This is a genomic window from Pseudomonas sp. MWU13-2100, from assembly GCF_023242365.1.
GTDB lineage: Bacteria > Pseudomonadota > Gammaproteobacteria > Pseudomonadales > Pseudomonadaceae > Aquipseudomonas.
Genome location: NZ_JALLIX010000013.1, coordinates 1 through 112,327 on the forward strand (window position 1 = coordinate 1; position 112,327 = coordinate 112,327).

107 protein-coding genes and 3 pseudogenes (1 of these 110 cut by a window edge) are annotated in these 112,327 nt (G+C 61.5%); 68 read left to right on the forward strand and 42 right to left on the reverse strand.

The features are described 5' to 3' along the window. The first annotated feature begins 41 nt into the window (after positions 1–41). The 17 genes and pseudogenes from M5B99_RS11270 (at position 42) to M5B99_RS11350 (ending at position 23,159) form a co-directional block, all read left to right on the forward strand. The gene (locus M5B99_RS11270; protein ID WP_177124383.1) at positions 42–983 is read left to right on the forward strand and encodes a TniB family NTP-binding protein; all 942 of its coding nucleotides are present in this window, start codon (positions 42–44) and stop codon (positions 981–983) included. Positions 984–1,064: 81 nt separating this feature from the next. Next, positions 1,065–2,900: a TniQ family protein gene (locus M5B99_RS11275; RefSeq protein ID WP_248804090.1), complete on the forward strand. Its 1,836-nt coding sequence runs from the start codon at positions 1,065–1,067 to the stop codon at positions 2,898–2,900. A 136-nt stretch (positions 2,901–3,036) separates the two neighbouring features. Further along, the gene (locus M5B99_RS11280; RefSeq protein ID WP_177124381.1) at positions 3,037–3,216 is read left to right on the forward strand and encodes a hypothetical protein; all 180 of its coding nucleotides are present in this window, start codon (positions 3,037–3,039) and stop codon (positions 3,214–3,216) included. Positions 3,217–3,598: 382 nt separating this feature from the next. Beyond that, positions 3,599–3,817 (forward strand): annotated as a pseudogene (locus tag M5B99_RS11285) (IS21 family transposase); the annotation flags it as partial. 583 nt (positions 3,818–4,400) lie between these two features. Then, positions 4,401–4,574, forward strand: a pseudogene (locus M5B99_RS11290) (LysR family transcriptional regulator); the annotation flags it as partial. Between the two features lie 258 nt (positions 4,575–4,832). Continuing rightward, positions 4,833–5,402: a DJ-1/PfpI family protein gene (locus M5B99_RS11295; protein WP_248804091.1), complete on the forward strand. Its 570-nt coding sequence runs from the start codon at positions 4,833–4,835 to the stop codon at positions 5,400–5,402. Positions 5,403–6,051: 649 nt separating this feature from the next. Beyond that, positions 6,052–7,221: a hypothetical protein gene (locus M5B99_RS11300; RefSeq protein WP_248804092.1), complete on the forward strand. Its 1,170-nt coding sequence runs from the start codon at positions 6,052–6,054 to the stop codon at positions 7,219–7,221. Next, on the forward strand, positions 7,214–8,215 hold the full coding sequence (locus tag M5B99_RS11305; RefSeq protein WP_248804093.1) for a phosphopantetheine-binding protein: 1,002 nt from the start codon (positions 7,214–7,216) through the stop codon (positions 8,213–8,215). Before M5B99_RS11300 ends, M5B99_RS11305 begins: the two co-directional genes overlap by 8 nt. Further along, on the forward strand, positions 8,212–9,567 hold the full coding sequence (glyA, locus tag M5B99_RS11310; protein WP_248804094.1) for a serine hydroxymethyltransferase: 1,356 nt from the start codon (positions 8,212–8,214) through the stop codon (positions 9,565–9,567). The genes M5B99_RS11305 and glyA overlap by 4 nt, the downstream gene beginning before the upstream one ends. 91 nt (positions 9,568–9,658) lie before the next feature. Continuing rightward, on the forward strand, positions 9,659–10,393 hold the full coding sequence (locus tag M5B99_RS11315) for a flavodoxin family protein (protein WP_104995203.1): 735 nt from the start codon (positions 9,659–9,661) through the stop codon (positions 10,391–10,393). Between the two features lie 32 nt (positions 10,394–10,425). Further along, positions 10,426–11,544 (forward strand): DNA glycosylase AlkZ-like family protein, encoded by a 1,119-nt coding sequence (locus tag M5B99_RS11320; protein WP_248804095.1) that lies wholly within the window; start codon positions 10,426–10,428, stop codon positions 11,542–11,544. A 33-nt stretch (positions 11,545–11,577) separates the two neighbouring features. Continuing rightward, entirely contained in the window at positions 11,578–17,076 is a 5,499-nt protein-coding gene (locus M5B99_RS11325; protein ID WP_248804096.1) for a non-ribosomal peptide synthetase, read from the forward strand. Then, complete coding sequence (locus tag M5B99_RS11330) at positions 17,073–18,398, forward strand: phenylacetate--CoA ligase family protein (RefSeq protein ID WP_248804097.1); 1,326 nt, start codon at positions 17,073–17,075, stop codon at positions 18,396–18,398. The genes M5B99_RS11325 and M5B99_RS11330 overlap by 4 nt, the downstream gene beginning before the upstream one ends. Further along, positions 18,395–19,798 carry an anthranilate synthase component I family protein gene (locus M5B99_RS11335; RefSeq protein WP_248804098.1) on the forward strand — a complete coding sequence of 468 codons (1,404 nt, stop codon included), beginning with the start codon at positions 18,395–18,397 and terminating at the stop codon, positions 19,796–19,798. The genes M5B99_RS11330 and M5B99_RS11335 overlap by 4 nt, the downstream gene beginning before the upstream one ends. Further along, positions 19,795–20,379 (forward strand): aminodeoxychorismate/anthranilate synthase component II, encoded by a 585-nt coding sequence (locus tag M5B99_RS11340; protein WP_248804099.1) that lies wholly within the window; start codon positions 19,795–19,797, stop codon positions 20,377–20,379. The genes M5B99_RS11335 and M5B99_RS11340 overlap by 4 nt, the downstream gene beginning before the upstream one ends. 74 nt (positions 20,380–20,453) lie before the next feature. Continuing rightward, on the forward strand, positions 20,454–21,878 hold the full coding sequence (locus M5B99_RS11345) for an MFS transporter (RefSeq protein ID WP_248804100.1): 1,425 nt from the start codon (positions 20,454–20,456) through the stop codon (positions 21,876–21,878). 9 nt (positions 21,879–21,887) lie between these two features. Then, positions 21,888–23,159: a condensation domain-containing protein gene (locus M5B99_RS11350; protein ID WP_248804101.1), complete on the forward strand. Its 1,272-nt coding sequence runs from the start codon at positions 21,888–21,890 to the stop codon at positions 23,157–23,159. Positions 23,160–23,231: 72 nt separating this feature from the next. Here the strand turns inward: M5B99_RS11350 and M5B99_RS11355 are convergent, their stop codons facing one another. The 6 genes and pseudogenes from M5B99_RS11355 to M5B99_RS11380 all read right to left on the reverse strand — a co-directional run bounded on the left by M5B99_RS11355 (position 23,232) and on the right by M5B99_RS11380 (position 26,491). Then, the gene (locus tag M5B99_RS11355; RefSeq protein ID WP_248804211.1) at positions 23,232–23,378 is read right to left on the reverse strand and encodes a hypothetical protein; all 147 of its coding nucleotides are present in this window, start codon (positions 23,376–23,378) and stop codon (positions 23,232–23,234) included. Positions 23,379–23,445: 67 nt separating this feature from the next. Continuing rightward, positions 23,446–23,823 (reverse strand): annotated as a pseudogene (locus tag M5B99_RS30210) (phage protease); the annotation flags it as partial. 90 nt (positions 23,824–23,913) lie between these two features. Continuing rightward, positions 23,914–24,138, reverse strand: a complete 225-nt coding sequence (locus tag M5B99_RS11365; RefSeq protein ID WP_248804102.1) for a hypothetical protein — start codon at positions 24,136–24,138, stop codon at positions 23,914–23,916. Next, positions 24,135–25,292: a colicin E3/pyocin S6 family cytotoxin gene (locus M5B99_RS11370; protein ID WP_248804103.1), complete on the reverse strand. Its 1,158-nt coding sequence runs from the start codon at positions 25,290–25,292 to the stop codon at positions 24,135–24,137. Before M5B99_RS11370 ends, M5B99_RS11365 begins: the two co-directional genes overlap by 4 nt. 162 nt (positions 25,293–25,454) lie before the next feature. Beyond that, a complete protein-coding gene (locus tag M5B99_RS11375) occupies positions 25,455–25,859 on the reverse strand; it encodes a phage virion morphogenesis protein (protein ID WP_248804104.1) in 405 nt (134 codons plus the stop codon). Continuing rightward, the gene (locus M5B99_RS11380; protein ID WP_248804105.1) at positions 25,781–26,491 is read right to left on the reverse strand and encodes a hypothetical protein; all 711 of its coding nucleotides are present in this window, start codon (positions 26,489–26,491) and stop codon (positions 25,781–25,783) included. Before M5B99_RS11380 ends, M5B99_RS11375 begins: the two co-directional genes overlap by 79 nt. A gap of 264 nt (positions 26,492–26,755) precedes the next feature. Here M5B99_RS11380 and M5B99_RS11385 point away from each other — a divergent pair, with 264 nt between their 5' ends. Continuing rightward, the gene (locus M5B99_RS11385) at positions 26,756–27,271 is read left to right on the forward strand and encodes a hypothetical protein (RefSeq protein WP_248799037.1); all 516 of its coding nucleotides are present in this window, start codon (positions 26,756–26,758) and stop codon (positions 27,269–27,271) included. Positions 27,272–28,334: 1,063 nt separating this feature from the next. Here the strand turns inward: M5B99_RS11385 and M5B99_RS11390 are convergent. Beyond that, complete coding sequence (locus M5B99_RS11390) at positions 28,335–29,546, reverse strand: MFS transporter (RefSeq protein WP_248804106.1); 1,212 nt, start codon at positions 29,544–29,546, stop codon at positions 28,335–28,337. A 31-nt stretch (positions 29,547–29,577) separates the two neighbouring features. Continuing rightward, a complete protein-coding gene (locus M5B99_RS11395; RefSeq protein WP_248804107.1) occupies positions 29,578–30,798 on the reverse strand; it encodes a pyridoxal phosphate-dependent decarboxylase family protein in 1,221 nt (406 codons plus the stop codon). A gap of 1,341 nt (positions 30,799–32,139) precedes the next feature. Here M5B99_RS11395 and M5B99_RS30215 point away from each other — a divergent pair. From M5B99_RS30215 to M5B99_RS11460, 13 genes are all read left to right on the forward strand, one after another. Continuing rightward, positions 32,140–32,811, forward strand: a complete 672-nt coding sequence (locus M5B99_RS30215; protein ID WP_412548725.1) for a methyl-accepting chemotaxis protein — start codon at positions 32,140–32,142, stop codon at positions 32,809–32,811. Positions 32,812–32,820: 9 nt separating this feature from the next. Continuing rightward, positions 32,821–33,189: a response regulator gene (locus tag M5B99_RS11405; protein ID WP_191489166.1), complete on the forward strand. Its 369-nt coding sequence runs from the start codon at positions 32,821–32,823 to the stop codon at positions 33,187–33,189. Between the two features lie 42 nt (positions 33,190–33,231). Next, the gene (locus M5B99_RS11410; protein ID WP_191489167.1) at positions 33,232–33,531 is read left to right on the forward strand and encodes a lipid asymmetry maintenance protein MlaB; all 300 of its coding nucleotides are present in this window, start codon (positions 33,232–33,234) and stop codon (positions 33,529–33,531) included. 59 nt (positions 33,532–33,590) lie between these two features. Then, positions 33,591–35,843 carry a chemotaxis protein CheA gene (locus M5B99_RS11415; RefSeq protein ID WP_248804108.1) on the forward strand — a complete coding sequence of 751 codons (2,253 nt, stop codon included), beginning with the start codon at positions 33,591–33,593 and terminating at the stop codon, positions 35,841–35,843. Then, positions 35,840–37,501, forward strand: a complete 1,662-nt coding sequence (locus tag M5B99_RS11420; protein ID WP_248804109.1) for a methyl-accepting chemotaxis protein — start codon at positions 35,840–35,842, stop codon at positions 37,499–37,501. Before M5B99_RS11415 ends, M5B99_RS11420 begins: the two co-directional genes overlap by 4 nt. Positions 37,502–37,542: 41 nt before the next feature. Beyond that, the gene (locus tag M5B99_RS11425; RefSeq protein ID WP_248804110.1) at positions 37,543–38,076 is read left to right on the forward strand and encodes a chemotaxis protein CheW; all 534 of its coding nucleotides are present in this window, start codon (positions 37,543–37,545) and stop codon (positions 38,074–38,076) included. Between the two features lie 22 nt (positions 38,077–38,098). After that, a complete protein-coding gene (locus tag M5B99_RS11430) occupies positions 38,099–38,905 on the forward strand; it encodes a CheR family methyltransferase (RefSeq protein WP_248804111.1) in 807 nt (268 codons plus the stop codon). Beyond that, on the forward strand, positions 38,902–39,438 hold the full coding sequence (locus M5B99_RS11435; protein WP_248804112.1) for a chemotaxis protein CheD: 537 nt from the start codon (positions 38,902–38,904) through the stop codon (positions 39,436–39,438). Before M5B99_RS11430 ends, M5B99_RS11435 begins: the two co-directional genes overlap by 4 nt. Further along, positions 39,407–40,474 (forward strand): protein-glutamate methylesterase/protein-glutamine glutaminase, encoded by a 1,068-nt coding sequence (locus tag M5B99_RS11440; protein WP_248804113.1) that lies wholly within the window; start codon positions 39,407–39,409, stop codon positions 40,472–40,474. The genes M5B99_RS11435 and M5B99_RS11440 overlap by 32 nt, the downstream gene beginning before the upstream one ends. A 187-nt stretch (positions 40,475–40,661) precedes the next feature. Further along, on the forward strand, positions 40,662–41,717 hold the full coding sequence (gene hflK / locus M5B99_RS11445; protein ID WP_248804114.1) for an FtsH protease activity modulator HflK: 1,056 nt from the start codon (positions 40,662–40,664) through the stop codon (positions 41,715–41,717). Then, positions 41,714–42,595, forward strand: a complete 882-nt coding sequence (hflC, locus tag M5B99_RS11450) for a protease modulator HflC (RefSeq protein WP_248804115.1) — start codon at positions 41,714–41,716, stop codon at positions 42,593–42,595. Before hflK ends, hflC begins: the two co-directional genes overlap by 4 nt. A gap of 110 nt (positions 42,596–42,705) precedes the next feature. Then, positions 42,706–43,905 carry an NRAMP family divalent metal transporter gene (locus tag M5B99_RS11455; RefSeq protein ID WP_248804116.1) on the forward strand — a complete coding sequence of 400 codons (1,200 nt, stop codon included), beginning with the start codon at positions 42,706–42,708 and terminating at the stop codon, positions 43,903–43,905. 25 nt (positions 43,906–43,930) lie between these two features. Further along, positions 43,931–45,202, forward strand: coding sequence for a TerC family protein (locus M5B99_RS11460; protein WP_248804117.1), 1,272 nt, complete (start codon positions 43,931–43,933; stop codon positions 45,200–45,202). A gap of 12 nt (positions 45,203–45,214) precedes the next feature. Here the strand turns inward: M5B99_RS11460 and M5B99_RS11465 are convergent, their stop codons facing one another. After that, complete coding sequence (locus M5B99_RS11465; protein WP_248804118.1) at positions 45,215–46,102, reverse strand: LysR family transcriptional regulator; 888 nt, start codon at positions 46,100–46,102, stop codon at positions 45,215–45,217. Between the two features lie 138 nt (positions 46,103–46,240). Between M5B99_RS11465 and M5B99_RS11470 the strand changes: the two genes are divergently transcribed. Next, positions 46,241–47,890, forward strand: coding sequence for a GMC family oxidoreductase (locus M5B99_RS11470; protein ID WP_248804119.1), 1,650 nt, complete (start codon positions 46,241–46,243; stop codon positions 47,888–47,890). Between the two features lie 199 nt (positions 47,891–48,089). Beyond that, positions 48,090–49,712, forward strand: coding sequence for an MFS transporter (locus M5B99_RS11475; RefSeq protein ID WP_248804120.1), 1,623 nt, complete (start codon positions 48,090–48,092; stop codon positions 49,710–49,712). A 190-nt stretch (positions 49,713–49,902) separates the two neighbouring features. Here the strand turns inward: M5B99_RS11475 and M5B99_RS11480 are convergent, their stop codons facing one another. Genes M5B99_RS11480 through glyQ form a run of 4 tightly spaced genes read right to left on the reverse strand, consistent with a single transcriptional unit; the run spans position 49,903 to position 54,302 of the window. Further along, positions 49,903–50,697, reverse strand: coding sequence for a lysophospholipid acyltransferase family protein (locus tag M5B99_RS11480; RefSeq protein ID WP_248804121.1), 795 nt, complete (start codon positions 50,695–50,697; stop codon positions 49,903–49,905). Positions 50,698–50,754: 57 nt separating this feature from the next. Continuing rightward, positions 50,755–51,288, reverse strand: coding sequence for a D-glycero-beta-D-manno-heptose 1,7-bisphosphate 7-phosphatase (gmhB, locus tag M5B99_RS11485; RefSeq protein ID WP_248804122.1), 534 nt, complete (start codon positions 51,286–51,288; stop codon positions 50,755–50,757). Positions 51,289–51,297: 9 nt separating this feature from the next. Then, the gene (gene glyS / locus M5B99_RS11490) at positions 51,298–53,352 is read right to left on the reverse strand and encodes a glycine--tRNA ligase subunit beta (RefSeq protein ID WP_248804123.1); all 2,055 of its coding nucleotides are present in this window, start codon (positions 53,350–53,352) and stop codon (positions 51,298–51,300) included. Beyond that, complete coding sequence (gene glyQ, locus M5B99_RS11495) at positions 53,349–54,302, reverse strand: glycine--tRNA ligase subunit alpha (RefSeq protein ID WP_248804124.1); 954 nt, start codon at positions 54,300–54,302, stop codon at positions 53,349–53,351. Before glyQ ends, glyS begins: the two co-directional genes overlap by 4 nt. An 81-nt stretch (positions 54,303–54,383) precedes the next feature. Between glyQ and M5B99_RS11500 the strand changes: the two genes are divergently transcribed. From M5B99_RS11500 to M5B99_RS11510, 3 genes are all read left to right on the forward strand, one after another. Continuing rightward, on the forward strand, positions 54,384–54,947 hold the full coding sequence (locus tag M5B99_RS11500) for a DNA-3-methyladenine glycosylase I (protein ID WP_248804125.1): 564 nt from the start codon (positions 54,384–54,386) through the stop codon (positions 54,945–54,947). A gap of 38 nt (positions 54,948–54,985) precedes the next feature. Beyond that, complete coding sequence (locus M5B99_RS11505) at positions 54,986–55,873, forward strand: lysophospholipid acyltransferase (protein WP_248804126.1); 888 nt, start codon at positions 54,986–54,988, stop codon at positions 55,871–55,873. 77 nt (positions 55,874–55,950) lie between these two features. After that, on the forward strand, positions 55,951–56,196 hold the full coding sequence (locus M5B99_RS11510) for a PilZ domain-containing protein (protein ID WP_248804127.1): 246 nt from the start codon (positions 55,951–55,953) through the stop codon (positions 56,194–56,196). On the opposite strand, the gene M5B99_RS11515 is transcribed toward M5B99_RS11510, so the two are convergent. The 5 genes from M5B99_RS11515 to def form a co-directional block, all read right to left on the reverse strand. After that, on the reverse strand, positions 56,183–56,506 hold the full coding sequence (locus M5B99_RS11515) for a tetratricopeptide repeat protein (RefSeq protein ID WP_248804128.1): 324 nt from the start codon (positions 56,504–56,506) through the stop codon (positions 56,183–56,185). The genes M5B99_RS11510 and M5B99_RS11515 overlap by 14 nt on opposite strands. A 157-nt stretch (positions 56,507–56,663) precedes the next feature. Further along, positions 56,664–58,037: a Trk system potassium transporter TrkA gene (gene trkA / locus M5B99_RS11520; RefSeq protein ID WP_248799694.1), complete on the reverse strand. Its 1,374-nt coding sequence runs from the start codon at positions 58,035–58,037 to the stop codon at positions 56,664–56,666. Between the two features lie 22 nt (positions 58,038–58,059). Beyond that, entirely contained in the window at positions 58,060–59,370 is a 1,311-nt protein-coding gene (rsmB, locus tag M5B99_RS11525; RefSeq protein ID WP_248804129.1) for a 16S rRNA (cytosine(967)-C(5))-methyltransferase RsmB, read from the reverse strand. Continuing rightward, positions 59,367–60,311 carry a methionyl-tRNA formyltransferase gene (gene fmt / locus M5B99_RS11530; protein ID WP_248804130.1) on the reverse strand — a complete coding sequence of 315 codons (945 nt, stop codon included), beginning with the start codon at positions 60,309–60,311 and terminating at the stop codon, positions 59,367–59,369. The genes rsmB and fmt overlap by 4 nt, the downstream gene beginning before the upstream one ends. A 59-nt stretch (positions 60,312–60,370) precedes the next feature. Continuing rightward, complete coding sequence (gene def / locus M5B99_RS11535) at positions 60,371–60,877, reverse strand: peptide deformylase (protein ID WP_248804131.1); 507 nt, start codon at positions 60,875–60,877, stop codon at positions 60,371–60,373. 152 nt (positions 60,878–61,029) lie between these two features. Here def and M5B99_RS11540 point away from each other — a divergent pair, with 152 nt between their 5' ends. The 3 genes from M5B99_RS11540 to M5B99_RS11550 all read left to right on the forward strand — a co-directional run bounded on the left by M5B99_RS11540 (position 61,030) and on the right by M5B99_RS11550 (position 63,985). Beyond that, positions 61,030–62,052 (forward strand): LysM peptidoglycan-binding domain-containing protein, encoded by a 1,023-nt coding sequence (locus tag M5B99_RS11540; protein ID WP_248804132.1) that lies wholly within the window; start codon positions 61,030–61,032, stop codon positions 62,050–62,052. A gap of 227 nt (positions 62,053–62,279) precedes the next feature. After that, entirely contained in the window at positions 62,280–63,380 is a 1,101-nt protein-coding gene (dprA, locus tag M5B99_RS11545; RefSeq protein WP_248804133.1) for a DNA-processing protein DprA, read from the forward strand. A gap of 47 nt (positions 63,381–63,427) precedes the next feature. Beyond that, complete coding sequence (locus M5B99_RS11550; RefSeq protein ID WP_248804134.1) at positions 63,428–63,985, forward strand: L-threonylcarbamoyladenylate synthase; 558 nt, start codon at positions 63,428–63,430, stop codon at positions 63,983–63,985. A gap of 276 nt (positions 63,986–64,261) precedes the next feature. On the opposite strand, the gene M5B99_RS11555 is transcribed toward M5B99_RS11550, so the two are convergent. Continuing rightward, on the reverse strand, positions 64,262–65,239 hold the full coding sequence (locus M5B99_RS11555; protein ID WP_248804135.1) for a quinone oxidoreductase family protein: 978 nt from the start codon (positions 65,237–65,239) through the stop codon (positions 64,262–64,264). A gap of 180 nt (positions 65,240–65,419) precedes the next feature. Between M5B99_RS11555 and hemF the strand changes: the two genes are divergently transcribed. Both hemF and aroE read left to right on the forward strand, forming a co-directional pair. Next, a complete protein-coding gene (gene hemF, locus M5B99_RS11560) occupies positions 65,420–66,340 on the forward strand; it encodes an oxygen-dependent coproporphyrinogen oxidase (RefSeq protein ID WP_248804136.1) in 921 nt (306 codons plus the stop codon). Further along, positions 66,340–67,161, forward strand: a complete 822-nt coding sequence (gene aroE / locus M5B99_RS11565; RefSeq protein ID WP_248804137.1) for a shikimate dehydrogenase — start codon at positions 66,340–66,342, stop codon at positions 67,159–67,161. Before hemF ends, aroE begins: the two co-directional genes overlap by 1 nt. 171 nt (positions 67,162–67,332) lie before the next feature. Here the strand turns inward: aroE and M5B99_RS11570 are convergent, their stop codons facing one another. The 3 genes from M5B99_RS11570 to betC all read right to left on the reverse strand — a co-directional run bounded on the left by M5B99_RS11570 (position 67,333) and on the right by betC (position 71,584). After that, entirely contained in the window at positions 67,333–68,901 is a 1,569-nt protein-coding gene (locus M5B99_RS11570) for a SulP family inorganic anion transporter (protein ID WP_248804138.1), read from the reverse strand. Positions 68,902–69,129: 228 nt separating this feature from the next. Then, positions 69,130–70,050, reverse strand: a complete 921-nt coding sequence (locus tag M5B99_RS11575) for a choline ABC transporter substrate-binding protein (RefSeq protein WP_248799705.1) — start codon at positions 70,048–70,050, stop codon at positions 69,130–69,132. 19 nt (positions 70,051–70,069) lie between these two features. Next, positions 70,070–71,584, reverse strand: a complete 1,515-nt coding sequence (betC, locus tag M5B99_RS11580; protein WP_248804139.1) for a choline-sulfatase — start codon at positions 71,582–71,584, stop codon at positions 70,070–70,072. Between the two features lie 114 nt (positions 71,585–71,698). Here betC and M5B99_RS11585 point away from each other — a divergent pair, with 114 nt between their 5' ends. Both M5B99_RS11585 and M5B99_RS11590 read left to right on the forward strand, forming a co-directional pair. Beyond that, positions 71,699–72,649 carry a choline sulfate utilization transcriptional regulator gene (locus M5B99_RS11585; protein ID WP_248804140.1) on the forward strand — a complete coding sequence of 317 codons (951 nt, stop codon included), beginning with the start codon at positions 71,699–71,701 and terminating at the stop codon, positions 72,647–72,649. A 35-nt stretch (positions 72,650–72,684) separates the two neighbouring features. Next, positions 72,685–73,011 (forward strand): DOPA 4,5-dioxygenase family protein, encoded by a 327-nt coding sequence (locus M5B99_RS11590; RefSeq protein WP_248804141.1) that lies wholly within the window; start codon positions 72,685–72,687, stop codon positions 73,009–73,011. 4 nt (positions 73,012–73,015) lie between these two features. Here the strand turns inward: M5B99_RS11590 and M5B99_RS11595 are convergent, their stop codons facing one another. From M5B99_RS11595 to trpB, 4 genes are all read right to left on the reverse strand, one after another. Next, entirely contained in the window at positions 73,016–73,456 is a 441-nt protein-coding gene (locus M5B99_RS11595; RefSeq protein WP_248804142.1) for an anti-virulence regulator CigR family protein, read from the reverse strand. Positions 73,457–73,599: 143 nt separating this feature from the next. Further along, positions 73,600–73,890 carry a hypothetical protein gene (locus M5B99_RS11600; protein ID WP_248804143.1) on the reverse strand — a complete coding sequence of 97 codons (291 nt, stop codon included), beginning with the start codon at positions 73,888–73,890 and terminating at the stop codon, positions 73,600–73,602. Between the two features lie 192 nt (positions 73,891–74,082). After that, positions 74,083–74,889 carry a tryptophan synthase subunit alpha gene (gene trpA / locus M5B99_RS11605; RefSeq protein WP_248804144.1) on the reverse strand — a complete coding sequence of 269 codons (807 nt, stop codon included), beginning with the start codon at positions 74,887–74,889 and terminating at the stop codon, positions 74,083–74,085. Continuing rightward, complete coding sequence (gene trpB / locus M5B99_RS11610) at positions 74,889–76,109, reverse strand: tryptophan synthase subunit beta (RefSeq protein ID WP_248804145.1); 1,221 nt, start codon at positions 76,107–76,109, stop codon at positions 74,889–74,891. Before trpB ends, trpA begins: the two co-directional genes overlap by 1 nt. A gap of 112 nt (positions 76,110–76,221) precedes the next feature. On the opposite strand from trpB, the gene M5B99_RS11615 reads away from it, so the two are divergent. Beyond that, positions 76,222–77,118 (forward strand): LysR family transcriptional regulator, encoded by an 897-nt coding sequence (locus tag M5B99_RS11615; protein WP_248804146.1) that lies wholly within the window; start codon positions 76,222–76,224, stop codon positions 77,116–77,118. A gap of 80 nt (positions 77,119–77,198) precedes the next feature. On the opposite strand, the gene M5B99_RS11620 is transcribed toward M5B99_RS11615, so the two are convergent. Further along, positions 77,199–77,525, reverse strand: a complete 327-nt coding sequence (locus M5B99_RS11620) for a DUF883 family protein (RefSeq protein WP_218224759.1) — start codon at positions 77,523–77,525, stop codon at positions 77,199–77,201. A gap of 161 nt (positions 77,526–77,686) precedes the next feature. On the opposite strand from M5B99_RS11620, the gene M5B99_RS11625 reads away from it, so the two are divergent. Together M5B99_RS11625 and M5B99_RS11630 are read left to right on the forward strand one after the other, a co-directional pair. After that, positions 77,687–77,902 carry a dodecin gene (locus M5B99_RS11625; RefSeq protein WP_100939968.1) on the forward strand — a complete coding sequence of 72 codons (216 nt, stop codon included), beginning with the start codon at positions 77,687–77,689 and terminating at the stop codon, positions 77,900–77,902. Positions 77,903–78,036: 134 nt separating this feature from the next. Further along, positions 78,037–78,267 carry a DUF1161 domain-containing protein gene (locus M5B99_RS11630; RefSeq protein WP_248804147.1) on the forward strand — a complete coding sequence of 77 codons (231 nt, stop codon included), beginning with the start codon at positions 78,037–78,039 and terminating at the stop codon, positions 78,265–78,267. A gap of 54 nt (positions 78,268–78,321) precedes the next feature. Here M5B99_RS11630 and M5B99_RS11635 read toward each other — a convergent pair whose 3' ends face one another. Next, positions 78,322–79,323, reverse strand: coding sequence for an LLM class flavin-dependent oxidoreductase (locus tag M5B99_RS11635; protein WP_248804148.1), 1,002 nt, complete (start codon positions 79,321–79,323; stop codon positions 78,322–78,324). 219 nt (positions 79,324–79,542) lie between these two features. On the opposite strand from M5B99_RS11635, the gene M5B99_RS11640 reads away from it, so the two are divergent. Both M5B99_RS11640 and M5B99_RS11645 read left to right on the forward strand, forming a co-directional pair. Further along, complete coding sequence (locus tag M5B99_RS11640; RefSeq protein WP_248804149.1) at positions 79,543–79,974, forward strand: OsmC family protein; 432 nt, start codon at positions 79,543–79,545, stop codon at positions 79,972–79,974. Between the two features lie 127 nt (positions 79,975–80,101). Beyond that, positions 80,102–80,335 carry a DUF1161 domain-containing protein gene (locus M5B99_RS11645; protein WP_248804150.1) on the forward strand — a complete coding sequence of 78 codons (234 nt, stop codon included), beginning with the start codon at positions 80,102–80,104 and terminating at the stop codon, positions 80,333–80,335. A gap of 7 nt (positions 80,336–80,342) precedes the next feature. Here the strand turns inward: M5B99_RS11645 and M5B99_RS11650 are convergent, their stop codons facing one another. After that, positions 80,343–80,759, reverse strand: a complete 417-nt coding sequence (locus tag M5B99_RS11650; RefSeq protein ID WP_248804151.1) for a hypothetical protein — start codon at positions 80,757–80,759, stop codon at positions 80,343–80,345. A gap of 181 nt (positions 80,760–80,940) precedes the next feature. On the opposite strand from M5B99_RS11650, the gene M5B99_RS11655 reads away from it, so the two are divergent. Next, positions 80,941–81,993: an aminopeptidase gene (locus M5B99_RS11655; protein ID WP_248804152.1), complete on the forward strand. Its 1,053-nt coding sequence runs from the start codon at positions 80,941–80,943 to the stop codon at positions 81,991–81,993. 124 nt (positions 81,994–82,117) lie between these two features. Here M5B99_RS11655 and M5B99_RS11660 read toward each other — a convergent pair whose 3' ends face one another. Together M5B99_RS11660 and M5B99_RS11665 are read right to left on the reverse strand one after the other, a co-directional pair. Then, a complete protein-coding gene (locus tag M5B99_RS11660; RefSeq protein ID WP_248804153.1) occupies positions 82,118–82,762 on the reverse strand; it encodes an HAD family hydrolase in 645 nt (214 codons plus the stop codon). A gap of 27 nt (positions 82,763–82,789) precedes the next feature. Beyond that, a complete protein-coding gene (locus tag M5B99_RS11665; protein ID WP_248804154.1) occupies positions 82,790–83,338 on the reverse strand; it encodes a gamma carbonic anhydrase family protein in 549 nt (182 codons plus the stop codon). A 62-nt stretch (positions 83,339–83,400) separates the two neighbouring features. Between M5B99_RS11665 and prlC the strand changes: the two genes are divergently transcribed. Beyond that, entirely contained in the window at positions 83,401–85,479 is a 2,079-nt protein-coding gene (gene prlC, locus M5B99_RS11670; RefSeq protein ID WP_248804155.1) for an oligopeptidase A, read from the forward strand. Further along, positions 85,476–85,763, forward strand: coding sequence for a YheV family putative zinc ribbon protein (locus M5B99_RS11675; RefSeq protein WP_248804156.1), 288 nt, complete (start codon positions 85,476–85,478; stop codon positions 85,761–85,763). The genes prlC and M5B99_RS11675 overlap by 4 nt, the downstream gene beginning before the upstream one ends. 52 nt (positions 85,764–85,815) lie before the next feature. Here the strand turns inward: M5B99_RS11675 and M5B99_RS11680 are convergent, their stop codons facing one another. Beyond that, positions 85,816–86,460 (reverse strand): protein tyrosine phosphatase, encoded by a 645-nt coding sequence (locus M5B99_RS11680; protein ID WP_248804157.1) that lies wholly within the window; start codon positions 86,458–86,460, stop codon positions 85,816–85,818. A 300-nt stretch (positions 86,461–86,760) separates the two neighbouring features. Between M5B99_RS11680 and M5B99_RS11685 the strand changes: the two genes are divergently transcribed. The 6 genes from M5B99_RS11685 (at position 86,761) to M5B99_RS11710 (ending at position 94,453) form a co-directional block, all read left to right on the forward strand. Next, entirely contained in the window at positions 86,761–87,501 is a 741-nt protein-coding gene (locus M5B99_RS11685; RefSeq protein WP_248804158.1) for a gluconate 2-dehydrogenase subunit 3 family protein, read from the forward strand. A 2-nt stretch (positions 87,502–87,503) separates the two neighbouring features. Further along, complete coding sequence (locus M5B99_RS11690; protein WP_248804159.1) at positions 87,504–89,288, forward strand: GMC family oxidoreductase; 1,785 nt, start codon at positions 87,504–87,506, stop codon at positions 89,286–89,288. A gap of 12 nt (positions 89,289–89,300) precedes the next feature. After that, on the forward strand, positions 89,301–90,575 hold the full coding sequence (locus M5B99_RS11695) for a cytochrome c (RefSeq protein ID WP_248804160.1): 1,275 nt from the start codon (positions 89,301–89,303) through the stop codon (positions 90,573–90,575). Between the two features lie 200 nt (positions 90,576–90,775). Further along, the gene (locus M5B99_RS11700) at positions 90,776–91,834 is read left to right on the forward strand and encodes a PA0069 family radical SAM protein (RefSeq protein WP_248804161.1); all 1,059 of its coding nucleotides are present in this window, start codon (positions 90,776–90,778) and stop codon (positions 91,832–91,834) included. Positions 91,835–92,090: 256 nt separating this feature from the next. Further along, positions 92,091–92,822, forward strand: a complete 732-nt coding sequence (locus tag M5B99_RS11705) for a carbonic anhydrase (RefSeq protein WP_248804162.1) — start codon at positions 92,091–92,093, stop codon at positions 92,820–92,822. A 95-nt stretch (positions 92,823–92,917) separates the two neighbouring features. Then, a complete protein-coding gene (locus M5B99_RS11710; protein WP_248804163.1) occupies positions 92,918–94,453 on the forward strand; it encodes a SulP family inorganic anion transporter in 1,536 nt (511 codons plus the stop codon). 68 nt (positions 94,454–94,521) lie between these two features. Here the strand turns inward: M5B99_RS11710 and M5B99_RS11715 are convergent, their stop codons facing one another. Next, a complete protein-coding gene (locus tag M5B99_RS11715; RefSeq protein WP_248804164.1) occupies positions 94,522–95,172 on the reverse strand; it encodes a hypothetical protein in 651 nt (216 codons plus the stop codon). 372 nt (positions 95,173–95,544) lie between these two features. Between M5B99_RS11715 and coxB the strand changes: the two genes are divergently transcribed. From coxB to M5B99_RS11735, 4 genes are all read left to right on the forward strand, one after another. Next, positions 95,545–96,675: a cytochrome c oxidase subunit II gene (gene coxB / locus M5B99_RS11720; RefSeq protein WP_248804165.1), complete on the forward strand. Its 1,131-nt coding sequence runs from the start codon at positions 95,545–95,547 to the stop codon at positions 96,673–96,675. An 82-nt stretch (positions 96,676–96,757) separates the two neighbouring features. Further along, on the forward strand, positions 96,758–98,356 hold the full coding sequence (gene ctaD / locus M5B99_RS11725) for a cytochrome c oxidase subunit I (protein WP_248804166.1): 1,599 nt from the start codon (positions 96,758–96,760) through the stop codon (positions 98,354–98,356). A 3-nt stretch (positions 98,357–98,359) separates the two neighbouring features. Next, a complete protein-coding gene (locus M5B99_RS11730) occupies positions 98,360–98,908 on the forward strand; it encodes a cytochrome c oxidase assembly protein (RefSeq protein ID WP_248804167.1) in 549 nt (182 codons plus the stop codon). A gap of 33 nt (positions 98,909–98,941) precedes the next feature. Next, positions 98,942–99,832: a cytochrome c oxidase subunit 3 gene (locus M5B99_RS11735; RefSeq protein WP_248804168.1), complete on the forward strand. Its 891-nt coding sequence runs from the start codon at positions 98,942–98,944 to the stop codon at positions 99,830–99,832. A 20-nt stretch (positions 99,833–99,852) separates the two neighbouring features. Here the strand turns inward: M5B99_RS11735 and M5B99_RS11740 are convergent, their stop codons facing one another. Further along, positions 99,853–100,056, reverse strand: coding sequence for a twin transmembrane helix small protein (locus M5B99_RS11740; protein ID WP_248799735.1), 204 nt, complete (start codon positions 100,054–100,056; stop codon positions 99,853–99,855). A gap of 71 nt (positions 100,057–100,127) precedes the next feature. On the opposite strand from M5B99_RS11740, the gene M5B99_RS11745 reads away from it, so the two are divergent. Genes M5B99_RS11745 through M5B99_RS11765 form a run of 5 tightly spaced genes read left to right on the forward strand, consistent with a single transcriptional unit; the run spans position 100,128 to position 104,042 of the window. Beyond that, positions 100,128–100,874, forward strand: coding sequence for an SURF1 family protein (locus M5B99_RS11745; protein WP_248804169.1), 747 nt, complete (start codon positions 100,128–100,130; stop codon positions 100,872–100,874). After that, entirely contained in the window at positions 100,840–101,433 is a 594-nt protein-coding gene (locus tag M5B99_RS11750) for a hypothetical protein (protein WP_248804170.1), read from the forward strand. Before M5B99_RS11745 ends, M5B99_RS11750 begins: the two co-directional genes overlap by 35 nt. A gap of 10 nt (positions 101,434–101,443) precedes the next feature. Then, on the forward strand, positions 101,444–102,523 hold the full coding sequence (locus tag M5B99_RS11755) for a COX15/CtaA family protein (RefSeq protein ID WP_248804171.1): 1,080 nt from the start codon (positions 101,444–101,446) through the stop codon (positions 102,521–102,523). Then, a complete protein-coding gene (gene cyoE / locus M5B99_RS11760) occupies positions 102,511–103,410 on the forward strand; it encodes a heme o synthase (protein ID WP_248804172.1) in 900 nt (299 codons plus the stop codon). Before M5B99_RS11755 ends, cyoE begins: the two co-directional genes overlap by 13 nt. Beyond that, positions 103,407–104,042 carry an SCO family protein gene (locus M5B99_RS11765; protein WP_248804173.1) on the forward strand — a complete coding sequence of 212 codons (636 nt, stop codon included), beginning with the start codon at positions 103,407–103,409 and terminating at the stop codon, positions 104,040–104,042. Before cyoE ends, M5B99_RS11765 begins: the two co-directional genes overlap by 4 nt. Positions 104,043–104,268: 226 nt before the next feature. Here M5B99_RS11765 and M5B99_RS11770 read toward each other — a convergent pair whose 3' ends face one another. Continuing rightward, positions 104,269–104,694 carry a VOC family protein gene (locus tag M5B99_RS11770; RefSeq protein WP_248804174.1) on the reverse strand — a complete coding sequence of 142 codons (426 nt, stop codon included), beginning with the start codon at positions 104,692–104,694 and terminating at the stop codon, positions 104,269–104,271. A 107-nt stretch (positions 104,695–104,801) separates the two neighbouring features. Here M5B99_RS11770 and M5B99_RS11775 point away from each other — a divergent pair, with 107 nt between their 5' ends. Continuing rightward, the gene (locus tag M5B99_RS11775; RefSeq protein ID WP_248804175.1) at positions 104,802–105,659 is read left to right on the forward strand and encodes a LysR family transcriptional regulator; all 858 of its coding nucleotides are present in this window, start codon (positions 104,802–104,804) and stop codon (positions 105,657–105,659) included. A gap of 146 nt (positions 105,660–105,805) precedes the next feature. Here M5B99_RS11775 and M5B99_RS11780 read toward each other — a convergent pair whose 3' ends face one another. From M5B99_RS11780 to zur, 7 genes are all read right to left on the reverse strand, one after another. Continuing rightward, positions 105,806–106,579, reverse strand: coding sequence for a MetQ/NlpA family ABC transporter substrate-binding protein (locus tag M5B99_RS11780; protein WP_248804176.1), 774 nt, complete (start codon positions 106,577–106,579; stop codon positions 105,806–105,808). Between the two features lie 79 nt (positions 106,580–106,658). Continuing rightward, positions 106,659–107,333 (reverse strand): methionine ABC transporter permease, encoded by a 675-nt coding sequence (locus M5B99_RS11785; RefSeq protein WP_248804177.1) that lies wholly within the window; start codon positions 107,331–107,333, stop codon positions 106,659–106,661. Then, positions 107,333–108,340: a methionine ABC transporter ATP-binding protein gene (locus M5B99_RS11790; RefSeq protein ID WP_248804178.1), complete on the reverse strand. Its 1,008-nt coding sequence runs from the start codon at positions 108,338–108,340 to the stop codon at positions 107,333–107,335. Before M5B99_RS11790 ends, M5B99_RS11785 begins: the two co-directional genes overlap by 1 nt. A gap of 261 nt (positions 108,341–108,601) precedes the next feature. Beyond that, complete coding sequence (locus M5B99_RS11795) at positions 108,602–109,318, reverse strand: PA5502 family lipoprotein (RefSeq protein WP_248804179.1); 717 nt, start codon at positions 109,316–109,318, stop codon at positions 108,602–108,604. A 37-nt stretch (positions 109,319–109,355) separates the two neighbouring features. Beyond that, positions 109,356–110,144 (reverse strand): zinc ABC transporter permease subunit ZnuB, encoded by a 789-nt coding sequence (gene znuB / locus M5B99_RS11800; RefSeq protein WP_248804180.1) that lies wholly within the window; start codon positions 110,142–110,144, stop codon positions 109,356–109,358. Further along, complete coding sequence (gene znuC, locus M5B99_RS11805; RefSeq protein ID WP_248804181.1) at positions 110,137–110,925, reverse strand: zinc ABC transporter ATP-binding protein ZnuC; 789 nt, start codon at positions 110,923–110,925, stop codon at positions 110,137–110,139. The genes znuB and znuC overlap by 8 nt, the downstream gene beginning before the upstream one ends. Beyond that, positions 110,925–111,407 (reverse strand): zinc uptake transcriptional repressor Zur, encoded by a 483-nt coding sequence (gene zur, locus M5B99_RS11810; protein WP_248804182.1) that lies wholly within the window; start codon positions 111,405–111,407, stop codon positions 110,925–110,927. The genes znuC and zur overlap by 1 nt, the downstream gene beginning before the upstream one ends. 57 nt (positions 111,408–111,464) lie before the next feature. Between zur and M5B99_RS11815 the strand changes: the two genes are divergently transcribed. Continuing rightward, positions 111,465–112,327, forward strand: partial view of a zinc ABC transporter substrate-binding protein gene (locus M5B99_RS11815; RefSeq protein WP_412548724.1) — the 5' portion only. 67 nt of this gene lie beyond the right edge of the window; 863 of the gene's 930 nt are visible here — the first part of the coding sequence; the start codon lies at positions 111,465–111,467; the stop codon falls past the right edge of the window.

Sequence of the window (112,327 nt, forward strand, 5' to 3'; positions counted from 1 at the left end):
TTCAAGGTTTCCTACCGTCCGCCATCAGTCGGTGATCGACCATGAACGCTATCGCACAAAGTATTCTTCCCTTCTCTCTGCGTCACCATTTCATTCACAGCCCTCAAGCCGAGCGAGCCTTGACGCGCTTGGGTGAAGTTCACGGTGATACCCGGCGTACCGGGGCGAGCAAGGGCTTAGTCATCCAAGGTCCGAGCGGGGTGGGGAAAAGCACCTTGATCAAGGAGTACGTCAGGGAATTGAAAGCAGCGGAACCTCCGGGATCCGGGAAGCGGACGGTCTTGGTGGTTGAGATTCCCTCATCACCCACCAAGAAAAACTTGGCAACAGCGATGCTGACAGCACTAAGGGATCCGTACGCGGATGCTCGCGGTCATTCTGCGGAGGTCAAGTTCGCTCGCATCATTCTACTCATGACTAATCTGGGGGTTGAAGTCGTGGTGCTCGACGAAGCCCAACATTTGGTGGATTACCGACGCAACGATGCGTATGAAGCCGCAGATTGGATCAAGAGCCTGATGAACGAAACCAGCATCACCTTCGTACTCGTCGGATTGAAGCGAACCGAGGGCCTGCTATGGGCGAATGAGCAACTGCGACGAAGGTTTTCTGCGACGGTTGAATACAACCGGTTTAGCTATGACGAAAGCACATCGGCGCAGTTTGCAATGCTTCTCGAGGTGATCGCTAGTCTATTGCCGGTTAAGGCCATCAGCTTTACGGAGCCTCAGTTGTTAAGACGCTTTCACATGGCGTCATATGGCTTGATTGACTACCTGATCAAGATTCTGGATCGCGCTGTTTGGCTCGTCCAGCATCGAGAGCTCGAAGGCATAAATCTGTATGTCCTAGCCGAAGCGTTTTTGGATGAGGTATGGAGCAAAGCGACAGACCAGCGAAATCCATTCAGTATCAGCTTTAACTTCAAGCCTTTGATTGGATTTCATGAGCCGTTCGAAAAATTCGATCTAATCGCGGCCTAAAGAGAAGGCCGGGGAGATACCCCGGCCTTCCTCCTCTATAGAAACCCTTCGGTATCTCACTGTTTCCATGGATGTACAGGAATGTTTGGTCTTTTAATCAATCCACAGCCTCAGCGCGATGAGAGCTTATTAGGGTATCTACAACGATTGGCGGGGGCCAATGGCTTAACGGGTAACGAACTGATCAAGGCTTTTCAGGAAGCCAGTGATGAAGACGTAACTGACTGGTTTTGTACCATGACGCTGCCGGTGAGCTGGTCGCCAGTATCCTGCGAACTTAGGCGGCCGAAAACCAAGACGCTCAAGGTCTGGTCACTGCAGCACAAGCGGTTTTGCTCGTGCTGTTTGGCTGAGAGCGCTTACTGGAAAGAGTCCTGGGATCTGACGCTAGTAACGAGCTGTTCAGTTCACGGGGTACCCCTGCAGGACAGATGCCCAGGGTGTTCTGCAAAAATGAAGCGCGACGCCATGCTGGCCAACAGCTGTAAAACCTGTGGTTATTTCCTGACCTCACGAAGCGCACCTGCTGCCCCTGCAGAGGATGCTCGCGCTTGGATGACGGCTGCTATGGAGGCGAGGCTTCGGCAGGAACACATATCAGGAGGCAACGACCTGGCTGTCCTGACCTATGAGCAGCTCCATGCCTTGTCGACCCGACTCGCTGTCAGGATCGTGAGATCAGAAAACTCAAAACCATTGAAGCTGGCGAATTCGGGATCGCTTGAGATTTCGCGTGAATTGGCTCAAGCGGCTGGAGAAATACTCATGAATTGGCCCCGGGCGTTCGGGGATCTGCTGAGCGATCTCAGGTCGACTAGATCCACAGGGATGGATTGGAAACTTGCCTCCGCCTTTGGGCCAATTTACAGAGACATTTATCATGATCTGCAAGCGCCATGCTTCGCATTTGTACGCGCGGAGTTCGAGTCATTTGTTCAGCAGGCATGGGAGGCTCCTTTAGCGAGGAGAAACCGCTATCTGAGCGAAAATACGATTGCTGACCATCGTTGGGTCTCCATTAATGAGGCGACTCGGTTAACGGGCTTACTTAAGTCCTGCGTACAGAGACTGCACGACCACGGCGAACTTGCCTCTAGGGAAATAGTTCATTCAAGCGGCCGCAAGTCGAAAGTTGTGGATGTCATCCAGCTTCGCGAACTCGCTCTGCTTATGCAGAAAGCAGTGAATCTGAGGCAAGCGGCGAAGCTGTTACACATCAACCTTGAGCGTGTGCGGCAGTTGATCACAGGGGGGATTCTGAAATTCTACGGTGGCAAGCCCAACGCTGGCGAAAAATGGCTGATCGATGTTGACTCGCTCAATGGCCTGAGACTTGAGCGCACACAGGAGCCCCCTGGCAATACGCTTGTAACGGTCAATTATCTGGCTAAGCACCACCTTCCAACAGGCAGAGGTCTCGTTGAGATGATTGAAGCAATTCAATCAGGCGAACTGAAAGCTTTTAGGGATATAGACGAAAGCAAGGCTGCGATCGGACATTGGCTTTTGAGACCTCAAGACCTAGCAGGTTGGGTACAGCACGCGCTTCAAAAATCCTCAGATTTTCCAGGGATCTCGGTCGCTAAAGCTGCTGCTCTTCTGGGAGTCAAAGAGGAAGTCGCTTATGCAATGGTTCGGCTAGGGATCCTCTGGAGTACGTCGGTTCGTAGGGGGCGGGGTACGTTGCAGCTGGTTAAGCCTGCTGCAATCGAAAGGTTCAGGCGAAGGTACATCTTGGGCCCAGAGCTGGCAGTTTTTTTGGGGATGTCGCCTAAGCACATTACGCATCATCTCTGGACGAACGGGTTTCGCCCTGTCGCGGGTCCGTCGATCGTGAATTCGCCATGTAGGCAATACGTCTGGCCCCGAAGCAAGAAATTGGTCGATTACTTGTCCTGGAAGCTAGCACATCACTGACAATACTTCGATTCCATTTCATAGGGCGGTGACTTTTTAGATGTCGATTTAAAGACAGAATGTAATTGTAAGCCGATCAAACTATCCGCAGCGCTTTTAATTTATCTCAGCATTGACTAATTGTAAGGAGGTTATTATGAAAGATGATTCTTTCATCCCAACCACTATAGTAGGTATAAAACGACTCGCCAAAGCAATTAAGCGTGAGCGCGAAGTTGCGCACCGTCTCGCACTGGATATTGCGGCCCAGAAAGCTGGCTATCGAGATTACAGTCATGCACTGAAAGTGCTTTCCTCACAACCACCAGAGATTTAAGATCCTGGCGCCTTAACTAATGGCGTATCCTAAATAATGAGTTGGAGGAATACCGAGTTTCAAGCTCCAGGGAGAATCACTGGTCAAAAAATTACCATCTACGGCGGATATTTCGTCCGCTAGATATTTTACAATAGCCTAGTCGTGTAAACCTGTTTTTTTCACTGTTAGCTACACTGGTTAACAGCAAAAAAGCAGGTTTACACGGCCAGCTTCAGGGTTTGTCACTGGTGCTCTACTTCAAAAATCCATCCCGCTATGTTTCCGCTTGCCCTCTCTGTAACTTTATTTTCAGCAAAGCTTAGATCCGGTCGTTAGTCGAGTGCGGCAAAACTGCCCTACGTTAGTTTTCTCGGCTATTTAGCTAGCTGCCACACAGATGGTGGAGTGCTTCCATGCCAACCAGCGCGTGGCCAGCCACTTGCCGCCACACCACCCAGACCGGGCACATGCCCAAGAGCCACCGCGAACGCGCCGAATGGACGCCGTAACGGCTGATCCGCTGGGCCGAACACGGCCTGGCGTCATCGTTCACATCCTCGAACTCCGAGTGCATCCGCAGCATGGCTTCCGTGCCTGCCTGAGCAAACAGCACGGCGACCGGAGTGATCTAGCGGCTGCCATCTTCTCCCGTCAGGTTCGCTCAGTAATGCTTATTCAGAGGTGTCTGAGCGCTTCGATACCCTGCGGAACTCAGCTCGGACCTCCTTTATTGCTCCCACTAACGGCGCGAAATACAAACGTGGCGCCTCTCTGGCGCCGCGGAGAAACTCTGCGACAAATGCGTTTTTCATAGCCATGTCCTGCGCGGCGTTCTTGAGTACCCAGTTTAGGCTCGATTCACGGTGATCGGAAGCCGATCGTCTCCTACAATGAACGCCAGCGTTGCTGTCACCGTGAGCTTGACTGAATTCGTGATGGTCAGCCCTCCAAGCTAATGAAGAGTCCTTGTCAGGCTGCTGAGCGCCCGGAGCTGATACTCCGACACTGCCTGAAATAGTGACTCAGCTAACACTCGGAGGCGCTCCACTGTTAACGCCAACGCTGAATTGACCCACGTGCTGACGTGCGATTAACCCACCCTCAAGTCAACACAAATCCAGTAAAAGTAGTGGTTGTCGAGGAGTCTGCCCGGGTCAGTGATATCTCGGCAACTGGGTCAATTCGGCGCCGGCGCCAACAGGCTGGACGTCAGCGCTGACGTGAGCGCCGGGCGACTGGTCGTGTTGCTGGCGGATCATCCGGGCAACGCTTCGCCGTTAAGCATGGTCTGTCCGCACCGCAAGCAGATTTCTCCTGCCGTTTCGCAACTCTATAAGTGGTTGAGAAGCCAGTTTTCCCGAATGGAGCCTGTTTGAACCTGGGCGTCTGGCTTTAAGTCTCCCAGGTAAGAACGGCGGGCTGCGCAGCGTAACGAAACACCCTCTCAACGTTTCACGCCTGAATATGCCGCCGCGTTGATCACTGTCATTGTCAGTTGAAACACACACTGCCAATACTCAGCCACATCATTCATCAGCCCCGCTGGCGTCTACACTCGATGGCCATGCCCACCAGGACAACCCTGCTGGGCAGGTTGCTGCTGATTATCATGGAAACTTGAGAAGGACACTCAAATGGTACGTGCCGTTACTATTCTCACCGAGAATTTTTCTGACTGGGAGCCCGCGCTGATCAACTCCACGGGCCGCGCCTACTATGGCTTCGAGACTTGTTTTGCCGCTCCCGGTGGCAAGCAAGTGACATCATCCGGAGGCATGACCATCATCCCCAACCTGGCCATCGAGGCCATTCGGCTGGACGATGTCGACTTGCTGATTGTGACGGGAGGCCCGATCTGGAAAACAAACAAGGCACCCGCCATCGAGGCGCTGGTCCGTGGGGCCCACGACAGGAACATAGTCGTGGCGGGAATCTGTGACGGTACCCGCGTACTGGCCAAGGCTGGAGTGCTGGATCACTTGCAGCACACCTCCAATTCCGTTGACAACCTGAAGCAGGTGCATTATCGCGGAGCAGATTATTACCAGGACGTACCGTACGCCGTTGCCGACCAGGGTGTGGTCACGGCTCCCGGCAGCGCGCCGGTCAGTTTCATGGCGCAAATTCTCGACACCTTGGGTTTGAACGACAAGAAGCTGGATGCCTACCTGGCCATGCATGCGGCTGAACATATTCACGGCTGAACCCTTCCCCCTATCTCTCCCCTCACCTCGGCGCTGCGGCCTGTTACCGGGCCGTAGCGCACTTCACCCTTGAACCACTCCTCCAATACTGCGCTGACAACAACCCCTGTTTGTTCTCCACTGCTGAACCGCAGTTCCAGATCGTCCGACAATTATTTTTAATAATCGGAGAAATCTTACTTGCGGTTACGACATTTCCGACTAAGGTCACTCCCCATGACGCGTAGGGGTTTCCTTGGCTCCATAAGGACGAGTTTGGAGCCGTGTCAAAGAATGCATTATTGAGATCGCCAAGAGGCGACACTTTTCGACCAAAGCTAAGGAATGGCTAAATGTTTTTCTCTGCCGACATGACTGTGGCTCGATGCCTGCCGCACTCGCTTGTGTCCCCGGCTTTCAGCACCTCATCCCATGAGCGAACTGCTGTAAGCAATAACTCCCATACCCTCAGAGCCGTGCCCGAGATGACGTCAGGCTCTCTCCTTAGCGTGCGCCTTAGAAATTGATTGGCCCGCTCATAGCCAGTAAATCACCGACACATTTTTACGACATGACTGACTGACTGAGTCTGTCGTACAAAAAACTGTGCGCGTTCTATGTCTTTCCCGCTGAACGGGAGAGATGCGAGTGCCCGGGAATGTGCTCCCCAATGGATCGAGATAGCCGCCGGCTGCTGCCTGTGCGTCGAGGATCTGACATGCCAAAAATAACAGTTGAACGCTCGACCAAAGACTCGACCGAGCAGATGAGCATGACGCAAGCACTTGCCGATGCCAGGCTGAGTGTCGAGGCCAAGGCCATGGTCGCCCAAGGCATCTACGCCGGGGTCGCTCAGGAAGTTTCCATCGTCATACCGGTCAAAACTGCGATCCATCCGGATTCGGGACTTTTGCGTCAGTTGGTGATCGCTGGATGGGGCGAAGCGCTTGGCCAGTATCTTGAAGTGCTCGATCTGGGGGGAGACGGCGCTCCAGAGGCCTTGCGCAAGGTTCAGCTGGCTGTCAGATCCGGCACTGCGCTATTTGCCGCCGGCAGCCTGACCACCCGCACTGGAGTGCACTGCCTGGTCTCGATCCATCATGGGTTGGCCGACGAACATAGCCTTGAGGTGCTGGCACGACAGCTACAAACAGAAGACATCGACTCGGCCCTGATGTGCATGCGTCGAGGGCGCGAACGCCATGGCGAATACATCCAGGCACAAGCACAGCTCGCGGAAGTTGATGGCGCGCAGCTGACCGCTGCGGCGCACGCCATGACCCCCGTGCGTTTGCTGCAAACCGGGCGCTTGGCCTTCGACATCCAACGGCAGCGCATCAGCCTGCAACGCACCCTGGACATCGCCTCGATCAATGCCGACAAGCCGCCCGTGGCGAAACTCCTGGGCTGCCTGCAGCGGGCCGGTGTCATCGCCGAGGGCGACACCCTGTGTTCGTCGCACAACTGGCGCGAGGCTCACCAGCAGGATGCCATCGGCATGATGACGGGTCTTGTTCCACGCTCCGTGGCGACCCCTGGAGCGCTTGTGCTTCCCGGGAAAATCAGCCTTGAAGCATGCGCCCGTCGCTCTCCGGCTGCGCGCCAGGCGCTGGCCTGCTGCCGCGCGTCCGAGCTGTTCATCAATGGTGCCGGTCGACGCGGCATCCCGGCTTCACACGTGATGAGTGCCGCTTTTCCGGTCGGCATCGACATACGGCGTACCGGCGCTTCGCAACTGCTCCTGGAACTCGAGGGACCGTTTTGCAACGCCAGCGCAGCCACCAATCTGCTCAATGAACTCGCTGATGTATTTATGGATAGGAGTGAATGGAATGACTGAAAACATCCAGCTTGATGAACACGCTCTGGCTGATGAAGTGGCTCGCGTCTGCGCCACTTTTGCCGAGGTGCTCAACCTGCCGAGTGTCGGCCACGAGGACAACTTCTTCAACCTCGGCGGCGACTCCTTTGACGCGATTCGCGTGATGTCGCGGCTGTCTTGCAATTTGCCCATAGTGACTCTTTTCGAGCACCCGACGGCAGCGGGTCTTGCTCAACGCATTGTCTGCGCCGCCGCCCGACAAGCCGCACGTCTGGTCTGTTTTGGCGACGTGCAAGCAGCCGCGGGTTCGACCGCGGTGATTGCGGTGCCTTTCGGCGGCGGAGACGCCACGGCCTACCGCAATCTGTTTCAAGGTAATCCGGATGTGCAGGTGTTCGGCGTGGACTTCGGTGATACCGAGGTGGAGAACGCCGCGGATTTTCAAAGTCTGCTCGACAGCCTTGCCAGCGACATCGAAGAAATCGGCGCTGCCCATCTGGTGATCTATGGCCACTGCGCAGGCGCGGCGACCGCCGCGTGCATTGCCTCAAGCATGGCCGCCCACCACAACCACCTCGCTCTGGTGGTGGCCGCCTCGCGCCCGGTGCTGGATGCAGACGCCGCGATTCGTGCGGCTGAAACCACCTCGGACCAGATCTGGACCGACTACTTGCGATCGCTGGGGGCCTTCACCGGACTGCTCGACATTCAGGTCGAGAGCATGCTGGCTCGCGGTCGAAGAGACCACCTGATCGCCTGCGAAGCCTATCGCTACCTGACGCAGTACCCGGCCAATGGCGTATCGGCACTGGTGCTGCTGGGCGACGAGGATCCGGCCACCGCCGAGCCTGAAGTCGTATTGGCGCAATGGGGCAAGTTCATTAACGTCACCCAAGCCGCCACCCTCGCCGGTGGCGGGCACTACTTCGTGCGTACCCATGCGCACGAGGTCGAGGAAACCGTGCTGTCTTTTGCAGCACACAACACCAAAGGAAGGGATAGCAAGTCATGACAGTCAATCATCAACCACTTCTGACCCAGGCTGATCTGCTCAAGCGTGGCCTGGCCGATCTGCAGGAACATGATGCCGAACTGGCGCGGATCCTCGACGCCGAGGTCGCTCGCCAGCAACGCACGCTCTCTCTGGTGGCCTCTTGCTGCGCGGTCAAGCCGCGAACCCTGGCCGCGTCGTCCTCCGTGCTGGTCAACGTGACCGCCGAAGGTGTGCCCGGACGCCGCTATCACGCCGGATGCGAGAACGTCGACCTGGTCGAGTCTCTGGCGATCCAGCGTGCCCGCGAGCTGTTCTCTGCGCAGTACGCCGGTGTGCAGTCGCACTCGGCTTCCAGCGCCAACTATTCGGTACTCGCGGCTTTGCTCGAGCCTGGCGACACGCTGCTGGGCATGGCTCTGGATAACGGCGGCCACCTGACCCATGGCAGCCCCGTGACGTTCTCGGGCACTTACTACAACGCCATCGGCTATGGCACCACCAAGGAAGGCCTGATCGACTACGACGAAGTCCGCAGGCTGGCTTTGGAACATCGGCCGCGATTGATCATCTGCGGTGCCACGGCCTACTCCAGAGTCGTGGATTTCGAGCGCTTCCGCCGGATCGCCGACGAAGCCGGCGCCATCCTGATGGCCGACATCTCGCACATTGCCGGTCTGGTGGCAACCGGGCGGCATCCGAGCCCGATCGACGCTGCGCACGTCACCACCACCTGTACCCACAAGCAGCTCGCCGGCCCGCGTGGTGGCCTGATTCTCTCGGGCCGTGACGCCCACGAAAAAGTCCCTGGCCGTGAAGCGACGTTCAGCCGCGTGCTCGAACTGGCGGTGTTCCCGCGGATGCAAGGCGCACCGGCCGTCAACATGATGGCTGCCAAGGCCGCGGCACTGGGTTACGCCATGACCCCTGAGTTCGATGCCGAGATGCAGCGCATCCGCACTGCGGCGGACGTAATGGCCAGCGAATTCCAGGCCCGGGACTATGAAGTGGTGGGCGGTCGCAGCGAGAACCACACCATTCTGATCCGCCTGCGTGCAGCGATGACCGGCGCTATCGCCGAGACCGCGCTGGAGCACTGTGGAATCGTCGTCAACAAGAACCGTGTGCCTGGCGAAACCCGCTCGTCCTTCGTCACCAGTGGCCTGCGCATCGGTACCGGCGCCCTCGCCCAGCGTCATATCGACCCACAGGGTTGCCGGGAGATCGTCGACCTGCTCTGCCGGATCCTGGACGAGGTGACGCCGCTCGGTGACAGCGAGTTCACCCTCGATCCGCTCCTGCGCCAGCAATTCTGCGCAGAGGCCGAGGCGCTTTGCGCGAAGTATCCGATCGCCGATTACCTCGCACGCTAAAACAGTCTCCGGCAGCGCTGGAGGCATGGCACGACGGTCCGCCGATCGTCGTGCCCAGGAACAGGTAAAACTCTAAGGAGAGAGAAGCACCATGACGGACAAGATCAAGTATGTCGCCATCAATGGCTCGGAACGGGTGGATGGCAACAATGCCAGGGCGCTGGAGTGGGCGGCCGAGTACCTGGAAAAACAGGATGTCATTCTCGAAGTTTTCTCATTGGCCAACGCCAAAATCGACCCTTGCGGGGCCTGCGGTGATTGCAATTTTCGCAACGAACCCTGCGCCCAGAAAGATGACGCCGCGCGCGCCGTGCGCCTCATGGAAGCCAGCGATGGCGTGATCTTCGCCTGTGCCGTGCATGGCTTTGGCGCAACCCCTCTGATGTCGGCGTTCCTGGAACGGGTCGGCACCGGGTTCCTGCGCCACGACCGCACCCTCACCAACAAAGTGGCCGGGGTCATGGTCACTGGTCGGCGCATGGGCCATGTCGAGGTCTACAACCAGATGCTCCAGTGCGCCTTGCTCAACCGCATGATCATGGTCGGCTACGGCTTCCCGGCGATGCTCGTGGGCGACAAGAAAGGCGAAGTGCTGGGTGACAAGGAAGGCATGGAGATGCTGCGTCGGATGCTCGATCGCATGGTGTCCATGACGCGTCTGATCCGCGACTACGAACAACTCACCGGGCAGCCGGCGCTGCCGGTCTCGGTGCCTGGGGAACGCCATCGCGAGGGTAACGACGGCAAGTTCTTCGTCCCGACCAAGTCCGACATGTACCAGGTCGAGGCCACTCGCAGTTGCAACTTCGATGTCGTCGGCGACTGAACAGCGCAGCCTCAGAGCCAATCGAGAATCATATGAGCATTAGAACTGCCTGCAATGGCCTCACCGACACTCTCCTGCGGGAATGGATGGTGTCGGAACACTTCGAGCGTCTGGCACAAGCAACGGTGGCACAGATAGCACAGGCCTATGTCGGCGTTTATTCGGCGCGGCCCACCAGTTGGCTGGCGGTCATGGCACGCAATCAAAACCTCGATCGCAAGAGCGTACTGGCGAAAGAAAACGACAGCGAGTTGTTGCGTATCCCGGGTATGCGGCGCTCCAAGTTCCTGCTGCCCGGCGAGCTGGCAGGCAACGTCTTTGCGGCCACTCGCCTGCCGTTGGCCAACCACGAGTGGCGGCTACGGGACGTCGGGCTTGGCCTGGACGATTACCGACGCCTGCTGCCGGCGCTGATCACTTTGAGCACAGGCGCCGCCGTGCGTCTGCAAGACATCGCCAGTGCCCTCGAACTGCCGGCGCCCCAGGCGCGGGCGTTGACGTCAGTGGCGACCTATGACGGCGCGTTGGTTCGCATACCGGCGGCCAATCATTGGTCGAATCGCTGGCTGTATTCGGCTGCACCCGAAGGCCTGTTGCCGGGTGACGGTGTGCCACTGGACCGCGACTCGTTGCTGCGTGACATCGCTGGGCGCTACGTCGAGCACTACGGACCGGTCACGGTCAATGACCTCGCCTGGTGGCTCGCGGTTTCAAAGGACACCGCGCGCACGCTGCTTCAAGCCTGCGCAGCCTGCCAGGTCGCCGATCAGATGTGGCATAGCGAGGCCGGGAAAGCGCGTCTTGAGCAGTTCCTGCAACGCGAGCAGAAACCCGCGAGCAAGCAGATCCGCTTTCTGCCGGCCTGGGACCCGTTGGTCATGGGCTATGCGCCCGGTTCCAGGCAGCGCGACTGCCTTGAACTGGAACGCATCGGCGGCTACGACCCGGCCGGTAACGGCCGGCCGGTAGTGCTCATCGGTGGCCGGGCTGCCGCAACCTGGCACACGGCGGCCAAGGGCAGCAAACGCGTCATCGCAGTCGATGCCTCGACACTGACTGACCAGGAACGTGCAGCCGTGCTTGAGGCTGCCACGGTTCTGGCGGAGCAGATCGGGGCTATTCACCAGATCGAAAACGAACTCACAGCGTGAAAACAGGGAAGCATGAACAAGATGAGGGACGACATGACATCAGTACCCCAAGCGCCACAATCGCTGTCAGGGAGTGAGCGCAGCCTGTGGGACGCGTTTGCGCAGCCACAGGCCGGGCAATCAGCGGACAACACCCGAGAACAGCAAGAGATCGTCTTGCCCGCTGGCCTGACGGCCACCATGAATGACCTGGTCACGGTCGCCGCGGTTCTGGGCTACCTGCTCAGTCCGGAAGGCCGGCTGACGTTGGCAATCCATGATGACGCCAAGCCGTCACTGCTCAGCGTCGATTGCATGACATTGAACCTTGCAGAAGACGCTCGCGACTACATCTCGCAATTGCGCAACAGTGCCGAAGCGTCCCATGGCGAGCCGCAATTGCGGGCCGATATCGAGATCAGCGATGGCAAGCACCTGCCAGCGGCGCAAACACCGGTCTGGCTGTTGGTGCACGAGGGCCGCTGCCAACTGTCGGTACGCAGCGATTACATGACCCCGGCGGTAAGCCTGGAATTGCTGGAGTTGGTGGCCTTCGCCTGCGCCCGTGTGCTTGATTCCAAGGCCCTGCCGGCGCCCGCGCTCCAACCGGGCTGCCCGGCCCCGGCCGAAGCCGTCGAGCGCCAGTTTCTCGTGGAGCGCATTTACCGGCATGTGCAGAGCAAACCCTCGGCTGCGGCAATCGTCGATGACAACAGCGATCGCACCCTGACTTACGCCGAACTCTGGAACGCCTCCGAGGCATTGGTCCAGCACATACGCGAGCGCGTCACCTCCCGCCGTTCGAGCCCGCGCCTGGCGTTGTTCCTGGAACGCGGCTGGCAGCATCTGGCCGCGATCATCGCCGTGCAACGCATGGGCGGTACCTGCGTGCTGATCGACCCGGCGCATCCTGATGAACGCATCCGTGCCTTCATCGAAGAGTGCAGTCCGCATGCGGTGTTGACCGCCGGCAGCACCACCGAACGCGCGCGCGAGCTGCTGACCTTTCCGCTGCTGGATATCGATAAGGTGCAGGTCCGTCCTACCCTCGTCGATTGGGAGCACGGCAAGTGGGTCGACAGCACCAATGAAGCCTGTTTTATCGCCGGGACTTCCGGCAGTACCGGACGGCCCAAAGCCGTTTGCCTGTCCTATCGGGGGATGGCCGCGACCCTCGACGCTGTCATCGAGCAGGCCGGACTTGGCGAGCATAGCCGCGGCTCATGGCTGTCGTCGCCCGGCTACGGGATGGTCGAAGTCGACCCGCTGCCGGTTCTGTGTGCCGGCGGCACGGTATGCATCCCTGCGCCCCAGGTGCTGCAGGACGTCAACCTGCTGGCACGCTGGCTGCTTGAAGGCGACATGAACCACACACTGGCCATGACTTCCATTGCCGAAGCATTGTGGGCCACGAGCACCCGAACCGGTCTGCGCACCATGCTGATCGCCGGTGAACGCTGCAAGCAATGGCCGCCGAGCGACCTCGGCTACCGGGTGATCAATGTCTACGGCTCCGCAGAAGCCGCCGTAGTCTCCATCGAAGACCTGAGCGCCCCGCGCCGCACCTTGCTGCCCTCGGTAGGCCGCGCGATTCCTGGCGCCCGGATGTACGTGGTCGACCGCAATGGCCAACAACTGCCGGCCCGTTGTGTCGGTGAGTTGATCATCACCGGCGAAACGCTGTCGGTGGGCTATGTCAATCCCGAGGACACCAGGAAAGCCTTTCGTGGCAACACTCTGGACGCCACGTCGGCCTTGCAATACAGCACCGGCGACCGGGCGCGCATGGCGGCCGATGGCACCGTGGAAATCTTTGGCCGTACCGACTCCGTGGTCAAGATCCGCGGCCATCGGGTCGACCTGACTGAACTGGAGATCACCGCGCTGCAAGTTCCGGGCGTGGTGAAGGCCGCGGCCAATTGCTTGAGCAATGACCTCGGAGCGACGCTGGCATTGTTCCTGGAGCTGGCTCCCGGTGCCAAAGAAGTGGTCGCCCGGGTTCGCCAGCACTTGGCCGCGCGCTTGCACCCGGCCGCCCAACCCGGCCAGATCGTGACCAGCGCCCTGCCCCTCGGGCGCAATGGCAAGGTGGACTACAGCGCGTTGCAGGTCAGCCCGATCGAGCGCGATGCGAACCAGACCGTTTTTGTCCCGCAGAGCCCGGCAGACCACGCGGTACGTGACTGCTGGCTGGCCTGGACGCTCTGTGACGAAGCCATGCTAGAGGCGAGCTTCTTCGACGCCGGTGGCGATTCCCTGCGCGCCTTGCGCATGGTCGGCGAACTGGCCTGCAAGCATGGCATTCATGTGCAAATGGGGGCGTTCCTCGAGGAGCCGGTTCTGGCGAATCTGGTGCTCCTGGCCAATGCCTCGCACAACACTCAGTTGCCGACGTTCGAGCACTTACCGGCAGAGCAGCAATGGCTGCCGTTCGAGCTCAACGAAAGCCAGCAGGCGCTGTGGATCGGTCGTGGTTCGTTCTACGACTACGGCGGCGTCGGCTGCCAGGGGTATTTCGAGTGGGAAGTGCAAGCCCTCGATAGCGAGCGTTTCACCCGTGCCGTGGGGTTGCTAGTGCAACGCCATCCAATGCTGCGCATGACCATCGATGCCAGCGGCCGCCAGAGCATCGGCGACGTCGACGGCACGCAAGCGGTGAAATATGTCGATCTCAGTGCTCTGGACGGCGCGCAGATCGAGCGCGAGATCGATGCGGTTCGCGACCGCATGGCCAACGAAGAAATCGGCACCACGCAATGGCCGCTGTTCCAGTTCCGCATCAGTCGCATCAGTGCCAGCGCCAGCCGGGTGCATCTGTGCATCGACATGTTGATCGCCGACGCCTGGTCGATTTTCCAGGTGATCATTCCCGACCTGATCGATCTGTATCTGGAAGATGATCCACAACTGCCGGTGCTGCAGACCAGCTTCCATGACTACGTCGCCTATCGGCAAAAAGTGCTCAAGAGCGCCCAGTACCAGGCCGACCGCGAATACTGGCTGGAGAAGATCAATCACCTGCCGGCAGCCCCGCGCCTGCCTCAACTGGAGCCTGGAGAGTTCAGCGGCACGTCGCACTTCGAGCGACACGAAGGCACCCTCGCCGTCGATGCCTGGGAGCGACTGCAGGCCCGGGCGCAGGCGCGCAACATCTCTCCGTCCGGCGTGGTCGCGCTGGCCTTGTGCGAAGTGTTGCGCTGCTGGGGCGAAGAAGACCGCTTCACCCTGAACTTCCCGGTCTCCGACCGGATGCCCGTCACTGCCGATGTCGACCAGGTTGTCGGTGACTTCACCAACACCTTGCTGGTGCCCTATGAAACCGCGGCCGCCGACACCCTCGAGGTTCGTGGCCAGCAACTGCAGGGCGCCATATGGCAGGCACTGGATCATCGCCTGTTCAACGGTGTCGAGGTGCTGCGCGAGCTGGCCCGGGTCCGGCGCAGTGGCGGCGCGCCACTGATGCCGATCGTCCTCACCAGCCTGCTCGGGCACCCAGGACGCCATGATGCGGCGCTGCTTGGGCCAGAGGTTTACGGCGTCTCGCAAACACCGCAAGTCACCCTCGATGTGCAACTGCGCGAATCCGAAGGCACGTTGTACTTCAAATGGGATTACCTCACCGGGGTCATTCGTCCCGAAGTCGTGGAGTCGATGTTCGGCGCATTCAGCACATTGCTGCAGCAACTGGCCGACGACAGCGAGATCTGGCAACGCACCTGGCTTGACCTGCGCCCCGCCGCGCAGATTGACGTACGCCGCGCCGTAAACGCGACTCAGGCCCCCGTGCCGCAGGTTCACTTGCGTGACCTGCTACTGGCACGGATTGCCGAGCGCGCCGGGGAAACCGCAGTGATCGATACCCGGCGCAGCTACAGCTGGGGTGAAATCGGCCGGGCCGCAGCACGGATCAGCAAGATGATCCAACACACCCGTAACCCTGATGAACGTTTTGTCGGCATCGTCCTGCCCAAGGGCAGCGGCCACTACGCGGCTGTCTATGGCTGCCTGCTGGCCGGGGTCGGTTATGTGCCGGTGGATATCGATCTGCCGTCCGAGCGTATTCGTTCAATGCTGTCGCAGGCCGGAGTGCACACGGTTATCGCCGGTATCGATACCCCGTTGCCGGAGCAGATCCAGCGGCTGGTACTGACCGATGAGGACCTGCATTACTGGACTGCCGAGCACACGGAGCTGACTCTCGCACCTCTGGCTGCGGACTACTCGCCGTATGTGATCTTCACCTCCGGCTCTACCGGTAATCCCAAGGGTGTCGAGATCCCGGAGGCCGCAGTAGTCAACCACGTTTATGACGTCGTCGAGCGCTTTGGCCTGGATGCCTCCACTCGCCATCTGGCCACTGCCGCCCTGCATTTCGACATGTCGGTCTTCGATATCTTCGGCCCCCTGCTGCACGGCGGCTCGGTGGTGGTGCCAGCTCAGGCGGCGGGCCCGGACCCCGATGCCTGGCTACGACTCCAGCGGCGTCACGGCGTTACCTTCTGGGCCTGTGTTCCGGCGATCATGGACCTGCTGTGCAGTGTTGCGGAAACTGCACGGAGTTTCTGCGCGGTGGATTCGCTGGCCAACATCGTCATGGCGGGCGACTGGATTCCACTGCCACTGTTGCCACGCGCCAGGGCGCTGTATCCGAACGCGCGATTGTATTCCTGCGGAGGTCCCACCGAGACCACCAACTGGTCGGTGCTGCACGAGATCGACGAACAAGAAGGCCAGCGAGTGCGTTCGGTGATCTACGGCGCGCCCATGCGTAACTCTGTCTACCACATCGTGGCCGACGACTGGACCGATTGCCCGGATTGGGTGCCCGGGGAAATGCTGGTGGAGAGCGATGTTTCCCTGGCCTGTGGCTACATCGGCCAGCCGGAACTGACCGGCAAGGCCTTTGTCCAGCACCCGCGCAGCGGGCGGCGCATGTACCGCACCGGCGACCTTGGGCGTTACCTGCCTAACGGCGAAATCGAGATCCTCGGACGTATCGACAACCAGATCAAGCTCAATGGTCTGCGCATCGAGCTGGGAGAAATCGAGGGCGTCGCCGAGTCCTGCGCCGGCGTCTCGCGGGCCTGTGCGATAGCACTGCCGGGGCCCGACGGGCATCCCAAACAGATTGCCCTGGTGTATGTCGGCGAGCCCGGACTGGCGCCTGCAATCACGTTGACCTTGAGCCAACGGCTGCCCGCGTACATGGTGCCGAAAACTGTCCAGTCGTTGCCCCGCTTGCCCCTGTCGAAGAACGGCAAGGTGGATGTGCTGGCCCTGCGAGAAACCATGAGGAATGACATGAAAGAACCCAATGGCAAGGCTTCGCAATCCACCCTGCGCATCGTGATTGGTGTGATCAGCCAGCATCTCGGACAGCCAGTACTGCCCGACGACAACTTCTTCGACATGGGCGGCGACTCGCTGTCGGCAATGAAGATCAAGGTCGAACTTGGCTCCAGGTTGTCACAGCCCATTGAGCTGGAGGACCTCATGCTCACCGAGACCATCGGTGAGTTCGCCAAGTGCCTGAACGCGGAGACCCAGTCATGATCAGAGACAACCTGCACCAGCAATGGCTGGATGATGTGGACGCCTACCTGGATGGACGCACGACGCCGCAGACGCTGCAGGCCAACGGGCAGCAACGGGCCGAGGAAGTCTTGCGCTATGTCGCGCAACGCTCGGCGTTCTATGCCGATCACCTGCGCTCGCAAGCGGGCAGTCCGAGCGCCTTGCCGGCGCTGGACGGCGTACCGTTCACCACTAAGGACGACCTGCGCGCCGTGGGCCGCTCGGTCTGCAGCCTGCCGTTCGACCAGATCGCGGTGTACTACGAGACCACCGGGACCACCGGGCTGCCAACCCCCTGCCCGCGCGCGGCGATCGATGTCGAAACCAGCGGCGCCTATGTGCAGAAGGCTGTTGCCGACCTGTATCAGTCGACCTTCGGCACCACTCATGCCCTCACCGCGATCATGGGGCCGTCGGAGCTCTACGCGTTCGGCGATACCTATGGCGAGGTCTGCCGCAATCTGGGCATTCCTTACGTACGGCTATGGCCGGAAAGCCCTCGGGTCGGCCTGGTCAAAGCCGCCCAGTTGATCAACGACCTCGGTGTCCGCTCGCTGATCTGCTCACCCGCCGTCGCGCTGGCCCTGGCCCGCCTCTATGTGAGTCAGGGGATCGATCCGCGCGCGACAGCAGTTGGGCAGATCATGGTGTTGGGCGAACTGTGCACGCCGCAGATGCTGAGCAATATTGCCCGGGTCTGGGATGCGCATTGCACCCACGGCCTGTATGGCTCTCAGGAAGCTCACGCGGTGGCCACCGGTTGCCCGAACGGCAACCTGCACTTTTCCGAGACCAACTATCTGGCGGAGATTCTTCCGGTGCCCGGGATGGACGGCGATATCGGCGAGCTGTGCCTGACGATGCTCGTACCCGGCGCCAAACCGCTGATCCGCTACCGCACCGGCGACCTGGCGCGCCTGCATTCTGCCGAAGAATGCGGATGCGGCAATCGTTCGCGTTGCCTGCGGGTCTTTGGCCGGGTGAGTGATGTGATGACCCTGGCCGGTCGCCAGGTACTCCCGGCTCTGATCGAGTCGGCGGTGCTGACGGCGGCCGAGTGGGTCTCCGGCTACGAGGTCAGGATCTGTTCCGCCAGCGACGGCAGCGACCATGTCGAGGTGTCGATGGTGGCAGGGATCGGTGAGCGTTCGCTGGCCGAGGTACAGGAGCAGATGGCCGGCCATTTCGGCACCTCGGTCCAATTGCAACTGGCACAGAACCTGGACCCGAGGACCGAGACCGGTGCCTACATTTCCTGGAAGCACGCACGTATCCGCGATCAACGGGAGCCCGCCCTGTGAGCTCATTACAACCCATCCCCCTGTGGAGCGTGGAGCACCACGAAATCAGCGATGCGGCGCCGCTCGCCCAGGTGCGGCGAGGCCTGCTGGGGCTGTATCCGTGCCCGGCATTGTTCGAGACCGGTGCGGGTTTTCTGCCGGTCGACGGCAACCAGACCACCTTCATGATCGACCTGTTGTTGGAGTTGAAACTGGTCAACGACACCTGGTACTTGTCGACCGGTGCGCCGTTCCAGTGGGCCCTGGCCGCGTGCGAGCAGTTGCTGAACAATTCGCAGGCGAGCCTGTGCGAACGCCTGCGACGCGTCACCCAGACGCTGGCCCTGCCGGAGGGCTTTCCGCTGGTGCTGGCGCTGGGCTACAGCGCCGCGCGGTTTGTCGAAAACCTGCCGGAGATTGCCATCGAGCCAGATGTCCCGGAGGTGGTGGTGCGGGTCTATCGGCATGTCGTCCGCTACGAAGCTCCCGAAGGTCCGGCGCGGATCGACGTACTCAATGCCGGCGACAACGCGGCAGCGCAACTGGATGCCCTGCTCGCCGTGCTGCGCAATCCGCCGGTGACGGCACCTGTTGCAAGACTCGGCACTGAAGTCGCGGTGATCGAGGACGTCACTGATCGCGAGGACTTCTGTGCCGCCGTTTTAAGGGCCAAGGAGTACATCCGCGCCGGTGACATCTATCAGGTGCAGTTGTGCCGGCGTGCCGTGTCCAGCGCGACGATTGCTCCGATCGATCTTTACGAGCGTCTGGCAACGGTCAATCCGGCGCCCTACATGTACTACCTCGACCTTGCCGACCTGCATGTCGTGTCATCCAGTCCTGAACTGATGATCCGCCTGCAGGACGGCGTGGCCCAGGTCCGGCCCATTGCCGGCACCATGAGCCGGGAGGATCAGCGCGGCAGTCCGCTGGACAAGATTCCCAAGGAAGCCGCCGAGCACTTGATGCTCGTCGATCTGGCGCGCAACGACCTGGCCCGGTGCGCGGTTCCCGGGGGCGTCCAGGTGAGTTCGTTCATGCAGCAGGACACTTACGGGTCCTTGCTGCACCTGGTGTCCACTGTGGAAACCAGGGTACGCGAGCAATGCGATGTCTGGGATCTGATCGTGGCCAATTTCCCGGCGGGAACCATGACCGGCGCACCCAAGGTCCGCGCAATGGAAATCATCGCCGAGCTGGAAGGCACCGCACGCGGGCTGTACACCGGTTGTGTCGGCTATATCACCGGGCCCAACAGCGCGGTGCTGGCACTGACGATCCGCACCATTGTCGGCAACGCCGGACGCTATGTGTTGCAGTCGGCGGCGGGAGTCGTCGCTGACTCCGAGGCCGAGGATGAATGGAATGAAGCGGGAGCGAAGATCAAGTCGTTTTCCCGAGCGATGGGAGCCTGCGCATGAAAGTGATGTTGATCGACGTCTTCGACAGCTTTGTGTATGTCATCGAGCAGTATTACTCGGCCGTGGGTGCAGAAACCCGGGTCGTTCGCGTCAACGATGATCCGATCGCCCAATACCGACAGTGGCGACCGCAGTTGTTGGTTCTGGGTCCAGGGCCGGGCACTCCCGAAGATCATGGCTACCCGCAGATCATTCGCGCGATGGATGAGCAGCAGGCCATTTTCGGTGTCTGCCTGGGGCATCAGGCACTGGGCGAACATTTCGGCTGGAAGCTCAGCCGTGCACCGACCACCCAGCATGGCAAATACGCCCAGGTGCATCATGACGGCCGCGGCGTTTTCCAGGATGTACCGTCGGCCGTCACTGTGGTGCGTTACCACTCGCTGGCCATCACCGAGCCGCAAACATCAAGCCCATTGGTGGCCACGGCGTACTCGGACGATGGCGTCAACATGGCGGCGCGGCACCGTACCCGGCCGATCGAAAGCGTGCAGTTTCACCCCGAGAGCGTCGGCACCGCCCACGGGATCAAAATGATCCGTAACTCATTGGCGTTGGCCAACGTCCACGCCATGGGCTGATCGCTCAAGAAGAAAGCCCTGGGTGCCGACCGGAAGCCGGTCGACACCTCTTTAAATCTAAGGATTGGATAAACATGATGCACACACCAACCAACACAACGCTGCACGAAAAACGATGGCAGGCACTCGCTGTCATCTCGATCATCCAGTTGATTCTGCTGCTGGATGCCACCGTGGTGAACGTCGCCCTGCCACGGATCAAACACGACCTGGGACTCACGGATGGATCCCTGACCTGGGTCGTCAATGCCTACCTCATTACCGCAGGTTCGCTGTTGCTGCTGGGCGGACGGATCGGCGATGCCTTCGGGGTGCGCCGCACCTTTCAGGTCGGCGTAGTGATTTTTGGCGGATTTTCCTTACTGGCAACCTTCGCCCAAGACGCCACCGTGCTGATCATCAGCCGTGCCGGTCAGGGGCTCGGTGAAGCCCTGGCGTCAGCCACCGGACTGGCAATGGTGTCACTGCTGTTTCCTTCCGGCCCCGAACGCGGCAAGGCGTTTGGCATCTGGGCAGCACTGGGCGGCCTGGGCTCGATCATCGGCGTATTGCTCTCCGGTGTACTGACGCACTATCTCTCGTGGCGCTGGGTCTTCGGGATCAACGTACCGATTGTCATGCTCCTGATCGTGGCTGCCGCCGTCATGATTCCCAAGTTCAGCCACCGCAGTTCCACCTCTCTGGATCTGGGCAACGCGCTGATCCTGGTCGTGGCCGTCGCCGCGACCGTCATGGCCGTGATGGGTTCTGGCATTGAGCATCTTCCTGGCCAGCGCATGGCGCTTCTGCTGCTGGGCGTTTTGGGCATCGCGGTGGTACTGCGTCGTTGCAAGCGTTCGGAAAACGGCATTATTCCGGCACGCCTGATGACGCGCTCTCCGCGCATGGCTGGTTACGCCATCGTCGCTATTCTCGCAGCGACCTCCGGCGCCCTGTTCTATCTGGGCGTGCTGTTGCTGCAAGACTATCTCGGCCTGACGCCGATGCAGACGGGCCTGGCGTGGCTGCCCTTCTGCCTGGGTTTCTTCCCTGGGATCTTCCTTTCGCAGTTCGTCATGCAGCGCTGGAGTCCGCAGGCCGCCGCCGTGGTCGGCCTGGCAATTTCGGCTCTGGGTTTCGCCTTGTTTGCCTTCGGCGTGCCCCTGCACAGCTACTGGCTGGGAATGCTTCCGGCGATGCTGGTGACCTCCATCGGCTTCGGCTGTGTCGCCCCGGTCGCCCAGTCGTTGGCCACCAGCGACCTTAGCGAGGCCGACGCCGGTGCAGGGGCGGGCATCACCACCACCCTTCAGCAACTGTTCCAGGTTTTCGGGGTCACCCTGCTGGCAGCCGTGGCGCTGGCGGTCTCTGACAACAGTGGCGTGCCGACCATCGCCGCGAACGGTTTCGTGGCCGCCTTCGCCGTGTCGGCGCTGGCCATGCTCGGGGGCGCCTTGCTGATATGGGCCGGACGCAATGCCCTGGCGCTCGAGCCAGCCCCGTCGAGCCCCCAGCCTTAGGAAACCGTCATGCATCAGAACTACCTGATCCCGCCCTTCAAGGGCCCCCTCACGACGCTGTCCAGCGTCGCGGGACTGCGGGAAAAATGGACCGGGGCGATGCTTGACCAGACAGGGCGCGCCTATTGCGGCGCCCTGCGTCTGGACTTCAGCGCAGAGTGTGACCAGGCACAAGTATTCGATGCCGTGGCCCAGACCCTGGCGCGACATCCAATCCTCGCGGCCCGGTTCGAGCTGGAACAGGAACACCTGATCGGCCGAGCCCCCACTGAGCAGGCATTGCGTCAGGCGTTGCATGAGCAATTGGGCCAGGTGCAGGCCGCGATCAGCGATCAGGACTTCCTCGCCTATCGCGCCCGGCACGCCGGCGAACCCGGGCTGCGCATCGCCTCGGCGGTCGACGCGGCTGGCCTGCATGTCTGGATCGGTTTCTGGATCTATACCTGCGATGGCGCGTCGATTGATCTGTTGATCGACGACATCACCCGGTATTACCGGGGCCTGCCCCCGGTTTCCTGCACGGAATGGAACGACTATTGCCAGGGGCTGCACCTGCCGGAGCAGCCCGTGAGCACAGCGCAGCAGCTGGAGATTTACCCGGGAACAGGCCCCTACGGACTTGATGCAGTGCGCAGCAAAAACACAAGCGGCAAGGGGCGCATGCAGAGTCTGAAGTTCACCGCCCCCGTTGCCCGCAGCCGGGTGTTGGACTATGCCAAAACCTTGCGCGTGACGCCGTTTGCGCTGCTGCTGGCCATCTATCAACGGGCAATCAGTGCCGTCAGTGGGGTCGCGACCGTGGTGACGGGAGTGCCCTTCGCCAATCGCCCGGATGCTGCCGCTCAGACTGTGGTGGGGCCGTTGTCCAATACCATCCCGGTCAGTACCCGGCATGAACCCGACGAACCGCTGGCAACAGTGGTCAAGCGGGTGCAGCGGGCGGTGATCAATGCCGCGACGCGGCAGCACATCGAACCGGCAGCGTTGTATCCCGAAGGCATGTCTACGCGTACCGCCGGCTTCGAACTGCCGTTTCCCCAGTTGTTCAACGCCTGGAACTCACGCAGCGAAGGCAGTCGCATCGACCTGGGTGACAACCAGTGGATGAGCCTGCAGCTATTGCCGAACGATACCTGCCGGGTCGCTTTCGAGATCACTCTGGATGAGCATAACGAGCATATTTCAGGGCGGATCGACATGGACGCCGATGGCTATGGCGAACACGCAGGACAGGTCATCGAGCAGATGATCCGCGACCTGCAAAGCATCCCCGACGCTTGATCGGTAACGCGTGTAAAGCAATCAGGGCGGTGTCACACCGCCCTGATTCAATTGCCGATGTAACTTGCTTGCTCAGAAGTCCACAGTCGCCGACAGCAGATAAGTCCGAGGTGTCGACAGCGTCAACCCCGGTTCGCTGTCATCGGAAGCGCCGGCGGAACTCCAGTAACGCTTGTCCAGCACGTTCTCGACATTGGCGCGCAAACGCCTGGGTCGCATTGGAGCCTACACGCACGAGCTTGGTCGGTACTGGGTGTACCGAACGTTGGTGGGGGTACTGCGAAGCTCTGGCGGTCAGTTCGACACTCGCGAACAGACCACTGCCTTCACGCCACACCAGATCGCGAAAGAAGCCGGCCGCTGGGGCTGGCTGGCCGTTGTCTTCTTTCCACAGCGTTTGATGTTCGTAATCGAGAACCGGTGGGGTCACCTTAGCGTTGAAGCGCTCGATCACCGTTCCAGCGATTGTGCTGTCGATATGCCAACTCGGGACCGTCATCTCACGACCGTCACGCGGTGTGAAATGACCTGCGGGGGTCACCTGCAGTTCGATGATGTTGTCCGCAGCCGACGCTGGACGCCGTGGCCTCAGGAAATGCAGAAAGAAATAGACTCTACTCTGACGCGGTTCAATTGGTCGGCCTGACGTCTGATTGAGGTACACCTCACCTGACGCAGGCCATATCAGTTGGAGGCGATGACCCGATGACCTACTTCGTCGTTGTCATCCAGGTAGTTCGAGGTATGCCAAGCATCAGGCATTGCACGTTAGAAAAAGCTCCAGATCCCTGGGTAGTTCCAACGAGCAAAGCTGCTCTATGGCACTAATTTGCTCCAGAGTAAGCCGGTAGTCGTACACGCAATCCTCGTCTTTTTCCCAACCCATTATCGGCTTAAGATCCGCGACAGAAACCGGAATTTCTTTTTCAAAGGAAGCGAAGTCCTCACCTTCAGGGACGCCCATAATCACATGCTTCATGGTTCTACTTTCCTTGTCGGATCTGCTGGTTTGTTTTGAGCGCCAGTTTCGTGGTCGAACTCGCCGAGGTGCTTGCCGCGCTTATTGTATTTCTCAACCGCACCATGCTGAAAATCCCATTCGTAGATTGTGCCATCTCTGCTCTTCCAACGTGGACGCAAGCCACCTCCACCTTGAACTGACGTTTTCGATTTGGCCCATTTGGCGTCCGGAAACGCTGGTAATAAATCAGGTTTAGGATAATAGCCAGATCCCGACACACTCAGCGAGATGTAGACCGGCTGAATACCGGTGCTCGGAAACCAGATAATCGCGTCCTGGTAGTCCGGTGGATACGCTGGGTTGATCAGGATCTGATCGGCCTGTTCGGTCGGTGGGTACACCCATGTGCCGGGCTTCAACGAAGCCCCCTCCAGCGCGGGAATCCCCAGTACTGCGTTGGGATCGGCGGCCGGAGTCCAGATGACCTCGATACCGCGCCCAAGGTCGGCCACCAGTTGCTCGCCACGGGCCTGCGCCGCGATCACTGGCACACGCTGCCATTCCGTTTTGGTGCCGGTATAGAACCCGTACACGCTCACAGAACCGTCTGGCAGGTGTTTCATATTGACCCGCGCCCGAGTGTTCCCTGTGCTCAACTGAGCGTATTGCTCGGACGTATAGAAGGCGCTATCCGCTGAAGTAGTGTTAGGCATCAATAACGCAGCGAAGCCCACAGCCGCTGGGGCCGCAAGACCCGCTGAAACCTCTCCAAGACCCAACGCCAAAGTGCCGCCCAGACGACTCGCAAGGGCCGCTGCACTCCCGGAACCACCGATCCATTGCAGTGGAGTGCCCCCGGCTACCAACGCTGTGCCAGTGCCCAACACCGCGAAGTTGCCGTACTGTTTCAGCGATTCGAGCGGTACAAACCCACCCGGATTGCTGTAGTTCATCACCCCGTCCGGCAATGAGCAGGATTTGGCGAAGACACAACCCTTGAGCGGCCGCGGGGGCGTCTTTTTGGGGATCAGCGGGGGATCTGGTCGTGGCTGTGGCTCGACCAACTGCCGATTCTGCTTTGCACGCTGTAACGCATCCTGGCGCGCCCTGTCCTTCATCGCTTGCTTGTAGCATACGTTGCAATGGTGTCCTGCCCAGTTCCCTTCTTCCATGCCATTCTCATCCTGAGTATTCAGACAACAAGTCTACCGGCTATGGAGTAAGTGAGGCCAGGTCCATCAACAAGCCGTTATACCTATCGCCGTTGGGCTGGAAGACGGGAAACTTAGGCCACTACGGCAGGTCGGAAAACCTTAGCGTAAGATTTTTCCGAATTATGTAGGCTCCCCGTAAAGAGCTCGTGAAAGGTATCTCAGGGCGATCATCTGCAACTCTGAGTCGTCTACTTCACTGGTGCCCAGCCATGGTCGTGATGGGATGCGAATCTTATAAGCCCCCATGCTCGCCCACTGAGCGAAGTTGCTGCTGCGCTTACGTACGAAACGGTTGCCCACTTCACCGTTACTGCCCTGGCGAAAGTAGTTCTGCTGGCTACGGGCAGCAACATCGATCACACCACCAAAGTGCTGGATCGCCGCATAGGGACGATTACTGCCGAATGCCAGTTCGCCAGCGCCGACCTGGTAACGCAGGGTGTTTTTCAGGTAGGCGACTTCGCGGACGCACTGAAGAACTGATGTCGCTTGTCCAACACTTCGATAGGAAGAACGGTAAGCCAAGGAAATATTTGCAGCTTCTCTATGCCCTTTTCGAAGGCAACCAACGGGCAATACACCATGTGTACGCCCTGGATTTCCGCCAACTTGTTATCGCTCACAAAGTCTTTGAACTGCTTGCCTGTGCCCAGCATGTCATCGACAAACACCAGGCAGCGTACCCCTTCGGGTGGCGGACTCAGACTGTCCGGCCGGCAGGTGATGGCTTTGTTGATGCCGGCGTGCCGTTTGTAGTGCCGGATGATGACCACCCCGCTCTTTCCGGTGTCGAATGCTCGATTTCCGTCGACACCTACGAACCGCAGAGGGTAGGAAGGGATCGACTCGCCTAACGCCTCGAGGAAAGCCTCGATGCTTGGGTGAGGATAGAGGTCCCGTTGGCGAAGGTAGGCGGGAAGTACACAGTGCAGCATCTGATCGATTGAGCTTTCGATCATGCCCTGGGATCGGAAAATCAGCCGCTCCAGGACGCGCGCGGCGAAATACAGCTCTTCTTCGGACTGGAAGTTATCAAGCCAGCGATCGAGGGTGCTTTCCTCGGTCCCGGTGATCACCCCTCGCTGAAGCATTCCTCGAAAGCGACGCTCAACATCGCTGTAAAGGGAGTAATGCTTATCTGGCACATGGAAGGGCATGGAGCGTCCTTTGCTTATATGGCTCTGAGCTCACGGGGAGGCCAATCCCTCCAGAGCGACTTGGGTAGCCTCAATGCTAGCCATTTGCCAAGATTGCTGGCTCTCGAAGACTGAAGCAAGCACCTTTCGCTTGCTGGTATCTTTACGACCTACTGATTCAGTGGTCAGGTGGCTACGGCTAGTCAAGATCGGCGGTCTAAGTCAAATTATGACCAGCGCGGACACAGTTGCAGCCCAAGGCAAACGAAGCCAAGGAACCTAGCGATGACCAACGAAATAATTTTTTACACGCAACTCGCCTCACTCGTCGGCTTCATCGGCGCCCTGTTCGCGATCTATCGCCTACTGGTGCAACAAAAGGACGGGGTTATTCAACTGCTCAAAGAGCGCCTGACTGATAAAGATGACCAGATCGCCGCGTTGAAGGCTCAGACACCTGACGTGTTGGTGTCTGCCCTTAACGATCGGATCAAGGTTACCCAGGATGAAATTGCCCGTCTCAAAAATGACGGTGACACACATCGCAAGGAAATCGAGCTGAAGGAAGGGGAGCTTCGAGGCATCCAGGACAAGCTGACTACCCTGTCTGACTTGATTCGTGAAAGCGACTTGGTGTGTCCCGAATGCGGTGATCCCCTAGTCAGGCGTCATGTTTATACGATCCATGGCGGCCCAGATGGTGAATCTGAGGCTGAAGTCGAGTACGTGGAGTACCAGTGCGGATTAGCGATTGACGGGTTTGGAGTGGAAAGATCGCATTGTCGACATCTTACGACCTGACTCGCCACTTTTTCTCACGATAGCGCCGGTTCTGAATCGTACCTGACCTATGCCCAATGTCTTGCTGCCCCTATGCCCGGCTTGTGGTTGCAGACTTGCGTCGTTGGGGCTTTCCGGCGAAGCTGAATATCGGGGCCTGCCGAGAAAGAACTTAACATCGTGCCCGGGATTAGTTGACCACTACACACTCACCTTTACGGCATCACCGGCATGCGCGCTCCACGGCCGGATTTTACGATCCCTTCCTTTATATGCACAATCCTCGTTGATGAACGGAGGGGCCCGGAGCGCTGCTGGTGAGGGTGATGCATCTATTCTGTGAATCCAGTAGGCTTTTCTCATCTTTTTTGTGAGTCCCAACCGGCGGCCTCACAAAAAAGATGATTTTTCGCCTGTGTTTGCTGGGGCTTCCGAATCATCTATTTTGTGAGCCTACAGCTGTTGTAGGTTCACTGAATAGTTGCGCATTTTCACAAATAAATGGTTCGGCTAACCCCTGGGGTTGGCCGGCCATGCCCAAAGGAGGCCCGCTATCAGCGGGCCTTTTTTGGGCGTACGAAAAAGGGTTGGTGAGCGCCCGTCACGATGTGTTGGCAGGAGCTGGCCAACAGGCATAACGTGGATTGCAGGACTCAAATGAAGCCGGTGATCCTATGAACACTCAAGAATCAACAACGTTTCGAAAAGAGTTTATTAAGGCGGCCGGGAACGCTGGGGAATGTATTGGCAACCGCTATTTTGGCTGAAGCGTAAGACAGCTAAACTTGTAAAGAATTTCCGCAATAGAAGTTCTTCGAGGTCCAAGTTTTCGTCCGCACCTCCGGTGGGTCAGTTTTCAATCAGCGCCGACACCGTTTCCAATAGTTGTTGCGCAACAGTTTGGATTTGCATCTTTAGTTATCCTCAGACAGATACAAAAAAACGATTACGTCCAATCGCTTCACAAACAGCAGGCGAAGATGAGCAGAGCGCCGGAGTACAAGCTCTGCTTGTCTCCAACACTCGCTGAACGTTTAGAACTTACTTAGATTGCCGGAGGGTTGTCCGGCCTTGCAGGGCTGGCTCAGGCCAGTGCAGGCACACTCACCCTACGCCACACTAGGCGTCCGAGGGTGATGGACCAGTTGGCCAGAGCAATGACGAGGATTAGGGATAACAGCGCCGCAATACCAGAATGTACGATCACCCTGCCGGCGAGCAACGGAAAGCCGAATACCCCTACGAAGTAGGCAAGGCTAAACAGTACCAAGGACTGGGCAGTCTGGCCCGCCGGCGCCTCATTCGCCGCCAACCCGTTGATGACCGAATAGGTCAGGCCATAGCCGACACCGAGGACGATAGCCGCCAGCAAGTAGGTCGCGAAACTGTCGACCGCGAACATAAACATCAGCACTGACAACACCATCAATGCCGTCAGGATACAGGACGTCACGTAGGGGGCGCGTTTGACGATAAAGCCTGCGATCAGCAACCGACAGGAAATCGCAGCGGACATAAACCCGATGAAGAATAGCGAATAGTCCAGATGCTTGAGCGTGGCATAGGACGTCTGGAAACTGGAAAGTCCACCGAAGATGGCACCGCCCAGCCCTACCATAAGGATCGCGAAGGCGGCCTTGGAACCGAGCACCGAACGAGCCGCGGCAGGGGTAATTTTGCATACGGTAACGGGTCCGAGCTTGGCCTGCTGATGCTGGATACGCGGACCCATCAGCAAGAATAGCGAGCCTCCCAGCAGGCTTGCGACCGCGGCCACGACGAAAGCCGCCTCGACGGGATAGCCGAGCGCCTCGGACGCCCGGCCGACCAAGGGCCCGGTGCCGATCCCTGACATCATACTGCCCGACAGCAGCGCGAAATACTTAACTCGCCGCGCTGGCTCGATGATCATCGCCACGATGATTGGCCCCAGCGTGTAGAACACTCCCCAACCGAACCCGAGCAACAAGCCGAACAGCAGCATCAAGTTGCCGAATGCTGGTACTGCGGCAAACCCGAGGCAGGCGGCAGCCAGAAATACCGCGCCGGCGGCGATCGCCCTCGGCGCGCCAATCAGATCGGTCAAGTGGCCGGAAAAGATCACAGCCAGGAAGGTGCTGACCATCGCGACGGAAATGACAGAGCCCGCATCGGACTCGCTGCCCCCGTGAGCCCTGAGCATCATGGCCAACAGGAAGGTCGTTCCATATGACAATGAAAGTAGGTAGCTGCTGAGGCAAAAGGTGCCGAACAGCCTATTGGCAGGCACTTGGCTTGCATCGGATACCGAGGACATCGTGTTCTCCTTATAATTGTATGTGCGACTATCAACTCGCTGCAGTTCTGAATGCATTTATCACTCGGTCGACATCCTCGCTACGCGTCATCCAATTGCTGATTGACAGACGCAAGGCAAATTCGCCGCGGTAGGTAGTTGGCGTGATGAACATTTCGCCACTTTCGTTTAGCCGACGAATGAGTTGCCGATTTAGTTCCTGGCGAGTCCCGTAGGAGCTGTCCTGCGGCTCGTGCCGAAATACCAGAACGTTCAACCGAATGTCGCATAGAAGCGTGTAGGACGAACTGTCGACTATCCATTGGGCGATCGCCTTGACGTAGTCACAATGGCTCTCGATCAGGCTCCGATATCCGGACTTTCCATAAGCTTTGAGCGTCATCCAGAGGGGAAGCGCCCGATAGCGCCTGGATTGCTCTACCCCTCTGTTCATGAACGCGGGCAATTGTCCCTCCATCGGCACGTAAGGCGCGTCGGCGGAGAATGCCCGCTCATGCAAGGCAACGTGACGGGTGAAGGCAATTCCGCAGTCATAGGGAACGTTCAGCCATTTGTGGGCATCGGCGGTGATCGAATCGGCCAATTCCAGCCCCTCGACCAGATGCCCGTAGCGATCCGAGCATCTGGCGAAGGCACCGAAGGCAGCATCAACATGCAGCCAGGCGTTGTACCTGCGGCACAGCTGGGAAAGGCTTACCAGGTCATCAAAATCGCCGCTGTTCACGGTTCCGGCACTGGCGATAACGATCCGGCCGGGCGCCTCGCAGGCCGCCAGTTCGCGCTCCAGGGCCGACAGGTCAAACACTTCGCGATCGGTCAGGCAGGCGACGGCCTTGAAGTTACGCTGACCAATACCCAGCAAACCGAGGTCCTTGATGATGCTGGAATGCGGTGCGGCACAGAACACCGCGATCGCCGGTGCTGAGCAAAGCCCCTGCTGCGATACGCTCATACCCCCCTGCTCACCGCACCATTCCCGGGCCGCAGCCAGCCCGACTAAGTTGGCCGCTGTAGCACCGGTAGTCAGAATGCCATGAAATTCAGCACTCGGCAGGCGCAAAAGGTCGGCAACGTAGTTCAGCGTCTGGGCCTCAACGTAGGCCGCTATCGAATGTCGTTCCGTAGCAACATTCTGGTCCAACACCGAAACCAACCAATCACCAGCAAGCGCCGCAGGCGTGGTTCCACCGGTGACAAATCCGAAATAGCGTGGTCCGGTACTACGAGTGTACTGGTCGCCATAGATTCCCAATAGTCGCGCAACGCTGCCAGCGCACCAATACCTTCTTCAGGCATGGTCTCGCACAGCGTGCGCGTTTTTTGCTGGACATCTACCATGGTGCCGTGACGGCTTTGACTGAGAAACTCGAGTGCGATATCGCTTACTTCCGCCATGAGTTCTGGCAGAGCGGCCTCATCAGCAAAAAAAACTGTTCATTACCCCATCCTTTGGCAAAAGGCGACCGTCTTGCACGGCCCCCACTATTTCCTTATAGCGACATGTTCCTGGATTGGATCCATTAGCGATATATACCAAAAAAAATCAGTGACCAACAACCTTCAAAATGAAATTCTTTATATTTTCATGATGACCTTTGATCTCGACCCACGCGCGTCACGGCACCGCTGCGATGCTGAACTTTAAATAAACACATTAATATGTTGTTTTATAAAGATTTTTTAAAATCATGAGCGCTCGTACTCCGTACACCAGATCACGGCCAATGCGTAAGCATTGGCCTTTTTCGTTGTGCGCTATGGTCGTGTCCGGGATTAGTTGACCACCACAGTACTGGTAATCGTCAGAAATTCATCACCCCTCTCTCAGCACACTCCCCCCCACGATGTAAAATCAAATTCTCCTTCTTGTATTCCGCAAGCCGGTCTACACTCAAGAATTGGTAATAAAGGATGGCAATGTGCCATATCTTGGATCGAATGGTTTTACCACTATCCGACGGCTGACCCTGCTTCGTGCTCAAGTAGCCTGGAGTCTCGGCGGATAATCTGGTTGTACAGTGGAGCTTTGTTCAACTGATTCAGGGAGGAACCGATGTCGTCATTCGATAACCCGCAGGGTTCGCAGCCCATCCCTCCGGCTCGTGCTTTTTTCTGGATGCCCCTCGTCCCCGCTGCCTGCGGTGCTTGCGTGTTGCTTTTGAGCGACTGGGGCCCGGCCAATCTGGCTTGGTCGGCGGGACTGTTGCTGGTGGGGGGGCTCGCCGGACTGCTGAACCAGCGTCATTACCGGCAACTGTCAGCCCGGATCCTGAGTGACGCACAAGCCGCCCAGGTCCCGGTCGATGCCGCACCAACCGGTGGACTGGAGGCGGTCTGCCTGGAGGCGATTCCCATCTGGTCCCGGCAAATCGAAAGCTCTCGCACTGAGACCGAAACCGCCATCATTGAACTGACCAGCCGCTTCAGCGCCATCTCCCACCGCTTGCAACAGACCGTCGATGCCTCCCAGGCCACGGCGGGCGACCTGGCCGAGCGCAGCCAGGGGGGAGCGCTGGAGGTGCTGGCCAAGAGTGATGCCGAGTTGCTGTACGTGATTGAGTCACTCAAGACCATTCAGCAAAGCCGTGACGAGATGCTGGTGCAGGTGCGCAACCTCACCGGCTACACCGGCGAACTACGGGCCATGGCCGGTGAAGTGGCCGCCATCGCCCAACAGACCAACCTGCTGGCGCTCAACGCCGCCATCGAGGCCGCCCGTGCCGGTGAAGCGGGACGCGGTTTCGCGGTGGTCGCCGACGCGGTACGCACCCTCTCCAGCCAATCCAGCGAGACCGGGCAGAAGATGTCCGCCAAGGTCGACATCATCAACGGTGCCATCAACCAGTTGGTGGAGGCCGCAGCCAGCAGCACCGACCACGACAAGGACTCGGTCGCCAACTCGGAAGCCAGCATCCAGGGCGTACTCGTCCGTTTCAAGAGCATCACTGGCCAGCTCTCCGACTCCGCCGCCCTGTTGCAACGCGAGGGCCTGGGGATTCGCGACGAGGTCACCGAAGTGTTGATCAACCTGCAATTCCAGGATCGGGTCAGCCAAATCCTCGCGCAGGTACGCAACAACATGGAAGCGCTGCTCCGTCACTTGCGCGAAGCCCAGAAGCCGGGAGCCACGGTGGTGGTCGACGCGCCCGCCTGGCTGGCGGAAATGGAGCTGAGTTACGCCACCGACGAGCAACGCCGTAATCACCACTCGGGCAAGGTCAATGTCAATCAACCCGCTAACATCCAGGAAATCACCTTCTTTTAGGAGCCGGTCATGGCGAAGAACGTAATGGTGGTCGACGATTCAAGCAGTGTTCGTCAGGTAGTCAGCATTGCGCTCAAAAGCGCCGGATATGACGTGATCGAAGCCAGCGACGGCAAGGACGCGCTGGGCAAGCTGACCGGGCAGAAAATTCACCTGATCATCAGCGATGTGAACATGCCGAACATGGACGGCATCACCTTCGTCAAGGAAGTGAAAAAGCTGCCCAGCTACAAGTTCACTCCAATCATCATGCTGACCACCGAATCCCAGGAAGCCAAGAAGCAGGAAGGACAAGCCGCCGGGGCGCGAGCCTGGGTGGTCAAGCCATTCCAGCCGGCGCAAATGCTCGCGGCCGTATCCAAGCTGATCCTGCCCTGAGTCCGGGTATCACCAAGACCGGACGAACAGGGAGATTCGAGCATGCCGATCATTTGCCAAGCAGACACTTCGACCCCGCACCTGGGTATCGAAGGCGAGATGACCATCTACACCGCCGCGCAGTTGTATGCCGAACTGGTTCCGTTTCTGGCATTGGCCAGCCCGCTGGACATCGACCTCTCGCAGGTCACTGAAATCGACGGCGCGGGCCTGCAGTTGTTGATGCTTGCCAAGCGCGAAACCTTGCGTACAGGCGTTGCGCTGCAGTTGAGTGGACACAGCCAGGCGGTGCTCGAGGTGTTCGAACTGTGCGACCTGGCCGGTACGCTGGGGCACCCGTGATCCATAGTTGCAAGCTTCCCGCGGTTCTTTGACCGTGGAGCGATGAAAGGGACTCTATCGTGACTATCAATCTCGACCAGGCACAGCAAACCTTTATCGTGGAGGCGCGCGAGCTGCTCCAGGATATGGAGTCGTCGTTGCTGCATCTGGAGTCCGTACCCGACGATGCCGACGCCATCGGTGCGATTTTTCGTGCCGCGCACACCATCAAGGGCTCTGCCGGACTCTTTGGGCTCAGCCCTATTGTCGGCTTTACCCACATTGTCGAGGATGTGCTGGACCGGTTACGCGATGGCGCCATCGAAGTCGATGGCGAATTGATCGCCCTGCTGCTCAAAAGCGCCGACCATATGTTGGAGCTGGTTGAAGTCGTGGCCGGTGCCGGTGAAGCGTTGAGTGACCTCGCCTTGGAGCGTGAAGCGGTGCTGCGTCGGGGATTGCTGAACTATCAGGCTGCGCAGGCTGCATCCGTAGTGCCCGCGCTGCTCGATATCCCCATGGCCCAACCGGTGGCCGGGCAGGACTCTGGCGGTTCCGGTTATTGGCACATTTCCCTGCGTTTCGGGCCGGACGTGTTTCGCAACGGCATGGATCCGCTGTCCTTTCTTCGCTATCTGAATACCCTGGGTGAGATCGTCCATGTGGTCACCCTCGCCGATACCCTGCCCGCTCTGGAGCAGTTCGACGCCGAGAGCTGCCACCTGGGGTTCGAGATCGATCTGGATTCCGACGCCAGCCGTGAAACCATTGCCGAAGCGTTCGATTTTGTGCGTGACGACTGCCAGATTCATATCCTGGCGCCCCACAGTCGCCTGGAAGAGTACCTGCGACTGATCGAGGCGTTGCCCGAAGAGCCTGCGCGATTGGGGGAAATCCTTACCCGATGTGGGGCGCTGACAGCCCAGGAGTTGGAGGACGGTTTGCGCACCCAGCGCGAGAGCGCCGAGTCGGCCGGGATGCCGGCCATGCCACTGGGCGAAATCCTGATTGAACAACGCGTGGTCGAGCCGGCAGTGGTGCAGTCCGCCCTGGAGAAACAGAGCCGTCAACGCGAGCCCCAGGCGACGGCTGTCGAAGCCCGCTTTGTCCGGGTCAATGCCGACAAGCTGGACGAATTGATCAATCTGGTGGGCGAGTTGGTCATCGCCAGCGCCGGGGCCAATCTACTGGCGCGCAGCAGCTCGAGCGGGCCGTTGCAGGAGTCCACCTCGGTGGTGTCGGGACTGGTGGAGGAAATCCTCGACGGTGCGCTGCACCTGCGCATGATCCCCATCGGCGATACGTTCAACCGCTTTCGCCGTGTGGTGCGAGATGTCAGCCAGGAATTGGGCAAGGATATCGAACTACTGATCAGCGGTGCCGACACCGAACTGGACAAGACCGTGGTGGAGAAAATCGGCGACCCGCTGATGCACCTGCTGCGCAACGCGATGGATCACGGCATCGAATCCCCGTCGGTACGCGAGGCTGCCGGCAAGTCTGCCAAAGGCCGACTGCAACTCAACGCCTTTCATGACTCGGGCAGCATTGTGCTGGAGATTGCCGACGATGGTGCCGGCCTCAATCGTGATCGGATTCTACAAAAAGCCATCGAGCGCGGCCTGGTTCCCACCGCGTCGAACCTGACCGACCAGGAAATCTACAACCTGATTTTCGAACCGGGTTTTTCCACCGCCGAGGCGGTGACCAACCTGTCCGGACGCGGCGTGGGCATGGATGTGGTCAAACGCAATATCACGCTCTTGCGGGGCACCGTCGATCTGGATAGCCAACCCGGCCAAGGCACGATCATCCGTATCCGCCTGCCGTTGACCCTGGCGATCATCAACGGGTTCCTGGTGGGCATCGGCCAGATCCACTACGTGATACCGCTGGAAATGGTCCAGGAATGCATTGAGTTGAGTGCCTTGCAGCGTCAGGACATGTCGGGAAACAACTACCTGGACCTGCGCGGCGAAATCCTGCCGCTGGTGCGTTTGCGCGACCACTTCGGGCATGCGGGGCAGAGCGTTCGCCGTGAGAACGTGGTGGTGGTCCGGTGTGCCGAGCAAAAGGCCGGGCTGGTGGTCGATGACCTGCTGGGCGAATTCCAGACCGTCATCAAACCCCTTGGCAAGCTGTTCAATGCACTGCGCGGCATCAGTGGTTCAACCATCCTGGGCAGCGGTGAGGTTGCGCTGATTCTCGATGTTCCATCGTTGTTGATGGAGCTGGTCCAGCGTGAAACCCGGCAGGCCGCTGTTTATTCCTTGACCGATAGCAAATCTGGCAACTCAGCCAACCACACCGCACATGGAGGGGCTCTTCAATGAAATGGTTCTACGATCTGAGAATAGCAACCAAGCTCATCACTTCGTTTCTGGTGGTGTTGGCGCTGACGGCGGTGATGGGCGTATTCGCCGTCATTCAGCTGGGCCAGGTCAACCAGACGGCCACCGACATGCGCGAGAACTGGTTGCCTTCCGTGCGCCTGTCCTCGGGCATTCGTTTTTTTGTCGCCAACTACCGGGTCAAGGAGATCCGCTATCTGTTGGCCGAAGACTCGAAGGAACAGGCTCAGTATGAACAGGAAGTTGCCGATGCCCGCAAGGATGTCGACACCCGCATTGTCCGCTATGAAAAGGAGGGGTTGATCTCCAGCCCCACGGAACAAGCGCTGTTCGATACCTTCAAGAGCGACTGGGAGAGCTATCTCGTTATCAGCAAGAAGCTGCTCTCCGAGTCCCGGCAAGGGACAAGGGAACAAGCGATGATCATCCTCAAGGGGGACTCGAAGCGAACCTTTGACGGTATTGCTGACGATTTGCTGAAAATGATCGAACTCAACGATGCCGGTGCGACGGCTGCCAATCAACGCGGTAACGAGATCTACGCCAACGGACGGATGTCGATCATGGCCGCGATAATCGTCGCCCTGCTGGTGGGCATTGCCCTGGCGTTGTTCATTTCTCGGGCCATCGCCAATCCGCTGAAAATAGCGGCCGGGGTTGCCACTCAGTTGGCGGAGGGCAATCTGTCGGTAAGCATCGAGTCGGGCTCCAAGGACGAGACCGGTCAGGTGCTCACGGCGATGCAGGCCATGGTCGGCAAGCTCTCGCAGATCATCGGTGACGTCCGCACGGCCGCCGACAGCCTGGCCAGCGCTTCCGAGGAGGTCAGCGCCACGGCCCAGTCCATGAGCCAGGCCACCAGCGAGCAGGCGGCCAGTGTCGAAGAGACCAGTGCCTCCATCGAGCAGATGAGCGCCAGCATCAACCAGAATACTGAAAACGCCAAGATCACCGACAGCATGGCGAGCAAGGCGGCGAAGGAAGCCACCGATGGTGGCGACTCCGTGCAGCAGACCGTCCAGGCCATGAAAAAAATCGCCCAGCGCATCAGCATCATCGATGACATTGCCTACCAGACCAACCTGCTGGCCTTGAACGCGGCCATTGAAGCGGCGCGGGCCGGCGAGCATGGCAAGGGCTTCGCGGTGGTCGCGGCGGAAGTACGCAAACTGGCCGAGCGCAGCCAAGTGGCCGCGCAGGAGATCGGTGAGCTGTCCACCAGCAGCGTCGAAATGGCCGAACGGGCCGGGCGCTTGCTGGACGAAATGGTGCCCTCGATCAACAAGACCTCCGATCTGGTCCAGGAAATCACCGCGGCCTCCGAAGAACAGGCGGCCGGCGTGGCGCAGATCAACACTGCGATGAACCAGCTCAACCAGGTTACCCAGCAAAATGCCTCGAGCAGCGAGGAGTTGGCCGCCACTGCCGAAGAGATGAGCAGCCAGGCCGAACAGTTGCAGCAGGCAATGAGCTTTTTCACGCTGGAGGCGGCGAACAGCGCGATCGTGAATGTACCACAAGGCAAGTCACGTCCGACCGGCGGCGCGGCACGGACGCTGGTGCGGACTCCGCAGTCGGCGTTGAACAGGAGCTTCGCCCAGGCCGTCGGTCCTGACGAAAGCGAATTCACCCGGTTCTGATCGACGCCTGGACGCGGGCCCTTTTCATGCAGGAGAGCAATATGGGCGCATTAACGACAACCCGACAGGCGGCCGTGGTTCACATGCAGGAGGCGCAGTACCTGACGTTCCTGCTGGCCGGTGAAATGTTCGCCATCGGTATTTTGGGGATCAAGGAAATCATCGAGTACGGCCATGTCACGCCAGTGCCGATGATGCCCGCCTTCGTGCGTGGCGTGATCAATCTGCGCGGTGCCGTGGTGCCGGTGGTGGACCTGGGGGCGCGTTTCGGGCAGCAGTGTTCGACGGTGACCCGGCGTAGCTGCGTGGTGATCATCGAAGCCAATGCGGATGACCGCCAGGCCCAAGATATCGGTTTGCTGGTCGACACCGTGTCCGAGGTGCTGGAAATCCCGGCGGCCGAGATTGAGCCACCGCCGAGTTTCGGTGCGCGGATTCGCGCAGATTTCATCAGCGGCATGGCCAAGGTCGAAGGTAAGTTTGTCATTGTCCTGCAGGTTGATCGGGTGTTGTCCGTGGATGAGATGTCGCAACTGGCGGAGGTCGGTGACAGCCATCCACGGCAGGTGCAGTAAGTGACCAACAAGGAGCTTCAGGTTGAACGGCATCAAGCTCGAGGATCGCGAATTCACCCAGTTCCAGGGCTGGCTCTACGGTGTGTCAGGCATCAACCTGTCACCCGCGAAAAAGGCCCTGGTCGCCGGGCGTCTGTTCAAGCGCCTCAAGCACCACGAGCTGGAGAGTTATGGTGCCTATTTCAAGCTGATCATGGGCAAGGAGAACACTGGCGAGCTACAGGTGGCCCTCGACCTGTTGACTACCAATGAGACGTACTTCTTCCGTGAACCCAAGCACTTCGACTTTCTGCGCCAACAGGTGTTACCCCGCGCGGCGCCAGGAAAGACCTTCCGGGTCTGGAGCGCGGCCAGTTCGTCGGGCGAAGAGCCCTACAGCCTGGCCATGACCCTGGCCGAGGGCCTGGGCAGTACACCCTGGGAGGTGGTCGGCTCGGATATCAGCACCCAGGTGCTGGCCAAGGCCCGCAGCGGGCACTACCCGATGGAACGGGCGAGCAACCTGCCGCCAGCCTTGTTGAACCGCTATTGCCTCAAGGGCATCGGCCAGCAGGCCGGCACTTTCCTGATCGACAAGGCCCTGCGCCAGCGGGTGAGTTTCATCCAGGTCAACCTGAACGACAACCTGCCGCAATTGGGCGAGTTCGAAATCATTTTCCTGCGCAACGTGATGATCTACTTCGATCAGGAGACCAAGCGCAAAGTGGTCAACCGTCTCTTGCCGTTTCTCAGGCGCGGCGGCTACTTCATCATCAGCCACTCGGAAAGCCTGCACGGCGTCAGCGACGCGTTCAAGCTGGTGGCTCCTTCCATCTATCAGAAGCCATGAAGGTCACCATTGCCATGGACGTCGAGGAAATCTACCTGGCTCCCGGAAGCCTGTGCTTTCGCAACAGTCCCACCCGGATCCATACCCTGCTGGGGTCTTGTGTTTCCATGATTGTCTGGCATCCGGTACGCAAGCTGGGCGGGATATCCCATTGCCTGCTGCCAGGCCGTCGACGGCGCGGCGTGGCGCTGGACGGCAGCTATATCGACGAAGCCTTCGAGTGGTTGATGCGCAACATTCAGGGCTATCAGAGCGAGGCCAGCGAGTATCAACTGAAGTTGTTCGGCGGCGGTGAGATGTTTCCCGGACAGTCGCGCGATTATCCCGCGGGTGATGTCGCCGGTCTGAACCGCGCGGCCGTCACCACCATCGCGGCGCGTCTGCGGTTGTCGCCGTGTGCCATGGACCTGGGGGGGACCGGACATCGCAGCTTGATTTTCGACACCCGCAGCGGTGATGTCTGGGTCCGGCATCTCTCTTTGCAGGCGGCGGAGGGCAACCATGAAAAAAATAAGCGTTCTGCTGGTCGATGACTCCGCCGTGGTCCGCCAAGTGCTGATGGCGATTCTCGGCCAGGCACCGGATATCGAAGTGACGGTCGCCGCCGACCCGATCTTCGCCATGGATAAAATGGCCAAGGCCTGGCCGGACGTGATTGTGCTGGACGTGGAAATGCCACGCATGGATGGCATCACCTTCCTGAAAAAAATCATGACCGAGCGGCCCACCCCGGTCGTCATCTGCTCCTCGCTGACCGAACGCGGCGCCGAGACCACCTTGCAGGCGCTCGCGGCCGGGGCTGTGGATATCATCACCAAGCCCCAGGGCGGTGTTAAGCACTTCCTGCTCGAGTCCGCCGCTCATCTGCTGGCTGCCGTTCGTGGCGCTGCCGGTGCCAATGTCAGGAATCTTGCCCCGCGTGCGGCCGCGCCACGTCTTGAGGTGGCCAGTAAGCTGAGCGCCGATGCGATGTTGTCGGCGGCCGGCAGCCAGGCGATGGCCCAGACAACCGAGCGTATCGTCGCCATTGGCACCTCCACGGGCGGGACTCAGGCGCTGGAAGCGTTGCTTACCGTGTTGCCGAGAGTCTGCCCGGGGATCGTTATCGTTCAGCATATGCCGGAGAAATTCACCGCCTCCTTTGCCCAGCGCCTCAATGGGTTGTCGCAGATTGAAGTCCGTGAGGCACAAAACAATGATCGGGTGTTGCCCGGTCTGGCCCTGATCGCCCCGGGCGGCAAGCATATGATGCTGGTGCGTAACGGCGCCTACTATCATGTGCAGGTGACGGACGGCCCGTTGGTCAATCGCCATCGGCCGTCGGTGGATGTGCTCTTTCGTTCGGTGGCCAAGTTCGCCGGGAAGAACGCTACCGGCATCATCATGACCGGCATGGGCGACGATGGCGCCCGTGGCCTCAAGGAAATGGCCGATGCCGGTGCCGCGACCGTGGCCCAGGACGAGGCCAGTTGCGTGGTGTTCGGCATGCCCAAGGAAGCCATCAAGCTGGGCGCCGCCAAACGCGTCCTGCCCTTGCAGGACATGCATCTGGCAGTACTGGGCAAGTAGCCTGTGTTCACTCCGGTTGCAGTTTTCCTCCTGGGAATCCTTCCCAAGCAGCACATTTTCAATCCGGGCGCCTCAATCATTGCGCTATGTCAGGAGTCATTCAGGACTCGGCTGTATGATGTTGCGCAATATTTGGTAATACAATCTTCGATCCGTTTCACCGGCCAGCCGCCTCCAGGATAAAACCATGTCCGACCCGCAGCCCTTGACTCCCCTGGAACCGGAAAAGCCTTCCGCCTCACTGGGCGAACAAGCCCGCTCGATGGGCCTGCGAGCCAATCGTTTCGTCGCCCTCACGGGACTGCAGGGCAAAGGTCTGGCGCTGCTGGTCGGGCTGCTGGCGTTTGTCTGGATCGCCGGTGGCATCTACAAGGTCCAGCCCGACGAGCAAGGTATCGTCCTGCGCTTCGGCAAATGGGTCGATACCACCGAGGCCGGTTTGCACTACCACCTGCCCTTCCCCATCGAAACGGTGCTGCTGCCCAAGGTCACCACGGTCAACCAGCTGCAACTGGGGCATGGCCCCACGCTCGGCCTGAACGACAGCAGCCTGTCCCGCGACAAGCAGATGCTTACCGGCGACGAGAATATCGTCGAGGCCGATTGCGCGGTGTTCTGGCGCATCAAGGACGCCGGGCAGTTTCTGTTCAGCATAGATAAGCCCGAATTCGCCATCAAGCTGGCCGCCGAAAGTGCTCTGCGCGAAGTCATCGGGCGTACGCCGATCCAGGCGGCCCTGTCGGACAAGCGCCAGGAGATCGCCGAGGAAACCAAGACCTTGTTGCAAGGCCTGCTCGACGATGAAAAGGCCGGCGTACTGATTACCCAGATCCAGTTGCAGCGCGTCGATCCGCCACCGGCGGTGATCGACGCCTTCAACGATGTGCAGCGGGCCCGGGCCGACCAGGAGCGCGCGCGCAACGAGGCCGAGTCCTACGCCAACGACATTCTTCCGCGGGCCCGAGGCGAAGCGTCGCATATCAATCAGGAGGCCGAAGCCTACAAGGCCCAAGCGGTGAACCTGGCTGAAGGCGACGCGAAAAGTTTCCTCGCGGTGTACGAAAGTTATGCACAGGCCAAGGAAGTGACCAGCTGGCGCCTATATATGGAAAGTGCCGATGAGGTGCTGAAAAGAGCTTCCAAGGTGATCATCGATACCTCCGGCAAAGGCGTCTCGGGTGTGGTGCCCTATATGCCGCTGTCGGAACAGGACAAGCGACCGGCCAAGGAGCAGACCCGATGAAACCACCGATTCGTGCGGCCCTGGTGATCCTGCTGCTGGTTGCCCTGTGGACCCTCGGCGCCTCGCTGTATACCGTCGATGAAGCCCAGCAGGCTCTGGTGGTCAGGCTCGGGGCGCCGACCGCGCCGGTGCGTACGCCGGGGCTGAAACTCAAGGTGCCGCTGATCGACACCGTGATCTATTACGACACCCGCATCCTGACCCTCGCACCGCCTTCCGAGCAGGTGATCCTTGGCGACCAGAAACGCCTGGAAGTGGAAACCTATGCGCGTTATCGCATCGTCGATCCGCTGCGTTTCTATCAGGCCCTGCGCACGGTCGACCAGGCCAATGCGCAACTGGCCCAGTTGGTCAGCTCGTCGCTGCGCCGCGAGTTGGGGCAGGTGATGCTCAAGTCGCTGTTGTCCGCCGAGCGGCCGAAAATTGTCGCGCTTATCCAGAACGAGGTGGTGGAGAAGGCCCGGCCCCTGGGTATCGAGGTCACTGAAGTACGTTTTCATCGCGCCGACCTGCCGTTCGAAACCAGTCAGGCCATCTATGACCGGATGAAGTCCGAGCGTCAGCGCGAAGCCAAGGAACTGCGCGCCCAGGGTTTTGAGTGGGCACAACAGATTCAGGCCAACGCCGAGCGCGAACGGGCAGTACTGATCTCCGAAGCGCAGCGACAAAGCCGCATCACTCATGGTGAAGCCGATGCCCTGGCGAACCGGATCTCGTCCCAGGCGTTCGACAAGGACCCCGAGTTCTACAAGCTCTACCGCAGCTTGCAGACCTATCGGCAGTCCTTGTCCGAGTCCGCGCCGACGCTGGTGCTGTCACCGGATACGGCGTTCCTCAAGGACTTCAAAAGTGGCCCGCAGGTGAATGGCCGACCCTGACGCCCTTCGAGGGTCGGTGAACAGGGTTTTTGCCATTTACACACATACGCCAAGAGCCGGAAACAGACATGATGCCAAGCATTTCAATCCGCTCGAGCCGGTTAAGGTTGATGGCTGCGGCCGTCGGCCCGGGGCTGGTGGTGATGCTGGCGGATACCGAGGCCGGCAGCGTCATCACTGCCGCGCAGAGTGGCGCGCAATGGGGCTATCGGCTGCTGTTGCTGCAGTTCCTCATCATTCCCCTGTTGTATACCGCGCAGGAACTCTCGATCCGCCTGGGGTTGGGAACCGGCAAGGGCTTCGGTGAACTGGTGCGCCAGCGGTTCGGGCGCGGTATTGCGTTGCTGTCCCTGGCGACGCTGGTGCTCAGTTGCTTCGGCGCCCTGGTCACCGAGTTGAGCGGGCTGGCCGGGGTCGGCGAACTGTTCGGCGTACCCCTTTGGGAAACCGTCGGGGTGCTGGTGGTGCTGATTTTTGCGATGGTCTGTACCGGCTCCTACCATGGCGTAGAACGCATCGCGATTTGCCTGGGTCTGTTCGGTGTGGCGTTTATCGCCGTGGCCTGGAACGCTCACCCCGATCCCCGGCAGATCGCGGCGCAGTGGTACCAGATGCCGTTCCACGACAGCTCCTATCTTTACCTGGTGGCTGCCAACCTGGGCACCAGCGTCATGCCGTGGACGGTGTTCTACCAACAGTCGGCACTGATCGATAAAGGCCTGGGCGCCCGCCACCTGAAAGCGGCGCGCGTTGAAACCTTGCTCGGCGCGACTCTCTGCCAGATTCTCACGGCGGCCGTGGTGATTGCCGCGGCGGCGTGTTTCAACCGCTCCGACGCTTCCTTCACCTTGACCAGTGTGCCGCAACTGGCCGATGCCTTTACCGCTTCCCTGGGCCGGACGGTCGGGCGCGGGATCTTTGCGATGGGGCTGGCCGGGGGGGCGCTGGTGGCTACCATCGTGGTCTGCCTGACCGTGGCCTGGGGTGTCGGCGAGGCCACCGGTCGCCGGCATTCGCTGGAGCAGCGTCCCGCCGACGCGCCCTGGTTCTACGCGGCATTCGGTGCCATGTTGCTGGGGGCCGGTGTGCTGGTGGGGTCCGGGGTCAATCTGGTCGAGTTGTCGATTTTCACCGGTGTGGTCAATGCGCTGTTGCTGCCGGCGGTACTCGGCCTTCTCTATTGGCTGGCCCGTACGCAGTTGACCGGGGCGTTCAGGTTGCAGGGCTGGTATGCGCGGGTGGTGGGCCTGGTGTTCGGGTTGGCCGCCCTCACGGGCCTGTTCTGTGGTGTGGGAGGATTGTTGAATTGATGACGATGGTTGCGGGAGTGGCAAGATGATCGGCTTGGATACCGGGATGCAGGGCATCAACCTGACGTTGCAGGTGTTCCTGCTCGACCTGTTGCTGAGCGGCGATAACGCCGTGGTCATCGCCCTCGCCTGCCGTCACCTGCCGGCCCGGCAGATGCGCCAGGCGTTGTTCGCCGGGATGGGCGTGGCAGTGGTCCTGCGGATCCTGTTCACTTCGGTGATCAGCCTGTTGCTCAAGGTGCCCTGCCTGAAACTGCTGGGCATGGTCGCGCTGGTAGTGATCGCCATCAAGTTGTTGGTGGCGGATGAAGACGCCGAACACTTGCCGCAGCATTCGGGTTCGACGCTCTGGTCCGTGATCGGGCTGATCGTCTTTGCCGACCTGACCATGAGCCTGGACAATGTGGTGGCCCTGGCCGCCGTGGCCCAGGACAACCTGGGAATTCTGGTGTTGGGGCTGCTGCTGAGCATCCCGATATTGATGTACGGCAGTTTGTTTGTGACTGGGCTGTTCAAGCGTTATCCCTGGTTGATCCCGGCGGGCGGCGCCTTGTTGGGCTGGGTGGCCGGGAATATCGGCATGTCCGACCCGCTGATCGCCGATTGGGTGGCGACCCAGGCACCGGGCCTGGTGCTGGCGATGCCCCTGGCCTGTGCGATCTTCGTACTGGTGGAAAGCCGGATCATCCAGCGCAACCTGCGTTTGCTGCCCAGGCCCGAGCCGGTTGTGCGCCCTGCCCGCATGGCGGAGCCTGTGCTCGCCCAACCGCTGCCGAGCCGCGTGGCTCAGGTGGTCGCGGTGGCGGAGGATATCCCTGAGGTTCATGAACCTGTATCCGCCGAGCTGCTGCCTCCCGAGACGCTCTCGGCGCCTGTGGACAACTCCCCTGTCGAGCCTCTGCCAGACGAATCGAAGCGCAAGCGCCGATGGTTCTGGGTCGGGTCGTTGGCAGCGGTACCGGTGCTGGCGTATATCGGTTATTCGGTGATCTATGTCGGCATTATCAACGCCGGCTACATGCCGACGCCCAGGCTGCTGAGCAGCTACGAGTGTCCTGGTTTCAATGGGCCGTTCATCTTTTTCTACCAGCATGGCAAGGACACCGTGCGTATTCGCAGCAGTGCCGGTTCGCTCGACGGCGCCCTGATCAAGGGCCGGCTGGAATGGATCAATGCGACCCGGGCATCGTCGCTGCTCGGCTTTACACCGCCCCAGGAAATAACCAATGACGACGCCACCTCCATCCGTATCAATGGAGGCAGCTTTTCGCAAATGGAGTGTTACAAGAAAAGCTGAGGGTCGATAGTTTCACGGTGCCAGCAACACACCCTGTTCACTCGCACACAATGCCAGCAGAAAATCCCACACCACCCGTAAGCGCACTGACTTGTGCAGCTCCCGTCGGGTGCTGATCCAGTAGCTGCGTTGGATGGTTTCCTCCGGTAATACTCGTACCAACTGTGGATCATCCTTGGCCATGTAGTTGGGCAACACCGCAATCCCCAGCCCGGCCCGCGCCGCCTGTTGCTGGGCAATCACGCTGGTGCTGCGGAAAATCACATTCGGCGTGCGGCAGAAGTTATTGAGGAACAGCAGCTCCTCGCTGAACAGCAGGTCGTCGACGTAACCGATCCAGTTGTGTTGCGACAGGTCGTCGCGATGCTGCAAGGCCGGCGCCCAGGCGAGGTAGTCCGGGCTGGCATACAGCGCCAGGCGATAGTCGGTCAGTTTGCGAGTGATCAACAGGTCGGCATTCGGCCGGTCGAGGTGAATGCTGATTTCCGCCTCGCGGTTGAGGATGCTGACGAAACGCGGCACCGCCACCAGTTCCACTTCCAGCCCCGGGTAACGTTCGTACAGGCTGCCCATGCGGGTGGTGAGGAACATGATGCCGATCCCTTCGGTCACCCCCAGGCGGATCTTGCCCAGGGGGGCGATGGCCTGGGTGATTTCTTCCTGGGCCAGCAAGGCGACGTTTTCCATGGCCTCGGCATGCTTGAGCAAGGCCTGGCCCGAGGGTGTCAGCTCGTAGCCCTGGGCATGCTGGACAAACAGCGCGGTGCCCAGGCTCTGCTCGATGGTCTCGATATGCCGGGCCACGGTGCTGTGGGTGGTGTTCAGGCGCTTGGCCGCGGTCAGCAGGCGCCCGCTGCGTTGCAGCTCGAGAAAAAAACGCAGATCGTTCCAGTCGAACATGGGGGCTTCCTTGTCAATCGCGGGGGGCACGGCCTTGCTTGAAAACACACAGCACTTGCGCAAAAACGAAGGTTTTCATCTCGAAACTAATCAATAACATGAAGAGAGACAAGAACAATAAAAAAGGCGAGGTTGCCTATGTCATCCGCCCACCTGCCCTATGACTACGTGATAGTCGGTGCCGGGCCCGCCGGCTGTGTGCTGGCCAATCGGCTGTCCGCCGATCCGCAGAACCATGTGCTGCTGCTCGAGGCCGGCGGTCAGGATAACTACCCGTGGATTCATGTCCCGGTGGGTTATCTGTACTGCATCGGCAATCCGCGTACCGACTGGTGCTTCAAGACTGAAGCGCAACCCGGCCTGCAAGGTCGCAGCCTCGGCTACCCGCGCGGCAAGGTGCTGGGCGGCAGCTCGTCCATCAATGGCATGATCTATATGCGTGGCCAGGCCGGCGACTATGATCGCTGGGCCGCCCAGGGCAATCCGGGTTGGGCCTGGAACGATGTCCTGCCGCTGTTCAAGCGCAGCGAAAACCACTTTGGCGGCGCCAGCGAATTCCATAATGACCAAGGCGAATGGCGCGTCGAGCAGCAGCGCTACTCCTGGCCGATCCTTGATGCCTTCCGCGCTGCCGCCGCTGAAAACGGCATTGCCAGCGTCAGTGATTTCAACGCCGGCGATAACCAGGGCTGTGGATACTTTCAGGTCAACCAGCGTTCCGGCGTGCGCTGGAACTCATCGAAAGCTTTTCTGCGGCCAATCCTCAAACGGCCCAACCTGACGATCCTGACCGGTGTCCAGGTTGACCGGGTGAACCTGGAGAATGGTCGTGCCAGTGCCGTCGTGGCGCGTTGGCAGGGCGAGGAACATGTGTTCAATGTGCGGCGCGAGATCGTTTTGTGCGCCGGTTCGGTTGGCTCTCCCGGCATTCTCCAGCGTTCGGGTATCGGCCCCCGGCCCTTGCTGGAAAATCTCGGCATCGCGGTGCGTCATGAACTGCCGGGTGTCGGTGGCAATCTGCAGGATCACCTGCAACTGCGCCTGATCTACAAACTCAGCAATGCCCGTACCCTCAATCAGGTCGCCAATAGTCTGTGGGGCAAAGTCGGTATGGGCCTGCGTTATCTCTACGACCGCAGTGGTCCGTTGGCCATGGCCCCCAGCCAGTTGGGCGCGTTCGTGAAGTCCTCGCCGGAGCAGGCCTCGGCCAATTTGCAGTACCACGTGCAGCCCTTGTCGCTGGAGCGCTTCGGCGAGCCGTTGCATCGGTTCCCGGCCTTTACCGCTTCGGTGTGCAACCTGCGGCCGCTGAGCCGGGGGCGGATCGATATTCGCTCGGCCGATCCGGATCTGGCGCCATTGATCGATCCGAATTACCTGAGCGATCCCGAGGATCTGAAAGTCGCGGCCGAGGCTATTCGGCTGACCCGACGCATTGTCGACTCCCCTGCCCTGCGGGTCTTCAAACCCGAGGAATACCTGCCCGGGGCGGCGCTGCACACCGAAGAGCAATTGCATGAGGCGGCGGCGCGGATCGGAACGACGATCTTTCACCCGGTGGGCACCTGCCGGATGGGCGGCGGCACGCTGGATGTGGTGGATGCCCGGTTGCGGGTGCACGGTGTTCCGGGGTTGCGGGTCGCCGATGCGTCGATCATGCCGGACATCGTCTCCGGCAATACCTGTTCGCCAACGGTGATGATTGCCGAGAAGGCGGCGCAGATGATTCTGGAGGATGCCCCGGCCATTCATGACTTACGAGTGGAGGAAACCCTGGTCCCCTTGTAGGAGCCGGCTCGCCGATCAAGTCTCACGAGCCTCATCGCTGCGATGCGGCGTCCCGACAGGCCAGCTCCTACAGGGGACCGTGTCGGGCCGGTAGATAGCGTCAATAGTGCAAAAAGCGGATTCCGGTGGCAGTCAGCCGGAATCCACAGTGGAACAACAACAATAATCACTGTGGCCCCCAGGGCCGAGGACATGGCAAATGTCGGACTACATCGAGCAACAGCGCATGCGTGCAACCGCGAGCACTGGCAAGGAAGAACGAAAGATCATTTTTGCGTCATCCCTCGGGACGGTTTTCGAGTGGTATGACTTTTTTCTCTATGGCGCCCTGGCGGCGGTGATCAGCAAGCAGTTCTTTGCTGGGGTCAACGACACCACGGCGTTTATCTTCGCCCTCATGGCCTTTGCCGCGGGTTTTCTGGTCCGGCCTTTCGGCGCCCTGGTATTCGGGCGCCTGGGGGATATGATCGGACGCAAGTACACCTTCCTCATGACCATCATCCTGATGGGCCTTTCCACCTTTGCCGTCGGCCTGTTGCCGACCTACACCAGCATCGGCATCGCCGCGCCGATCATCCTGGTCCTGCTGCGCATGCTCCAGGGCCTGGCGCTGGGCGGTGAATACGGCGGCGCCGCGACTTACGTGGCGGAGCACGCGCCGACCGGCAAACGTGGTTCGTATACCGGCTGGATTCAATCCACCGCGACCCTGGGCCTGCTCCTGTCGCTGATGGTGGTGCTCGCCAGTCGTTACATCAGCGGCGATCAGTTCGAAGTCTGGGGCTGGCGCCTGCCGTTCCTGCTGTCGATCTTCCTGCTGGCGATTTCCACCTGGATCCGCCTGAGCATGCACGAGTCGCCGGCTTTCGTGAAAATGAAGGCCCAGGGCAAGGTCAGCCGCTCGCCGATCCGCGAATCCTTCGGCTCCTGGCAGAACCTGAAGATCGTCCTGACCGCCCTCTTCAGCATCAACGCCGGGCAGGCGGTGACCTTCTACACGGCGCAGTTCTACGTGCTGTTCTTCATGACCCAGATGCTCAAGATGGACCCGACCCAGGCCAATACCCTGTTGATCATCAGCGTGGTGATCGGCGCACCGTTCTTCGTGCTGTTCGGCTGGCTGTCGGACAAGATCGGCCGCAAGCCGATCCTGATGCTTGGCCTGTTGCTGGCGACGTTGTGCTATTTCCCACTGTTCAAGGCGCTGAGCCATTATGCAAATCCGCAGATCGACGCGGCCAGCCGCCAGGCGCCGATCGTGGTGCTGGCCGACCCGGCGAGCTGTACCTTCCAGTTCGACCCGGTGGGTAAAGCACGTTTCGACAGCCCGTGCGACAAGATCAAGACCTTCCTGGTCAAGCAGGGCCTGCCCTATAGCTCCCAGGCCGCGGCACCCGGGGCGGATGTGACGGTGTCGGTGGGTGAACAGAAGATCAGCGGTTTCGATGAGGCGGCGATGCGCGCGGCGATCACCACGGCGGGTTATCCGGCCAAGGCCGATAGCGCGGCGGTGAACGAGCCGATGGTGGTGCTGCTGATTGTCTTGCTGATTCTGATTGCCACTATGACCTATGGCCCGCTGGCGGCGGTGATGGTCGAGCTGTTCCCGACGCGCATCCGCTACACCTCGATGTCGCTGCCCTACCATATCGGCAACGGCTGGTTCGGCGGGTTCCTGCCCACGGTGTCCTTTGCGCTGGTGGTCTACACCGGGGATATCTTCTATGGCCTGTGGTATCCGGTGCTGGTGACCGGGGTCAGCCTGGTGGTGGGGTTGTTCTGCCTGAAGGAGACCAAGGGCGTGGATCTGGACAAGGTCTGAGACCGGTTGCCACGGAAATCATATTTCGTTTTGAAAAACCGGCATTAAAGCCGGTTTTTTTATCGCTCGAAAAAACTTATGCACGATTTACAGCGGAAAGTCATACAGATAAATAAGCAATAAAATCATGTGCTTACGTCATTTTTATGAAAGAAATCCAAATCTTGTGCACAAGTTATCCACAATTGCGTCAAACCACGACAGGCGTCTCGATCGCCGGTGCCGGCGGCAACGAGCCCATGTCTCGCTGGGTCTGCTCGTTCCAGGCCTGGACCCGGTCATTGAGCTCGGCAATCGCCCGTGGCCCGCTGCCTTCGGCCATCATCGGCGCACCGATCACCACCGTGATGGTCCCGGGTTTCTTCAACCAGCCGGTCTTCGGCCAGAACTTGCCGGCGTTGTGGGCAATCGGCAGCACCGGCAGATCGGCGTTCACCGCCAGTGCCGTGCCGCCCCGGGAAAACTTGCCGACCGTGCCGAACGGCACACGGGTACCTTCGGGGAAGATCAGCACCCAGACATTGTCCTTGAGCAACTCGTCGCCCTTCTTCGCCACATGCTTGAGCGCTGCCTTCGGGTTATCCCGGTCGATGGCGATCGGCCGCAGCATGGCCATGGCCCAGCCGAAGAACGGCACATACAGCAACTCACGCTTGAGCACCTGGCTCAGGGGCGAGAAATAGGCCGAGAGGAAGAAGGTTTCCCAGGTGCTCTGGTGATTCGACAGAATCACGCAAGGACGTTCGGGTACATTCTCCGCGCCCTTGATTTCGACCGTGATGCCCAGGAATACCTTGCTCAGCCACAGGGCACAACGGCACCAGTACACGTTGATAAAGCGATAACGTGCCTTGAACGGCAGGAACGGCGCGATAAAAAAGCTCAGGGAGCACCACAACAGCGAACTGGTGCCCAGCAGCAGGTAAAAGAAAAAGGTTCTGATGGCCTGCAGGATCGACATAGCGGCATTTACCGTTGCGGGCATTGCCCGCCTATAAAAAGCGCTTCCCGAACAGTCCTTGGTCAGGAGGTCAGAAGAGCTTCAGTTGTGGATAAGTTCTGCGGCAACCGCCGCCAGATCGTCAAAAACCAGGGTGCCCACCGGCAGGGTTTTACCCAGTGTCTTTTCGCCTTTACCGGTTTTTACCAAAACAGGCTGACAGTCGACGGCTTGCGCCGCCTCCAAGTCACCGAGGCTGTCGCCGACAAACCATAGCCTAGCCAACGACACCCCGTAATGTTCGGCGATGCTGCGCAACATGCCGGGCTTGGGTTTGCGGCAATCGCAGCCCTCGTCCGGCCCATGCGGGCAATACACCACCAGCCCGAGTTCGCCGCCCTGTTGTGCCACCAGCGAACGCAGGCGCTCGTGCATGGCTTCCAGGGTGGCGATATCGTAGTAGCCGCGAGCGATGCCGGACTGGTTGGTGGCCACCGCCACCGTCCAGCCGGCCCTGCTCAACTGCGCGATGGCTTCGATCGCGCCGGGGAGTGGAATCCATTCCTCCACCGACTTGATATAGGCGTCGGAGTCCTGGTTGATCACCCCGTCCCGATCGAGAATCAGCAGCTTCAAGACGCGCCCTCAGCCCAGCAGCGAAATATCGGCGACACCCAGGAACAGGCCTCGCAGACGTGCCAGCAGCGCATAACGGTTGGCGCGGACCTTGGCGTCCTCGGCATTCACCATCACCGCTTCGAAGAACGCATCCACCGGCTCGCGCAGGGCGGCCAGGCGTGCCAACGATTCGTTGTACTGGCGTGCCGCGGCCATCGGCTGGACCGCCTGGTCCGCCTGCTGGATCGCCGAGTACAGCGAGAACTCGTTGGCGTTGTCGAAGTACTTGGCTTCCACGGTGCTCGGGATGTTGCCTTCGGCCTTGCTCAGCAGGTTCGACACACGCTTGTTCACCGCCGCCAGGGCAGCCGCTTCCGGCAACTGGCGGAATTTCTGCACGGCTTGTACGCGTTGGTCGAAGTCCAGCGCCGAACCCGGCTTGAGGGCACGCACCGACAGGTAGGTCGCGACGTCCACGCCTTCGTCTTCGTAACGGGCACGCAGGCGGTCGAAGATGAACTCCAGCACCTGGTCGGCCAGGCCGGCGGCCTTGACCCGGGCACCAAAGGCCTTGACCGCGAAGGCCACGGTTTCGATCAGGTCGAGGTCCAGCTGCTTGTCGATCAGGATTCGCAGCACGCCGAGGGCGGCGCGGCGCAGGGCATAGGGGTCCTTGCTGCCGGTCGGCAGCATGCCGATGCCGAAGATCCCGACCAAGGTGTCGAGCTTGTCGGCAATCGCCACCGCCGCACCGGTCAGGGTGCTTGGCAGTTCGGCGCCGGCACCGCGCGGCATGTACTGTTCGTTCAGGGCCAGAGCGACATCTTCCGGCTCGCCGTCATTGAGCGCGTAGTAGTAACCGGCGACACCTTGCATCTCCGGGAACTCGCCGACCATTTCGGTGGCCAGGTCGCATTTCGACAACAGGCCGGCGCGGGCCGCGCGCTGGGCGTCGCCGCCGATGCGTGGGGCGATGAACGCGGCCAGCTTGGAGACACGCTCGGCCTTGTCGTAGACGCTGCCGAGTTTTTCCTGGAACACCACGTTCTGCAGGCGCAGGTTGAACTGTTCGAGCTTCTGCTTCTTGTCCTGCTTGAAGAAGAACTCGGCGTCGGTCAGGCGCGGGCGCACGACTTTCTCGTTACCGGCGATGATCTGTTGCGGGTCCTTGCTCTCGATGTTGGCGACGGTGATGAAGCGCGGCAGGAGCTTGCCGTCGACGTCCAGCAGGCAGAAGTACTTCTGGTTGTCCTGCATGGTGGTGATCAGGGCTTCCTGGGGCACATCGAGGAAGCGCTCCTCGAAGGAGCACACCAGCGGCACCGGCCATTCGACCAGGGCGGTGACTTCGTCGAGCAGGTCCGCCGGCATGATCGCCGTGCCTTCCTGCTGGGTTGCCAGCTCCGCGGTGCGCTTGCTGATCAGTTCGCGCCGCTCGTTGGCGTCGGCCAGTACATAGGCGGCGCGCAGATCGTTCAGATAGTTGGCCGGCGAGGTGATGCGCACGCTTTGCGGGTGATGGAAGCGGTGACCACGGGAGTCGCGACCGGCTTTCTGGGCGAGGATGGTGCAGTCGATGACCTGGTCACCGAGCAGCATCACCAGCCACTGGGTCGGACGCACGAACTCTTCCTTGCGCGCGGCCCAGCGCATGCGCTTGGGAATCGGCAGGTCGTTCAGCGAATCCTCGACGATGGTCGGCAGCAGGCTACTGGTCGGCTTGCCCTGGATGCTCTGGGTGTAGCGCAGTTTCGGCCCGCTCTGGTCGATTTCGCTCAGTTCCACGCCGCATTTCTTGGCGAAACCGAGGGCGGCCTGGGTCGGGTTGCCTTCAGCGTCGAAGGCGGCCTGGCGTGGCGGCCCGTCGAGGTTGATGCTGCGGTCCGGCTGCTGACTTTGCAGCTGGGTCAGCAGTACGGCCAGACGCCGTGGCGCGGCGTAGACCTGCTTGCTTGCGAAGCTCAGGCCGGCGCTTTGCAGGCCCTTTTCGATACCGGCGAGAAAGGCCTCGGCCAGGGTATTGAGGGCCTTGGGTGGCAGCTCTTCCGTGCCCAGTTCAACCAGAAAATCTTGAGCACTCATTGTGCTGCCTCCAACTTAGCCAACACTTCGTCACGCAAATCCGCGGTTGCCATCGGGAAGCCCAGTTTGGCCCGGGCCATCAGGTAGGCCTGCGCCACCGAACGGGCCAGGGTGCGGACTCGCAGGATGTACTGCTGGCGCGCGGTGACCGAGATCGCCCGGCGTGCATCCAGCAGGTTGAAGGTGTGCGAGGCCTTGAGGACCATTTCATAGCTCGGCAACGGCAGCGGCTGGTCCAGCTCGATCAGGCGCTTGGCTTCGCTTTCATAGAAATCGAACAGTTCGAACAGCTTCTCGACGTTGGCGTGTTCGAAGTTGTAGGTCGACTGCTCCACTTCGTTCTGGTGGAACACGTCGCCATAGGTCACCTTGCCGAACGGACCGTCGGCCCAGACCAGGTCGTAGACCGAGTCGACGCCCTGCAGGTACATCGCCAGGCGCTCGAGGCCGTAGGTGATCTCGCCGGTAACCGGGTAGCACTCGATGCCGCCGGCCTGCTGGAAGTAGGTGAACTGGGTGACTTCCATGCCGTTGAGCCAGACTTCCCAGCCCAGGCCCCAGGCGCCGAGGGTCGGCGATTCCCAGTTGTCCTCGACGAAACGGATGTCGTGCACCAGCGGGTCGAGGCCGACATGCTTGAGCGAGCCCAGGTACAGCTCCTGGAAGTTGTCCGGGTTCGGCTTGAGGACCACCTGGAACTGGTAGTAATGCTGCAAGCGGTTCGGGTTTTCGCCGTAGCGGCCGTCAGTCGGGCGGCGGCTGGGCTGTACGTAGGCGGCGTTCCAGGTTTCCGGGCCGATGGCGCGCAGGAACGTGGCGGTATGAAAGGTGCCGGCGCCTACTTCCATATCGTAGGGCTGAAGTACCACACAACCTTGCTCGGCCCAGTATTGCTGGAGGGCGAGGATCAAGTCTTGGAAGGTACGCACGGCTGGCGTAGGCTGGCTCACGAAATTCACCTGTTACTTGGGCTGCGATTCAAAAGGCGGGAGTATACCCGATTCGGCCACGCGCACGCCCCCTGGAGCCTTATGCCACGCTGCTTTTGGTGCAACGACGATCCTTTGTACATGGCCTATCACGATCAGGAGTGGGGCGTGCCGCTGCGCGATGGGCAGCGTCTGTTCGAGTTGCTTTTGCTCGAAGGGTTCCAGGCCGGGTTGTCGTGGATCACCATCCTGAAGAAACGCGAGCACTACCGGAAGGTCTTGTTCGGCTTCGATGCGGGCAAAGTCGCGGCCATGAGCGATGCCGATATCGAACAACTGATGCTCGATCCGGGGATCATCCGCAATCGTCTGAAACTCAATGCCGCGCGGCGCAATGCCCAGGTCTGGCTGACGCTGGAGGACCCGGTGGCGCTGCTCTGGTCCTTTGTCGGCGGCGTGCAGAAGATCAATCACTTCCAGGTCCGCGGCGAAGTCCCGGCCCTCACGCCCGAGGCCGAGGCGATGAGCAAGGCCCTGAAGAAACTCGGCTTCAAATTCGTCGGCCCGACCATCTGCTACGCCCTCATGCAGGCCTCGGGCATGGTCATGGACCACACCACCGATTGTGATCGCTACGCCACATTGGCCACACCACGGTTACAATAGCCGGCTGATAACAAGCTCGATCACGACAGGAGGGGCCTGTGGACAAGTTTAAAGGCGCCATGCTGGTGGGGGCGTTGCGATTGTTTGCGCTGCTGCCCTGGTGCGCGGTGCAATGGGTGGGCGCGGCCATCGGCTGGGTGATGTGGAAGCTGCCCAACCGTTCCCGCGACGTGGTGCGGATCAACCTGGCGAAATGTTTCCCGGAACTCGACCCCGTGGCTCGCGAGCAGTTGGTCGGCCGCAGCCTGATGGGCATCGGCAAGTCCTTTACCGAAAGCGCCTGCGCCTGGATCTGGCCGGCCCAGCGGTCGATGGAGCGGGTGCGCGAAGTCGAAGGCCTGGACATCCTCAAGGAGGCCCTGGCCTCGGGCAAGGGCGTGGTCGGCATCACCAGCCACCTGGGCAACTGGGAAGTGCTCAATCACTTTTATTGCAGCCAGTGCAAGCCGATCATTTTCTACCGTCCGCCCAAGCTCAAGGCGGTGGACGAACTGTTGCGCAAGCAGCGGGTGCAGTTGGGCAACCGGGTTGCCGCGTCCACCAAGGAAGGCATCCTCAGTGTCATCAAGGAGGTGCGCAAAGGTGGTGCGGTGGGTATTCCCGCCGACCCGGAACCGGCCGAATCCGCCGGGGTGTTCGTGCCGTTCCTCGGCACCACGGCGCTGACCAGCAAGTTCGTGCCCAATATGCTCGCCGGCGGCAAGGCGGTGGGGGTGTTCCTGCATGCGTTGCGGTTGCCGGATGGTTCGGGTTTCAAGGTGATCCTCGAAGCCGCGCCCGAAGCCATGTACAGCACCGATACAGAGACCTCCGTGGCCGCCATGAGCCAGGTGGTGGCGCGTTATGTGCGGGCTTATCCGGACCAGTACATGTGGAGCATGAAGCGCTTCAGGAGACGTCCGCCGGGCGAGAAACGCTGGTACTGAGGCCCGACTGGCACGATCTGTGGATAAAAATCGCGTAGCTGACTTATCCACAGGTGCACCCTTCAAGGACGCAACAGATGTCCAATAACAAGAACGCTCTACGGATCAAGATCCAGCACCCGAGCATCGGTGAGTGCCTGGGACTGACGCGCAACCTGTCCAGCAAGGGCGTGTATGTGACGCACCCGAGCTTGTCGCGCCTGACCACCGGCGCGGTGGTCTACGGTCAGGTGCAGGGGCTGCCGGCGGTGGCGCCGCGGATTCGCATGGAAGTGGTGCGGGTCGACGCCGATGGCATCGGCCTGCGCTTCATTGATCTTTGAGCGCGGCTTTTTCAAGCTTTTTCAGAAACACCGTCATTTCCTTCTCCGCCTGCTTGTCGCCATGCCCGCGAGCAGCTTCCAGACCCTGTTCCCAGGCCTCTTTGGCGGCCGCGTTGTCGCCTGCGGCCTGATGCGCCTTGCCCAGCAGTTTCCAGGCGGCGGAGTATTGCGGGTCGAAGCCGACGCAGCGTTGCAGGTGCTCGACGGCCTTGGCGTTTTCCCCAAGGTCCAGGTAGCCCTTGCCGAGGCCGAAGCGCAGTAGTGAGTTATCCACACCCTTGGCGAGCATTTTTTCCAGTGATTCGAGCATGGCGATCCCTCGATACGGCAATTGTGGCGAGGGGGCTTGCCCCCGTCGGGCTGCGAAGCGGCCCTAAGATCGGCCACTCCGCTGTATCAGTGAAAACGAGGTGAGTGGATTTACGACTGCTTCGCAGCCGAACGGGGGCAAGCCCCCTCGCCACAGGTCAGAAAAAACTCAGGCCGACATGAAATAGCTTTTCCACATCGCGGATCTGTTTTTTATCCACAAGGAACAGAATGACATGGTCGCCGGCCTGGATCACGGTGGCGTCGTGGGCGATCAGGACCTCTTCATCACGAATGATCGCGCCAATGGTCGCCCCCGGCGGCAAGGCGATATCGGCGATGGCCCGGCCCACCACTTTGCTCGACTTCGCATCACCGTGGGCAATCGCCTCGATGGCCTCCGCCGCCCCGCGCCTGAGCGAGTGCACGCTGACAATATCGCCCCTGCGGACATGGGTCAGCAAAGTGCCGATGGTCGCCAGCTGCGGGCTGATGGCGATGTCGATCTCGCCGCCCTGGACCAGGTCGACATAGGCCGGGTTGTTGATCAGGGTCATGACCTTCTTCGCCCCGAGGCGCTTGGCCAGCAGCGACGACATGATGTTGGCTTCATCGTCGTTGGTCAGGGCCAGGAACACATCGGTGTCGGCGATGTTCTCTTCCAGCAGCAGGTCGCGGTCCGAAGCGCTGCCCAGTAGCACCACGGTGCTGTCCAGGGTGTCCGAGAGGTGCCGGCAGCGCGCCGGGTTCTTCTCGATGATCTTGACCTGGTAGCGGCTTTCGATGGCTTCGGCCAGCCGCTCGCCGATCTGCCCGCCGCCGGCAATGACGATGCGCTTGTAGCTTTCGTCGAGGCGGCGCATTTCGCCCATCACCGCGCGGATATGCGCCTTGGCGGCGATGAAAAATACTTCGTCGTCGGCTTCGATCACCGTGTCGCCACGAGGCATGATCGGCCGGTCGCGGCGGAAGATCGCCGCCACCCGGGTGTCGACGTTGGGCATGCGCTCGCGCAACTGGCGCAGTTGCTGGCCCACCAGCGGCCCGCCGTAGTAGGCCTTGACCGCCACCAACTGGGCCTTGCCCTCGGCGAAGTCGATCACCTGCAAGGCCCCCGGGTGTTCGATCAGGCGCTTGATGTAGTGGGTGACCACCTGCTCCGGGCTGATCAGCACATCCACCGGAATCGCGTCGTTGTCGAACAGCCCGGCGCGGGTCAGGTAGGCCGCTTCGCGGACCCGGGCAATCTTGGTCGGGGTGTGGAACAGGGTGTGGGCGACCTGGCAGGCGACCATGTTGGTTTCGTCGCTGTTGGTCACCGCCACCAGCATGTCGGCATCATCCGCGCCGGCCTGGCGCAGGATCGTCGGGAACGAGGCGCGGCCCTGTACGGTGCGGATATCCAGGCGGTCGCCGAGGTCGCGCAGGCGCTCGCCGTCGGTGTCGACCACGGTGATGTCGTTGGCTTCGCTGGCCAGGTGTTCGGCCAGCGTGCCGCCGACCTGCCCGGCACCGAGGATGATGATTTTCATCGGGGCGCTCCGTTGTCCCGGCTCAGCCGCGCGTGGCGGCGATCTTGATCAGTTTGGCGTAGTAGAAACCGTCGTGTCCGCCTTGCTGGGCCAGCAACTGGCGACCATGGGGCTGCTTGATGCCGAAGGCTCCGACGATTTCCAGCTCGCGGGCACCGGAGGTACGGGCGAGGAACGCTTCGATCACTTCGGTGTTCTCGGTCGGTAGGGTCGAGCAGGTGGCATAGAGCAGGATGCCGCCGACTTCCAGGGTCGTCCACATCGCGTCCAGCAACTCGCCTTGCAAGGCGGCCAGGGCGGCGATGTCGTCGGGCTGGCGGGTCAGCTTGATGTCCGGATGACGACGGATCACGCCGGTGGCCGAGCACGGTGCGTCGAGCAGGATGCGCTGGAACGGCTTGCCATCCCACCAGGCGGCGGTATCACGACCATCGGCGGCGATCAGTTCGGCGTCCAGGCCAAGGCGCTCGAGGTTCTCGCGCACCCGCACCAGGCGTTTGGCCTCCAGGTCCACGGCGACCACACCGGCCAGTTGCGGCTGGACTTCGAGGATATGGCAGGTCTTGCCGCCGGGAGCGCAGCAGGCATCGAGCACGCGCTGGCCGGGGGTCAGGTCGAGCAGGTCGGCGGCCAGTTGCGCGGCTTCGTCCTGGACGCTGATCCAGCCTTCGTTGAAGCCAGGCAGGTTGCGCACATCGCAGGCCTCTTCCAGCACGATGCCATCCGGGCTGTAGACGCAAGCGTGGGCGATGACCCCGGCGTCGCCCAGCAGCTTGAGGTAGGCATCGCGCGAGTGATGACGGCGATTGACCCGCAGGATCATCGGCGGGTGGGCATTGTTCGCCGCGCAGATGGCTTCCCATTGTTCCGGCCAGAAGGCCTTGAGGGATTTCTGCAGCCAGCGCGGGTGAGCGGTGCGCACCACCGGGTCGTGTTCCAGCTCGGCCAGCAGCGCTTCGCTCTCCCGTTGCGCGCGGCGCAGCACGGCATTGAGCAAGGCCTTGGCCCAGGGTTTTTTCAGCTTCTCGGCGCAACCGACGGTCTCGCCGATGGCTGCATGGGCCGGCACACGGGTGTAGAGCAGTTGATAGAGGCCGACCAGCAGCAAGGCTTCGACGTCGGCATCGGCGGCCTTGAAGGGTTTTTGCAGCAGCTTGGCCGCCAGTGCCGAGAGGCGTGGCTGCCAGCGTGCGGTGCCGAACGCCAGGTCCTGGGTCAGGCCGCGATCACGGGCCTCGACCTTGTCCAGTTGTAACGGCAGCGAGCTGTTGAGCGAGGCCTTGCCGTTGAGGACGGCGGTGAGTGCCTTGGCGGCGGCCAGACGCGGGTTCATTGGCCGAGCACCGTACCGAGGGCGAATTTCTCGCGGCGGCTGTTGAACAGGTCGCTGAAATTCAGCGCCTTGCCGCCGGGCAGTTGCAGGCGGGTCAGGCACAGGGCGCCGGCGCCGGTGGCGACGATCAGGCCGTCCTTGCTGGCGGCGAGGATTTCACCCGGCTTGCCCTGGCCTTCGGCGACGCTGGCCGCCAGGACTTTCAGGGCCTCGTCACTGAGGGTGCTGTGGCAGACCGGCCAGGGATTGAAGGCGCGAATCAGTCGCTCCAACTCCACCGCCGGACGGTTCCAGTCGATGCGCGCTTCGTCCTTGTTCAGCTTGTGGGCGTAGGTGGCGAGGCGGTCGTCCTGGACTTCGCCATCCAGGGTCCCGGCGGCGAGACCGGCGATGGCCTGGAGCACGGCGGGTGGGCCGAGTTCGGCGAGGCGGTCGTGCAAGGTGCCGCCGGTGTCTTCGGCGCTGATCGGGGTGACGCTCTTGAGCAGCATCGGCCCGGTGTCGAGCCCGGCTTCCATGCGCATCACGGTCACGCCGCTTTCGCTATCGCCGGCTTCCACGGCGCGCTGGATCGGCGCCGCACCGCGCCAGCGCGGCAGCAGCGAAGCGTGGCTGTTGATGCAGCCCAGGCGTGGGATATCCAGCACCACCTGCGGCAGGATCAGGCCGTAGGCGACCACCACCAGCAGGTCTGGCTTGAGCGCCGCCAGTTCGGCCTGGGCCTCGGCGTTGCGCAGGGTCGGCGGTTGCAGAACGCTGATGCCGTGTTCCAGCGCGAGCTGCTTGACCGGGCTCGGCATCAGCTTCTGCCCACGGCCCGCCGGACGATCCGGCTGAGTGTAGACCGCGACGATCTCATAAGGGCTGCCGAGCAGGGCCTTGAGGTGTTCGGCGGCGAATTCGGGGGTGCCGGCGAAGACGATGCGCAGTGGCTCAGTCATAAATAAAGCTCGCTTGAAAAAGAAAAGGCTTGCCGCAGCAAGCCTTTGGAATGAAGGGATCAGGCGTTCTGGCGATGGAGCTTTTCCAGCTTCTTCTTGATCCGGTCGCGCTTGAGCGTAGACAGGTAATCGACGAACAGCTTGCCGTTGAGGTGATCGCATTCATGCTGGATGCACACCGCCAACAGGCCTTCGGCCTCCAGTTCGTACGGCTTGCCGTCGCGGTCCAGGGCCTTGACCCGCAGTTTTGTCGGGCGGTCGACGTTCTCGTAGAAGCCCGGTACCGACAGGCAACCTTCCTGGTACTGGTCGACATCCGTGGTCAGGGTTTCGAACTCGGGGTTGATGAACACCCGGGGTTCGCTACGATCTTCACTCAGATCCATGACCACGATGCGTTGGTGCACATTGACCTGGGTCGCCGCCAGGCCGATGCCCGGGGCTTCATACATTGTTTCAAACATGTCGTCGATCAGCTGCCGCACCTGGTCGTCCACCACGGCCACGGGTTTGGCGATGGTGCGCAGGCGCGGGTCTGGAAATTCGAGGATGTTTAAAATGGCCATAGGCGTATTTGCTGCACTTGTGAGGTAAAGTCAGAGACGGTTGCCGAAATGTCCCGGTGGGATCGGCTACCGTTGTAAAACGTTCTCCTTGGGAGCGAGCCGCGGGGGCTCTGGCGTTTCACGCGAAGGCACATAATAAAGGGATTCACTGCATGAGGAAAACACTACTCGCCCTGTTGCTGGCCGTTACCGGCGTTGTGCAGGCGCAAGTGCAACTCAAGGACGGTTATCCACAGCGTTATACCGTAGTGCGCGGTGACACACTTTGGGACATTTCCGGGAAGTTTCTCAGCGAACCGTGGAAGTGGCCGGAGATCTGGCACGCTAACCCCCAGGTGGCGAATCCGGACCTGATCTACCCCGGCGATACGCTGACGCTGCAGTTCGTCGACGGTCAGCCACGGTTGGTGGTGGATCGTGGTGTGTCGCGCGGGACAGTGAAGTTGTCGCCGCAGGTGCGCCGCTCGCCGGTGGCCGAGGCGATTCCGAGCATTCCGCTGGAAAAGATCAATGCGTTCCTGTTGAGCAACCGCATTGTCGACAGCCCCGACGACTTCCAGAAAGCCCCGTATATCCTGGCCGGCAACAATGAGCGGGTGCTCAGCGGCATGGGCGATCGGATCTATGCCCGTGGTGTGTTCGACCCGGCGCACACGGTCTATGGCCTGTTCCGCCAGGGCAAGGTCTATACCGACACGCAGACCAAGGAGTTCCTTGGGATCAACGCCGACGACGTCGGCACCGGCGAGCTGGTGGCGACCGAAGGCGATATCGGCACGTTGAGCCTGCGCCGCACTACCCAGGAGGTTCGCCTGGGAGACCGCCTGTTCGTCAGCGAAGAGCGCCCGGTCAATTCGACGTTCATGCCCAGCGCGCCGCAAGCGCAGATCCGCGGAACGATCATAGATGTGCCACGGGGTGTTACACAGATCGGCGTCATGGATGTGGTCACGATCGACAAGGGCCGCCGCGATGGCCTGGCCGAAGGCAATGTTCTAGCGGTGATGAAGACCGGCGAGACCGTGCACGACCAGGTCACTGGACAGCGCGTCAAGGTCCCCGACGAGCGTTCGGGCCTGCTGATGGTGTTCCGCACCTACGAAAAGCTCAGCTATGGTTTAGTACTTACTGCCACGCGGTCGCTGACAGTCATGGACAAGGTGCGCAACCCGTAGCGCCGAATGCGGTACACCGCAAGCCCGCCGATTTCTGTAGGCGCTGGTTTGCCGGCGATAGCGCTGGTGAAATTGCATCGCCATCGCTGGCAAGCCAACTCCCACAATGATCGATCAGGGCGCTGCCTCCAGGGTCGATTCGGTTAGCCGGTTAAACAGGTTACCCACAGAGTTATCCACAGCTTGTTCCTGCTGTTCCCGGACCGCCACAGATCAAGGATGATCCGATGTCGCTGTCCAACTGTACCTCCCTGTCCCCGGCGGAGCTGGAAGCCCGCCTGCGTCTGCACCGTTTGCCGGAGCTCGGTCCCCGGCGCTTTCGCGCCTTGATCGACGCTTTCGGTTCGGCCTCGGCGGCCCTCGGTGCGCCGGCCACCGCCTGGCGTGCGCTGGGCTTGCCGAGGGCCTGTGCCGAGGCGCGCCGCAGCCCCGAAGTGCGTGACGCGGCCAGCGCTGCATGGCGCTGGCTAGAGCGCCCGGCTTGCCATCTGGTGATGTGGGACCAGACCGATTACCCCGCCCTTCTTGCCGAACTGGACGATGCGCCGCCGTTGCTGTTCGTGGCCGGCGATCCTGCCCTTCTGGAGCAACCGCAGCTGGCGCTGGTCGGCAGCCGCCGTGCTTCCAAGCCAGGCATGGACACGGCGGCGGCCTTTTCCCGGAGCCTGGCCGGCGCCGGTTTTGTCATCACCAGCGGGCTGGCACTGGGGATCGACGGGGCGGCCCATCAGGCGGCCCTGGACATTGGCGGGCGAACCATCGGCGTGCTCGGCACCGGCCTGGAAAATCTTTATCCACAGCGCCATCGCCGGCTGGCGGAGGCGATGATTGCCCAGGGCAGTGCCGTGGTCTCCGAGTTGCCCTTGGCGGCGCCGCCGCATCCGAGCAACTTTCCCCGGCGCAATCGGATCATCAGCGGCTTGTCCCTGGGGGTGCTGGTGGTGGAGGCCAGCGTCGCCAGCGGCTCGCTGATCACCGCCCGGTTGGCGGCGGAACAGGGGCGCGAGGTGTATGCGATTCCCGGTTCGATCCATCACCCCGGCGCCAAGGGTTGTCATCAGTTGATCCGCGATGGTGCGGTGCTGGTGGAAACCGTCGAACATATCCTCGAACCCCTGCGCAGTTGGCAGAGGGTGACGGCCAGCCCGATCCCCGCTGCGCCCGGGCATCCGCTGCTAGGCTTGTTGCACGCCGCGCCGCAGAGCAGCGAGGCCCTGGCCCGTGCCTGTGGCTGGGCATTGCCGCGAGTCCTGGCGGCGCTGACCGAGTTGGAACTCGAAGGTCGGGTTGCCAATGAAAACGGACGCTGGTTAGCTCGCGCGAGGTAGGTCTACCTGAGTAAACTGCGAGCAGCTTTAAATCCGGAGAACGAGCAATGGTCAACAGTTGGCGTGTGCAAGAAGCCGCACGAGAAATTCGCGCAGGGGCGGTGATTGCCTATCCAACCGAGGCGGTCTGGGGTTTGGGTTGCGATCCCTGGAACGAAGAGGCGGTGGATCGTTTGCTGGCGATCAAGAATCGTTCGGTGGACAAGGGCTTGATCCTGATTGCCGACAATATCCGCCAGTTCGATTTTCTCTTCGAGGATTTCCCGGAAGACTGGATCGACCGCATGGCCAGTACCTGGCCAGGACCGAATACCTGGCTGGTGCCGCATCAGGACCTGTTGCCGGAGTGGGTCACTGGCGTGCATGACACGGTGGCCTTGCGGGTCAGCGATCATCCGCTGGTGCGGGACCTGTGTTCGTTGGTGGGGCCGCTGATTTCCACTTCGGCCAATCCCCAGGGACGGCCGGCGGCGCGCACGCGGATTCGCGTGGAGCAGTATTTCCGTGGGCAGATCGACCTGGTGCTGGGCGGCAACCTGGGCGGGCGGAAGAACCCGAGCCTGATCCGGGACCTGGCGACCGGCAAGGTGGTGCGCCCGGCGTAGGGCGAACCCTTGTGGTGAGCGGGCTTGTCGGAACGCCGCACCGCCGCTCTGGGGCGCGAAGCGGCCCTAAAGTCATCAGGTAGAACGCGGTCACAGGTTTTACGACGGCTGCGCAGCCGAGCGCGGGCAAGCCCGCTCGCCACAAGACCGCGGTCGGCTTCAAATTGCCTTAGCTGAAGCAATTCGAAGCGTCTGGTTCAGAACTTGTGGGAGCGGTGCTTGGTCCGGGCGGCGTTCCGACGAACCGCTGCGCAGCAGCGGCCAGGTTCGCCAGTCTTAAGGCAACAACACCGTCGACCCGGTAGTCCGCCGCGCCGCCAGTTCCGTCTGGGCCTTGGCCGCGTCCGCCAGGCCATACCGTGCGCCGATCTCGATCTTCAGCTTGCCGCTGGTGATCATCCCGAACAGATCCTTCGCCATGGCCTGCAGGTTTTCCGCATTGTTGGCGTAGGTCGCCAGCGTCGGCCGGGTAACGTACAGCGAGCCCTTGGCCGCCAGGATCCCCAGGTTGACCCCCTCCACCGCGCCCGAAGCATTGCCGAAGCTGACCATCAGACCACGGGGCGCCAGACTGTCCAGCGAGGTCAGCCAGGTGTCCTTGCCCACGCCGTCGTACACCACCGGCACCTTCTTGCCATCGGTCAGTTCCAGTACCCGTTTGGCCACATCTTCATGGCTGTAGTCGATGGTTTCCCAGGCGCCCAGGGACTTGGCCAAGGCCGCCTTCTGCGGCGAACTGACGGTCCCGATCAGCTTCACGCCCAGGGCCTTGGCCCACTGGCAGGCGAGCAGGCCGACACCGCCGGCCGCGGCGTGGAACAGCACGGTTTCACCGCCCTTCAGTTCATAGGTCTGACGCAACAGGTACTGTACCGTCAGCCCCTTGAGCATCACCGCGGCGGCCTGTTCGAAGCTGATGCTTTCCGGCAGATGCACCAGATTGGCCGCCGGTAGCACATGCACTTCGCTGTAGGCACCCAAAGGACCGCTGCCGTAGGCCACGCGATCACCGACCTTGAACTGGCTGACCTCGCTGCCGACTGCCTCGACCACGCCCGCGCCCTCGGCCCCCAGGCCCGACGGCATGGTCGGTGGTGCATACAGCCCGCTGCGCAAATAGGTGTCGATGAAGTTCAGGCCGATGGCGTGGTTGCGTACCCGGACCTGCTGCGGGCCCGGCTCGGCGGGGGTGTAGTCGACATACTCAAGGACTTCCGGGCCACCATGGGCGCGAAACAGGATACGTTTGGCCATCTTTCTCTCCTTGGACATTTCACAATGGGGCGTGGTGCAGCGCGATGCGAGGGCCCTATCGGACTCCTTCGCTTGACCTTCGTCAACAGCGACGAGCATAAACGCGGTGCTATGCTACGCGCCTCTTTGCCACCGGCCGTCCGAGATGCCGCGTGGCTTTGCCCGATTCAAGGTGATGCCATGACTACCCGCACCGAGGCCGTGAAAGCCTACCTGCTCGACCTGCAAGACCGTATCTGTGCCGCCCTGGAGGCCGAAGACGGGGGCGCGCACTTCGTCGAAGACGCCTGGACCCGCCCCGCCGGTGGTGGCGGTCGGACCCGGGTGATCGGCAACGGCCAGGTCATAGAGAAAGGCGGCGTGAACTTTTCCCACGTCTTCGGCAGCGGCCTGCCGCCGTCGGCCAGCGCCCATCGCCCGGAACTGGCCGGGCGCGGCTTCGAGGCCTTGGGCGTGTCCCTGGTGATTCACCCGCACAATCCTCATGTGCCGACGTCCCATGCCAATGTGCGCTTTTTCATCGCCGAGAAAGCAGGCGAGGAACCGGTCTGGTGGTTCGGCGGCGGTTTCGACCTGACGCCCTACTACGCCAACGAAGAAGACTGCGTGCACTGGCACCGGGTAGCCGAGCGCGCCTGTGCGCCGTTTGGCGCTGATGTCTACCCACGCTACAAAGCCTGGTGCGACAGCTATTTCCATATCAAGCACCGCAATGAGCCGCGCGGTATCGGCGGCCTGTTCTTCGATGACCTGAACGAGTGGGACTTCGACACCAGCTTCGCCTTCATGCGGGCGATCGGCGACGCCTATATCGAGGCCTACCTGCCGATCGTGCGGCGCCGCAAGGCCCAGGCCTGGACCGCACAGCAGCGCGAGTTCCAGGAGTTCCGCCGCGGTCGTTACGTGGAGTTCAACCTGGTATACGACCGCGGCACGTTGTTCGGCCTGCAATCGGGTGGTCGTACCGAATCGATCCTGATGTCGTTGCCGCCGCAAGTGCGCTGGAGCTACGACTGGAAGGCCGAGCCGGGCAGCGCGGAGGCACGCTTGACCGAGTACTTCCTGCAGGACCGAGACTGGCTGGCGGAGGGGAATATCTGATGGACCGTTACGTTGTCTTCGGCAATCCCATCGGCCACAGCAAATCGCCGCTGATTCACCGTCTGTTTGCCGAACAGACCGCCCAGCAGCTGGACTACAGTACCTTGCTGGCGCCCCTTGATGACTTTTCCGGCTGTGCCCAGGCGTTTTTCCAGGAAGGACGCGGGGCCAATGTGACGGTACCGTTCAAGGAAGAGGCCTATCGCCTGGCCAACAGCCTGACAGCCCGGGCGCAGCGGGCCGGGGCGGTGAATACCCTGAGCAAGCTGGCCGATGGCAGCCTGTTGGGTGACAACACCGATGGCGCCGGACTGGTGCGCGATCTGACGGTGAATGCCGGGTTCAGCCTGCGGGGCAAGCGTATCCTGCTGCTGGGGGCGGGTGGTGCGGTCCGTGGGGCTCTGGAGCCCCTGTTGGCGGAGCAACCGGCTTCGGTGATCATTGCCAATCGGACCGTCGAGAAAGCCGAGTTGCTGGCCGAACTGTTCGCCGATCTGGGGCCGGTGTCGGCCAGTGGCTTCGACTGGCTGCGCGAGCCGGTGGACCTGATCATCAATGCGACTTCGGCGAGCCTGTCGGGGGATGTACCGCCGATTGCGCCGAGCCTGATCGAGCCTGGCAAGACCTTCTGCTACGACATGATGTACGGCAAGGAGCCGACGGCGTTCTGTCGTTGGGCGAGTGAGCATGGTGCGGCCGTATCGATGGATGGCCTGGGCATGCTGGCCGAGCAGGCGGCAGAGGCTTTCTTCCTCTGGCGCGGCGTGCGACCGGATACGGCGCCGGTGCTGGCGGAGTTGCGGCGGTTGCTGGCGCTCTGAGCTTGGACACAATATTACTGGCTGATCGCAAATCTGATGTGGGAGCGGAGCTTGCCCGCGAAGAGGCCCTTGAGACCGCTAAAAGCTTCGCGGGCAAGCTCCGCTCCCACACAAGCTCCGCTCCCACACAAGTCCGCTCCCACAGGACACCCTATCCATAGTCAGGTGCGATCAATCCTCAAACAGGATCGGGCACTTATCCACACCCTCGAGCCTGACCAACTCATCCACCACCGGCGCCCGCGCCCGTCTCAGGGTCAGGCTGCGGCCTTCGCGTATCAGGCGTCGGGCCTCCTGGTGCAGCATCTCGACTCCCGAGTAATCGATGAAGTTGATCTGCTGCGCTTCGATCACCACCTTCACCCCGTGCAAGCGTTGCAACTGCACTTGCAGGTAATGGCTGGCACCGAAAAAGATCGACCCGCCGACCCGCAGCACATCTTCGTCGCGATCGCGCCAATGCTGCACCCGTGGCTGCGAGGTGCGCTTGAGGTAGAAGAACAACGACGCCAGCACCCCGGCATAAATTGCCGTCTGCAACTCCAACAGCAAGGTCGCCACGCAGGTCAGGGCCATCACCGCGAACTCGGCGTGACTGACCCGGAATAGCGCCCGAATGCTCCGCCGGTCCACCAACCCCCAACTGATCAACAGGATACTGCCGGCCATCGCCGGGATCGGGATATGCGCGATCAGCGCCGAGCCGGTCACGGCGAACAGCGCCACCCAGAGCGCGGAAAACACTCCGGCCAGCGGTGAGCAGGCCCCGGCCTCGTAGCTCAGCGCGGCGCGGGTGAACGAGCCGGCGGACAGGTAGCCGGAAAACAGGCTGCCGATCATGTTCGACAGACCCTGGGCGCGGACTTCCTGGTTGGCATCGAGCAATTGCTGTGAGCGTGCGGACAGCGAACGGGCTATCGACAGGCTGGTCACCAACCCGAGCATGCCCACTGCGACGGCGCTGGGCAGCAGGCGCAGGATGGTTTCCAGGTCCAGCGGCAAGGCGCTGAACGGCGGCAACCGACCGATGAAGCCCTTGACCAGTTGCACATGCCCGAACAGGCCCGGGCACAGCCAGACCAGCAGGCTGGCCAGGACCAGGGTGATCAGCAGGGTCGGCCAGCGGGGCAACCAGGATCTGAGCGCGAGACCCAAGAGCAGTGTCCCCAGCCCCAGCAGTAGCGAGGGTTTGTCCAGTTCGCCGAGGTGCTGGCCCAGTTGCAGCAGGCTGTTCAGGGCGGTGGCCTGGTTGGGGATATCGAGCCCCAGCAGGTTCGGCAGTTGGCCGAGCGCGATGACCACGGCGGCGCCCAGGGTGAAGCCCAGCACCACCGAATGCGAGACGAAGTTCACCAGGGCGCCGAAGCGCAGCATGCCGAGCAGCCACTGGAAGACCCCGGCGATACAGGTCAGCAACAGGATCAGGGTCACGTAGTCCTGGCTGCCGGGCACCGCGAGCGGGCTGACACTGGCGAACAGGACAATCGAGATGGCCGCCGTGGGCCCGCAGATCAGATGCCAGGACGAGCCCCAGAGACAGGCGATCAGCACCGGGACGATGGCTGCGTAGAGGCCGTATTCGGGCGGCAGGCCGGCGATCAGGGCGTAGGCGACCGATTGTGGCAAGGCCAGGATCGCCCCGCTCAGGCCGACGATCAGGTCACGACTGACGCTGGCGCGGGTTTGTCGCGGCAGCCAGCTGAGAAATGGCAGGAGTTTGTGGCGGTTGGTCCAGCCCATGGGTCTCTCGGTTGGGTGAGTCGGCGTCGGGGTGACGGGGTGGTGTGACAGGAGCAAGGCGTCCGACGCCGGTTGGGCCGCGCACATTCCTTGTGGGCGTGGAGTTGCTTTGTGGGAGCGGTGCTTGCCCGCGAAGCTTTTAGCGGCCTCAAGGGCCTCTTCGCGGGCAAGCACCGCTCCCACACATTGGGGTCTGCGGTGTTGCATGCAGCCTGTATCAGGTTCAACTCAGAGCTTGGCTTTGACCGCCGGCAACCCATCCTGGCCATCCACGGTCTTCACCCCGTCCAGCCATTTGTCCAGCACCGCCGGATTGGCCTTGATCCAGGCCTTGGCCGCGTCGGCATTGCTCAGCTTCTTGTTCGCCACCTCGGCCATGATGCTGTTTTCCATGTCCTGGGTGAAACTCAGGTTGCTCAGCAACTTGCCGACGTTCGGGCAGGCTTGTGCATAACCCTTGCGGGTCACGGTATAGACGCTGCCGGTATCGCCAAAGTATTTCTCGCCACCCTTGAGATAGTGCATCTTCATCTGCACGTTCATCGGGTGCGGGGTCCAGCCGAGGAAGACCACGAACTTCTGTTTCTTCACCGAACGGGCCACTTCGGCCAACATCGCCTGCTCGCTGGACTCCACCAGCTTCCACTGGCCGAGGTCGAACTCGTTTTTCTTGATGATATCCGCCAGCGAGGCATTGGCCGGCGCGCCGGAACCGATGCCATAGAGCTTCTTGTCGAACTTGTCGGCGAACTTGTTCAGGTCGGCAAAGTTATGCACACCCGCGTCCCAGACGTAGTCCGGGACCGCCAGGGTGAATTCGGTGCCGTCGAGGTTCTTTGCCAGTTGCGTGACATCGCCGTTGGCCAGGAACTTGTCGTAGAAACCCTGCTGCGCCGGCATCCAGTTGCCAAGGAACACGTCGACCTGACCGTCCTTGAGACCGCCATAGGTGATCGGCACCGCCAGGGTGTCGACCTTGGCCTTGTAGCCCAGGCCGTCCAGCAGCAAGCTGGTGATGGCGTTGGTCGCGGCGATATCGCTCCAGCCCGGATCGGCCATTTTTACCGTGTCGCAGCTCTGCTCGGCATAGGCACTCAGGCTGCTCATGACCAGCAAGCCGGCCGTCAGTGCTGTGGATAACTTCTTCATCGCCTTCCCCTTACGTTCGTTATTGGTTTTGGCAGGGTTGTGGATAACGTGCTTTGCGTTCCAGATCGTCGAGGTCGATATGGTTGCGCATGTATTGCTGACTGGCGTCCACCAGAGGCTGGTGATCCCAGCTCTTCAGCTTGCCTTGGCTCAGCGCGGCGGCGACGAAACGCCGACGCCGTTGACTGGCGAGCACCTGTTGGTGGATCGCCGGGATGTTCCATTTCGTCCGGGCTTCGGCCAGGAAGTCGTTGAAGAGTGCTTGATGCGGCGCTGACTGGCTGAGTTCCTCCTCCTCGCGGGGGTCGTTGTGGACATCGAAGAGCAGACAGGGATCGTCTTCGCTGTAGATGAATTTGTAGGCCCCGCGACGAATCATCATCAGCGGGCTGATGGTGCCTTCGGCCATGTACTCGCCGAACACTTCGTCGTGACCGCCCTCGCCCTTCAGGTGTGGGACCAGCGAGCGGCCGTCCAGGGGCAGATCGGCCTGCAGCGTGCCGCCTGCCAGTTCCACCAGGGTCGGCAGCAGGTCGGCGGTGGAAACCGCCGCGCTGACGCGTCCGGCGGCGAACTGCCCGGGGGCGCTGATCAGCAACGGTACCCGCGCGGACATTTCGAACCAGTGCATTTTGTACCAGAGGCCGCGCTCGCCGAGCATGTCGCCGTGATCGCCGGAGAACACGATCAGGGTGTCTTCGGCCAGCCCGGTTTCCTCCAGGGTTTGCAGGAGTTTGCCGACGTTGCTGTCGATATAGCTGCATGCACCGAAGTAGGCGCGACGAGCGTCGCGGATCTTGTCCACAGGCAGCGGCTTGTCCCACAGGTCGTAGACCTTGAGCAAACGCTGGGAATGCGGATCAAGGCTGTCTTGGGCCGGGGTCTGTGGCAACGGAATGTCTTCGTCGCGATACAGGTCCCAGAAGGCCTTGGGAATGGTGTAGGGATCGTGGGGGTGGGTCATGGACACGGTCAGGCAGAACGGCTGGTTGCCGTCTTCGCGCACGTGGTCGAACAGGTATTGCTGCGCCTTGAAGACCACCTCTTCATCGAAGTCCAGCTGGTTGGTGCGCACGCAGGGACCGGCCTGCAATACCGAGGACATGTTGTGGTACCAGCTGGGCCGCACATCGGGCTCGTCCCAGTTCACCGCCCAGCCGTAGTCCGCCGGATAGATATCGCTGGTCAGGCGCTCTTCGTAACCATGCAGTTGGTCCGGCCCGCAGAAGTGCATTTTGCCCGACAGCGCGGTGCGATAGCCCAGGCGCCGCAGATAGTGGGCATAGGTCGGTACGTCGGCGGGGAAATCGGCGGCGTTGTCGTAGGCGCCGATCTTGCTCGGCAACTGGCCGCTGACCAGGGTGAAGCGCGAAGGCGCGCAGAGCGGGCTGTTGCAGTAGGCGGCATCGAAAACCACGGCTTGGGCAGCCAGGCGGCTCAGGTTCGGAAGCTTGATAGGCGATGCACCGTAGAGCGGCAACAGGGGCGCGGCCATTTGATCGGCCATGATGAAGAGAATGTTCTTGCGCTTCATGTAATCGCGGCATTCCATAGTGAATTGTTATGCGATAGTGCTGTGATTCAGCATGTAGTCCACGGAATCTGTGGTAAAGCCCTTGCCAAACAATGACTAGGATAAGTACAGCTTATGTATGAAGCGCTGGGTGACCTGTCCCTCGATTTGCTCCGGGTCTTCGAAGCGGCGGCCCGTCACCACAGTTTTACTGCCGCGGCGGTGGAACTGGGCACTACCCAGCCGGCTATCAGCCAGCAGATCAAGCGCCTGGAAGACCAACTGACCACTCGCCTGTTCGATCGTATCTACCGGGGCATCGAGTTGACCGAGGCCGGCTCGATTCTGTTCGAGCAGGTTCAGGTTGGTTTGCAGAGCATCGACAGTGGTTTGAGCGCGGTCACCGCCCAGCATCAGCACGAGGTGCTGCAGGTCGCCACCGACTTTGCCTTTGCCGCCTATTGGCTGATGCCGCGCCTGCATCGCTTTCATGCGGCCAATCCGCAGGTCGATGTCAGCCTGGTGACCAGTGAACGTAGCCACAACATGTTGCGCACCGATATCGATGTCGCGGTGTTGTTCGGCAAGGGCCGGTTCAAGCAGGGCGAGAGCCATTGGCTGTTCAGCGAGGAAGTGTTTCCGGTGTGCAGCCCGCAATTGCTCAAGGGCCGCGTGCTACCGCTGCCCACCGAGGCCTTGCTGGAGTTTCCCCTGCTGCACCTCAAGGGCGAAAACAGCAGCCACTGGTTCGACTGGAGCGGGGTTTTTCGCGAGCTGGGGCTGACTGCGGCGCCGGCGCCGGGGCAATTGCGCTTCGACAACTACACCTTGCTGATCCAGGCGGCGATTGGCGGCCAGGGCGTGGCCATCGGCTGGCGCCACCTGGTGGATAACCTGTTGGAGCAGGGCTTGTTATGCCGACCGATCAGCCAGTCGGTGATTTCCACCTTTGGCTACTACGTGGTATTGCCCCAGCGTAAACGGCGTGGCGCGCTGATCCAGCGCTTCTTCGATTGGCTGATGGCCGAGCAGGCCGACAGCGCGCAATCGCTGGTGGGGCTGGGCTTGCCTTCGATTGCGGTGTAGCGTTAGGCCATTATCCAACGCTGAACGAGAGCGGCATGCAACGTATCAAGGGCTATCACGCTCATATCTATTTTGATGCTTCGACCCTGGAGCAGGCCCGTGAGCTGTGTGAGCGGGCGGCGGCGACTTTTCCGCTGCAGATGGGACGGATGCACCAGCGCCTGGTGGGGCCGCATCCGGACTGGAGCTGCCAGTTGGCCTTCGATGCGCAATACATCGGCGTGGTCTTGCCGTGGCTGGCGCTGAACCGCAAGGGTCTGGTGGTGTTCCTGCATCCCCTGACCGGCGACGACCTGGCCGACCATCGCGATCACGGGATCTGGATGGGTGCGGTCAGGCCATTGGATCTGTCGCTGTTCTAGACGGTCAGTTCAGCACGCCGTCGAGAATCTCGTAGACGACCCCGGTGCCGATGGTAATCAGGACCACGTCATTGCCCATGCGCCGCCATTCATAACCTTCATACACTGGCAGACGGGCCAGTGCCCGGTCGTCCAGGCGTTCACCCTCGTAGCCCCGTGGCAGCGGCCGGCCGCGTTCCAGACGGTAGCCCGGTGGCGGTGGCGCGCCGCGGCCGAAATGTTCGCGGTCTTCATGAATGATCTGCCGGACCGGGCCGAAATCCTGGGGCGGACGGTGCATTTCGCGCTGGTCATGACCCCTGTCCGGGCCCCTGTCGGCGCCTCGTTGGTCGTAACCGCCGCGACCGTGATCTTCACCGTGCCACTGGTCCTCGGCATGCAGCAGCGGGCTGGCGCTGAGTACCAGCAGGCCAAGACCGGCCATCAGGCGTTTGGGCATTTTCATCGGGGGCATTCCTCACCACACGGGCAATACATCGAATAGGGGTGAAGGCTTGGCTTCAAACCCCCGGGTCTTACTCTGTTAGTCCGTATGGTGGCGTTTAGATTCCTTTGTATCAGGAACTTTACCTTCCTCCGGCTCCGCTGTTATCGCCAGCGATCATGCTGTTCGTTCATGCCGTGGCGTAGCGCTTCGAGGCGTTCGCGCAAGGAGACTTCATTGGCCGGCTCGCCCGCTGTCCTTGCCTGGGCATGGGGATCGGAGGTCAGGCTCGTGGAGCTCGGTGCCAGGGGTTCGAACGCGAACAGGCTGGACAGGCTTTGTCGTGGTGGCGGAGTCTGGCGTGGTCGCGAAGTGACCGACCTGAGCCGTGTCGGGCGAGGGGTTTGGGTGACGGGCAGGTGATCGACGAGGGGGTGGGCGACAGCGAGCGTCATAAGCGGCATCCATGTTCATAGGTAACGATCCGGCGCTCCTGCGCGGCCGTCTCTTGCCAGGGTTTCCCGGAAAGAGAATGTAATGATTACCCCTTTGACAGCGAAGTTCTGTCAATAAACGCTCAGGCTCGCGTCCATGAAAAAGGGACCCAAGGCTGTTGCCCTGGATCCCTCGGTGTCGTGCCGCGAGGTTCAGCGCGCGGTACGTACGCCTTCGGCGAGGGCCGCGCACAGGCCCAGCACGCCATCGATGGCTTGCTCATCGCTGGTGGCATTGGCGATGTGATCGATCAGCGCCGAGCCGACCACCACGCCGTCCGCCAGCCGGGCGATGGCGGCGGCCTGCTCCGGTGTGCGGATACCGAAACCGATGCTGATCGGCAGGTCGGTGTGGCGACGCAGGCGGGCCACCGCCTCTTCGACATGTTCCAGGGTTGCCGAGCCGGCCCCGGTCACACCGGCCACCGACACGTAGTAGACGAAGCCGGAACTGCCGTTGAGCACGGTGGGCAGGCGGACGTCGTCGGTGGTCGGCGTGGTCAGACGGATAAAGTCCAGGCCGGCGGCCTGGGCCGGCTCGCACAGCTCGCCGTTATGTTCCGGCGGCAGGTCGACCACGATCAGGCCGTCGACACCGGCGGCCTTGGCATCGGCGATAAAACGCGGCACGCCGTAGTGGTGGATCGGGTTGAAGTAACCCATCAGCACCAACGGGGTTTCGTTGTTCCCGACGCGGAACTCGCGAACCATCTGCAGGGTTTTCGCCAGGTTCTGCTTGGCGGCCAGGGCGCGGATATTCGCCAGCTGGATCGCCGGGCCATCGGCCATCGGATCGGTGAAGGGCATGCCCAGCTCGATCACATCGGCACCGGCCTTGGGCAGGCCCTTGAGGATTGCCAGGGAGGTGTCATAGCCCGGGTCGCCGGCGGTGACAAAGGTCACCAGGGCGGCGCGATTCTGTTGTTTCAGCTCGGCAAAGCGGGTTTGCAGGCGGCTCATCAGTGTTTCTCCTGCTGCGACTGTTGCATGTGGTGCATCACGGTTTGCATGTCCTTGTCACCGCGACCGGACAGGTTGACCACCATCAGGTGATCCTTGGGCAGGGTCGGTGCGCGCTTGAACACTTCGGCCAGGGCATGGGCGCTTTCCAGCGCCGGGATGATGCCTTCCAGGCGGCAGCACTGGTGGAACGCGGCCAGGGCTTCGTGATCGGTGACCGAGGTGTACTGGACGCGGCCGATATCGTGCAACCAGGCGTGTTCCGGGCCGATGCCGGGGTAGTCGAGGCCGGCGGAAATCGAGTGGGCGTCGATGATCTGACCGTCGTCGTCCTGCAGCAGGAAGGTCCGGTTGCCGTGCAGCACGCCAGGGACGCCGCCGTTCAGGCTGGCGGCGTGCTTGCCGGTCTCGATGCCGTGGCCGGCCGCTTCGACGCCGATGATTTCGACGCTGGTGTCATCGAGGAACGGGTGGAACAGGCCCATGGCGTTGGAACCACCGCCGATGCACGCCACCAGGCTGTCGGGCAGGCGCCCTTCCTGGGCCTGCAGCTGCTCGCGGGTTTCCTTGCCGATCACCGACTGGAAGTCGCGGACCATGGCCGGGTACGGGTGTGGACCGGCGACGGTGCCGATCAGGTAGAAGGTGCTGTCGACGTTGGTCACCCAGTCGCGCAGGGCTTCGTTCATCGCGTCCTTCAGGGTGCCGGTACCGGCAACCACCGGGATCACTTCGGCCCCCAGCAGTTTCATGCGGAACACGTTGGCCTGCTGGCGCTCGATGTCGGTGGTGCCCATGTAGATCACGCAGTCCAGGCCGAAGCGCGCGGCGACGGTGGCGGTGGCCACGCCGTGCATGCCGGCGCCGGTCTCGGCGATAATGCGTTTCTTGCCCATGCGCCGTGCCAGCAGGATCTGGCCAATGCAGTTGTTGATCTTGTGGGCGCCGGTGTGGTTCAGCTCTTCGCGCTTGAGGTAGATCTTCGCGCCACCGCAGTGTTCGGTCAGGCGTTCGGCGAAGTACAGCGGGCTCGGACGACCGACGTAGTCGCGCTGGAAGTAGGCCAGTTCCTTGATGAACGCGGGATCGACCTTGGCGGCTTCGTATTCGCGGTTCAGGTCGAGGATCAGCGGCATCAGGGTTTCGGCCACGTAGCGGCCGCCGAATGCGCCGAACAGGCCGTTGGCGTCGGGGCCGTTGCGCAGATTGGACTGGGTCATGGGAGGCTCCAGGTGGGCGATTGAATGTTCGATGGGGTTCACTCTAACCATGACAGGCGCGGATGAAAACCGATAAGATCGCCGTAACCTGTCAGGAAAACTCACAGATATCATGAGCCGCGATCTTCCTCCGCTCAATGCCTTGCGCGCCTTCGAGGCTACCGCCCGTTTGAACAGCGTCAGTCAGGCGGCCGAACAGCTACATGTGACCCATGGGGCAGTCAGCCGGCAATTGAAAGTGCTGGAGGAACACCTGGGCCTGAGCCTGTTCGTCAAGGAAGGCCGCGGCCTGAAACTCACAGATGCGGGGATACGCCTGCGCGACGCCAGTTTCGAAGCGTTCGAGCGGCTGCGAACGGTCTGTGCCGAGTTGGCCCAGAGCACGGCGGACGCGCCGTTTGTACTGGGGTGTTCCGGGAGCTTGCTGGCGCGCTGGTTTATTCCGCGCCTGGGGCGGCTGAATGCCGACTTGCCTGACCTGCGCCTGCACCTCTCGGCCGGTGAAGGCGACCTCGATCCGCGCAAGCCGGGGCTCGACGCCCTGCTGCTGTTCGCCGAGCCGCCATGGCCGGTGGATATGCAGGTGGTGGAGCTGGCGAGCGAGCGCATCGGGCCGGTCATGAGCCCGCATTTTGCCCGTTACGAGTCATTGCTGCGCGAACCGGCTCGTGGGTTGATGGGCGAGCCGCTGTTGCACACCACCTCGCGACCCCAGGCCTGGCCCAGCTGGGCGCGGCAGAACGCTATCGATGTGGCGCAGTTGAAGTATGGACAGGGGTTCGAGCACCTGTATTACCTGCTCGAAGCGGCGGTGGCCGGGTTGGGGGTGGCGATCGCGCCGCAGCCGTTGGTGGCGGACGATTTGCGTGCCGGTCGGCTGGTGGCGCCCTGGGGCTTCAATGAAACCCCGGGGCGCCTGGCGTTATGGTTGCCCCGGCGTGCCGCGGACGGACGCGCCCAGCAGTTGGCCCAATGGCTCAAGACCGAGTTGGAACAGAGCGTTGCCTGAGGCATATGGGCTATGGAAAACGCCGCGAACCTGTAGGCGCTGGCAAGCCGGCGCCTACAGAGGTCCGAGTTTGCCCTTGATTAATCCCCGCGTTTGCACAACAGGTAGGCCGCCAACAGCCCCAGCGCACCCACGGCGACACCAGCGGTTGTCCATGGATGCTCCTGGGCATAATCACGGGTCGCAATCCCGGTTTCGCGGGTTCTGACCTTGACCTCCTCATAGGCATCGCTGAGCAGGTGACGTGAATGCTTGAGCGCGTTCTCGGCATTGCTTTTCAGCGCCTTGAGGGTCTTGCGCGACTCATCAGAGGCGTCGTCCTTGAGGCTTTCGAGGGACTTGAGCAGGCTCTCGATTTCGGCTTCCATGCTTTGCAATGAGGCTTTGCGTAGTGAGTTGCTGGCCATATCGGCGTTCTCCCGCAGTTGAGTGGCGTGTGAAAGTTGGGACTCCGGCAGGCTATGAAAGTGCAAAAAATCTGCATCGCCTCTCAGGATCTCTCGATCCGAGCCGTGGGAAAAATCACTGCTAGTCTCTCAGGACAGCCCCCGGGACTTAGGAGAACAGCATGAGCGACCATCACACCTACAAGAAAATCGAACTGGTAGGTTCTTCCCCTACCAGCATAGAAGACGCCATCAACAACGCCCTGGCCGAAGCCGGTAAAAGCATCAAGCACCTGGAATGGTTCGAGGTGCTCGATACCCGCGGGCATATCAAGGACAACAAGGCCGCGCACTTTCAGGTGACCCTGAAAGTCGGCTTCCGAATCGCCAATAGCTGAACAAATACTGGCCTTTTGAACTTATAGGCTGGCCGACGGCCATATTGATTGCTATACAGAGGGCGCTGAATAGCCCCAGGTGCGTCGTCCAAAAGCCGACGCACTTTTTTTGATCTGACCAGGGAATATGATCGATGAAAAAGCTTGTGCTGGCGGTAGCGTTGTTGAGTCTGGCAGGAACCGCCCTTGCGGCGGGCAAGCCATGCGACGTGGTGGAGAAGGAAATCAAGGACAAGCTTGAAGCCAAGGGCGTCCATGGTTATTCGCTGCAGATCGTCGATAAAGCCAGCAATACCGGTATTGATGGCAAGACCATTGGCAGCTGTGATGCTGGTAAAAAGGAAATCGTCTACAAGCGTAAATAAGCGTGAGTGGGCATCAAAGCCGGCGCCAGGCGCCGGCTTTTCTGTTTCTGGCCCTCAGCCCCGCATGACCTGCGCCAGCAACTCGTAGGAATGCAGCCGATCGGCATGTTCATACAGGTCGCAGGTGAAGATCAGCTCGTCGGCCTGGGTCTGTTCGATCAGCACTTCCAGCTTGGCGCGGATCTTTTCCGGGCTGCCGACCATCGCCAGACCGAGGAAACTTGCCACCGCTTCTTTTTCGTGGGGCAGCCACAGGCCATCCATGCTCTGCACCGGAGGCCGTTGCACCAGGCTCTGGCCACGCATCAGGGCGAGGATGCGCTGGTACACCGAGGTCGCCAGGTAGTCGGCTTTTTCATCGGTATCCGCGGCCACCAGCGGTACGCCGAGCATCACATAAGGTTTGTCGAGCACGGCCGAAGGCTTGAAGTGGTTGCGATAGACGCGAATCGCTTCATGCATGTAGCGCGGTGCGAAATGCGAGGCGAAGGCGTAGGGCAAGCCCCTCTCACCGGCCAGTTGGGCACTGAACAGGCTCGAACCGAGCAGCCAGACCGGCACCTGGGTGCCGGTGCCCGGCATGGCGATCACCCGTTGCTCCGGCGTCCGCGGACCCAGGTAGCCCATCAGCTCAGTGACATCTTCGGGGAAGTCGTCGGCGCTGCCCGAGCGCTCGCGGCGCAAGGCCCGGGCGGTCATCTGGTCGGAACCCGGGGCGCGGCCCAGGCCCAGGTCGATACGGCCGGGATAGAGGCTTTCCAGGGTGCCGAACTGTTCGGCGATTACCAGTGGCGCATGGTTGGGTAGCATCACACCGCCGGAACCGACACGAATGGTCGAAGTGCCGCCCGCCAGGTAACCCAGCAGCACGGAGGTGGCCGAACTGGCGATGCCGTCCATATTGTGGTGCTCGGCGACCCAGAAGCGCTGATAGCCTAACTTTTCCACATGGCGGGCCAGGTCCAGCGAGTTGCGCAACGATTGGCCCGGGCTGCCGTCCTGGCGCACGGGCACCAGGTCGAGGGTGGAAAACTTGACATCGGACAGTCGCTTCATGAGCCTGCTACTCCTGTGAGGGTACGCAGGCTTCGTCTGCTGTCGAAAAACCTGCCGGTCTCCAGGGAATGTGGGCATATACCCGAGTTTCAAGGGGGGAGCTGTTTTTAACCTGCATTTTTTCAGATGAGTCTTACAAAATGAACTTTGAACCAGCGTCTATCCTCAGAACCTTGACCCCGGCGTGAACCCCTCGCGCCGGCTTTTGAGGAGGCAGCTATGAGTATCAAGAAGAAAGCATCGGCTCATTGGGCGGGCGACCTGAAAACCGGTATCGGTTCCATTTCCACGGAAACCGGGGTGTTGCGCGAAGCGCCTTACGGTTTCAAGGCGCGTTTCGAAGGCGGCAAGGGTACCAACCCGGAAGAGCTGATCGGCGCCGCCCACGCGGGGTGCTTCTCCATGGCTTTTTCGATGATCCTTGGCGATGCCGGGCTCAAGGCCGACAGTATCGAGACCCAGGCCGAAGTGACCCTGGATCAGGTTGACGGTGGTTTTGCGATCACCGCGGTACACCTGATTCTCAAGGCGAAAATCCCCGGCGCCAGCCAGCAGCAGTTCGATGAGCTGAGCAAAAAGGCCAAGGAAGGTTGCCCGGTGTCCAAGGTGCTGAACGCGAAGATCAGCCTGGACGGGACCCTGGTGCACTGATCAGGTGGCGGCAAGCGCCGGGGATGGGAGGCGCAGCAGAACTTGGCCGGCGCAATTGTGGTCGAATAAAGTGTGGAGCTTGCGCGTATGCCCTCGCGACGCACGGCCGTAGTCAAGGAGTTCGACCATGAAACGTATTGCCCTGGGGATTTTCTGTTGCGTGCTGGCCACCTCGGCTTTGGCGGCGACCAAGCCTTGTGAAGAGCTCAAGGCCGAGATCGAAACCAAGATCCAGGCCTCCGGCGTCAGTTCCTACACCCTGGAGATCGTCGCCAAGGATGACGTCCACGACCAGAATATGGTCGTGGGCAGTTGCGAAGGCGGCAGCAAGAAAATCATCTACCAGAAGAACGACCGCTGAAGCCTGGCTACGGAATGCAGAACACGTCGTTCTGTTCGGCCACCACTTCGCCCTTGTCGTTATACAGCCGCGCGCTGGCGTTGAAGCCCAGGGCAATGCCCTCCAGGCGGTAACGCCGGCCGGCTTCGAAGTGGTCGTAGTGCACGTTCAGGTAGCACAGGCGATTCGGCGGATCGGTGTTCATCGCCATGCCGCCGATATAGACCTCGTAATCGAAACGGGCCCGGAGGTCATGGCTACCCGGTGTGACCTGGAAGAAGCGCCCGTCGCGCAGACGCTGCTTGTCCAGGCTTTCGGCCATGATCACCGTGCCGGTGTGGGTATCCAGGTCGACCCAGGCCATTTGCGGATTCACCGCCGGTAACGGACTGACACAGCCGCCCAGGCTGGCCAGGGCGAAGAGTACAGGGAGCATTTTACGCATGATGGTTTCCGCTCTATCAGAGGATCAGCATACCCGCGTTCAGGGGTATCGGGACGCGCGGGGGGTCAACCTTGTGGTGGTGGGGCCGCATTCCAGTGAACACCTCAGTCTCGATAATCATTCATGGAAAGGTGTTCCGTCCGCGCGCTAGTCTTGTGTCTGCTCCCTGCAGGTAACTCCCATGATGTTCAGTCCCGTGGTCCGCGGTTCGATAGGCGCCGTGCTGCTGCTGTTGCTCGGTGCTTGCAGCAGTATCGATTATTATAGCCAGTTGGCCCATGGCCAGGTGAGCCTGCTACGGGCCCGGGAGCCGGTGGCCGCGGTGATTGCCGATCCGGCGCGGGACCCGAAGTTGCGCGAGCACCTGGCCCAGTCCCAGCAGGCGCGGGCCTTTGCCAGTGAGCATCTGCACCTGCCTGACAACCGTAGTTACCGCGTGTATGCGGATATCAAACGCCCTTATGTGGTCTGGAACGTCTTCGCCACGCCGGAGTTTTCCCTGACCCCGCAGCAGCATTGTTTCCCTATCGCCGGCTGCGTGGCCTATCGCGGCTATTACAACCAGGGCGCGGCGCGGGGGCAAGCGGCGCTGCAGAAGCAGCAGGGCATGGACGTGTATATCAGTGGGATCGAGGCCTACTCGACGCTGGGCTGGTTCGACGATCCGATTATCAGCTCGATGATGACCTGGGGCGACGAGCGCCTGGCGACCTTGATCTTTCATGAGCTGGCGCACCAGCGCTTTTATGTGAAGGACGACACCGAGTTCAACGAGTCCTATGCCAACTTCGTCGAGCAGGAAGGCACACGGCAATGGCGGGCGGCGCGGGGCTTGCCGCCGGCCAGGGTCAATGAGGTAGCGCAGAAGGATCAGTTTATCGAACTGGTGCTGCACACTCGTGAACGTCTGCAAGCGCTGTACGCCCAACCTTTGCCGGCCGAACAGATGCGTGGGCGCAAGGCGGCGGAGTTCGAGCGCCTGCGCCGGGAGTATCGACGTGTGCAGGCGACGCAGTGGGCGGGAGACAAGCGTTATGACGCCTGGATCAACGCGCCGCTGAATAACGCCAAGCTGCTGCCCTTTGGGCTGTATGACCAGTGGGTGCCGGCATTTGCGGCGTTGTTCAGGCAGGTCAAGGGTGACTGGCCGGCGTTTTTCACTGCGGTGGAAAAGCTCGGGGGCTTGCCGGTTGAGGAGCGCAAGGCGGCGTTGCATCAGTTGATGCCTGGCTGAAGGGCCCCTTCGCGGGCAAGCTCCGCTCCCACAGGTTTTGTGCCGTACACAAAATAGTTGTACAACACAGAATCTAATGTGGGAGCGGAGCTTGCCCGCGAAGGAGGCGACTCGGTCCACTGCCTTACACAAACGCCCGATGCAGCTCAGCCAAGGTCTGGAAATGATAAGCCGGCTGCTGTGCGCTCAACTCCTCGAAGCTGCCGAACCCATACCCCACCGCCGCCGCATCCAAACCATTGCGTTGCGCGCCGATCAGGTCGTGCTTGCGGTCGCCGATCATCAGTGTATCGCCCGGTTCCAGCCGTTCTTCGGCGATCAGGTGGGCAATCAGCTCGACCTTGTCGGTTCGCGTGCCATCCAGCTCACTGCCATAGATCACCTTGAAGTACCGGGCAAAATCGAAATGCCGGGCAATCTCCCGGGCAAACATCCAGGGTTTTGACGTGGCGATATACAGCGTGCGCCCCTGCCCGCCCAACCGTTCCAGCAATGGCATGACCCCTTCGAACACCCGGTTCTCATACAGCCCGGTGACCTTGAAGCGCTCCCGGTAGAAGTTCACCGCTTCCCAGGCCTTGGCCTCGTCAAAACCATAGAACTGCATGAACGCCTGCAACAACGGCGGGCCGATAAAGTGTTCGAGCTTGCCGAGGTCCGGCTCGTCGATCCCCAGTTTGCCCAGCGCGTACTGGATCGAACGGGTGATGCCCTCGCGCGGGTCGGTCAGGGTGCCGTCGAGGTCGAAGAGAATCGTCTGGTAATGCATGGTGTGTCCTGGCTGTACAAAAAGTAATCAAGTGGCCTGATGATAACCTTCGGCCATGTGCAGGTCCTTGAGCTTCACGTAGTTCGCCGCACTGTAGGTGAAAAACGCCCGCTCCTTGTCCGTCAACGCCCGCGCCTGCTTGACCGGGCTGCCGACATAGAGAAAGCCGCTTGCCAGGGTCTTGCCCGGCGGCACCAGGCTGCCGGCGCCGACGATCACCTCGTCCTCGATCACCGCGCCGTCCATGACAATGCTGCCCATGCCGATCAGAATCCGGCTGCCCAGCGTGCAGCCATGCAGCATGACCTTGTGGGCGATGGTCACGTCGTCGCCGATCAGCAGCGGGAAACCCTCGGGGTTGAAAGGCCCGGCGTGGGTGATATGCAGCACGCAGCCGTCCTGCACGCTGGTGCGCTGGCCGATGCGGATACGGTGCATGTCACCGCGGATCACGGTCAGCGGCCAGATGGAGCTGTCGGCGCCGATTTCGACGTCGCCGATCACCACCGCCGAACGGTCGACAAAGGCCCGTTCACCGAGTGCCGGCGTGAGGTTCTGATAGGTACGAAGGGTCACGATAGGCGCTCTCTCTTTGGTTGATAGCTGCGGTCGGCGTCGATTGTAATTAAGATGGGCCCATGTTTCTTCCAGCCAAGGTGCCAACCGTGAGCGTGAACAACCCTCTTCTGCAGTCCTACGACCTGCCGCCGTTCTCGGCGATCCGCGCCGAACACGTGCTGCCGGCCATCGAACAGATCCTGGCGGACAACCGCGCGGCCATCGCTGAAATCCTCGCGACCCAGGGTCAACAGCCTACCTGGGCCGGGCTGGTCCTGGCGATGGATGAACTCAACGATCGCCTGGGCGCCGCCTGGAGTCCGGTCAGCCACCTCAATGCGGTGTGCAACAGCGCCGAGTTGCGCGAAGCCTACGAGGCCTGCCTGCCGGCCTTGAGCGCCTACTCCACGGAGTTGGGTCAGAACCGCGAACTGTTCCAGGCTTTCGAAGCCCTGGCGAACAGCCCGCAGGCCGCCAGCTTCGACGTGGGCCAGAAAACCATCCTCGAACACTCCCTGCGCGACTTCCGCCTGTCGGGTATCGACCTGCCGCCCGAGCAGCAGAAGCGTTACGCCGAAGTGCAGAGCAAGCTTTCCGAACTGGGCAGCCGCTTCTCCAACCAATTACTCGACGCGACCCAGGCCTGGACCCGGCACATCACCGACGAGGCCGGTCTCGCCGGCCTGAGCGATTCCTCCAAGGCGCAAATGGCTGCCGCGGCCAAGGCCAAGGACTTGGACGGTTGGTTGATCACCCTGGAGTTCCCGAGCTACTACGCGGTGATGACCTACGCCCAGGACCGCGCCCTGCGCGAAGAAGTGTACGCCGCCTACTGCACCCGCGCCTCGGACCAGGGGCCGAACGCCGGCCAGTACGACAACGGCCCGGTGATGGAAGAGATCCTCGACCTGCGCCAGGAGCTGGCTCAATTGTTGGGTTTCACCAGCTTCGCCGAACTGAGCCTGGCGACCAAGATGGCCGACTCCAGCGACCAGGTGCTGAGCTTCCTGCGCGACCTGGCCAAACGCAGCAAGCCGTTCGCCGCCCAGGACCTGCAGCAGCTCAAGGCCTATGCCGCCGAGCAAGGCTGTCCGGACCTGCAAAGCTGGGACAGCGGCTACTACGGCGAGAAGCTGCGTGAACAACGCTACAGCGTTTCCCAGGAAGCCCTGCGCGCCTACTTCCCGATCGACAAGGTACTCGGCGGGCTGTTCGCCATTGTCCAGCGCCTGTACGGCATCGAAATTGCCGAACAGAGCGGTTTCGACACCTGGCACCCGGATGTTCGCCTGTTCGAAATCAAGGAGAACGGCCAGCATGTCGGGCGTTTCTTCTTTGACCTGTACGCCCGCGCGAACAAGCGTGGCGGTGCCTGGATGGACGGTGCCCGTGACCGTCGGCGTACCGTTGATGGCGTCCTGCAGAACCCGGTGGCCAACCTGGTGTGCAACTTCGCCCCGGCCGACAGCGGCAAGCCCGCGTTGCTGACCCATGACGAAGTCACCACCCTGTTCCACGAATTCGGTCATGGCCTGCATCACTTGCTGACCCGCATCGAGCATGCCGGTGTGTCCGGTATCAACGGCGTGGCCTGGGATGCCGTGGAACTGCCGAGCCAGTTCATGGAAAACTGGTGCTGGGAGCCTGAAGGCCTGGCGCTGATCTCCGGTCACTATGAAACCGGCGAGCCGCTGCCCCAGGACCTGCTGGAAAAAATGCTCGCGGCGAAAAACTTCCAGTCCGGGTTGATGATGGTGCGCCAGCTGGAGTTTTCCCTGTTCGACTTCGAACTGCATGCCACCCATGGCGACGGTCGCAGCGTGGCGCAGGTCCTCGAAGGCGTGCGCGACGAGGTCTCGGTCATGCGTCCGCCGGCCTACAACCGCTTCCCCAACAGTTTTGCGCACATTTTCGCCGGCGGTTATGCGGCGGGCTACTACAGCTACAAATGGGCCGAAGTGTTGTCGGCCGACGCCTTCTCCAGGTTCGAGGAAGAGGGGGTACTGAACGCGCAGACCGGACGCGCCTTCCGTGAAGCGATCCTGGCGCGCGGCGGCTCCCAGGAGCCAATGCTGCTGTTCGTCGACTTCCGTGGTCGCGAGCCGTCGATTGACGCACTCTTGCGTCACAGCGGCCTGGGCGAGGGTGCCGCGGCATGAGCGAGGTCCCTGTGATCAAGACCAAGAAGCGCTTTATCGCCGGGGCGGTCTGCCCGGCGTGCAGCGAGCAGGACAAGCTGATGATGTGGAGCGAAGACGACATTCCGCACCGTGAGTGCGTGGCTTGTGGTTATGCCGATACGCTGAATGAGCAGGGCTTGTCGGTGCCCAAGGAGCTGGGCACGCGGGTCAATACCGCACCGGTCAAGGCGCCGCAGGACAACAAGGTCCAGACCGTGCAGTTCTTTCCCAATCCCAAGCTGAAGAAGCCCGACGGCCAGTAGCCGCCGAGCGACTATCGCCTGAGCCGGGTCACGCCCGGCTCAGGCCCGGTCATCACTCGACACTGGCGGACTTGAGCCAGCTGCGCACCGCGCAGGTGGCGTAGGGGTTGGTGCTGCACGCGCCGCTGGCCAGGGCCTCGCGCAGCTTGTCGACGGGCGCCTGCATCATGTAGCGGATGCTGTCCTTGAAATGGGTGTTGTCGCCGAACCCGCCCATCATCATCTCGCTCAGGGCTTCCTCCTTGGTCCAGCCCTGCACCACCACACGGTACATCGCCGCCACCAGGCCGGTGCGTTCCGTACCCTGCTTGTCGTGGATCAACACCGAGCCCTTGTCCTCGGCGTCCTTGATCGCCCGCAAGATCATCAATACGTCGGCGTCGTCGACCCGGCCGATCCGGTAGGGCAGTTGCACCTGTTTGATTCCCGGGGCCGACAGCCAGCTGGAGTCGGCGTCCGGCTGGAAGTTGATCACGGTGGTGATGTTCAGCTTGAGCAGAAGCGGCACGGCGTTGCTGTCGGGCAAGGTGCTGCGATAGAGCGTCGGGGTCATCTGGTTGAGGTTGTACTGGCTACCCACCGGCGTGGCCCATTGTGGCGGGCGCAGGCTGCTGCTGTCGCCCGCCTGGGCAGCGGGCAGCAGCAGGCCGCTGACAAGCATCAGGCCAAGGATGGAACACCAACGAATGATCGACATATGGATGGCGCCCGGAAAAAGAGAACTCGATATTGCCCTATAGCATTGATTTTTACGGATCAAAAGCCTGTGAGTCGAGTGTCAAAGATTTGTGAGATGGGCGGAATGGGGCAGGAAAAGCCCGGGATTTTTAGCTGAAACGATTCATCTTGATGCTTAGGCTGCTATCATTTGTAACTAAAGGTTGCCAGTGTGTTCTCTATGCGAGATGTCTCGTTGGAGACCGCTGCCCGAAAAAGACAGGTTGCTCAATCGAAGCGACCGATTAATCCGTGCGTGCATGATGAGTGAGGTAACGCCATGTCTGATCAAGATCGAGATAACCCTCGGCGTGAGTTCCTGCGCAAAACCCTGACCCTGATCCCGGTGGTCACCGTGGCGAGCAGCGCCCTGGGCAGCAGTGTTTTGCAGGCTGCGTCGCAAGCGTTACCAGCGGCCGCGGACAAGGCACCGGTCAACAGCGGGCATTACGAACCGAGCTTCTTCACCGCCGAGGAATGGGCTTTTCTCAACGCCGCCGTGGCCCGTTTGATTCCGGCCGACGCCCAAGGGCCGGGCGCCCTGGAGGCCGGTGTGCCGGAATTCATCGACCGGCAAATGAATACGCCCTATGCCAGTGGTGCCTTGTGGTTCATGCAGGGTCCCTTCGCCGCCGACGCTCCAGCGGAGATGGGCTGGCAAAGCAAACTGGTGCCGCGGGAGATCTATCGCCTGGGCATCGCCGCCACGGAGGCCTGGTGCAAGAAGCTGCACGGTTCAACATTTTCTGGGCAAGACAGCGCTACCCAAGATGCCTTGCTCAAGCGACTGGAGGCCGGCGACGCCGACTTCGACACTGTCCCGCCGAAGATTTTCTTCAGCTTCTTGCTGCAAAACACCAAGGAGGGGTTCTTCTGCGACCCGGTCCATGGCGGCAACAAGGGCCTGGTCGGCTGGACCATGATCGGCTTTCCCGGCGCCCGCGCCGACTTCATGGACTGGGTTGAACGCAACGAGCAATACCCCTTCCCGGCAGTATCCATTCGCGGCGAGAGGGCGTGAGCATGGCGATTCAAATGAAAAAGGTCGACGCGGTGATCGTTGGTTTCGGCTGGACCGGTGCGATCATGGCCAAGGAGCTGACCGAAGCCGGGCTCAATGTCGTGGCACTGGAGCGGGGTCCGATGCAGGACACCTACCCCGATGGCAATTACCCACAGGTGATCGACGAGCTCACCTACAGCGTGCGCAAGAAACTCTTCCAGGATATCTCCAAGGAAACCGTCACCATTCGCCATAGCGTCAATGACGTCGCCTTGCCGAACCGCCAGCTCGGCGCGTTCCTTCCGGGCAATGGCGTCGGCGGGGCCGGGCTGCACTGGTCGGGCGTGCACTTTCGGGTCGACCCCATCGAGTTGCGCATCCGCAGTCACTACGAAGAGCGTTACGGCAAACACTTCATTCCCAAGGACATGACCATCCAGGACTTCGGCGTCAGCTACGAAGAGCTGGAACCGTTCTTCGACTACGCGGAAAAGGTCTTCGGCACCTCGGGCCAGGCCTGGACCGTCAAGGGCCAGTTGGTCGGCCAGGGCAAGGGCGGCAACCCCTACGCGCCGGATCGCTCCAATCCCTTTCCGCTGGAGTCGCAGAAGAACACCTACTCCGCGCAGCTGTTCCAGAAAGCCGCCAGCGAAGTCGGCTACAAACCCTACAACCTGCCGTCGGCCAATACTTCAGGGCCCTACACCAACCCTTACGGCGCGCAGATGGGGCCGTGCAATTTCTGCGGCTTTTGCAGCGGTTATGTCTGCTACATGTACTCCAAGGCCTCGCCGAACGTGAACATCCTGCCGGCATTGCGCCAGGTGCCAAACTTCGAACTGCGGCCCAATTCCCACGTGCTGCGGGTCAATCTCGACAGCAGCAAAAGCAAGGCCACCGGCGTGACCTACATCGACGCCCAGGGCCGCGAGGTGGAGCAAGAGGCCGACCTGGTGATCCTCGGTGCCTTCCAGTTCCATAACGTGCGGTTGATGCTGCTGTCCGGCATCGGCAAGCCCTACGACCCGCTCACCGGCGAAGGCGTGGTGGGCAAGAACTTCGCCTACCAGAACATGGCCACCATCAAGGCCTTCTTCGACAAGGACGTGTACACCAACAACTTTATCGGCGCCGGCGGCAACGGCGTGGCGATAGATGATTTCAACGGCGACAACTTCGACCACGGGCCCCATGGCTTTGTCGGCGGCTCGCCGATGTGGGTCAACCAGGCCGGTAGCCGGCCGATTGCCGGGACCTCGAACCCGCCCGGTACGCCGGCCTGGGGCAGTGCCTGGAAACGCGCCACGGCGGACTACTACACCCACCAGGTGTCGATGGATGCCCATGGTGCGCACCAGTCCTACCGCGGCAACTACCTGGATCTCGATCCGGTTTACCGCGATGCCTACGGCTTGCCTCTGTTGCGGATGACCTTCGACTGGCAGGAAAACGACATCAAGATGAACCGCTTCATGGTCGGAAAATTGAGCAAGGTCGCCGAAGCGATGAATCCCAAGTCCATTGCCCTGCTGGGCAAGCAGGTCGGTGAGCATTTCAATACCGCGTCCTACCAGACCACCCACCTCAACGGTGGCGCGATCATGGGTACCGACCCGAAGACCAGCGCCCTGAACCGTTACCTGCAATGCTGGGATGTGCACAACGTCTTCGTCCCCGGCGCTTCGGCCTTTCCCCAGGGCCTGGGCTACAACCCCACTGGCCTGGTGGCGGCGCTGACCTACTGGTCGGCCCGGGCGATCCGCGAGCAGTACCTGAAGAACCCCGGCCCACTGGTCCAGGCATAAGGAGCGATGAACATGAAAGCACTGGTTATCGCCACCCTGGCGCTGCTGGGCAATGGCGCGGTCAGCGCCGCAGAGGCCGATCCGTCGGCCCTGATCAAGCAGGGCGAATACCTGGCGCGGGTCGGGGATTGCGTGGCTTGTCACACGGCCAAGGGCGGCCAGCCGTTCGCCGGCGGGCTGCCGATGCAGACACCCATCGGCACGATCTATTCGACCAACATCACCCCGGATAAAAGCGGGATCGGGGCTTACAGTTTCGAGGATTTCGACCAGGCGGTCCGGCATGGTGTGGCCAAGAACGGCAGTACCCTTTACCCGGCGATGCCGTATCCGTCCTACGCACGGGTCAGTGACAGCGACATGCAGGCGCTGTACGCCTACTTCATGAAGGGGGTGGCGCCGGTGGCCCAGGACAACAAGGCCGTCGATATCCCCTGGCCGCTGAGCATGCGCTGGCCGTTGGCGGGTTGGCGCTGGGTGTTTGCGCCCAAGGTCGCCGAATATCAGGCCGGCAGTGGCGCGGACCCCGTGGTGAGCCGCGGCGCCTATCTGGTCGAAGGCCTCGGCCATTGTGGTGCCTGCCATACGCCACGGGCACTGACCATGCAGGAAAAGGCTTTGGGCGCGAATGATGGCAGTGCCTTCCTGGCCGGCAGTGCGCCGCTGGAAGGCTGGATCGCGAAAAGCCTGCGCGGCGACCACAAGGATGGCCTCGGCGGCTGGAGCGAAGCGCAGCTGGTGCAGTTCCTCAAGACCGGTCGCAGTGATCGCAGCGCGGTCTTCGGCGGCATGAGCGATGTGGTGGTGCACAGCATGCAGTACATGAACGACGGTGATCTGACGGCCATTGCCCGCTACCTCAAGAGCTTGCCGCCGGTGGACCCGCAGGATGCACCTCACGCCTATGAGCCGCAGGTCGCACAGGCTCTGTGGAAAGGCGATGATAGCAAGCCGGGGGCGTCGGTCTACATTGACAACTGTGCGGCTTGCCACCGTACCGACGGTCACGGTTATACCCGGGTGTTCCCGGCGTTGGCCGGTAATCCGGTGGTGCAATCGGCGGACCCGACCTCGTTGATCCATCTCGTGCTCGAGGGCGGCAGCCTGCCGGCGACCCATACGGCACCTTCGGCCTTCACCATGCCGGCGTTTGCCTGGCGGTTGTCGGACCAGGAAGTGGCGGATGTGGTCGGTTTCATTCGCGGTAGCTGGGGCAACCGGGGCGGAGCGGTGAAGGCCAGCGATGTGGCGGCGTTGCGCAAGGAGGAGATACCGGCCAAGCCATAAGCTCCCGAGAGCACCACGGACCCCTGTAGGAGCCGGCTTGTCGGCGATGAGACCGCGGAGTCTTGCGGCGTGTTTACGGCCGTCATCGCCGGCAAGCCAGCTCCTGCAAGGTCTGCGTTTGGGGTGTCTCTGCCAGACGGTGCTAGGCAGATCGGCCTGGCTCCATTACTGTATATAAATACAGTAATGGAGCCTTTCCAATGTTCACCCCGCTCCCTCCCCGTGGTCGTGGCACCGCGACCAACCCGCATAACCGCTTCGCGCCCCATCGTTCGGTGGCCGAGGACGACGGCTGGTACCAGGAGGTTCCGCTGACCCGGGGCACCGAGGTGCGCAGCGAGACGGCGAAATCCATCATCACCCGCAACACCTCGCCGGACCTGCCCTTCGATCGCTCCATCAATCCCTATCGCGGCTGCGAGCACGGTTGCATCTATTGCTACGCTCGTCCCAGCCATGCCTACTGGGATATGTCCCCTGGCCTGGACTTCGAAACCAAACTGATCGCCAAGACCAACGCCGCCGCAGTGCTTGAGCAACAATTGTCCAAGCCGGGCTATCGGGTGGCACCGATCAACCTGGGCTCCAATACCGATCCCTACCAGCCGATCGAGCGCGAGCACCAGCTCACCCGGCGAATCCTCGAGGTGTTGCTGCGTTATCGGCATCCGGTGACCATCGTCACCAAGGGCTCGCTGATCCTGCGCGACCTGGATCTGCTGACGGAATTGGCCCGGCAGCGCCTGGTGGCGGTGATGATCAGCCTGACCAGCCTCGACGACGAACTCAAGCGCATCCTCGAACCCCGTGCGGCGGCGCCCAAGGCGCGCTTGCGGGCCATCCGGGTGATGCGTGAGGCGGGTATCCCGGTGGGCGTGCTGTGTTCGCCGATGATTCCGATGATCAACGACAATGAGCTGGAAAGTCTGCTCACCGAGGCCCGCGATGCCGGTGCCCAGAGCGCCGCCTACATGATGCTGCGCCTGCCCCTGGAGGTGGCGCCGCTGTTCGAGGAGTGGCTCGCTGCCCATTACCCGCAACGGGCGGCTCATGTGTTGAGCCTGATTCGCCAGACCCGTGGCGCAGAGCTCTACGACAGCCGGTTCGGTGTGCGGATGCGCGGCGAAGGACCGTTCGCCGACTTGCTGGCGCAACGCTTTGCCAAGGCCATCAAGCGCCTGGGCCTTAACCGCCGTGAAGGCTTCAACCTTGATTGCACGGCGTTCTGTCCCCCCGGAGGGCAGATGTCGTTACTCTGAGCCATGATCCGGACAAAGGTCGCCTGGCGGCGTTCAGGCGGTACCTATACTCTTGGGTAATCCGCGCAAGAAGCTTCTGGAACGTCCGTCCTAGAGCCTCTGATTCAGCTTGAGTTAAGTTTTCACGACTAGGGTGAAGCTGCCTGTTTCGTACGGGTGCGTTCAAGGAATCGGGCGTATTGATCCGATGAGTGCTGGCCGCGAGCGAGCCAAATCAGGAAAATCCCCTTCAATCCGTCAGAAAAGAGGATGAATCATGAGTGACAAGGATAAACAGCCGTCGGCTGCGTCGGCACCAGGGCTCCCCGGGGCCGAAAGTGCCGATGCGGCGCTGCAGCATATCGTCGATGGCTTCCTGCATTTTCATCATGAAGTCTTTCCGCAACAGGAAGAACTGTTCAAGAAACTCGCCACGGCCCAGAACCCACGGGCGATGTTCATTGCCTGCGCCGACTCGCGCATCGTGCCTGAGCTGATTACCCAAAGTTCCCCTGGCGACCTGTTCGTGACCCGCAATGTCGGCAACGTGGTGCCACCCTATGGGCAAATGAACGGTGGCGTCTCGACCGCTATCGAGTACGCGGTGCTGGCCCTGGGCGTGCAGCACATCATCATCTGCGGACATTCGGACTGCGGCGCCATGCGTGCGGTGCTCAATCCCGACAGCCTGGAAAAGATGCCCACGGTCAAAGCCTGGCTGCGCCATGCGGAAGTGGCGAAGACCATGGTCCATGAGAACTGCGACTGCGCCAACGAAGGCGAAAGCATGCAGGTGCTGACCGAAGAAAACGTCATCGCTCAGTTGCAGCATTTGCGCACACATCCTTCGGTGGCCTCGCGCATGGCCAACGGTCATCTGTTTATCCATGGCTGGGTCTACAACATCGAAACCAGTGAAATCAAAGCGTATGACGCCGATCGAGCCTGCTTCCTGCCCCTCGATGGCACTCATCCGATCCCGAGTGCGACGCCCAAAGCCCGCTTCTAGCGCCTGAAGCTTCCTCCATCCATTGGGTTCAGCCACGACCGGCGTCAGAGCGGTCGAGCTTTGCCATGCCTGCAGAAATCCTCAGGAGATTGATCATGCGTGCAGCACAACTGAAAGCGGTTTTGCCACGGGAGCTGCTGGCTTCCGTGGTGGTATTCCTGGTCGCCCTGCCGCTGTGCATGGGAATCGCCATCGCCTCCGGCATGCCGCCGGCCAAGGGGTTGATCACCGGTATCATCGGTGGGTTGGTGGTGGGCTGGCTGGCCGGTTCGCCGTTGCAGGTCAGCGGTCCGGCCGCAGGCCTTGCGGTGCTGGTATTTGAACTGGTACGCCAGCACGGCATGGCCATGCTCGGGCCGATCCTGTTGCTGGCGGGCCTGCTGCAATTGCTCGCCGGGCGCTTGCGCCTGGGCTGCTGGTTCCGGGTAACCGCACCGGCGGTGGTCTACGGGATGCTCGCCGGTATCGGCGTGCTGATCGTGCTGTCCCAGGTCCATGTGATGCTCGATGGCTCGCCCCTGCCCTCGGGGCTGGGCAACCTGCTGGGTTTTCCCGCCGCCCTGGGTCAGGCGTTTTCCGGCGCAGGCAGCGGCTGGCAGGCTGGTGCGCTGGGTCTGGGGACGATTCTGGTGATGTGGGTATGGGACAAGCGCAAACCCCATGCCCTGCGCTTTGTCCCGGGTGCGCTGCTTGGCGTGGGTCTGGCGACCCTGGCGAGCCTGCTGCTGGCACTGTCGGTCAAGCGCGTGGAAGTCCCGGCCAACCTGACCGAGGCCATCGACTGGCTGCGGCCCGCCGACCTGCTCAACCTGGCCGATCCCAACCTGCTGATCGCGGCCTTTGCCGTGGCCTTTATCGCCAGCGCCGAAACCCTGCTCTCGGCCGCCGCCGTGGACCGCATGCACGACGGCCAGCGTTCGGACTTCGACCGCGAACTGTCGGCGCAGGGGGTGGGCAATATGCTCTGCGGGTTGCTCGGGGCCTTGCCCATGACCGGGGTGATCGTGCGCAGCTCGGCGAATGTCCAGGCCGGCGCCCGGACCCGCCTGTCGGCCATGTTCCATGGCTTATGGCTACTGGCTTTCGTACTGCTGCTGTCGAGCGTGCTGCAAAGCATTCCGGTGGCGAGCCTGGCGGGTGTGCTGGTGTATACGGGGATCAAGCTGGTGGATCTCAAGGCCTTTCGTGGCCTGGGGCGCTACGGGCGCATGCCGATGCTGACCTATGCGGCCACGGCCTTGGCGATTGTCTGCACTAACCTGTTGACGGGGGTGTTGCTCGGTTTCGGCCTGACCCTGGCGAAGCTGGCCTGGAAAGCCTCGCGTCTGAAGATCAGCCTGGTGGACTTGCCCGCCGAGGGTGAGATGGAGCTGCGGCTGCTGGGGGCTGCGACGTTTCTCAAGGTGCCGGCGCTGACCCGGGTGCTGTCGACGGTTCCGACGGGCACGGTGGTCCATGTGCCGCTGGGCAACCTGAGCTATATCGACCACTCCTGCCTGGAGTTGCTGGAGGAATGGGACCGGGCCAACAAGGCCAAGGGCTCGCGATTGGTGATCGAGTCCCATGGCCTGAAACGGCGCCTGGAAGGGCGGCTGCGGACCACTACGGGTATTGGCTCCGCCGCAGCCTGATGCTGGTCTGGAAAACGCCACAAAACCTGTAGGAGCCGAGCTTGCTCGCGATCAACTGCGCCGTGGGTTCAAGCGCCTGGCTGCTCCAGCTCCAACCCCACGCCCAATTGGCGCGACAGACACGGCCAACGTTTCCATGCCGCCTCGGTGTCCGCGCTGTACAGGCGTTCGCGGTAGGCTTCCACCGACTCCAGGGCAAAGCTCTCTTCGTTGAGCATTTCATCGACCGCGTGATGCACCGCTTCATCCAGCTGGTTGGCGAACGTCTCGCCGATCAACTGGTGGGCGATCAGGTTGGCCACGGTAATGTCCGACGGAATCAGCGGCTGACCGAAATGCTTGATGTACAGGTCATTGACCTCCTCCACCAGGCGGTGCGCCAGATAGGCCTCATCCAGCAGGCCGTCGAGCCCGACATGTCCTTCCAGAATCGCCGGGGGTTGCAGGAAAAACTGCTCGGCGATAGTCAGCACCGGCGTGATCTGCGACTCGATGCCGGCTTCGCGTGCCACCTCGTTGGCGGCATCCAGCAAGTCGGGAACCAGGTCGATGTAAGCTTTGACAAACCGCGTCAGCACGCCTTTGGCGTCAACATCCGGCAGTTGAATAGCGGGGTGAAGGTGCGGCAATTGAACTTCAAGTTGACGAGTCAACTGGCCGGTACCGGTCTCGTGTTGATGGGCACGTTGAATCTGCTCGCGCAATGCGGCGGTGTTCATGAAAACTCCAGGGGGGACGACAAAGGGAAAATAGGGAGAGTACAAAGTAGCTGGGTTATAAAAGAAGCTCAGACGCATTTGTAATAATTATTTCATGCTTATATGCATGGGTTATATCTGTTTGCCATCATTTCTGCTCTGCCGCAGGTAATCCAAGGCCTCCAGCCCGATACCAAGTTGCGCTTCAGTTCATTTCCCAGAACGCATGGCGCTGTCCCGGTCGCTGTCTATACTCGATTTTGTATGGAGTTAGCTGATGACGCCCGGCTGCTGTTGCAGGCGAGGCCGAATGGTCCGCTTACGTAGTACGACCATTCCCTTGGCCGCAGGTGAAAGCCGGCGGGATAACAAGAACGATAAGGGGAACCCGCAATGATGCGACATCCACGAGCCTGGATGGGCCTCCTGTTGTGGTCGATATTCAGTCAGGCGCACGCCGCCTGGACCGTGAATATGACGCCTGGAGCGACGGAAGTCAGTCACGAGATCTTTGATCTGCACATGACCATTTTCTGGATCTGTGTGGTGATCGGTATCATCGTGTTCGGTGCGATGTTCTGGTCGATGATCATGCACCGGCGCTCCACTGGCCAGGTGGCGGCCAAGTTCCATGAAAGCACTACCGTGGAGGTCCTCTGGACCATCGTGCCTTTGCTGATCCTGGTGGTGATGGCGATTCCCGCGACCGCCACGTTGATCAAGATGTACGACACCAGCGAGTCGGACGTCGATATCCAGATCACCGGCTATCAGTGGAAATGGCACTACAAATACCTGGGCCAGGATGTCGAGTTCTTCAGCAACCTGTCCACGCCCGCCGAACAGATGCACAACCAGGCGCCCAAGGGCGAAAACTACCTGCTGGAAGTTGACCAGCCGCTGGTTTTGCCGGTCGGTGCCAAGGTCCGTTTCCTGGTGACCTCCGCCGACGTGATCCACTCCTGGTGGGTGCCGGCCTTGGCGGTCAAGCGCGATGCGATCCCGGGGTTCTTCAACGAAGCCTGGACCCGGGTCGACAAGCCCGGCATCTACCGTGGGCAATGTTCCGAACTGTGCGGCAAGGACCACGGTTTCATGCCGGTGGTGGTCGATGTCCGCACCAAGGCCGACTACGACAGCTGGCTGGCCGATCGCAAGGCCGAGTCCGCCAAGCTCAAGGAACTGACCAGCAAGGAGTGGACCCTCGACGAGCTCAAGGAGCGCGGCGACAAGGTCTACCACACCACCTGCGTGGCCTGTCACCAGGCCGAGGGCCAGGGCCTGCCGCCGATGTTCCCGTCACTCAAGGGCTCGAAAATCGCCACCGGTCCCAAGGAGGACCACCTGCACCGGGTGTTCTTCGGCAAGCCGGGCACGGCCATGGCGGCCTTCGGCAAACAATTGTCGGAAGTCGATATCGCCGCCGTCGTGACCTACGAGCGTAATGCCTGGGGCAACAACAAGGGCGACATGGTCACGCCCAAGGAAGTCCTGGCGCTGAAACAGGCGGAGGGCAGCAAATGAACAGCTCCGTTGCGTGTTCGCTGAACCGGTCGGAGCCGAGGCTCCCGGGCCAAGCCGTTCCCCCGTTTGCAGGAGACAGGACATGAGTGCAGTGATCGATGACCATGGCCATGGCGGCCACGATGAGCACGCCGCCCACGGTCCCGCCAAGGGCCTGATGCGCTGGGTGTTGACCACCAACCACAAGGATATCGGCACGCTGTACCTGTGGTTCAGCTTTGCCATGTTCCTGCTCGGCGGCTCTTTCGCCATGGTGATCCGCGCCGAGCTGTTCCAGCCGGGGCTGCATATTGTCGAACCGGCGTTCTTCAATCAGATGACCACCATGCACGGTCTGGTGATGGTCTTCGGCGCGGTGATGCCGGCCTTCGTCGGCCTGGCCAACTGGATGATCCCGCTGATGATCGGCGCGCCGGACATGGCCTTGCCGCGGATGAACAACTTCAGCTTCTGGCTGTTGCCGGCGGCCTTCTCGCTGATGGTCTCGACCCTGTTCATGCCCGGCGGCGGGCCGAACTTCGGCTGGACCTTCTATGCACCGCTGTCGACCACCTACGCGCCCGAGAGCGTGACCTTCTTTATCTTCGCCATCCACATGATGGGCATCAGTTCGATCATGGGCGCGATCAACGTGATCTCGACCATTCTCAACCTGCGTGCGCCGGGCATGACCCTGATGAAGATGCCGCTGTTCGTCTGGACCTGGCTGATCACCGCGTTCCTGCTGATCGCCGTGATGCCGGTGCTGGCGGGCGTTGTAACCATGATGCTGATGGACATCCATTTCGGCACCAGCTTCTTCAGCGCCGCCGGGGGCGGCGACCCGGTGCTGTTCCAGCACGTGTTCTGGTTCTTCGGCCATCCCGAGGTGTACATCATGATCCTGCCGGCGTTCGGCGCGATCAGTGCGATCATCCCGGCGTTTTCCCGCAAGCCGCTGTTCGGCTACACCTCGATGGTCTACGCCACGGCGAGCATCGCCTTCCTCTCGTTCATCGTCTGGGGCCACCACATGTTCGTGGTCGGCATTCCCCTGGTCGGTGAACTGTTCTACATGTACGCAACCATGCTGATTGCGGTGCCGACCGGGGTGAAGGTGTTCAACTGGGTCAGCACCATGTGGCAAGGCTCGCTGACCTTCGAGACGCCCATGTTGTTTGCGGTGGCCTTCGTCATCCTGTTCAGCATCGGTGGCTTCTCCGGACTGATGCTGGCGATGGCGCCGGCGGACTTCCAGTACCACGGCACCTATTTCGTGGTGGCGCATTTCCACTATGTGCTGGTGCCGGGGGCGATCTTCGGGATCTTCGCTTCCACCTACTACTGGCTGCCGAAGTGGACCGGGCACATGTACGACGAAACCCTCGGCAAGCTGCACTTCTGGCTGTCGTTCGTCGGCATGAACCTGACCTTCTTCCCGATGCACTTCGTCGGCCTTGCGGGTATGCCGCGGCGGGTGCCGGACTACAACTTGCAGTTCGCCAACTTCAACATGGTCTCGTCGATCGGCGGCTTTATGTTCGGGGCCACCCAACTGCTGTTCCTGTTCATCGTCATCAAGTGCATCCGCAGCGGCCCGCCGGCCCCGGCCAAACCCTGGGATGGCGCGGAAGGCCTGGAGTGGAGCATTCCTTCACCGGCGCCGTACCACACCTTCACCACGCCGCCGGAAGTGAAATAAGCCATGGCCGACTCGATCTCGCTCAAGCGCCTGGTCACACGCCTGTTGTTGGTGGTGGTAGCGATGTTCGCCTTCGGTTTTGCCCTGGTGCCGCTCTACGACGTGATGTGCAAGGCCTTCGGGATCAACGGCAAGACCGCCGGACAGTATGAAGGCGAGCAGGTGGTCGACCTGTCGCGCAAGATCGACGTGCAGTTCCTCTCGACCAATGCCGTCGACATGGTCTGGGAGTTCTATCCCAAGGCCGACCAGTTGAGCGTTCACCCCGGTGCCGTCAACGAGATGCTCTTCGTGGCCTACAACCCCACCGATCATGTGATGAAGGCCCAGGCCATCCCGAGCATCGCCCCGGCGAATGCGGCGGTGTACTTCCACAAGACCGAATGCTTCTGCTTCACCCAGCAGACCCTGCAGCCCGGGCAGCGCATCGAGATGCCGGTACGTTTCATCGTTGACCGCGACATGCCCAGGGATGTGAAGCAACTGACGCTGGGCTACACGCTGTTCGACATCACCGCCCGCAACCCGCCTGTAGCGGGTACGGGCGGCTAGGACATTTGGCGTGCCCGATAAGGAGAACAATAAATGGCGATTCATGAGCACTATTACGTACCGGCCCAGAGCAAGTGGCCGATCATTGCCACGTTGGGCATGCTGACCACGATGTTCGGCCTGGGTACCTGGTTCAACGACCTGAAGGCGGCGCGTCCGGATTCCCACGGCCCGCTGATCTTCTTCGTCGGCGGACTGCTGCTGGCCTATATGCTCTTCGGCTGGTTCGGCACGGTGATCAAGGAAAGCCGCGCCGGGCTCTACAGCGCCCAGATGGACCGTTCGTTCCGCTGGGGCATGAGCTGGTTCATCTTTTCCGAGGTGATGTTCTTCATCGCCTTCTTCGGCGCGCTGTTCTACGTACGCAATCTGTCGGTGCCGTGGCTGGCGGGTGACGGTGGCGCGAAAGGGATCGCCCACCTGCTGTGGCCGAACTTCCAGAACGCCTGGCCATTGCTGCACAACCCCGATCCGAAGCTCTTTCCGGGTCCGAAGGAAACCATCAGTCCCTGGGGCTTGCCGCTGCTCAACACCGTGTTGCTGGTCAGTTCCAGCGTCACCGTGACCATTGCCCACCATGCCCTGAAGAACGGCCATCGCGGCGCGCTGAAGATCTGGCTGGCGATCACCGTGCTGCTGGGGATCGCGTTCCTGACCTTCCAGGCCAAGGAATACATGCATGCCTATCATGAGCTGGGGTTGACCCTGGGCTCGGGCATCTACGGCGCGACCTTCTTCATGCTCACCGGTTTTCACGGTGCCCATGTGACCATCGGCACCCTGATCCTGTTCGTGATGCTGATGCGGGTCATGCGCGGGCACTTCAATGCCGAGCATCAATTCGGTTTTGAAGCGGCCAGCTGGTACTGGCACTTCGTCGACGTGGTCTGGATCGGCCTGTTCGTGTTCGTCTATGTGCTTTGAGCCTTGCCGGGCCCTGGTTCTTACCAGGGCGCCGAGGACACCAGTTGGCCGCTGAAGAAGCCCCAACTGATCAAGGCCAGGGTGATCACGGCCAGCCCCACCCGGACGGTGAGGGCATGGACCAGGCGCTTGGAGTGCGCGTCGTCCTTCACCAGGAAGAACAGGCCGCTGAACAGGCTGGCCACCGTGGCCAACAGCATCAGGACAATCGCCGCTTTCAACATGGTGAGACTCCGGGGGAGATGCGCATGCAATTGAGTATAGCGAGTCGAATAACGGTCGCGGGGGTGCGGCCATGAGGCGCTTCCAGCCTGGCATCGCGCCGACGCTGGTGGTGCTCGTGCTGCTGCCGTTGCTGGTCTGCCTGGGCTTCTGGCAGCTGAGTCGCAGCGAGCAGAAACGCGTGCTGCTGGAAAACCACGCCCAGCGCCGCACTTCCGAACCGGTGGCCGTCGACCAGTTGAAAGCCCTGCCCGATCCGGCCTTCCGGCGGGTACGGCTGAGCGGGCAGTTCGATGCCGAACACAGCTACCTGCTGGATAACCGTATGCGTGACGACCGGGTCGGGGTGGAGTTGTTGCAGCCGTTCCACGATGAGGCCAGCGGCCTGTGGTTGCTGGTCAACCGCGGCTGGTTGCCCTGGCCGGATCGGCGCACGCCGCCGGTGTTCGGCACCCCCACGCAACGGCTGGAGATCGGTGCCTGGGTGTATGTCTCGCCCGGCGCGACTTTCCAATTGGGCGCCGACCCGGCCAATGCGAACTGGCCACGGCTGGTGACCGCGATCGACCCGGGCAAGCTCTGGGCCGAACTGGGACGCAGCGGTTTCAACTACGAGCTGCGTCAGGAGTCCGGTCCGGCGGCCTACGAGGCCGGCTGGCCGGTGGTCTCCGAAGGCATGGGGCCGGAAAAACATGTGGCCTATGCCGTGCAGTGGTTCGCCATGGCACTGGCGCTGTTCGGTCTTTATCTCTACCTCGGATGGCATAACGCAAGGGAGAAACACCATGGGAGCGGCCATGAATCCACTGAACACAGCTGAAGCCCCGACCCCGCCACGGCGCGGCCGCGGTCGCTGGCAACTGATCCTGATCCTGCTGGTGGTGATCGGCCCGATGATCCTGGCCACCGGGATGTACAAGTTGCAGTTCTGGGTGCCGGAGAGCCGCAGCTATCACGGCGAGTTGATCGGCAATGGGGAAAGCCGTGCCGATCTCGGCGTGCAGGCTGACGAACAGCACTGGCAGATGCTGGTGACGGCGCCGCAGGACTGTACGGCGGACTGCCAGCAACTGGTCTACCTGGCGCGGCAGGTCCAGATCGCCCTCGGCCGCGACGCTTCCCGGGCCAGGCATGCCCTGGCGACGGCGCAGCCCCTGGAGATCAGCTATGACGCCAAGCTCAAGCGCGAATACCCGCAGTTGCAACGCTACCCGCTGGATCTCGCGGCCTACAACCGGCAGGCCAAGGGCAACGGCGCGGCGCAACTGTGGATCGTCGACCCCCACGGCAACCTGGTGCTGCGCTACGACGCCGGGGTCAAGGGCAACGACCTGCTCAACGACCTGGTGCAACTGCTGAAACTGTCGAATATCGGATGAGGGCATCGTCATGGCCAAACCTGGATTTCGCCTCGCGTTGTTCGCCACGCTGCTGGCGCTGATTGTCGTCCTGCTGGGCGCCTACACCCGCCTGACCCACGCCGGCCTGGGCTGCCCCGACTGGCCGGGCTGCTACGGCTTTATCAGCGTGCCCAAGGGCGAAGTCCAGCTAGCCCATGCCGAACTGCGTTTTCCCGATGCCCCGGTGGAAGCCCACAAGAGCTGGAACGAAATGGTCCATCGCTACTTTGCCGGGACCCTGGGGCTGCTGATCGTGCTGCTGGCCGCGCGCTCCTGGCATGAGCGTCGGCGTGATGGACAACCGCTGAAGTTGCCGCTGTTCCTGCTGGGCGTGGTGTTCGCCCAGGCGGCCTTCGGCATGTGGACGGTGACCCTCAAGCTCTGGCCCCAGGTGGTCACGGCGCATCTGCTCGGCGGCTTTGCCACCTTGAGCCTGCTGTTCCTGCTGACCTTGCGCCTGTCCGGCGTGCTGCCGGCGCTGGCGGTGCCACGGCGGTTGCAGCGCTGGGCCACGGCCGGGTTGCTGCTGGTGATTTTGCAGATCGCCCTCGGCGGTTGGGTCAGTTCCAATTATGCGGCGGTGGCCTGTATCGACCTGCCGACCTGCCATGGGCAATGGTGGCCGAACGCGGACTTCGCCAACGGTTTTCACCTGACCCAGCATATCGGCCCCAACTACCTGGGCGGCCAGCTCGACAGCGATGCGCGCACGGCGATCCACCTGACCCACCGCGTCGGCGCCCTGCTGGTGACCCTGGTGTTGCTGGGCCTGGCCTGGCAACTGCGGGCGGTGGGCATGACCCGGCTCGCCGGGCTGCTGTTGCTGGCGCTGGCGGCGCAGATCAGCCTGGGCCTGAGCAATGTCTACTTTCATCTGCCGCTGCCGGTGGCGGTGGCGCACAATGCCGGCGGCGCGGCGTTGTTGCTGACGTTGGTGTTGGTCAATTACCACGCGCGCACCGCGCTGGTCCGGGTGCGCGCGCAAGCGCCGGCACGCTGGCGTCTGAGTCCGATCAAAGCGGTCCATGCGCCCATCACGATCAAGGGAGAAATGCCGTGGCGACTGTAATCGGTGAGCGTCAGGCCCAGGCCCTGTGGCGCGACTACCTGGAACTGACCAAACCCAAGGTGGTGGTGCTGATGCTGATCACCTCGCTGGTGGGCATGTTTCTCGCAACCCGTGCCGGCGTACCCTGGACCGTGCTGGTGTTCGGCAACCTGGGCATCGGCCTGTGTGCCGGCGGCGCGGCGGTGGTCAACCATGTGGTGGATCGGCGCATCGATGCGCTGATGGCCCGCACCCACAAACGACCGCTGGCCCAGGGCCGGGTATCGCCGACGGCGGCGTTGAGCTTCGCCCTGCTCCTCGCCGTGCTCGGGCAGGCCTTGTTGCTGAGTTTCACCAACCCGCTGACGGCCTGGCTGACCCTGGCGTCCTTGCTCGGTTATGCGGTGATCTACACCGGCTTTCTCAAGCGTGCCACGCCGCAGAACATCGTCATCGGCGGCTTGGCCGGGGCGGCGCCACCGTTGCTCGGCTGGGTCGCGGCCACCGGCCATGTCAGCGCCGAACCGCTGTTGCTGGTACTGATCATTTTCGCCTGGACCCCGCCGCACTTCTGGGCCCTGGCCATCCACCGCAAGGAAGAGTACGCCAAGGCGGATATCCCGATGCTGCCGGTGACCCATGGCGAGCATTACACCAAGGTGCATATCCTGCTTTACACCTTTGTCCTGCTGGCGGTCAGCCTGCTGCCGTTCGTGATCCATATGAGCGGCCTGCTCTACCTGGTCTGCGCCACGCTGCTGGGGGCACGCTTCCTGCGCTGGGCGTGGGTGCTGTACCGTGGCAGTCAGCCGCATGCGGCGATCAACACCTTCAAGTACTCTATCTACTACTTGTTCCTGCTGTTTATCGCGCTGCTTGTCGATCACTATCTATTGTTGAATCTATGACTCGAGTTCAGAAAACCGTTTTTATTCTCGTCGCCGTGGTGGCCCTGGTCCTGGGCCTGACGGTCAACAAGGTGATCCATAACCAGCGCCAGGGCGAGCCCACGGCGATGATCGATGCCGGGATCATCCTGCTGCCCCAGAGCCGTTCGCTGCCCGGGGTGAAGATGACCGACCAGAACGGCCAGCCGGTGCAGGTCGACGAGCTCAAGGGCAAATGGAGCCTGCTGTTCTTCGGCTACACCTTCTGCCCGGACATCTGCCCGACTACCCTGGCCCAGCTGCGCCAGATCAAGAGCGAGTTGCCCAAGGACGTGGTGGGGCAGTTGCAGGTGATCCTGGTCAGCGTCGACCCGAACCGCGATACACCGCAACAGCTCAAGCAGTACCTGGGTTACTTCGATCCGGATTTCCAGGGGCTGACGGCGGGTTCGATCGACGACCTGCAGAAGGTCGCCAATGCGCTGAGCATTCCGTTTATTCCGGCGGACACCAGCAAGCCCAACTACACCGTCGACCATAGCGGCAACCTGGCGATCGTCGGGCCGGACGGTACCCAGCGCGGTTTTATTCGCGCGCCGTTGAACAACCAGAAGCTGGTGGCGCAGTTGCCGGATTTGCTCAAGCGCAAATAACCGGCTTTTGTGGCGAGCGGGCTTGTCGGAACGCCGCACCGCCGCGCTCGGCTGTGCAGCAGTCGCAAAACCGGCTACCTCGATTTACCTGGTGCACTGGATTCGCCGGTTTCAGGGCCGCTTCGCGGCCCAGCGCGGGCAAGCCCGCTCGCCACAAGACAGCACTCCGATTCAAATTTCCTTAGCTGAACGGGATTAGGGCGAGCCGGCTCCACAATGACGGAGGTTACTTGGCGAACATCTGCCCGATATCCTTGAAGGCCTTGAACTCCAGGGCATTGCCGCACGGGTCGAACAGGAACATGGTCGCCTGTTCGCCAACCTGGCCCTTGAAGCGCACGTAGGGTTCGATCACGAACCGGGTGCCTTTCTCCTTCAGGCGCTCAGCCAGCGCCTCCCAGGTTGCCCATTCCAGCACCACGCCGAAATGCGGCACCGGCACGTCGTGGCCGTCCACCGGGTTGCTCAGCGCCTGTTCCTGGGCCGCACTCTTGGCCTGATAGTGAATCACCAGTTGGTGGCCGAAGAAGTCGAAGTCCACCCAGTGATCGCTGCTGCGTCCTTCCGGACAGGCAAAAACATCACCGTAGAAATGTCGGGCCGCGGCCAGGTCATGGACCGGGATTGCCAAGTGAAACGGTGAAAGCGCCATATCGGATACCAGGCTGGGGGATGAAGCCCTCAGTGTAGCGATGATTATTTTGCTGGAAAGCGCATATTCTTGCTCCCGAGCCCGACTATTTTTGCTAGGTGAGCCCCATGCTCCGTGAACTCAAGACCTTTATCCGCGTCGCCCGCGAAGGCACCTTTGTCGCCGCCGGCCAGCAGGTGGGGCTGACGCAGTCGGCAGTCAGCGCGCAAATGCGCGTGCTGGAGCAGAACCTCGGGGTGCGCCTGTTCGACCGCAGCGGGCGGGCCGCCGTGCTGAATGCGGCGGGGCGCCATGCGTTGCCCCTGGCCGAGCAGATCCTCGCCTTGTACGGGCAGATGGCCCTGTCGACGAGCGCCGCCGAATGGCAGGGTGAGCTGCGCATCGGCGCCATTGCCACGGTGCAGACGGGTTTGTTGCCCCAGGCCCTGCCGCGCTTTCGCCAGGCGGCGCCGCGGGTGGAGTTGAAGCTGGTGCCGGGCGTTTCCCTCAATTTGTTGAGCCAGGTGGATGCCGGTGAGCTGGACCTGGCGCTGTTGATCAAGCCGCCGTTCGAGTTGCCCAAGGAGCTGCTGGAGATTGCCCTGGCCAGCGAGCCCTTTGTGCTGATCGCGCCGCTACACCTGCCGGGTGATGACCCGCTGCAATTGCTCGCCGAACAGCCGTTCGTGCGGTATGACCGGGCATCCTTTGGTGGGCGCTTGGTCAGTCAGTTTCTGCGCGAGCAGCGGATACAGGTACGCGATGCGCTGGAACTGGATGAGCTCGAAGCGATTGCGCGGATGGTGGAGTGCGGACTGGGGGTGTCGCTGGTGCCCCGGGCGGGGCTGTGGTTGCAGCGGGCGGATCAGTTGCGGGTGATCGAGCTGGGCGAGCTGACGTTTGAACGCCAGTTGATCGCGGTGTTGCGTCGTGCCCAGCGGCAACCGGCGCTGGATTGCCTGCTGGAGTGCCTGGGCGGGTGCTGAGAGCTCCCAGGGAGTCGGCGGGAGTCATGTGTGGATGTACTGTGGGAGCGGAGCTTGCCCGCGAAGAGGCTCTCAAGGACGCCAAAAGCTTCGCGGGCAAGCTCCGCTCCCACACAAGCTCCGCTCTCAAGGAGATCGAGCCGACTTTAGAACGCCGGGACGATCGCGCCCTTGTACTTCTCGAGGATGAAGGCTTTCACTTCCGGGCTGTGCAGCGCCGCGACCAGCTTCTTCATGGCGTCCGAATCCTTGTCGTCCTCGCGGGCTACCAGGATGTTCACGTACGGTGAGTCGCTACCCTCGATGATCAGCGCGTCCTTGGAGGGGTCCAGCTTGGCTTCCAGGGCGTAGTTGGTGTTGATCAGGGCCAGATCGACCTGGGTCAGCACGCGCGGCAGGGTGGCGGCTTCCAGTTCGCGGATCTTCAGGTCCTTGGTGTTCTCGACGATGTCTTTCGGCGTCGACAGGATGTTGTTGGCGTCCTTCAACTTGATCAGACCGGCTTTCTGCAGCAGCAACAGGGCACGGCCGCCGTTGGTGGCGTCGTTCGGGATCACCACATTGGCGCCGCCCGGCAGGTCGGCGAGTTTCTTGTACTTGCTGGAGTAGGCGCCCAGCGGCTCCACGTGCACGCCGGCAACGCTGACCAGGTGGGTGCCCTTGGCCTTGTTGAACTCATCCAGGTACGGCTGGTGCTGGAAGAAGTTGGCGTCCAGGTGCTTCTCGGACACTTGCACGTTCGGTTGCACGTAGTCGGTGAAGACCTTGACCTTCAGGTCCACGCCTTCCTTGGCCAGGACGGGTTTGACGAACTCGAGGATTTCCGCGTGGGGCACCGGCGTGGCGGCCACGGTCAGGGTCTCTGCGGCGTGGGCCGAGAAGGCCGCAACGGCGGCAAGGGCAGCGATCAGTTTTTTCATCGAACGACTCCATGTGAGGGGCGCCGGATCAGGCGCTTGCCGACCTTGGGCCGGCTGATTAAGTTGTATAAAGCGAAATTTATTTGCGGGAGAAGTGCACCACCAACCGGTCGCCGATGCTCTGCAGCACTTGCACCAGGACAATCAGCATGACCACCGTGACCACCATGACATCGGTCTGGAAGCGCTGGTAACCATAGCGGATCGCCAGGTCGCCGAGACCGCCGGCACCGACCACGCCGGCCATGGCGGTATAGCTCACCAGGGTAATCGCGGTCACGGTAATCGCCGCGAGTATGCCCGGGCGGGCTTCCGGTAACAGCGCATTCAGGATGATCTGGCGGGTGGTCGCGCCCATCGCCTGGGTCGCCTCGATAATGCCCCGGTCCACCTCGCGCAGTGCGGTTTCCACCAGTCGGGCGAAGAACGGCGCGGCGCCTATCACCAGCGGCGGAATGGCCCCGGCCACACCCAGGGAGGTGCCGGTGAGGAGCACGGTGAACGGAATCATCACGATCAGCAGGATGATGAACGGCAGCGAGCGCACCACGTTCACCACGAAGGCCAGGATTGCGTAGGTGGCCTTCTGTTCCAGCAACTGGCGCGGGCTGCAGAGGAACAGCAGGATCCCCAGCGGCAGGCCGAGCAGGATGGTGAACACCAGCGAGGTGCCGAGCATCAGCAGGGTGTCGCCGGTGGCTTCCCAGATATCGGCCCAGTCGACGTTGGCGAAGAAATTCAGAAACAGGTCCATCAGCGCAGTACCTCCATATGGACGTCGGCGGCGGTGAAGCGCGCGAAGGCGGCCTCCATGTCGCCACCGGTAACGGCGAGCGTCAGTTGCCCATAAGGGGTGTCCTTGATGCGGTCAATGCGCCCGGCGAGGATGCTGTAGTCCACGCCGGTTTCACGGGCGACGGTGCCCAGCAGCGGCGCGTAGGTGGCGTCGCCCTGGAAGGTCAGGCGCACGATGCGCCCCGGCACATGGGCGAAATCGTCGCGCTGCTCGCTTTCGTCGATCTGCTCGTCTTCCTGCACGAAACGACGGGTGGTCGGGTGCTTGGGGTGCAGGAACACCTCGGCCACGGGGCCTTGCTCGACGATCACGCCGGCATCCATCACCCCGACCACGTCGCAGACCCGGCGGATCACGTCCATTTCATGGGTGATCAGCACGATGGTCAACTTCAGCTCGCGATTGATCTCGGCCAGCAGTTGCAGGACCGACGCGGTGGTTTGCGGGTCGAGGGCGCTGGTGGCCTCGTCGCACAGCAGGATCTTCGGCTTGGTCGCCAGGGCGCGGGCAATGCCGACCCGCTGCTTCTGGCCGCCGGACAACTGGGCCGGGTACTTTTTCGCGTGGTCGGACAGGCCGACCCGCTGCAAGAGTTCCGCGACGCGCAGGTCGATCTCGCGACGCGACAGCTCGCCGGCCAGGGTCAGCGGCAACGCGACGTTGTCGGCCACGGTCTTGGAGGCCAGCAGGTTGAAGTGCTGGAAGATCATCCCGACCTGTTGGCGGAAACGCCGCAGGCCATTGGCGTCGAGCGCCGTGACCTCTTCGTCGTCGACGATGATCTGGCCGCCGCTGGGGGCTTCCAGGCGATTGATCAGACGCAGCAGGGTACTTTTTCCCGCGCCGGAATGACCGATCAGGCCGAACACCTGGCCATTCTCAACCCGCAGGTTGGTGGGGTGCAGGGCGGGAATATCCTTACCGGCGACCCGGTAGGTTTTATGGACGTTATGAAACTCGATCACGTAGCGAACCTTGTGGGGCGCAATGGAAAAGGTCAGCGGTTAGCCGGGCGGGCATTTTAGCCTGTCTGTATAGAGGTATTTAGCATTTATTTCGCATAAAACCTTTCAAATAGACATAAGCCGACCTATGGTCACAAACCCATAACCACTGTGGAGCCGGCTTGCCGGTGATGACTTCCACACGTTCGATGCAAGACTTACAGGCCTCATCGCTGCGGTGCGGCGTCCCGACAAGCCAGCTCCTACAGAAGATCGTCGGCGTTACGGCTTGCGTGGAGTCAACACCACCTGCGCCTTCACCTGTCGGTCGATCTGCTTGTCGATCTTCAGCTCGAAATCAGCATCGAGTTTTTTCACCCGCTTTTCCAGCAGGGTCGCCAGCCATGGGTAATCCTGGGTGCGCGGCACCTGGAAGGTCACCGTGCACTGGTAATTGACCACGTCCGCCGCCAGCGCATCCATCTGTTTGCGCAGTTGCGCAACGTCCTGGATGTTCAGGGCAATCGTGCTGCTCTCGGCACTCGGATCGATCAAGCGCGCCGCCGGCTTGGCTTCGGCCGCCTTGAGCGCCGCCTCGGCCTTTTCCAGTTCGGCCTTGCGCGCCTGGGCAATCGCGCCGTTGACCTCGCCGGTCAGGGCCGGCGCCTTGGGCATCAGCGCCCGGGCACGGCTCAAGGCCGTGGCGGCGGCGTTGACGTCGCCTTTTTGCAGCACGATCTGGCTGCGTTGCAGATAGGCTTCGGCCAGTTGCCGTTGGTAGGTCACCCACTGGGGATCGTCCGGCGACTGTGTCTGCAAGGCACCCAATTGGTCCTCGGCAGTGGCCAGTTCATTGCTGCTGATGCTCTGCTCCAGCGCGGCGATGGCCGCGACCCGGGCGTCGGGCACCGTGGTGTCCACCGGCGGGGTGCTCTGGCAGGCGCCCAGCAGCAGGGAAAATGCGACAAGGAGCAGATAACGGGAGGCGAACGGCTTCATTCCTGCGACTCTCTAATTGCGCAAAAAACGAGCAAGTCTACACCCCTCTGCGTGGCAGGACAAAACTCAGCAGAAACAGGCCGGCGGCCGTGACCACGATGGACGGCCCCGCCGGGGTGTCCTTGAACCAGGACAGCGCCAGGCCGCCGCACACCGCGAGCATGCCGAGCAGGCTGGCGCCCAGGGCCATCTGCTCCGGCGAGCGGGCGTGACGTTGGGCAGCGGCGGCCGGGATGATCAGCAAGGAGGTGATCAGCAGCACGCCGACAATCTTCATTGCCACCGCGATCACCACGGCGATCAGCAGCATCAGCGCCATGCGCAACGACGCTACCGGCAATCCTTCGACGGTGGCCAGTTCTTCATGCACGGTGATCGCCAGCAGCGGCCGCCAGAGGCTGATCAGCAGCACCAGCACCGTCGCGCTGCCCCCGAGGATCCAGTACAAGTCACTGGGGCTGATGGCCAGCAGGTCGCCGAACAGGTAACCCATCAGGTCGATCCGCACTTCATGCATGAAGCTTAGTACCACCAGGCCGAGAGACAAGGTGCTCGGTGCGAGAATCCCCAGCAGGGTGTCAGAGGCCAGGGGCTGGCGCTGTTGCAGGGTCACCAGCAGCACCGCCAGCAGCAGGCAGCCGACGGTTACCGCCAGGGTCGGGCTGATGTCCAGCAGAAAGCCCAGGGCCACGCCGAGCAGGGCGGCGTGGGACAAGGTGTCGCCGAAATAGGCCATGCGTCGCCAGACCACGAACGAACCCAACGGACCCGCCACCAGGGCCAGGGCCAAGCCTGCGAGCAGGGCGTAGAGCAGAAAATCAGCCATGCTTGCAGCTTTCTCCGTGAACGTGGGTATGGGCCGCGTCGGGCTCTTCGTTGACCACGGCGCCGTGCAGGTCATGGGCGTGGTCGTGGTGGTGGTGATAGATCGCCAGGCTCTGGGCATTCTGGCCGAACAGCTCGACGAAGGCCGGGTCGCCGCTGACCTGCTCGGGATGACCGGAGCAGCAGACATGGCGATTGAGGCAGACCACCTGGTCGGTGGTGCTCATCACCAGGTGCAGGTCGTGGGAGACCATCAGTACGCCGCAGCCGTGGCGGTCGCGCAGGCGGGTGATCAGGCTGTAGAGCTCGGCCTGGCCGGCGACATCGACACCTTGCACCGGCTCGTCGAGTACCAGCAGTTGCGGTTCGCGCAACAGCGCCCGGGCCAGCAGCACGCGCTGCATTTCACCGCCGGAGATGCTTTGCACCGGACTGTCGATCACCTGCTCGGCGCCGACTTCGCCGAGGGCGGCCATGGCCCGTGCCCGATCGACACCCGGCACCAGGCGCAGGAAACGCAGCACCGACAGCGGCAGGGTCGGGTCGACGTGGAGCTTCTGCGGCATATAACCGACCCGCAGCTTCGGTTTGCGCCAGACACTGCCGCGATCTGGCTTGAGCAGCCCGAGCACGGCGCGTACCAGGGTGGTCTTGCCGGCACCGTTGGGGCCGATCAGGGTGACGATCTGTCCGGGCTCGACGCTCAGGTCAATGTTGTCGAGCACGTTCTGCCCGGCAAAGGTCACGCCTACCTGTACGAGGCGAATCAGCGCAGTGCTCATCAGGCCCCCTGGCAACCCGAGCAGAGCCCGATCACTTCGACGGTCTGGGCCTCGACGGCAAAGCCGACATCCCGGGCGCTACCGATGATGGCGTCGCTGATGGACTTCTGTTCCAGCTCGATGGCCGCGTGGCACTCGCGGCAGATCAGGAACTGGCCCTGGTGGGCGTGCTCCGGATGGTTGCAGCCGACAAAGGCGTTGAGCGAGGCGATGCGATGAACCAGGCCGTTGTCCAGCAGGAAGTCCAGGGCGCGGTAGACGGTCGGCGGCGCGGCGCGGCGGCCGTCCTGCTCGCTCAGTACGGCGAGGATGTCATAGGCGCCCAGCGGCTTGTGGCTCTGCCAGACCAGCTCGAGCACCCGCCGCCGCAGGGCGGTCAGGCGCAGGCCCTGGCGTGCGCACAGGGCATCGGCGTCGGACAGCGCGCTGTGCACGCAATGAGAGTGATCATGTGGGCGACTGGCGAGAGGGGTTTTGGGCATGAGTGGCGACGGCGTTTGTGAGAGACGTTATTATATTACCTGTTCCTGCCACCCTGAGTGCTCACCGTGCCCCGTCTTTTTGCCTTTTTTGTCGCTATCAGTGCCAGTTTGTTGGTGATATCCCCGGTTCAGGCGCAAGTCAGCGTCCTGACCAGCATCAAGCCCCTGCAGTTGATCGCCGCCGCGGTGCAGGAGGGGGTCGACACGCCTGAAGTGCTGTTGCCGCCGGGCGCTTCGCCGCACAACTATGCGTTGCGGCCTTCCGACGTGCGCAAGGTGCAGTCGGTGGACCTGCTCTACTGGATCGGCCCGGACATGGAAAGCTTCCTGCCCCAGGTGCTCAAAGGCCGCAGCCTGCCGACCGTCGCGGTGCAGGATCTGCCGGGGATGAAACTCCGTCGATTCACCGAAGATAGCCACTCCCACGCCGAAGATGCCGACGAACATGATCATGATCATCGTCCGGGCACGCTGGATGCACATCTGTGGCTGTCGACCGTGAATGCCCGGGTGATTGCCGCGCGCATGGCCGCGGACCTGAGTGCGGCCGATCCGGCCAATGCGCAGCGTTACCAGAGCAATGCGAAGGCGTTCGACGGGCGGCTCGATGCCCTGGATGCGCGGTTGAAGGCGCGTCTGGCGGGCGTGGCGGGCAAACCGTACTTTGTCTTCCATGAGGCCTTCGATTACTTCGAGGATGCCTATGGGCTCAAGCACGCCGGCGTGTTCAGCGTGGCCGCCGAAGTGCAGCCGGGCGCTCAGCATGTGGCGGCGATGCGCACACGCTTGCAGGAAGTGGGCAAGACCTGTGTGTTCAGCGAGCCGCCGTTGCGTCCGCGGCTGGCGGAAACCCTGGTGAGCGGCTTGCCGGTGAAGCTGGCCGAGCTGGATGGCCTGGGTGGCTACACGCCAGCATCGGC

Excerpts from the sequence above, each read along its gene's own strand:
- M5B99_RS11270 (WP_177124383.1), top strand. The coding sequence starts at position 42 with ATGAACGCTATCGCACAAAGTATTCTTCCCTTCTCTCTGCGTCACCAT.
- M5B99_RS11275 (WP_248804090.1), top strand. The coding sequence starts at position 1,065 with ATGTTTGGTCTTTTAATCAATCCACAGCCTCAGCGCGATGAGAGCTTA.
- M5B99_RS11280 (WP_177124381.1), top strand. The coding sequence starts at position 3,037 with ATGAAAGATGATTCTTTCATCCCAACCACTATAGTAGGTATAAAACGA.
- M5B99_RS11295 (WP_248804091.1), top strand. The coding sequence starts at position 4,833 with ATGGTACGTGCCGTTACTATTCTCACCGAGAATTTTTCTGACTGGGAG.
- M5B99_RS11300 (WP_248804092.1), top strand. The coding sequence starts at position 6,052 with ATGGATCGAGATAGCCGCCGGCTGCTGCCTGTGCGTCGAGGATCTGAC.
- M5B99_RS11305 (WP_248804093.1), top strand. The coding sequence starts at position 7,214 with ATGACTGAAAACATCCAGCTTGATGAACACGCTCTGGCTGATGAAGTG.
- glyA (WP_248804094.1), top strand. The coding sequence starts at position 8,212 with ATGACAGTCAATCATCAACCACTTCTGACCCAGGCTGATCTGCTCAAG.
- M5B99_RS11315 (WP_104995203.1), top strand. The coding sequence starts at position 9,659 with ATGACGGACAAGATCAAGTATGTCGCCATCAATGGCTCGGAACGGGTG.
- M5B99_RS11320 (WP_248804095.1), top strand. The coding sequence starts at position 10,426 with ATGAGCATTAGAACTGCCTGCAATGGCCTCACCGACACTCTCCTGCGG.
- M5B99_RS11325 (WP_248804096.1), top strand. The coding sequence starts at position 11,578 with ATGACATCAGTACCCCAAGCGCCACAATCGCTGTCAGGGAGTGAGCGC.
- M5B99_RS11330 (WP_248804097.1), top strand. The coding sequence starts at position 17,073 with ATGATCAGAGACAACCTGCACCAGCAATGGCTGGATGATGTGGACGCC.
- M5B99_RS11340 (WP_248804099.1), top strand. The coding sequence starts at position 19,795 with ATGAAAGTGATGTTGATCGACGTCTTCGACAGCTTTGTGTATGTCATC.
- M5B99_RS11345 (WP_248804100.1), top strand. The coding sequence starts at position 20,454 with ATGATGCACACACCAACCAACACAACGCTGCACGAAAAACGATGGCAG.
- M5B99_RS11350 (WP_248804101.1), top strand. The coding sequence starts at position 21,888 with ATGCATCAGAACTACCTGATCCCGCCCTTCAAGGGCCCCCTCACGACG.
- M5B99_RS11355 (WP_248804211.1), bottom strand. The coding sequence starts at position 23,378 with ATGCGACCCAGGCGTTTGCGCGCCAATGTCGAGAACGTGCTGGACAAG.
- M5B99_RS11365 (WP_248804102.1), bottom strand. The coding sequence starts at position 24,138 with ATGAAGCATGTGATTATGGGCGTCCCTGAAGGTGAGGACTTCGCTTCC.
- M5B99_RS11370 (WP_248804103.1), bottom strand. The coding sequence starts at position 25,292 with ATGGAAGAAGGGAACTGGGCAGGACACCATTGCAACGTATGCTACAAG.
- M5B99_RS11380 (WP_248804105.1), bottom strand. The coding sequence starts at position 26,491 with ATGCCCTTCCATGTGCCAGATAAGCATTACTCCCTTTACAGCGATGTT.
- M5B99_RS11385 (WP_248799037.1), top strand. The coding sequence starts at position 26,756 with ATGACCAACGAAATAATTTTTTACACGCAACTCGCCTCACTCGTCGGC.
- M5B99_RS11390 (WP_248804106.1), bottom strand. The coding sequence starts at position 29,546 with ATGTCCTCGGTATCCGATGCAAGCCAAGTGCCTGCCAATAGGCTGTTC.
- M5B99_RS30215 (WP_412548725.1), top strand. The coding sequence starts at position 32,140 with ATGCTGGTGCAGGTGCGCAACCTCACCGGCTACACCGGCGAACTACGG.
- M5B99_RS11405 (WP_191489166.1), top strand. The coding sequence starts at position 32,821 with ATGGCGAAGAACGTAATGGTGGTCGACGATTCAAGCAGTGTTCGTCAG.
- M5B99_RS11410 (WP_191489167.1), top strand. The coding sequence starts at position 33,232 with ATGCCGATCATTTGCCAAGCAGACACTTCGACCCCGCACCTGGGTATC.
- M5B99_RS11420 (WP_248804109.1), top strand. The coding sequence starts at position 35,840 with ATGAAATGGTTCTACGATCTGAGAATAGCAACCAAGCTCATCACTTCG.
- M5B99_RS11425 (WP_248804110.1), top strand. The coding sequence starts at position 37,543 with ATGGGCGCATTAACGACAACCCGACAGGCGGCCGTGGTTCACATGCAG.
- M5B99_RS11435 (WP_248804112.1), top strand. The coding sequence starts at position 38,902 with ATGAAGGTCACCATTGCCATGGACGTCGAGGAAATCTACCTGGCTCCC.
- M5B99_RS11440 (WP_248804113.1), top strand. The coding sequence starts at position 39,407 with ATGAAAAAAATAAGCGTTCTGCTGGTCGATGACTCCGCCGTGGTCCGC.
- hflK (WP_248804114.1), top strand. The coding sequence starts at position 40,662 with ATGTCCGACCCGCAGCCCTTGACTCCCCTGGAACCGGAAAAGCCTTCC.
- hflC (WP_248804115.1), top strand. The coding sequence starts at position 41,714 with ATGAAACCACCGATTCGTGCGGCCCTGGTGATCCTGCTGCTGGTTGCC.
- M5B99_RS11455 (WP_248804116.1), top strand. The coding sequence starts at position 42,706 with ATGGCTGCGGCCGTCGGCCCGGGGCTGGTGGTGATGCTGGCGGATACC.
- M5B99_RS11460 (WP_248804117.1), top strand. The coding sequence starts at position 43,931 with ATGATCGGCTTGGATACCGGGATGCAGGGCATCAACCTGACGTTGCAG.
- M5B99_RS11465 (WP_248804118.1), bottom strand. The coding sequence starts at position 46,102 with ATGTTCGACTGGAACGATCTGCGTTTTTTTCTCGAGCTGCAACGCAGC.
- M5B99_RS11470 (WP_248804119.1), top strand. The coding sequence starts at position 46,241 with ATGTCATCCGCCCACCTGCCCTATGACTACGTGATAGTCGGTGCCGGG.
- M5B99_RS11475 (WP_248804120.1), top strand. The coding sequence starts at position 48,090 with ATGTCGGACTACATCGAGCAACAGCGCATGCGTGCAACCGCGAGCACT.
- M5B99_RS11480 (WP_248804121.1), bottom strand. The coding sequence starts at position 50,697 with ATGCCCGCAACGGTAAATGCCGCTATGTCGATCCTGCAGGCCATCAGA.
- glyS (WP_248804123.1), bottom strand. The coding sequence starts at position 53,352 with ATGAGTGCTCAAGATTTTCTGGTTGAACTGGGCACGGAAGAGCTGCCA.
- M5B99_RS11500 (WP_248804125.1), top strand. The coding sequence starts at position 54,384 with ATGCCACGCTGCTTTTGGTGCAACGACGATCCTTTGTACATGGCCTAT.
- M5B99_RS11510 (WP_248804127.1), top strand. The coding sequence starts at position 55,951 with ATGTCCAATAACAAGAACGCTCTACGGATCAAGATCCAGCACCCGAGC.
- M5B99_RS11515 (WP_248804128.1), bottom strand. The coding sequence starts at position 56,506 with ATGCTCGAATCACTGGAAAAAATGCTCGCCAAGGGTGTGGATAACTCA.
- trkA (WP_248799694.1), bottom strand. The coding sequence starts at position 58,037 with ATGAAAATCATCATCCTCGGTGCCGGGCAGGTCGGCGGCACGCTGGCC.
- rsmB (WP_248804129.1), bottom strand. The coding sequence starts at position 59,370 with ATGAACCCGCGTCTGGCCGCCGCCAAGGCACTCACCGCCGTCCTCAAC.
- fmt (WP_248804130.1), bottom strand. The coding sequence starts at position 60,311 with ATGACTGAGCCACTGCGCATCGTCTTCGCCGGCACCCCCGAATTCGCC.
- def (WP_248804131.1), bottom strand. The coding sequence starts at position 60,877 with ATGGCCATTTTAAACATCCTCGAATTTCCAGACCCGCGCCTGCGCACC.
- M5B99_RS11540 (WP_248804132.1), top strand. The coding sequence starts at position 61,030 with ATGAGGAAAACACTACTCGCCCTGTTGCTGGCCGTTACCGGCGTTGTG.
- dprA (WP_248804133.1), top strand. The coding sequence starts at position 62,280 with ATGTCGCTGTCCAACTGTACCTCCCTGTCCCCGGCGGAGCTGGAAGCC.
- M5B99_RS11550 (WP_248804134.1), top strand. The coding sequence starts at position 63,428 with ATGGTCAACAGTTGGCGTGTGCAAGAAGCCGCACGAGAAATTCGCGCA.
- M5B99_RS11555 (WP_248804135.1), bottom strand. The coding sequence starts at position 65,239 with ATGGCCAAACGTATCCTGTTTCGCGCCCATGGTGGCCCGGAAGTCCTT.
- hemF (WP_248804136.1), top strand. The coding sequence starts at position 65,420 with ATGACTACCCGCACCGAGGCCGTGAAAGCCTACCTGCTCGACCTGCAA.
- aroE (WP_248804137.1), top strand. The coding sequence starts at position 66,340 with ATGGACCGTTACGTTGTCTTCGGCAATCCCATCGGCCACAGCAAATCG.
- M5B99_RS11570 (WP_248804138.1), bottom strand. The coding sequence starts at position 68,901 with ATGGGCTGGACCAACCGCCACAAACTCCTGCCATTTCTCAGCTGGCTG.
- M5B99_RS11575 (WP_248799705.1), bottom strand. The coding sequence starts at position 70,050 with ATGAAGAAGTTATCCACAGCACTGACGGCCGGCTTGCTGGTCATGAGC.
- betC (WP_248804139.1), bottom strand. The coding sequence starts at position 71,584 with ATGAAGCGCAAGAACATTCTCTTCATCATGGCCGATCAAATGGCCGCG.
- M5B99_RS11585 (WP_248804140.1), top strand. The coding sequence starts at position 71,699 with ATGTATGAAGCGCTGGGTGACCTGTCCCTCGATTTGCTCCGGGTCTTC.
- M5B99_RS11590 (WP_248804141.1), top strand. The coding sequence starts at position 72,685 with ATGCAACGTATCAAGGGCTATCACGCTCATATCTATTTTGATGCTTCG.
- M5B99_RS11595 (WP_248804142.1), bottom strand. The coding sequence starts at position 73,456 with ATGAAAATGCCCAAACGCCTGATGGCCGGTCTTGGCCTGCTGGTACTC.
- M5B99_RS11600 (WP_248804143.1), bottom strand. The coding sequence starts at position 73,890 with ATGACGCTCGCTGTCGCCCACCCCCTCGTCGATCACCTGCCCGTCACC.
- trpA (WP_248804144.1), bottom strand. The coding sequence starts at position 74,889 with ATGAGCCGCCTGCAAACCCGCTTTGCCGAGCTGAAACAACAGAATCGC.
- trpB (WP_248804145.1), bottom strand. The coding sequence starts at position 76,109 with ATGACCCAGTCCAATCTGCGCAACGGCCCCGACGCCAACGGCCTGTTC.
- M5B99_RS11615 (WP_248804146.1), top strand. The coding sequence starts at position 76,222 with ATGAGCCGCGATCTTCCTCCGCTCAATGCCTTGCGCGCCTTCGAGGCT.
- M5B99_RS11620 (WP_218224759.1), bottom strand. The coding sequence starts at position 77,525 with ATGGCCAGCAACTCACTACGCAAAGCCTCATTGCAAAGCATGGAAGCC.
- M5B99_RS11625 (WP_100939968.1), top strand. The coding sequence starts at position 77,687 with ATGAGCGACCATCACACCTACAAGAAAATCGAACTGGTAGGTTCTTCC.
- M5B99_RS11630 (WP_248804147.1), top strand. The coding sequence starts at position 78,037 with ATGAAAAAGCTTGTGCTGGCGGTAGCGTTGTTGAGTCTGGCAGGAACC.
- M5B99_RS11635 (WP_248804148.1), bottom strand. The coding sequence starts at position 79,323 with ATGAAGCGACTGTCCGATGTCAAGTTTTCCACCCTCGACCTGGTGCCC.
- M5B99_RS11640 (WP_248804149.1), top strand. The coding sequence starts at position 79,543 with ATGAGTATCAAGAAGAAAGCATCGGCTCATTGGGCGGGCGACCTGAAA.
- M5B99_RS11645 (WP_248804150.1), top strand. The coding sequence starts at position 80,102 with ATGAAACGTATTGCCCTGGGGATTTTCTGTTGCGTGCTGGCCACCTCG.
- M5B99_RS11650 (WP_248804151.1), bottom strand. The coding sequence starts at position 80,759 with ATGCGTAAAATGCTCCCTGTACTCTTCGCCCTGGCCAGCCTGGGCGGC.
- M5B99_RS11655 (WP_248804152.1), top strand. The coding sequence starts at position 80,941 with ATGATGTTCAGTCCCGTGGTCCGCGGTTCGATAGGCGCCGTGCTGCTG.
- M5B99_RS11660 (WP_248804153.1), bottom strand. The coding sequence starts at position 82,762 with ATGCATTACCAGACGATTCTCTTCGACCTCGACGGCACCCTGACCGAC.
- prlC (WP_248804155.1), top strand. The coding sequence starts at position 83,401 with ATGTTTCTTCCAGCCAAGGTGCCAACCGTGAGCGTGAACAACCCTCTT.
- M5B99_RS11675 (WP_248804156.1), top strand. The coding sequence starts at position 85,476 with ATGAGCGAGGTCCCTGTGATCAAGACCAAGAAGCGCTTTATCGCCGGG.
- M5B99_RS11680 (WP_248804157.1), bottom strand. The coding sequence starts at position 86,460 with ATGTCGATCATTCGTTGGTGTTCCATCCTTGGCCTGATGCTTGTCAGC.
- M5B99_RS11685 (WP_248804158.1), top strand. The coding sequence starts at position 86,761 with ATGTCTGATCAAGATCGAGATAACCCTCGGCGTGAGTTCCTGCGCAAA.
- M5B99_RS11690 (WP_248804159.1), top strand. The coding sequence starts at position 87,504 with ATGGCGATTCAAATGAAAAAGGTCGACGCGGTGATCGTTGGTTTCGGC.
- M5B99_RS11695 (WP_248804160.1), top strand. The coding sequence starts at position 89,301 with ATGAAAGCACTGGTTATCGCCACCCTGGCGCTGCTGGGCAATGGCGCG.
- M5B99_RS11700 (WP_248804161.1), top strand. The coding sequence starts at position 90,776 with ATGTTCACCCCGCTCCCTCCCCGTGGTCGTGGCACCGCGACCAACCCG.
- M5B99_RS11705 (WP_248804162.1), top strand. The coding sequence starts at position 92,091 with ATGAGTGACAAGGATAAACAGCCGTCGGCTGCGTCGGCACCAGGGCTC.
- M5B99_RS11710 (WP_248804163.1), top strand. The coding sequence starts at position 92,918 with ATGCGTGCAGCACAACTGAAAGCGGTTTTGCCACGGGAGCTGCTGGCT.
- M5B99_RS11715 (WP_248804164.1), bottom strand. The coding sequence starts at position 95,172 with ATGAACACCGCCGCATTGCGCGAGCAGATTCAACGTGCCCATCAACAC.
- coxB (WP_248804165.1), top strand. The coding sequence starts at position 95,545 with ATGATGCGACATCCACGAGCCTGGATGGGCCTCCTGTTGTGGTCGATA.
- ctaD (WP_248804166.1), top strand. The coding sequence starts at position 96,758 with ATGAGTGCAGTGATCGATGACCATGGCCATGGCGGCCACGATGAGCAC.
- M5B99_RS11730 (WP_248804167.1), top strand. The coding sequence starts at position 98,360 with ATGGCCGACTCGATCTCGCTCAAGCGCCTGGTCACACGCCTGTTGTTG.
- M5B99_RS11735 (WP_248804168.1), top strand. The coding sequence starts at position 98,942 with ATGGCGATTCATGAGCACTATTACGTACCGGCCCAGAGCAAGTGGCCG.
- M5B99_RS11740 (WP_248799735.1), bottom strand. The coding sequence starts at position 100,056 with ATGTTGAAAGCGGCGATTGTCCTGATGCTGTTGGCCACGGTGGCCAGC.
- M5B99_RS11745 (WP_248804169.1), top strand. The coding sequence starts at position 100,128 with ATGAGGCGCTTCCAGCCTGGCATCGCGCCGACGCTGGTGGTGCTCGTG.
- M5B99_RS11750 (WP_248804170.1), top strand. The coding sequence starts at position 100,840 with ATGGGAGCGGCCATGAATCCACTGAACACAGCTGAAGCCCCGACCCCG.
- M5B99_RS11755 (WP_248804171.1), top strand. The coding sequence starts at position 101,444 with ATGGCCAAACCTGGATTTCGCCTCGCGTTGTTCGCCACGCTGCTGGCG.
- M5B99_RS11765 (WP_248804173.1), top strand. The coding sequence starts at position 103,407 with ATGACTCGAGTTCAGAAAACCGTTTTTATTCTCGTCGCCGTGGTGGCC.
- M5B99_RS11770 (WP_248804174.1), bottom strand. The coding sequence starts at position 104,694 with ATGGCGCTTTCACCGTTTCACTTGGCAATCCCGGTCCATGACCTGGCC.
- M5B99_RS11775 (WP_248804175.1), top strand. The coding sequence starts at position 104,802 with ATGCTCCGTGAACTCAAGACCTTTATCCGCGTCGCCCGCGAAGGCACC.
- M5B99_RS11780 (WP_248804176.1), bottom strand. The coding sequence starts at position 106,579 with ATGAAAAAACTGATCGCTGCCCTTGCCGCCGTTGCGGCCTTCTCGGCC.
- M5B99_RS11785 (WP_248804177.1), bottom strand. The coding sequence starts at position 107,333 with ATGGACCTGTTTCTGAATTTCTTCGCCAACGTCGACTGGGCCGATATC.
- M5B99_RS11795 (WP_248804179.1), bottom strand. The coding sequence starts at position 109,318 with ATGAAGCCGTTCGCCTCCCGTTATCTGCTCCTTGTCGCATTTTCCCTG.
- znuB (WP_248804180.1), bottom strand. The coding sequence starts at position 110,144 with ATGGCTGATTTTCTGCTCTACGCCCTGCTCGCAGGCTTGGCCCTGGCC.
- znuC (WP_248804181.1), bottom strand. The coding sequence starts at position 110,925 with ATGAGCACTGCGCTGATTCGCCTCGTACAGGTAGGCGTGACCTTTGCC.
- zur (WP_248804182.1), bottom strand. The coding sequence starts at position 111,407 with ATGCCCAAAACCCCTCTCGCCAGTCGCCCACATGATCACTCTCATTGC.